This is a genomic window from Arsukibacterium perlucidum DSM 18276 (assembly GCF_000382165.1).
Classification (GTDB): Bacteria; Pseudomonadota; Gammaproteobacteria; order Enterobacterales; family Alteromonadaceae; genus Alishewanella; species Alishewanella perlucidum.
In genome coordinates this window covers 57672-156081 of the sequence record NZ_KB907707.1, presented here as the reverse complement: position 1 = coordinate 156081, position 98410 = coordinate 57672, and the positions used below count along the sequence as shown (strand labels likewise).

Sequence of the window (98410 nt, the reverse complement as noted above, 5' to 3'; positions counted from 1 at the left end):
TATCGCCATGAATACTGCGTACAGATTTACGACTTTTACCATTGCGAGAGTTACCGGTATTTTTACCGATAGCATCATGTTTGGCATAACCAAGATGTTGCTCCATCTCAGCTTCAAGGGCACGCTCAGCAAGCTTTTTAGTTAACTGCTTAAGGATACCTTGCTCACCAAGCAGGTCTTCAGGGGATCTGTAATCAGCTAATAACTGATCGATAAGCTGGTCTGATACTGGCATTCTTTATTCCTTTCAAATACATGGGTAGAATGCCACTTACACAGATTTTTTTATACTCTCGTTTCCAGGGCTGCCCGTGCTGACTTGAAAAATATAGCAGCATACACACAGAATACATGGGGTGCAGAACAGCGTAAAACTTATCTTAAAGGTTTGGATACAGCATTTCATTTTTTGGCTAAAAATCCTCATGGCGGAACCCGGTGTGACTACATTGTCTCGGGGCTGAGAAAACACCGCCATGAAAGCCACACAATTTTTTATGAAAACAGACCCGATTGTATTTTTATAGTTCGTGTCCTTCATAAGAGCATGGATGCCGAGTCGAAGTTTATAAACCCATAACTCACCGTTAACGGGCGAGCGTAGTTTGCGAGTCCGTGACAGCGCTGTTTGCTGGCACATGCGTTAAACGGCTTGTTATAAGGTGGCTTACTCCTAACATTAATAGCATTTTTTATTGTTATCCGTTTTAATGTCTTTAATTATACCTTTTGAATTAACTATAAAATAGACGGGGCAAAACCTGTACGGGAACACGTATTTTTTATAGCCGTTTTCCAATATTGAAACCTGCTTATTCCCCGGGTAGTTACTTCTATCTACATTTCCAATTTCGCTTACTTTAATACATTCAGAGATCGGTCTTCCAACCCAACCTTTAATATGGTCCTCAAAAGGTGCTACCTGCCCCTAAAGAACATCCACCACCGCATTTTCATGTTTATTATGGTGAGTATAGGGCAACGGTAGACATTTTAGAATGCGAGGTTTTGCAGGGTAAACCTCCTGCTAAGCAAACTAAACTGGTATTGGCTTGGGCGGAACTGCACCAGGAAGAATTGATGGCGGACTGGCTATTAGTGATGAATGGCGAAGAACCGTTTAAAATAAAGCCATTGCAATAAGAGGTTGAATCATGTTTCCGGCAGTAACACGGGTAACCGCATTGGAAAATTATCAATTAGCAATCGAATTTGCTAATGGTGAACATGGCATTCTGGATATGAAACCCTATCTGGACTTTGGCGTATTTAAACGCTTACATGAGCCTTCAGCGTTTAATCAGGTATTTGTGTCCTTTGACACCGTAGAGTGGCGCGCTGGGGTTGATCTGGCGCCTGAGTTTGTTTACCGCCATTGCCAACGTAACCAGCAGCATACTGAATTGCTGGCAAATAGCTAAGGTTAAAGTATCTAAAAAAATAGGGCGCGAAAGCGCCCTAACAATTTAAGCATTTCCCACAATATTTTCAGAAACAATCACCCGGCACGCGGACAAAACCTTCCATAAGGACCCGGGCGCTGCGGCTCATTATGGCTTTGGTCACCGTCCACTGGCCGTCAACTTGCTCAGCGGCAGCACCAACCCGCAAGGTGCCTGATGGGTGGCCAAAGCGCACGGCTTCCCGCGCTGTGCCACCTGCTGCCAGGTTTACCAGGGTGCCGGGTATTGCCGCCGCGGTACCAATAGCAACCGCAGCGGTACCCATCATGGCATGGTGCAGTTTACCCATCGATAAAGCCCGCACTAACAAGTCAATCTCGCTGGCATTCACCGGCTTGGCGCTGGATGAAACATAGCTTTGTGCTGGTGCGACAAAGGCTACTTTGGGCGTATGCGCCCGCGCTGCAGCCTCGCTGATATCGCTGATCAGGCCCATTTTTACTGCACCGTAAGCCCGAATGGTTTCAAAGCGCGCCAGCGCAGCAGCGTCGCTGTTAATGGCGTCCTGCAGTTCGGTGCCGGTGTAACCGATATCGGCCGCGTTAACGAAAATGGTCGGAATACCGGCGTTAATCAGGGTAGCTTTAAAAGTACCAATACCCGGCACTTCTAAATCGTCTACCACATTGCCGGTCGGGAACATCGCGCCACCACCCTCGCCAGCATCGGCGGCCGGGTTTAGAAACTCTATTGCCACTTCGGCGGCCGGAAAGGTAACCCCATCTAATTCAAAGTCGCCAGTTTCCTGCACTTCGCCGTTCGTTACCGGTACATGGGCAATAATGGTTTTGCTGATATTCGCCTGCCAAATCCGCACCGTGCATATGCCGTTTTGTGGGATACGATCCTTTGCTACCAGGCCGTTGCTGATGGCAAAGGAGCCAACGGCAGCGGTTAAGTTGCCACAGTTACCGCTCCAGTCGATAAAAGGTTTATCGATGGCAACCTGGCCAAACAGGTAGTCGACATCGTGATCGGCCTTACTGCTTTTGCTTAAAATAACGGTTTTGCTGGTGCTCGACGTTGCGCCGCCCATACCGTCGGTATGTTTACCGTATGGGTCGGGGCTGCCGATTACCCGCAGCAGCAGGTTGTCACGCGCCTGGCCAGGTACCTGAGCGTTGGCTGGTAAGTCGTCAAGTTTAAAAAACACCCCTTTGCTGGTGCCGCCACGCATATAGGTAGCGGGGATTTTTATCTGTGGAGCTGTCATCATACCGCGCCCTGTAAAAAGTCCTGAGCAAAGCGCTGCAATACACCGCCTGCTTCATATATCGACAACTCTTCACCCGTATCCAGGCGGCAGGTTACCGGCACCTGCAAGGTTTCACCATCACGCCGGTGAATAACCAGAGTAAGCTCGGCCCTTGGCTTGCGCTCGCCGGTGACATCATAAACTTCAGTGCCATCCAGCTTAAGCGTTTCACGGGTAGTGCCAGGCTTAAACTCCAGCGGCAATACCCCCATACCAATTAAATTGGTACGGTGAATACGCTCAAAGCCCTCAGCGGCAATCGCCTCAACCCCGGCTAAGCGCACACCTTTGGCTGCCCAGTCACGCGATGAGCCCTGGCCGTAATCGGCACCGGCAATAATAATCAGCGGCTGCTTGCGCTGCATGTAGGTTTCAATCGCCTCCCACATCCGGGTCACTTTACCTTCCGGTTCCAGCCGGGTTAATGAGCCCTGCTGCACTTTGCCATCAACCACTGCCATTTCGTTGATCAGCTTAGGGTTAGCAAAGGTTGCCCGCTGCGCCGTTAAATGGTCGCCGCGGTGGGTGGCGTAAGAATTAAAATCTTCTTCCGGCAAGCCCATTTTATGCAGGTACTCGCCAGCCGCACTGTCGAGCATAATGGCATTCGACGGTGACAAATGATCAGTAGTAATGTTATCACCCAGCACCGCCAGTGGCCGCATACCGGTTAAGCTGCGCTCACCGGCAATGGCGCCCTCTCCCTCTGTCGCCCAGTAAGGCGGGCGACGAATATAAGTGCTTTGTGGCCGCCAGTCATACAATGGCGATACTTTGTCACCGTAATCAACATCAACCGCAAACATCGGCTCGTACACGCGGCGGAACTGCTCAGGCTTAACGCTTTTTGCCACTACCGCATCAATTTCAGCATCATCCGGCCAGATATCTTTTAAAGTAATGGCATTGCCTTTGTCGTCATAACCTAAGATATCTTTTTCAATATCAAAGCGGATAGTACCGGCAATAGCATAGGCCACTACTAAGGCTGGCGAGGCCAAAAATGCCTGCTTGGCATAAGGATGAATACGACCATCGAAGTTACGGTTACCCGATAACACCGCTGTGGCGTATAAATCACGTTCAATCACTTCTTGCTGGATCACCGGGTCCAGCGCGCCACTCATGCCGTTACAGGTAGTACAGGCAAACCCGACAATCCCAAAGCCCAGCTGCTCCAGCTCAGATAGTAAATTGCCCTCTTCCAGATACAGCTGCACAGCTTTTGAGCCAGGCGCAAGTGAGGTTTTCACCCACGGCTTGCGGGTTAAACCTTTGGCATTGGCGTTACGGGCCAGCAAGCCAGCGGCAATAACATTGCGCGGGTTAGAGGTATTGGTGCAGCTGGTAATGGCAGCGATGATCACCGCGCCATCGGGCATTTTGCCTTCTTCCAGCACATACTTACCGGCAATACCGCGCGCCGCTAAATCGCTGGTGGCCAGCCTTGCATGCGGGTTCGATGGCCCGGCCATGGTGCGGCCAACACTGGATAAATCAAAGGTCAGTACCCGCTCGTATTCTGCTGTGGTTAAGCTGTCTGCCCACAACCCTGCGGTTTTGGCATAAGTTTCAACCAGCTGTACCTGCTTTGCTTCACGGCCGGTCAGGGTTAAATAATCAAGCGTTTGTTGGTCAATGTAAAACATCGCTGCGGTGGCACCGTATTCCGGCGTCATGTTGGATATAGTTGCCCGATCCCCCAAACTTAAGCTGCCGGCACCTGCACCGTAAAACTCCAGATAACTGGAAACCACTTTTTGCTTGCGTAAAAACTCGGTCAGCGCCAGCACAATGTCGGTGGCCATAATGCCAGGCTGCGCTTTACCGGTCAGCTCTACCCCAATAATATCGGGCAGGCGCATCCAGCTGGCACGGCCCAGCATCACGCTTTCGGCCTCTAAACCACCAACACCAATCGCAATCACCCCTAAGGCGTCAACATGCGGGGTGTGGCTGTCGGTACCTACCAGGGTATCAGGGAAGGCGACGCCATCCAGAGAGTGAATTACCGGCGACATCCGCTCTAAATTAATCTGGTGCATAATGCCGTTACCTGGTGGGATAACATCAACATTCTTAAAGGCTTTTTTGGTCCAGTTTATAAAGTGGAAGCGATCGTCATTGCGCCGGTCTTCAATAGCACGGTTCTTATCAAAGGCATCCGCCTCAAAGCCGGCATGTTCAACCGCCAGTGAGTGATCGACAATTAACTGGGTTGGCACCACCGGGTTTACTTTGGCCGGGTCGCCACCTTGTTCAGCTATCGCATCACGCAGGCCGGCCAAATCGACCAACGCAGTCTGGCCTAAAATATCATGGCAGACCACCCGCGCCGGGTACCACGGAAAGTCGAGATCGCGCTTGCGGTAGATAAATTGTTTTAATGAATCAGTAAGGGTTGCCTTGTCACAGCGGCGTACCAGGTTTTCGGCAAATACCCGTGAGGTATAAGGCAGTTTGGCGTAAGCGCCGGGTTCAATGGCATCGACGGCGGCCTGAGTATCAAAATACTCCAGGTTGGTGCCGGGCAGTTTTTTACGATATTCGCTGTTCATTGTAGTTACCTGTATTTCTTGTGTGTGCCGGCGAGTGGGCGTAAAGCTCAAACCGGCTTGACCACGCCGATTTGGCTTTATTACCTTATGCGTAACCTATGTTTTGGCTGCAGCAATGCGAGGTTGGAACCCCGTTAGCACAGCCACAGAGTGTCTGAGCCCTGCCGCAGGCAACGGGCGAGTTGCTGTGGCGAGCATGGCGGGTGTTGCAACCGATCAGTTGCCCCATCCGCGAACACCTGGTAATTAATTAACGCTCGCCAATAGGTTTGACCGCACGTGGCTCAACACCAACATAGTCAGCACTTGGCCGGATGATCCGGTTATCAGCACGCTGCTCCATCACATGGGCTGCCCAGCCGGTTAAGCGGCTGCAAACAAAAATCGGGGTAAACAGCTTGGTTGGAATACCCATGTAGTTGTAGGCCGAGGCATGGAAAAAGTCAGCGTTACAAAATAGCTTCTTCTCACGCCACATTACCGCTTCGCAGCGCTCAGATACATCATATAAACGCGTGTCGCCGTTAGCCTTAGCTAACTTTTCTGACCAGGCTTTAATAACTGCATTACGTGGGTCTGACTCAGAATACACCGCATGGCCAAAGCCCATAATTTTTTCTTTACGCTCCAGCATCCCCAGCAGCTTCTGCTCTGCATCTTCCGGATCTTTCATATTCTCAATCAGTTCCATCGCGGCTTCATTAGCGCCGCCGTGCAACGGACCTCGCAGGGAACCAATAGCACCGGTAATGCACGAGTGCATATCGCTAAGGGTAGAAGCACATACCCGGGCGGTAAAGGTAGAGGCATTAAATTCATGCTCAGCATATAAAATCAGTGACGATTCCATTACCTCAGTATGCAGCGCCGTAGGTTTAACGCCGTGCAGGGTCCATAAAAACTGTTCTGCGGTAGAGTTGGCATCGGTTTCTACCTCAATCCGCTTATTATGATGGCTGTAGTTGTACCAGTAATTCACCATGCCCGGAAACAGCGCCAGCATCCGGTCGGTAATATCCTGCTGCTCGGCAAAGCGTTGTTCTGTTTCCAGATTACCCAGCATTGAGCAACCGGTTCGCATCACATCCATTGGATGGGCCGATGCCGGGATCCGCTCCAGCACATCTTTTAATGCCTGCGGCAAAGCCCGCATGTTTTTCAGCTTGGTTTTATACTGAGCCAGTTCGCTCTTATTCGGCAGTTCACCCTTTAATATTAAAAACGCCACTTCATCAAATTCGCAGTTTGCCGCTAAATCTTTTACATCGTAACCCCGGTACGTTAAACCTGAGCCGGTTTTACCAACGGTTGATAACGCTGTTTTGCCAGCGACCTGGCCACGTAAGCCTGCACCTGATAGTTGTTTTGCATTTGCCATTTCTTGCTCCAATTCTTTAGTAATTCGTTTTAAATTGCGTCTGGTTAAATAACTGCGGTGGCTTACTTGTTTTTGCCATCAGTAAACAGCGCATCCAGTTTTTGCTCAAAGCTGTGATAATTTAAAAAGTCATACAATTCTGCACGGGTTTGCATGGTTTCCAGCACCGCTTTCTGATCACCGTTGGCCAGAATAGACTGGTACACATTCAGCGCCGCTTTATTCATGGCCCGGAATGCACTTAGCGGGTACAACACCATCGCCACCCCGACACTGGCCAGCTCGGCTTTATTAAATAGCGGTGTCTGACCAAATTCGGTGATATTTGCCAGCACAGGTATTTTTAATGCATTGGTAAAGGCCTGATATTGCTCCAGGGTATGCACAGCCTCAGCAAAAATAGCGTCGGCACCAGCCGCTTCACAGGCTAGCGCTCTTTCCAGCGCGGCATCAACACCCTGCTGCGCCAGGGCATCGGTGCGGGCCATAATAAAAAAGCTTTCATCATCGCGGGCATCAACACTGGCTTTTACCCGGTCAACCATTTCATCTAAGCTGACAATTTCTTTATTGGGCCGGTGGCCACAACGTTTCTGTGCCACCTGATCTTCAATATGAAACCCCGCCGCGCCGGCCCGGCTCATTTCCTTAACCGTACGGGCAATGTTAAACGCCCCGCCCCAGCCGGTATCAGCATCAACTAACAGTGGCACACTGGTGGCAGCGGTAATGCGGCGGATATCTTCACAAACATCATTCAGAGATGTCATGCCAAGGTCTGGCAAGCCAAAAGACGCATTAGCAACACCAGCGCCAGACAGGTAAATAGCCTGATGGCCACAACGTTCGGCCATCATTGCCGTATAAGCGTTAATGGTGCCAACAATCTGTAACGGTTGGTTTGCAGTTATAGCAGCGCGGAATTTAGCGCCAGCGGTAAGTGTGTTAGCCATATCAGGTTCCCATTTGTTGAAGTTGTAATTCGATATTCCGACGCGATGCCGCGATATGGCGACGCATCAGTAAGTCAGCCAGCTCACCGTCTCGGTTGGCAATGGCATTAATAATAGCTTTATGCTCGTCAAACGCACGGGAAACCCGTGGTCCGTTCATGCCCAGCTGGACCCGGTACATTCGTACCAGGTAGTATAGCTCGTCACATAATATGTTGATTAAATAACTGTTTTTACTGCCAAGGATCACCCGGTAATGAAAATCCAGATCGCCGGCTTCCTGATAATAACTTTCACCCTCGCGTACCCGTTGCGACGATAAATGCTGATCCAGCAACTGGCGTACTTCGGTGATTTCAGCGTCGGTCATATGCTCGGCAGCCAGTTTACAGGCTAACCCTTCCAGGTTTTCCCGCAGCTGATACAGCGCCAGTAAGCCTGTTGTCGACAACGTTACCACCCTGGCACCAGCATTAGGGATCCGTTCAATCAAATGACAACGTTCCAGCCGGGCTAAGGCTTCACGCAGTGGCGCCCGGCTTAAATCGAAACGCCGCGCCAGTTCGGGTTCACTTATTTTGCTGCCAGCAGCAATATCACCTTCAACAATAGCGCGCTGAATTTCCTGCAATACCCTATCGGCAGCAGTAACTGGTTGACGCAAAGCAGGATGAGCTTGATGCATAGATTGTCGACATAAATATTTAATGTGCCCTTTTTAAGCTTGTTAAGTGGCTATGTCAAGCCATTAAAAGGTAGATTGTCGACAATATGCGCCTAAAGTAGTAGACGGTTTGACAATGGCCGGCATTATTCCGCCTTCGTACTCCCGCTTTAATTACATTTAGCAAGATTATTTTTTAGACTTTTTGATTATTAATAAATGACAATTAACTAATTACAGTTATAAACAATACTTGCACCTAAATAAGGACAAAGACTGCAATTACGCGATGCTGCGGCACAAAAGCGGGGATAAGCTGGGTATAACCTGAACAGAAACGGTGGGTAACTTTAGCAAAAAAGGGTAATTCAGGGCTTAGTGGCAACAGGCAAAAATGGATTAGCTTTACTACACTTACCTTTACCTTACTTGCAACAATTTCTCGATAGCGCACGGCTCATTCCCTATGAGCCATTCCCCTAGGCCCAGAACAATTCGGATTGGTTCTGGGCTTCTTTTATCTGCAATCTCCTGCCATCCAATCAACCATGTAACACTTTAAAATCAATAGCTTGAAGTCGCCTTGCACAGTGGAAACAACCGATAAAAATTAGCGGTAGTCTGCTCTGCCAGACTAGCCACGCTAATGCCGCGCAGCTCGCTGATAGCATCGGCTACTGCAGTAACATAAGCAGGTTGATTAGTTTTACCCCGGTAAGGCACGGGTGCCAGATAGGGTGAGTCGGTTTCAATCAACAGCCGATCCAGTGGTAATTTTTTCACCACCGCGCGCAGCTCGTCGGCATTACGAAAGGTCATAATGCCGGAAATAGAAATATAAAAACCTAAATCGAGCGCCGCTTTTGCCATCTCGTAACTTTCAGTAAAGCAATGCAGCACCCCGCCCGCTTGTTCGGCCTGATGCGACTTTAGTAAGGCGATGGTGTCAGTACGAGCGTCACGGGTATGGACAATAAGAGGTTTTTTAACCTGACGCGCAACCTCAATATGGCTGACAAACGCCTGTTGCTGAGCCAGTTTAGACTCTGGTGCATAAAAATAGTCAAGACCAGTCTCCCCGACGGCCACAACTTGCGGTTGCTGGCATAAATTAAGTAACTGCTCCGGATCGACGGTACCCGTCTGATGCAGCGGATGTTCGCCGCAAGAAACTGACACTTGCGGATAAGCAGCCACGGTAGCCGCCATATCGGCAAACTCAGCCAGGCTGACGGAGACACACAGCATATGTTCAACCCGGCGTTCAAGCGCTGCATCGATAACCTGAGTCAGGCTCAGACCCAGCTTATCAAGCTCTAACCTGTCCAGATGACAATGAGAATCTACAAACAAAACAACCTCTGAATAAAACGATTACATGGTATAGGTAGGATCGGTGCTGTTTTGCATACCGCCAATCAGCTTTTCAATTTTGCCGGATAAATTTGCTTTATCATCAATAAAAGCCACGCCAATACCGGCCGGGTTAGCGCTTTGTGAGCCATGTGGCGCCACCCAGGCAACTTTGCCGGTCACTACCATCGGTTCCAGCGCGTCAGGCAGGGTGACGCTCAATGCCAGTGACTGCCCCATCTTATATTGCCGGGCAGAGCGGATAAACAAACCACCATTTTTAAAAAAGGGCATGTAACAGCGGTATAATTCTTTATTATCGCTAAAGCCCAGGGTCAGCTCTTCCATTTTGCCTCCTGATGTTGCAACAAGGATTTTAATTCAGTTAATAAGCCGGTTAACGCCAACGCACTATTTTGCCCTATTATCCGGGTCGCGTCACGACACCAACGCTGATATGCCGCTAAAACAGCCTGTTGTCGTAAAAAGTCCAGTGGCTGAACCAGCCGCTGCCGTAAATAATAGCCCAGCATACCACTTAATTCTGTTTTGCCATCCAGCTGTTTCACTACACTGGCCAGCTGCAGCTGGCCGCCAAAATACTGATCCAGCAACGCCAGCATGGCGCCAAGCTCATCAGCTGTTTCATCAGTCAGCAATTTAAGCGCCTTTAAAGGTGCGCCCTGACAGTAATCGAGTAAAAACGCCGGCGGTACTTTATTGGTTTGCTGACTTAGCCATTGTGTTATGTCAGCTGAATTACCGGCATTTAATTGCCATTGCTGACAGCGGCTGCGAATAGTGGCTGACAGCTGTGAATAATTACTGGTCACCACTATAATAAAGCAGCCTGGCGGCGGTTCTTCCAGCGTTTTTAACAGCGCATTGGCGGCAGCTTCTGTCATCGTATCAGCGAGCGGGATAATGACTACCCGGTAGCCATGCTGTTGGGCTGAACCATGGGTAAAATTATTCAGCTGGCGGATAGCATCCACCCCGATATGTTGGGTATCACTGCGTAATACCAGTAAATCAGCATGGTTGCCTGCCCGGCGCAACAAACAGCTTTTACACTCTTCACAGGCTCCCGCAGGCTGGCGGTTTTTGCACAGTAACGCCGCAGCGAGCGCCTCAGCCAGTGTGCCTTTACCAATGCCAGCGGTGCCACTTAATACCAGAGCATGGGCCAGATGGCCGTTGCTAATCAGGGCCTGCATCTGCTTAAACTGAGGGCGTAACCACGGATACAGCTCAGCCATCTGCCTGGCCGCTAAAATAGTCATTTAATGCGCTAACAATAGCCTGCTGCACCGCGGCCAGCGGTTGGCTGGCATCAATACTGACTATATCTGGCTCGGTTGCTGCTATCTGCAGGTATTTTTGCCGGGTTCTGACAAAGAACGCCAGTTGCTCCTGCTCAATCCGATCCAACTCGCCACGGGCCGCCGCCCGGCTCAGGCCCACTGCCGGGTCGATATCCAGATAAAGGGTCAGATCCGGCCGGGTATTACCCAGCACGGTGCTGCGCAGGTTATTAATAAGCAGCTCATCTAACTGGCGGCCGCCTCCCTGATAAGCGCGGGACGACATATCATGCCGGTCAGCCAGCACCCAGTCACCGCGGCTCAGCGCAGGCCGGATCACGTTAGTCAGTAACTGTACCCGCGCCGCGTACATCAGCAGCAACTCCGTTTCCGGCGCCAATTGCTCATTATTATCTATCTGTTTTACCAGGGTACGCAGCTGTTCAGCCAGCGGTGTGCCACCAGGCTCACGGGTGCATACCACCTGTATCTGATGTTGCTGCAGCCAGTTACGGATAGTGGCAATAGCACTGCTCTTACCGGCACCTTCCAGCCCTTCCACCACGATAAAGCGGCCGGGCTTAATCATCATTTTTTCCCAAAATATACTTCCTTACCGCGGCATTGTGTTGTTGCAGTGTTTCTGAAAACACATGAGCACCATCACCACGGCTGACAAAATAAAAATAATCACTGACATCAGGCTGCGCTGCTGCCTGCAATGCACTGGCTCCAACCAGCGAAATAGGGCCTGGTGGTAAGCCATGATGCCGGTAGGTATTGTACGGGTGCGGATTACGTAAATCAGCATAGGTTATCCGGCCACTGTAGTCCGTTAAGCCATAAATAACCGTTGGATCGGTTTGCAGTCGCATATTGCTGTTTAAGCGGTTAACAAACACCGAACTGACCAGCGGCTTTTCAGCCAATAAGCCGCTCTCTTTCTCGATTAACGAAGCCATAATTAGCAGCTGGTAGCGGTTTTGTAACGGCAGCTCACTCTGGCGTTGTTGCCAGGCCTGATCGAGCTGGCGCAGCAATGCTTGCTGAGCGCGGGTTACCAGTTCACTGGCCGTGCTGTTAGCCGTGTAAAAATAGGTGTCAGCAAATAATAAACCTTCCGGATGCTGCGGCTTTGCGCCCCAGTCGGCAGGCCAGTTCAACAGCTCCGTGATCTGGCTGCTATCGCTGATATCCTGTTGTAAATACTCAGCTTGCTGCAACCGCGACAACGCCTGCTGCACTGTTTCTCCATCAATAAAAGTCAGGCTGAACTGAGCCACCTGGCCACTGGCAAACAAGCGCAGCAACGACAATACTGTCGGTGCCTGCGGGGTCTGGTAAGTGCCTTGCCTTACTTTAGCTAACTCAGGCTGCCACTTCAGATACAGCCGCAGTAACTGACAGTCATAGGCTTTAAGCTGGCCCTCTGCCAGCCACTGCTGACAAAGGCCTCTGACACTGCTACCCGCTGGCAAGGTAAAATAAGGCTCAGCCAGTTGCACCGGCCGCTGCTCCAGTTGTTTCACGCCGTAGTTCAGTAATAGCGCCAGAGCAACAGCAGCAAGTAGCAGCAACAATACCAATTTTTTTATCATAAAATCCCGTTACACCAGCTTTTGGCCAGCGCCAGATCAAGCGCCTGGTTATTATAAGACTGCACCGGCACCATTCCCATCAGAGCATTGGTCAGCACCATCGCATCAACGTCATTCAGTTCAGGTAATTGCCAGTTAACCTCGCTAATATCAGGGTGCAGAGTTAACAACTGGCTACGCATCACGCCGGCGACACCAGCCCGGCTTAACTCCGGGGTATACCAACGCCCCGCCCGATGCAGAAACAGGTTAGCGGCTATCGCCTCAGTGATAAAGCCCTGTTGATCGCATACAAGTAAATCGTCTGCCTGTCTTGCGGTCGCCTCTTGCTTTAACAATACCTGTTCCAGCCTGTTACAGTGTTTTAAACCCGCCAGCGCTGGTTGCACCGCCAGCCGCAGTTCAGCCAGCGCTAAATTTACACCTTGCTGTTGCCAGCGGCTGTAATCCGGCAAAGGACTATCACTGATAAAAATACTGGCGGGCGCTATACCTGCCGGGCTGTAGCCACGATGACCTTCCCCACGGGAAATCTGAACTTTTAATACGGCATTGGTTAGTTGCTTAGCGGCTATAGTGTCTGCCACGGCGTTGCTCAGCAGGCTCCAGTCAGTAATGTCAATTGCCAGCCGCCGGGCACTATGCTGTAAACGGGCCAGATGTAACGGCCAGAGCAGTGGTTTACCGCTGCTTACCCGCACCGTGCTGAAAAAGCCGTCACCGTATAAAAAACAGCGATCATTAATACTGATAGTGTTGGTCACGTGGCTGAATAACAACAAGGAAATAAGGCCGAGTATGCCTTAAATTGCAGATAAAACAAAGGCTGCCGCAGCAGCCTTTGTCAAACTAAGGCGAAGATTAAACCCGCTTAAACAGGATGGAACCGTTGGTACCACCAAAACCAAAGGAGTTACACAGCGCATACTCCAGCTTAGCCTGGCGGGCGGTATGTGGTACATAATCCAGATCGCAGCCATCACTGGGGTTATCCAGATTAATGGTTGGCGTTACCAGCTGATCCTGCAAAGACAATACGGTAATAATCGATTCGACTGAGCCTGCTGCACCTAATAAATGCCCCATCATTGATTTTGATGAGCTGACCATTAAATTAGCCGGCTTAGCGCCAAATATCGATTTAATTGCCATAGTTTCCGCAATATCGCCAGCCGGCGTTGAAGTACCATGGGCATTGATATATTGCACCTGCTCCGGGTTTACCCCGGCGTCGTGCAAGGCGTTTTTCATTGCCAGGGCGGCACCGGTGCCACTTTCCGGCGGTGAGGTCATATGGTAAGCATCACCACTCATGCCAAAGCCAACCAGCTCAGCATAAATTTTGGCACCACGGGCTTTGGCATGTTCGTACTCTTCGACTACCATCACACCGGCACCGTCGCCCAGCACAAAACCGTCCCGGTCTTTATCCCACGGCCGGCTGGCTTGTTCAGGCGCATCATTGCGGGTCGATAATGCTCTAGCTGCACCAAAACCGCCCATACCAAGCGGCGTAGAAGCTTTTTCAGCTCCACCGGCTATCATGGCATCAGCATCACCGTAGGCAATCATCCGTGCGGCCTGGCCAATATTATGCACGCCTGTGGTACAGGCAGTAACAATACTGATATTCGGGCCCTGCAAGCCAAGGCTGATTGACAGCTGACCAGCAATCATATTGATAATGGTTGAGGGTACAAAAAACGGAGACAAGCGTTTGGGGCCGCTGTTGATTAATTTAGTGTGATTTTCTTCAATTAATCCCAGACCACCAATGCCTGAACCTATAGCAGCACCAATACGCGGTGCATTCTGCTCGGTGATTTCCAGGCCAGAATCGCGAAAGGCCTGAATACCAGCAGCGACACCATACTGGATAAACAAGTCCATTTTCTTGGCGTCTTTCGCCGGGAAATAGGGTTCTATATCAAAGTTTTTAACCAGACCCGCAAACTTCGTAGTGTAAGCACTGGTGTCAAAATGCTCAATAAAACCAATACCACTTTCGGCCTGCTGCAAAGCCTGCCAGCTACTGGATACGTCATTGCCCACTGGCGTTAACATTCCCAGACCGGTCACTACCACACGACGTTTTGCCATCGTGTCCTCCGTCTTAGCAAATTATATCTGTCTTGAAACGAAAACGGGTAGCTTAGCTACCCGTTTTACAAGCTTTGCGCTTACTCAGCGTGGGCTTTAATGTAATCAATCGCCGACTGTACAGTAGTGATTTTCTCAGCTTCTTCGTCAGGGATTTCAGTATCGAATTCTTCTTCTAACGCCATTACCAGCTCAACAGTATCCAGTGAGTCGGCACCCAGGTCATCAACAAAAGACGCTTCATTTTTTACTTCGTCTTCTTTAACACCCAGTTGCTCAATGATAATTTTTTTAACGCGTTCTTCGATGTTGCTCATCTTTTCTTCCTTTTTCTCATATAAATCGCAACAATTCGTGCAATTTTGTGTGGCGCTAGTTTATGCGTAAGCTGCAACTGTTGCAAGCGTGCTTTCCAGCATTTTTTGCTGGTCAAACCTGCTTTGCTTACTGCATATACATTCCGCCGTTAACGTGAATTGTTTCACCGGTAATGTAAGCTGCCGGTGCTGAAACCAGAAAAGCTACTGTTGCTGCAATTTCTTCTGGTTGACCCAGCCGATTGGCCGGAACCTGAGAAAATATTGCTTCTTTTTGCTCATCAGACAGCTCTTTGGTCATATCTGTGTCAATAAAACCCGGCGCTACGGCATTAACCGTAATACCGCGCGACGCCACTTCGCGCGCCAAAGACTTAGTAAAACCCAGTACTCCGGCTTTGGCTGCTGCATAATTAGTTTGACCCGCATTACCCATTGAGCCAACAACAGAGCCGATAGTAACAATACGACCATAACGTTTTTTCATCATACTGCGCAACACCGCCTTACTCAGGCGGAACACTGATGTCAGATTCGTCTGGATGATGTCAAACCACTCGTCATCTTTCATCCGCATCAGTAAATTATCGCGGGTAATACCGGCATTATTAATCAAAATATCAATTTCGCCAAACTGGTTTTTAATTTCGGCTAAACATTGTTCAATAGATTCGGCGTCAGTGACGTTTAATACCAGACCCTGGCCTTTATCTGCCAGATAAGCCGAGATAGCTGCCGCGCCTTTCTCGGTCGTTGCTGTGCCAACCACTGTAGCACCCAGTGTGGCTAATTGCTCAGCAATAGCGCGGCCAATACCACGACTGGCGCCGGTTACCAGCGCAACTTTGCCTTCTAATGAGAGTAAGTTTGTCATTGTTATTCCTGTGTTAGCTGGGTTAATGCAGACTGTAACGTTGCCTGATCATTAACTGAACTGCTATTAAGATTTTTATCAATACGTTTTATCAGCCCGCTAAGCACTTTGCCGGCACCCAGCTCAATGACATCAGTGACGCCATTGCTTGCCAGCCACTCAATGGTTTCCGTCCAGCGTACCGGGCTGTATAACTGACGCACCAGCGCATCTTTTATTGCGGCGCTGTCAGTAGCAACACTCACATCAACGTTGTTTACCACCGGCAATTGCGGCGCATTAAAATTGAGCGCCGCTAAATCAGTGGACAACTGCTCAGCGGCCGGGCGCATCAGCGCACAATGTGATGGCACGCTTACCGGTAATGGCAAGGCACGTTTAGCGCCTGCCGCTTTACAAAGTTCACCGGCCCGCTCAACTGCGGCTTTATGGCCAGCGATCACCACCTGGCCCGGAGAATTGTAGTTAACCGGCGCCACCACTTCACCCTGCGCTGCCTCAGCACAGGCTTTAGCGATCAGCGTATCATCAAGACCGATTATCGCCGACATCCCACCTACCCCTGCCGGCACAGCTTGCTGCATATAATTGCCACGTTGTTCAACCAGCTTAACCGCGGCGCCCAAACTTAGTACATCAGCACACACCAGCGCTGAATATTCGCCCAGTGAATGGCCAGCCAGATAAGCCGGAGCAGCGCCCCCCTGCTGTCGCCACAACCGCCAGATTGCTACCGACGCGGTGAGTAAAGCAGGCTGAGTACGGTGCGTTTCGTTTAAATCGGCTTCAGGGCCATTAGCCACCAACGCCCATAAATCGTACCCCAATGCGGCAGATGCCTCAGCAAAGGTCGTTTTAACGATGTCATGCTGGTACAGCTCGTTTAGCATACCAACACTTTGTGAACCCTGTCCGGGGAATACGATTGCAAGTTTTTGAGTCATTATTTGTCCTGCACTTTAAAACAATGGTGTTAAATCTATTTTGAAAAATCAATATCTTACCAGGGCAGAGGCCCAGGCAAAACCACCACCAAAGGCTTCCAGCAATAAAGTCTGGCCGCGTTTAATCCGACCATCCCGGATAGCCTCATCCAACGCTGTTGGCACTGTCGCAGCAGAGGTATTACCATAGCGATCAAGGTTAATTACTACCTGATCCATCGACATATCAAGCTTGCGGGCGACGGCAGAAATAATCCGTAAATTGGCCTGATGCGGTACCAGCCAGTCAATTTCTGATTTATCCATATTATTGGCACTGAGGGTTTGTTCAACCACCTGGGATAACTTAGTCACGGCCACTTTAAAGACGTCGTTGCCTTTCATGCTGCCCCAGGAGTTATGTACTGAGTTTTCATCACCGCGAATTGGGTTATCGACATACAATAATTCTGAATACTTGCCGTCGGCATGAATATGGGTAGATAAAATACCCGGCTGCTCAGATGCCTCCAGCAACACAGCACCGGCTGCATCACCGAATAAAATCACCATAGAACGGTCTTCCGGGCTGATTAGCTGCGATAAACAATCAGAGCCAATCACCAGAATACGTTTAGCAATACCGGTTTTAATATACTGATCTGCTACACTTAAGCCATAGCAAAAGCCGGCACAGGCGGCGGCAATATCAAAGGCGGGAATGGCAGGAATCGCTAATTCACGCTGAATTTCACAAGCCGCGCTTGGTAAAGCACGGGCAGCGCTGGTTGTCGCGCAGATAATCATATCTATGCTGTTTTTATCAATACCCGCCGCGTCGATAGCTTGCAGGGCTGCCTGAGCGCCCATAGTAGCAACAGATTCGTCAGCGCCGATAATCCGCCGCTCTTTTATACCCGTTCGCTCGATAATCCATTCATCGGTGGTTTCCACCATGGTTTCTAAATCAGAGTTGGTGCGAACTTGTGACGGGAAATAACTCCCGGTGCCAATAATGCGTGAATACATGCGAACCTATGCTTTATCAATTAATACGTGTTCCAGCCGATCTTTAATTTTGGCAGGCACCTGGCGTTCCACCTCGCGCACTGCTTGTCGGATGGCACTTAAAAATGCGTCTTTTGTCGCATTTCCATGACTTTTCACTACAATTCCGCGCAATCCTATCAGACTTGCCCCGTTATAGTGGTCGGGGTTCACCCCCTGATAAAGACTTTTTATAAAAGGTTTCAGTAACCAGCCAAAAAACTGGGCACTGACTTTTTGGCGTAAACTGGTTTCAAACCGCCGTAAAATGAGCTTGGCCACGCCCTCACAGGTTTTTAATGCGACATTGCCGACAAAGCCATCGCAAACTATCACATCAGCTTTGCCGGAAAAAATATCATCACCTTCAATATAACCAATGTAATTAATGTCATTGCAACTGGTTAGTAACTGGGAGGCACGCTTAATCTGATCAGAGCCTTTTATTTCTTCTTCGCCCATATTCAGCAGCGCTACTTTTGGATTGCGGATGGCAACGACTTCTTCAGCCATTACTGCACCCATTACCGCGAACTGAAACAAGGTATCAGCATCACAATTTACCGTAGCGCCTAAATCCAGCATATACACCGGGTTACCTTTGCAACTGGGTAAACCACTGATTAAAGCCGGTCGTTCCACACCATTGAGCATTTTCAACACGTAATGGGCCATCGCAATCAGTGCTCCGGTATTGCCGGCACTGACACAAGCCTGCACTTCGCCCTGCTCGACCAGGTCAAGAGCCCGGCGCATTGATGACTCACGCTTATTGCGAAGGGCAACGGACGGCTTATCAGCCATACCAACGTCATTACTGCTGGCAACCAGGCTAAGCTGTGGATGAGGAAAACTGTTGTGAAAACTGAGTTGTTGTTGCAACAGATCAATGTCGCCACACAATACAAGGTTTAACTGGGGAAATTCAGCAATCGCTGCCAGGGCGGCAGGAATAGTAGTAAGGGGGCCATGGTCGCCCCCCATCATATCTAAAGCAAGCTTAATCTTAATTGGCTGCACCAGGTGCATCCAGACTTACTTTACTTTACGGCCTTTATAGAAACCATCGGCAGTAATGTGGTGACGACGGTGCGTTTCACCAGTAGTTGAGTCAACTGACAGCGTAGGGCCAGTTAACGCATCGTGAGAACGGCGCATGTCACGACGTGCACGAGATTTTTTGTTTTGCTGAACAGCCATTGTTTTTCTCCTAAATCACTTTTTTTTCAGTTCTTGCAGTATGGCAAAGGGGTTTGGTTTTTCTGGTTCTGGCCCTATGTCTCCGAAACTCATCGCATCAGCGCTGACATTGCAAGCTGCTGCATCATGCATCGGAAACAGTGGTAATGCCAGAATAAGTTCATCCTCAACCAACTGCCGTAAATTTATTTCGCCGTGCTCGTCGCGAACAATAACATCGTAACACTCTGGTATTAATGCCAAAGCGGCGTCATCATCGCCGTTGACCGGTGTATAAACAAATTTGCTGTCTAACGCCAGCGTCATTGGTTCGCCACAACGCTCACAACATACGGTTACCTGACAAACCGCCCCGCCGTTTAATACAGCAAGGCCTTGTTCATCGGTTGCGCATTCAATTCTTACTGCTACTTCACCTTGTTTTTCAACCAGGCTTTCAGTTAACCGGGTTAAGGTTTGCAGCGGCACTATGCCGTCGAAAATCGACCGCTTTTGGGCAGCTTTAACCGGGTCAAGCGTAACAGGTATTTTCAGTTTTTGCATAAGGCGCGCATCATATAGAACCCAACCCCCGCTGTCAAAGGGTTCCCACAGTTTTTTCAGCTTTTTATCAGCAGCCGCGAAACCATACTTTGTGAAAGGCCAACTGAGTTGGCATAATAACCTTTTTTCGGCCTTTTACCGGAGTTCTAATGGCTCAGACCAGCTTGCCGCCACTGTATCTCGCATCCACTTCGCCTTACCGGCGGCAACTACTTGCAAAACTAACACCGAACTTTATTGCTGTTAAACCTGAAACCGATGAAACCCCCAAGCCTGCAGAAGACGCTAGTACTTTGGTGCAGCGGCTGGCAAGGGCTAAAGCACAGGCTGTGGCGGCAACATTAAAAGAGGGCCTGGTTATAGGCTCTGATCAGGTAGCCGTATTCAATGGCCAGATAATCGGTAAGCCGCATACCCGCGACAATGCTATTGTCCAACTAACTCAGTTCAGTGGCCACAATGTCACTTTTTTAACCGGCCTGGCTCTGCTGAACGCAGCAACCGGCAACTGTCAGCTAACGGTAGAACCTTTTACGGTCTGCTTCCGGCACCTGACTGAAGCTGAAATTATTGCTTACGTTGAACGGGAGCAACCATTGGATTGCGCCGGCAGCTTTAAAAGTGAAGGGCTGGGCATCAGCTTGTTCAGCGCCTTACGCGGCGACGACCCAAACAGCCTGATTGGCCTGCCGTTGATCAAATTGCTGCATTTATTGCGCAATGAAGGTGTCAACCTGTTAACGACACCTTAAATATGGGCTAGTAACGCCGGTAAGTCGTCAATAATGGCTTTAGGCTGAAACTGCCTTAAAACCTCGGCTCCATGCACACCATGGGTCACCCCTACCCGCGGCATCGCAATCGCCTGGGCCATTTTCATATCATGGCTGGTATCACCTACCATCATGGCACTGACAGGTGACACTCCCAGTTGCTGACTTATTTGTAACAGCATATCGGGGTGCGGTTTTGACTGGGCTTCATCGGCGCAGCGACTGGTAACAAAATAGTGACCAAGCCCGGTTTCAGCAAACATTCTGTCAAGGCCCTTTCTGGCTTTGCCGGTCGCCACTGCCAGCAGAATATTTTGCTCAGCCAGGGTTTTTAACACCTGTTCAGCACCATTAAATAATGGCGTTGGTGTAGTGTCGTAAATAGTGTAATGATCGCGGTAATGCTCAAATAACTGGCTGCGCTGCGCCTGATCCGTGTCCGGAAACAATACAGCAAACGCCGGATCAAGACTTAAGCCGATAATCTGCTTAACTGCATGACTGGTCGGTACCACTAAACCGGTTAAACCGGCAGCCGCCTGCATCGATGAGACAATACGGCCTATCGAGTCCATCACCGTGCCATCCCAATCAAAAATAACTAGCTTTACTTCTGCCATATAACTCTTACCTAAACTATTTTCTGGTTAATTTGGTCAGGGCGTTTTCCAGTTGCGAATCAAGTGGCGCTTCTATTCGCATGGTGGTCAGGCTGTTCGGGTGGGTAAAACTGAGGCTCTTGGCATGCAAAAATAACCGGTTTAACCCTAATTGATTCATCTGGCTGCTAAAAGCGTTATCACCATATTTATCGTCGCAGGCTATAGGATGGCCTTTACAGGCAGTATGCACCCGGATTTGATGGGTACGACCGGTCACCGGAAATGCTTCCACCAGGGTGCCTTCTGCGTAACGTTGTAAAATCCGGAAGCGGGTTTCGGAGGGTTTACCATTAACTTCGTCAACTTTAACCACCCGCTCGCCCGATTGCAGGGTATTTTTGCGCAGTGCATCGGTAACTTTGCGTATTTTGTTATCCCAGTCACCACTGACCAGCGCCCAGTATTTTTTCTCAACTGTTTTATCGCGCAGCTGAGCATGCAAATGGGTAAGCACCGAACGTTTTTTGGCAATCAGTAAACAGCCAGAGGTATCGCGGTCTAACCGGTGTACCAGCTCCAACAATTTAGCTTGTGGCCGCAGCGCGCGCATTGCTTCAATTACCCCAAACTGCAACCCGCTGCCACCATGCACAGCCATTCCGGAAGGCTTATTCAGGACAATAAGGTCATTGTCTTCAAACAGAATATGGCTTTCCAGTTCGCTTACCAGACTTAACTTAACCGATACCCGATCCGGCTCAGCAGCAACGGTTAACGGCGGCACCCGCACAATGTCGGCTTGTTGCAGCTTATATTCAGGTTTGACCCGCTTTTTGTTAACTCGCACCTCACCTTTTCGCAAAACCCGGTAAATAACACTTTTTGGCACGCCCCTGAGGCGTGCCAGCAAAAAATTGTCTATTCGCTGACCGATAAAATCATCTTCGATTTCAATCATTTGTATCGGTAATTTGATTTCATCCGCCATGTGCTTTAAATACTCTGCTAAAATTACTTTTAAGTTGCTATCCGATGCATATTAGTGGGATAATCACCCGGCTAATTATGCCAAAACGTGGCAATTAGGGCGCTCAAAGTGACATAAGAGAAATTGTGCGGCACCGTCAGGGGATGTGATCATACCGAATTCGTGGTGAAAACCAACGTTTTTATAGCCCCGGCGTTTAAATATCGCCATTTGCCTGAGGTAATGTTGCGTAATTTGTTACCAACAACGGCAAAACACAGTTTCCGGTAACCTGAGCAACAAGAATAATTTGCTATAACGCAACGCCGAACGGCGGTGTGTTTCAGATTCAAACGAAAACAGATAACTATACTGTAAATAGTGACAATTTGGTTCCCTCAGGTATCCCAGTCGGGAGACTGCATTATTTAATGCCTGATAACATCTGAACACCCAGGTGCCCAGTAAGGTTGCGTTGTGGCTGCATAACAGAGTCACCCAACAATGAAAAGAATGCTAATAAACGCAACGCAGGAAGAAGAAATCCGCGTTGCTTTGGTCGATGGCCAAAAACTGTACGACCTGGATATTGAAAGTCCGGGCCATGAACAAAAAAAAGCTAATATTTACAAAGGAAAAATCACCCGGGTTGAACCTAGCCTCGAAGCTGCTTTTGTAGATTATGGTGCTGACCGCCATGGCTTTTTACCGTTAAAAGAAATTTCCCGCGAATATTTCCCCAAAGGTTATAGCTTCGATGGCCGCCCTAATATAAAAGAGGTGGTTAAAGAAGGTCAGGAAGTTATTATTCAGATTGATAAAGAAGAACGTGGTCAGAAAGGCGCAGCGTTAACTACTTTTATTAGTTTAGCCGGATCTTACCTGGTGTTAATGCCAAATAATCCTCGTGCTGGTGGTATTTCACGCCGGATTGAAGGCGACGAACGTCAGGATCTGAAAGACTCTCTGGGCCAGTTAGACATGCCGGATGGTATGGGGTTAATTGTCCGTACTGCCGGTGTTGGTAAATCTTACGAAGAGCTGGATTACGATTTAAAAGCCTTGCTAAAGCATTGGTCGGCCATTACCGACGAAGCAGCAAAGCGGCCTTCCCCCTTCTTAATTCACCAGGAAAGTAATGTGGTATTTCGCGCAATCCGCGATTACCTGCGCCGGGACGTTGGCGAAATCCTGATTGATAACCCGAAAATTTTTGAAGAAGCTAAAGTTTATATTCAGCAATTCCGGCCTGATTTTGCCCACCGGGTAAAAATGTATGACGGCGAAGTACCGCTGTTTATGCACTACCAAATTGAAACCCAGATTGAAACGGCTTTCCGGCGTGAAGTAAGGCTACCTTCAGGTGGCTCTATCGTAATTGATGGTACCGAAGCCCTGACTGCTATTGATATCAACTCGTCAAAAGCGACTAAAGGCGGTGATATCGAGGAAACCGCTTTTAATACCAACCTGGAAGCGGCTGATGAAATAGCCCGCCAGCTACGCTTACGCGATTTGGGTGGCTTAATTGTTATCGACTTTATCGATATGACGCCGGTCCGGCATCAGCGTGAAGTAGAGAACCGTTTAAAAGATGCGGTGAAACACGACCGGGCCCGGGTCCAGATTGGCCGGATCTCCCGTTTTGGTTTACTGGAAATGTCACGCCAGCGGTTGCGCCCATCACTGGGTGAATCTGCCGGTCATGTTTGCCCGCGCTGTCATGGCCGCGGCACTATTCGTGGTACCGAGAGCTCAGCGTTATCTATTCTGCGTTTAATTGAAGAAGAAGCGATTAAAGATAACACCAGCCAGATCCACGCTCAGGTACCGATTTCGGTTGCGACTTATCTGATGAATGAAAAACGCGAATCAGTACGTCGTATTGAAAAACGCAATGGCATCCAGATTTTCATTATTCCAAATGAACACCTGGAAACACCCAACTATGAAGTATCTCGGATCCGGATTGATGAAGAGCTGGATGACGTTAGCTATAACATGGTTAAAGCACCAGATGTAATCAGCAAACCCTACCAGCCAAGTGTTGAAGTAGTAAAAGAGAAACCGGCCGTATCGGCGATAAATATTGCCCAGTCAGCACCGGCCCGCTCTGCACCGGCTGCAGCTGCACCGGTAACTGCAGCTCAGCCTGATTTATTTGGCAAACTGAGTAAGTGGTTTAAAGGTTTAATTACTGGCAGCGAACCGAAAACTGAGCACAGCAAAACGCCAAGCCAGCAACATACTGCCCGCAAAGAAGAAGGCAAATCGAACCGTGATGGTGGCCGGACTAACCGCGACGGTAACCGTGATAGTAATCGCGATAGTGGCCGTGATGCAGTTCGTGACGGTAGCCGCGCAGAGGGTAAAAACGACAATAACCGTCGGCGTAATAATAAGCGCCGTCGTCCCGACCAGGCTGACCGTGCTGTAGAGAAAGATGACACGGTTAGCAACACCGTTGCCGCGCCGGCAAAACAGGAACGGGCGCCACGCCCGCCACAGGACCGCAGCCGCCAGCAAGACAATCGCAAACCGCAAGCTGAAGCACCCGCGGCGGTAGCTGCTGAGCAAAGCGAAGAGCCTAAAGAGCGCAGTGTTGCTGCAGAACGTCGGCAGCGCCGTAACATACGTAAGTCAGTGCGGCTGAATCAAGCCACTGACAATGCCAGTACTGATGCTACGGCAACTGAGCAAGTTACTACTGCTAAAGTCCCGGCTGAAAAGCTGGTAGTTGCAGACACGCCGGCCTTGAACACTCAGGTAACTGAAAGCCAGGCTGAGCAATCAAGTGCTGAGCCAGCAAGCGCTGAAACAGTAAAAAGTCCCCAGGCTGCTGATATTGCTGCAACATCAGCAGTAACCGAACAGCTGACAACAGAAAGCACGGCGGCGGATGTTACGGACAATGAACCCGCTGAGCAAAGCAATACAGCACCTGAGCAGGAAGACGCTGAAGCTACCGAGCCACGCAGTCGCAACCGACGCTCACCACGGCATTTACGTGCTGCGGGCCAGAAGCGGAAAAAAGACCAGCAGGAACTTGCTGCGGGTTTAGAAACTGCTGCTGAAGATGCGGTAACAACTGATGCAGAAACCGCAGCTGAGCAAAAAGTTGAGCAAAAAGTTGCCACTACACCAGCTACAGTTGCTGCCGCTCCTGCAGAAGCGGCTAAACCAGCAGAAAGTGCTGACAATGCAGCAGCGGCAACAGTTGACGTTAGGGTTGATACTGATGCTGAAGCTAGTGTTGATGTGACTGAAAGCAAGCCCAAAAGCAGTAAGGCCAGGGCTAAACCGGGCCGGCCACGTGGCAAGCGTAAAACGGCTGAAACCGCCGCAGCTGAAGTTACTACCGAAACTGAGGTAGTTAAAGCAGACGTAGTTAAGTCAGAGCCAGCAGCCCCGGCAGTTAAAGTGGAGAACAGCGCACCAGAGCAATCGGAGCTGAACCTGGCGCCGGCCGAAGTGCCAGCTGCCAGCCAAGCCGCTGAACAAGCCCCGGTAGCTAAAGCTGCTCCGGCAAAAGCTGCTAGCCGCTTTGGTAACATGGTAGTGGCAGAAATGGCCAAACCTGAAACCAGTAATGCGACGCCTGCTGCTGAGCCAGCTCCAACGGCAGCGGCAGCGGCCAGCGCGGCAGAACGGCCAGCGGTAACAAGCTCTAACCGGCCTGCAGGTTCAGCTTTTGCCAGACAAGCAGCCAGTGCGCCAATGACTAAACCAGAAAAAGCAGAATAAAAAAAGCCCCCTAATGCGGGGGCTCTTCAAAACTGCCAGATAAAAACCAGCTTAACAGCTGGTTTTTTTATGTTCAGAAATCATACTTAGCACTAAATTGTAAGCGATGCATATCGCCATCCAATCCCGACTCGGCTTCCCGGTTAGCAAGTTTGTATTCAACCCCAAACATCAGTTTTTTCGCTGCCTGATAAATCAGGTTAGTTGTCCAGCTACTGGTGGTTTTCGTGACGCCGGCTCCGGTTAACGCGATGTCATTATCAACGCTTAACATTGAGTAAACCAGATTACTGCGCCACTGACTGTTCCAGTTATGGCGGTAGGCAATCGCAAAAGCGGTGGAATCAATGGCATCCAACTCGTTATTACTGTTAAGTACAGCGCCATTAGCAGTATTTAAGCCAATATAACGGCCTACACCAGAACCAGTAGTTGCGGTGAGCCGGATATCATTATTATTAGCTAACAAAATTTTTGCTGTTGCACTTAAGCCAAAAGCTGAGGTCGTGGTGTCGAAACTTGCAGTTTCATAGGCTAACTGTCGGACTAATGCCGAAACCGACCAGTTACCCCACTCAGTCTTCTGGCCATATTTAAACACCAGATCCGGAGTGGCATTGTCGTCAGTGGTGATGCGTCCGCCGCCGCCAAAAGGAGTGACTGTGGTTTCAGGATTCTCAATAGCAACCTGAAAATTGCCGCTGGTATAGCGAATTTGTGCCTGGCGGGCAAATGGCATAGCGTCGGTATTACCGATAAAGTCCAGTGTATCCGGCAGCGCACTTAAATCCATAAAGGTGGTCCAGGTTTGCCCGAATAACCAACCATCATAGGTAATAAATGCCTGACGTAAGCGTGGTGAATAACTATTGGTGATCCGCTCATCACCACCGGCTGTCACCAGGAAGTCTAGCTCTATATGGCCACCGAGGGTTTTACCATTTTCAAGCTTGGTCGTGGTTTTAAAGAAGAAGCGCGACTGACGGGCATGAAAGTCAAAGGTACCACCTTCGTCGGCTCCACCGACCGGCGTCAGGCTCGGGATATAAAAATCACGACCAATACCGGTTGCTATCTGACCGTCAGAGCTGTCGGTATACATAGCATCAAGTTTAACGTAGCCGCCAAAGGTTACATCCGTATCGCCAATATTAAAACCATTAGCCTGAACACCACCGGCCGATAACGCCATCGCTGAAGCTGCAGCCAGGGCATGTAGGGTCTTTCTCTGTCTCATCTGAAGTTCTCCATCTTTATTATTGTAATAACATCTGGTTTGCGTTATTTGGATTTTGACGGTACAACTTTGGGTGACAGTCTTAAAGTTCGCAATTAGCCTTTAGTCGCAGTTAGCATAATGGATAAAGCTTGGCTAAACTCTTGGCTAGAATCTCGGCTAGACTATGGTCTAATTTCATTTGCTGCCTCAATTCGATAGAAAGTAACCAGTCATAATATCTATTATAAATACTGTAGATCCACAGGGGAAACTATGTCACATCCAAGCCTTTATCCGGTAAGTGAGACGGCCAAAGCCAGAACACATATCACAGATGACATTTATCAGGACATGTACCGCCAGTCGGTAGAACAGCCCGAGCAATTCTGGGCTGAGCAAGGCAAACGTCTTGATTGGATCACACCTTACAGCAAGATTAAAGATACCAGTTTTGAATTAGGTAAGGTTAAAGTTAACTGGTTTAGCGATGGCAGCCTGAATGCCACTTACAACTGTCTGGATCGTCATCTGGCCAGCCGGGCTGATCAGGTCGCATATTACTGGGAAGGTGATGAGCCTGGTGTACAGAAAACCGTAACTTATCAGCAACTGTATGATCAGGTTTGCCGGTTGGCCAACGGCATGAAATCGCTGGGGATTAAAAAAGGTGATCGGGTAACGATATATTTGCCAATGATCCCGGAAGCGGCTGTAGCCTTGCTGGCTTGCGCCAGGATTGGCGCGGTGCACTCAGTGGTATTTGCCGGTTTCTCACCTGATGCGCTGGGAAGCCGGATTGTCGATTGTGATTCAAAATTAGTTATTACCTCTGATCAGGCGCTGCGTGGCAGCAGAGCAACCCATTTAAAAGACAACACTGATGCCGCCCTCGGCCATCTTGGCAGCGACAGTCCGGTGCAAAACGTTATAGTAATAAAACACGTTGGTAAAAATATTGATTTTCACCCGAACCGGGATGTCTGGTATCACGAACTGGTAGACAGTCAGAGTAATACTTGCGAACCAGAACCCATGAACGCCGAAGACCCGTTATTCATTTTATATACCTCGGGTTCTACCGGTAAACCAAAAGGCGTGCTGCATACTACCGGCGGCTATCTGGTGTACGCGGCAATGACCCATCAGTATGTATTTGATTATCATGATGGTGACATCTACTGGTGTGCTGCTGACGTTGGTTGGGTCACCGGTCACAGTTATATTATTTATGGCCCTCTGGCCAATGGTGCCAGCAGCGTCATGTTTGAGGGAGTACCGACCTACCCCAGCGTTAAACGAATAGCCCAAATAGTTGATAAGTATCAGGTCAATATACTCTATACCGCTCCTACCGCCATCCGGGCTCTGATGGCCCATGGCGACACTCCGGTAGAGGGCGCAAACTTAAGTTCCCTGAAGATTCTGGGCAGTGTCGGCGAACCGATAAACCCGGAAGCCTGGAACTGGTATTATGAAAAAATTGGTCTGGCTCAGTGTCCGATCGTTGATACCTGGTGGCAAACTGAAACCGGCGGCATTTTAATTACGCCATTGCCAGGTGCAACGGCACTGAAACCGGGCTCTGCCACCCGGCCATTTTTTGGCGTTAAACCAGCTATTGTCGACAACGAAGGTAAACAGCTGGACGGTGTGGCTGAGGGTAATCTGGTTATCCTTGATAGCTGGCCGGGGCAAATGCGCACCTTATATGGTGATCATGACAGGTTTGAACAAACCTATTTCAGTACATACGCTGGCGTATATTTTACCGGTGATGGTGCCAGACGCGACGAAGACGGCTATTACTGGCTGACCGGCCGGGTAGACGACGTGCTGAATATTTCCGGCCATCGCCTTGGTACCGCAGAAATTGAAAGTTGCCTGGTAGCACATGATGCTATTGCTGAAGCAGCAGTGGTTGGGTACCCGCATGATATTAAAGGTCAGGGTATTTATGTGTATGTAACACCCAGAGTAGGTGTGGAACCCAGCGATGAGTTAACCAAAGCCATCCGGGCCTGGGTAAGGGAAGAAATCTCCCCGATTGCCACGCCAGACCTGGTGCAATGGGCACCATCTGGCTTGCCTAAAACCCGTTCCGGTAAAATTATGCGGCGCATTCTGCGCAAAATTGCCGCCAATGAACATGATCAATTGGGTGATATATCTACCCTTGCCGACCCATCAGTAGTTGAAATTTTGGTGAATAACCGTTTAAATCGTAAGTAAGGAATAAACAGCGTACACTTACGTTGTTCCAGTTGCAGCAAAAAAGGCCGCTATTGCGGCCTTTATAATAATTACAATTCTGGACCTTACCGGAGGATTTATATGGCAAAGCTTATCGTTGCTGACGACCACCCGTTGTTTCGCAATGCGCTGATTAATGCGATAAGCAGTACCTTTGTCACTAAGGCGACCATCGAAACTGACAGTTTCGAGACCACCTGCACTGCATTGGAACAACACCCCGACACCGATTTGCTATTGCTGGATTTACATATGCCCGGCAATTGTGGCTTTCTTGGCTTAATTCAGTTACGTAAAAACTATCCCAGCCTGCCGATCGTGGTTATTTCAGCCAGCGAGGAGCTGGATGTGATCCGGCGGGTTATTGCCTTTGGCGCCTCGGCCTATATTCCCAAGTCAGCCAACCCGGTGGATATCAGTACTGCACTGAATGCCGTGCTGGCAGGCGAGCTTTGGGTACCGGCCAGCCTGCAAAAAGCAGTTTTTCAGGAGCAAAGTGCCGGCGAGGACTTAGATTTAGCAGCCAAAGTTGCCCAGCTTACTCAGCAACAATATAAAGTATTGTATTACTTAACCGAAGGCTGGCTGAATAAACAAATTGCCTATGATTTACATATTTCAGAGGCAACCGTTAAAGCACATATCACCGCTATCTTTCGCAAACTGGGCTGCACTAACCGTACCCAGGTGGTTATCCAGGCACAGCGCCTGACGCTGGAACCCCCGGTTGACCGGGCAATGGCCCAGCAACGCTGAGTTAATGACAAACTCTGGCAGCAGAAGCTTGCTGCCGGTTAGTCATTGCCGGGTAACTGCTTGCTGCGCTTTAGCATTTTAAAATGATTCAGGCTGGCTCTGAGTGCACCCGGTTTAATCGGCTTAGCCAGATACATTAAGCCGGCGGCCTTAGCCTGCGCGGCCAAATCAGCTTGCGGCGAGGCAGAAACCAGAATACCACCGACATTTCCCCAATATGTTTTAATTTGCTGATACAAATCCAGGCCGTTTACATGCTGTCCTAACTGGTAATCAATTAACATCACATCGGGTGCCGGTGCATTACGAGCATAATCCAACAATTCTGCATCATCGTAAAAGCAACTTACTTCGGCTATTTGCCACTGTTCCAATAATACTTTTAATGCTGCAAGATTAGCAGCATCATCATCAATGCACACCACGGTTAAACCAGGCAGAGGTCGCTGCACTTGCTGACCAGGCAGCGACACCATGGTCCGTTGGGTGCGCTGCGCCAGCGGTAAACTGATACTGAACAGCGTGCCCCTGCCAGGCCAGGAGCGCACCTGCAACGGATGGCCCAGCAATTTCGCCATCCGGTGAACCACGCCAAGGCCTAAGCCGACACCTTGCTGCCCTCTTGCTGTCGCGTCTATCCGGTAAAAATCTTCAAATATCCGCTCTAAATCATGTTCTGATATACCAGGCCCGGTATCCCATACCTGAATAAGCACACTATCACTGCGCTTTCTGCAACCCAGTAGAATGCGTCCTTTTACCGTATATTTAATTGCATTTGACAACATATTTTGCAATATTCGCCGAAGATAGGTTGAGTCAGTCATTACATAGTGTTCCGCCATCCGGACTTTCAGACCCAGGCCTTTCTGACTGGCAACCAGGCTGTATTCATCGGCCAGTTGCGACAACAGATCCTGCAATGCAACCGACTGTACATCGGGCTTAAGCTTACCATCATCCAGTTTGGCAATGTCCAGCAAGGTTGAAATCAGTTCTTCTGAGGCTTTTAATGAATTATCCAGCTGACTGAGGATAGCTTTTTGCTGCTGCTTTTCCTGAGCACCACTAAGTGCGGCGGTAAATAATCTGGCTGCGTTTAATGGTTGCAATATATCGTGGCTGGCCAGTGCCAGAAACCGGGTTTTTGAGGCATTAGCCGCCTCAGCTTCAGCTTTTGCCTGCAAAAGTTGCTGCTCGGTTGCACGCCGCCGCCCCACTTCTGCCAGCAGTTCATGGTTGATATCAGAGATGGTCTGGGTGCGTTCCTGCACCCGATCTTCCAGGTGTTGCTTGGCTTCCGCCAATGCCTGCACCGCTGTTACATGCTCAGAAATATCAGTAAAGCTGGTAACAAAGCCGCCGCCAGGTATCGGGTTGCCTCGCATTTCGATAACCCTGCCATCAGGGCGCACCCGCTGGAACACATGGGCGGTGCCCTTTTGCATATGGGTGATCCGTTTTTCGACATGCTCATCCGGATCACCCGGGCCACAGAGACCCCGTTCAGCATTCAGTCGCACAATATCGGCTACCGGCCGGCCAACCCGCACCATGCCCTCCGGATAACTGAACATTTCCAGGTAGGCTTTATTCCAGGCTACCAGTTTCAGCTCGCGGTCAACCACACTGACCCCCTGGCTCAGATGTTCCAGGGTAGAGAATAATATTTTACGGGAGAACTGAATAGCCTGGGTGGTATCGTCAAACAGGGTTACCACATCTTCAAAACCGAGCTGACGCCCTTCCAGCACCGCGTTAACCATAGCTGAAGCAGACGATGCGCCAATTACCCCTGCCAGCTCGCGTTCAACATGCTCCACCAGGCCAACACTGGGTAAGTCGTCCAGTTGCAGATTGATTTTGTGTTTGCGGCCAAATTCAGCCAGACACTCGATTGCCCGGCTGGTGCCGACAAAGCGCTCCAGTAAGATTTTTAAATCAGCATTATGAATGCGGATCCGCCTTGCCGGCGTATCACGATGGTCAATTGGCAGGTTGGGCTTAACAAAAGCCACGGCCTGCAACCGGTCTTGCAAATTAACATTACTAAGCAGCGATACCACCAGATAAGCAAGAATATTAAAGCCCAGCGACAGCAGCACGCCATGACTTAAACTGTCCAGCGAAATGCCAAACATGCCGGTTGGCGACAGCCAACTCAGGCCAAACATACCCTGCTGCATAATGTCGCTGTTAATAACTCCGGCATTAACCAGCTGCGGTAACATCAGGGTATAGAACCATAACACCAGGCCTAAGCTCAGGCCGGCATATACGCCCCAGGCGTTGCCACGACGCCAATATAAGCCTCCCAGTACCGCTGGCGCCAGTTGGATAGCCAATGCAAAAGCCAATAGCCCGGTTTCTGCCAGCTCATAGTTGCGGGCAAATATCTGATAATAAAAATAAGATAAGCCCATCACCAGCAAGATCATCGCCCGGCGTACCAGTAAAATCAGTAAGCTGTAATCGTGCGGCATCCCCTTGCGATGATTGGTTTTCAGTAAACTTGGCATCACCACGTCGTTACTGATCATGGTACTCAGCGCCAACGTAGCAATGATAATCATCGAGGTTCCAGCTGAAAAACCGCCAATAAAAACCAGCACACTTAAACTGTTCCAGCCTGACTGCGTTGGGATCAGCAGCACGAAACTGTCGGCCTGGTCTAACATAGCAGGAAACATCTGCATACCTGCCACAGCAAGTGGTACTACTACTATGGTAACCAGCAGCAGGTAACCGGAGAACCAGCGTCTGGCATGGCGCAGGTGATGGTGGGAAACGTTTTCAACAAAAGCAACATGAAACTGGCGTGGCAGGAGGAACACAGCCGCCATTGCCAGAATGGTTTTGGTAGTAAATTCAACTATGCCAGACGTACTGTACTGGGCCTGCTGCTTGCTGGCATGCGCAGCAAAAGCCTGCAATACGTTTTGATCTGTATCCAGAATAAACACATACACAGCGATGGCAAGTGTTAGCAGGGCAAACAGTTTAACCACAGATTCAAAAGCAATAGCCACCATTACCCCACGGTTCTGCTCAGTTAAATGCAGCTTGCGGGTACCAAATAAAATCGCAAAAAAGGCCATGGCGATGGCGCTGAGTAAAGCGCTATCCTGATACCAGTGAGCAACACTGTCAGTATAATCTCCGCCCAGTAACACCTGATAAGAGCTGGCCACTGCTTTTAACTGCAAAGAAATATAGGGCACTACCACAATAAGGCAAATTATGGCGGAAAACATGGCAATGTTTTTACGTTTACCATAACGGGCAGAGATAAAGTCGGCTATAGAAGTAACGTTTTGTTTTTTTGAAACATATAAAAGTTTAAATAAAAATGGCTGGCCGAAAACAAACAGTAAAATAGGGCCGAGGTAAATGGGTATATAATCCCAGCCGCGGGTAACTGCAGTGCCTACCGCACCGTAGTAAGTCCACGAGGTACAGTAAACCGCCAGTGCCAGACTATAAATTAACCCCCCATACTTTCGTATAAGCCGGTCGTCGGCATGGCGTTCACCCCAGTTGGCAATCCAGAATAAACCCCCGACGTAAATCAGCGCCAATAAGGCGACAGTCCATGCCGTCACTGCTTTCTCCTACTATCTTAATAACAATACTTTGGGCTGCAACACCCCTGCTGTCAATCTCTTGCCAGCAGGCTTCGACTAAAGTCGGGCTGGCGCACCCGTTAACTGCTGCTAGATTAACAATGCTCGATAAAAATAACTAAAGGAGAAATATGATGGCGGACCATGACAGCAACGCTAAGGCATACTGGCAGGCGAACCTTCGCTTGATCATTATCAGCCTGGCGATATGGGCTTTAGTGTCCTACGGCTTTGGCATTTTGCTGCGGCCAATGTTAGCAGGCATTCCAGTCGGGGGCACAGACCTCGGTTTCTGGTTTGCGCAACAGGGTTCTATCTTAACCTTTATCGCGTTGATCTTCTTCTATGCCTGGAGAATGAACAAGCTCGATAAGGAATTCGGCGTGGACGAGGAGTAAGCAGGATGAGTCAATTTGCAATAAACCTGATATTTGTCGGCGGCTCCTTCGCCCTCTATATCGCAATCGCAATCTGGGCCCGGGCTGGCAGCACTAAAGAATTTTACGTGGCTGGTGGCGGGGTAAACCCGGTAGTGAATGGTATGGCCACGGCCGCAGACTGGATGTCAGCGGCGTCATTTATTTCAATGGCCGGCTTAATTGCCGCTGGTGGCTATGCTAATTCTACTTTCTTAATGGGCTGGACCGGTGGTTATGTATTACTGGCGATGTTACTGGCTCCCTACCTGCGTAAGTTCGGCAAGTTTACTGTGCCTGACTTTATCGGCGACCGCTTTTACAGTACCGGCGCCCGCCTGGTTGCAGTAGCTTGTCTGATTATTGCCTCTGTGACCTATGTTATAGGCCAGATGACTGGTGCCGGTGTGGCCTTCTCACGTTTCCTGGAAGTGAGTAGTGACATGGGCCTGATTATTGCTGCGGTAATTGTGTTCCTGTACGCCGTTATGGGTGGCATGAAAGGGATTACTTATACTCAGGTAGCACAGTATGTGGTTCTGATTATTGCCTATACCATTCCTGCAGTATTTATTTCACTGCAGCTAACCGGTAACTTCTTGCCACCATTGGGTTTATTCGCTGAACATACCGAATCTGGCATGCCGTTACTTGCAAAACTTGATGAAGTTGTGCGTGAACTGGGCTTCCGTGACTACACTGCTGATGTAGACAACAAACTCAACATGGTCTTGTTTACTCTGTCATTGATGATCGGTACTGCCGGTTTACCACACGTTATTATTCGTTTTTTCACCGTACCTAAAGTAGCTGATGCCCGCTGGTCTGCTGGTTGGGCCCTGGTGTTTATTGCCCTGCTGTATTTAACTGCACCTGCTGTTGCTTCAATGGCTCGTTTAAACCTGATGAATACTATTTATCCGGCAGGTCCAACGGCTGATGCAATCCAATATGCTGAACGGCCAGACTGGATGAAAACCTGGGAAACTACTGGTTTAATTAAGTTTGATGATAAAAACGGTGATGGTCGGATCCAGGTATACAACGACACCCCTGCTTTCGCTGCTACGGCTGCTGAGCGTGGCTGGAACGGCAACGAGTTGACGGTAAATAACGATATCCTGGTACTGGCTAACCCTGAAATTGCGAACTTACCAGGCTGGGTTATTGGTTTAATTGCTGCCGGTGGTTTAGCTGCAGCGTTATCTACTGCTGCAGGTCTGTTGCTGGCAATCTCCTCAGCCATCAGCCATGACTTAATTAAAGGTTCGTTAAAACCGGATATCAGCGAGAAAGGTGAGTTAATGGCTGCCCGTATTTCGATGGGGGTCGCCATTGTGGTTGCTACCTGGCTCGGTATGAACCCACCCGGCTTCGCCGCCCAGACAGTTGCCCTGGCCTTTGGTATTGCCGCGGCGTCTATCTTCCCGGCGTTGATGATGGGTATCTTCTCGAAACGGGTTAACAATGTAGGTGCCATCGCAGGTATGCTGGCAGGTTTAATCTCTACCTGTGTGTATATCTTCCTGTACCTGGGTTGGTTCTTTATCCCGGGCACCGCTACCTTTGCTAACACGCCGGACAACTGGCTGTTTGGTGGCACAGGTTATGGTATTTCACCGCTATCGTTTGGTGCGGTAGGTGCAATGATTAACTTTGCTGTAGCCTTTACCGTCTCAGCCCTGACAGCGCCACCACCAGCTCGAATTCAGGAACTGGTAGAAAGCGTTCGCTTCCCACGCGGTGCAGGTCAGGCCGTAGACCACTAAGCTAACACTACGTTATAGTGTCAGCATAACAATGTTGAAGTAGTAGCGGGCTTTCAATTGAAAGCCCGCCTTTTTAAAGCAAGATTCTAAGCAGGACTACCCTATGTTATGGGAATTAATCGCGACAATTTTTGCCGGTTTGGGTGCAGCAGGTATAGCGCTGGCCATCCGTTTTATCAGCAGAAAAAAAGCGCCACGCTGGCTCATTCCCGCTTTTGCTGGTCTGGGTATGCTAAGTTTTCAGATACAAAGTGAATACAGCTGGTTTCAACACCAGGCAGGATTGCTACCAGAAGGCGTAGTGGTGGTTCGAACTGTAGAACAACAAGCAATTTGGCGGCCCTGGAGCTATGTTTATCCGCAAACATTACGCTTTATTGCGGCCGACATTGCCAATGCCGCACCAAACCAACGTAACAATGCAGTCTGGCTGGTAGATTTATATTTTTTTGAACGCCGGCTGTCAGCCAAACGGGTGCCACAAGTCGTACATTGTCAGCAACAAGCCCGCGCTGATTTTACTGATCAGTTACAAATTCCGGCACCAGGTGAAACCGTCAACGCGGCCTGGCATAAACTAGATAAAAACGACCCGTTATTGTTGGCGTTGTGTCAACGCCAGACAGTGTAAATTATCACTTAAAATACGCTGAGGTTATATGGAAGTCGCTGAGGTTACGACCTTTTTAGCTGGTACCACTCCTTTTGATCAGCTAGATTCTGCCCAGCTGGCCAACCTGGCCGGCAACATCAGTGTTTACTACTGCCAGAATGGTGAAACAGTGCAACTTAGCGCTGAGCGGTTAATGATCGTCCGTACGGGCATTTTTGCGCTATACAGCGACCAGCAAACCTTATTAACTAAATTGGAACAAGGCGATTTTTATGGTTATCAATTATTACTAACCGGCCTGACTGATAATGACAATCTGGTTTGTGAAGAAGACGGCCTGGTTTACTGGCTAAGCGCCGATGCATTTCATCAGATACGTTATCAGTATAAAAACATTGATATATTCTTTCAGCGTTTATTCAGCCGGCGCCTGCACCAATACAAAGCTCAGCAAGGTAACTCCCGCTTCACCCTGAAAATAAGTGATGTGGTACAAGCCCGCAAAATTGCAATAAATGGTGAGCAGACCGTACAGCAAGCAGCCAGTTTAATGACCGAAAAACGGGTGTCGTCGCTGCTGGTAGAACAGGAAGAACGCCTGGTTGGGATTATTACCGACCGCGACCTGCGCAGCCGGGTGTTAGCGGCAAATTTACCGGCTCAAACTCAGGTGCAACAGGTAATGACGGCTAAACCGCATACCATTGATAAACATGCCTACCTGTTTGAAGCCGTGCAACTGATGAGCCGGCATAATGTGCACCACTTACCGGTAATGGATAAGCAACAAAGCTATTCAATGATTACCGCCACCGATATTATTCGTTCACAACAAGACCACCCGGTTTATCTGATTGGTGAAATTCACCGCCAGACCAGTGTTGACGGCCTGGAGCATTGCGCCAGCCAGGTAAGCAGTCTGGCACTTACTCTGGGTAAGCAGCAGGTACCGGCGCACGAAGCCGGGCATATTATTACCACTATTACCGATGCCCTGACCCAACGGCTGATTACGTTAGCTCAACTTGAACTGGGCCCGCCTCCCTGTGTGTTCAGCTGGCTGGCATTTGGCTCGCAAGGCAGGATGGACCAAAGCTTAAATGCTGATCAGGACAACGCTTTATTACTTGAAAAAGAGCCGGTTGGTGCAGTAGCAGATTACTTTGCCGCGCTGGCCGACTTTGTATGCCAGGGCTTAGCCCGCTGTGGCATTATTCTGTGCCCGGGCAACATTATGGCCTCCAACAGTGCGCTGCGTTTAAGCTTAAAAGGCTGGTCCGGACAATTCGGCAAATGGGTTAGCAGCCCTACCCCTGAAGCCTTGCTTAAATCCAGTATCTTCTTCGATTTGCGGGTGATAGAAGGCAGTAAAGGCCTGTTTAACGCGCTGCAACAGGATATTCTGGCTAAAACCCAAGATAACGCGTTGTTTTTATACCACCTGGCGCAAACTGCATTGCAACGCACTGCACCGTTAAGCTTTTTGCGAAATTTTATTCTGGAACATGACGGCAAGCAGAAAAAAGGTTTGGATTTAAAAAAACGCGGGATTAGCCTGATCACCGACATTGTCAGGGTGTATGCGCTGTCAGCCGGGATCAGCGAGATTAATACCCGGCAGCGTTTGGTGCAACTTGCCGCCAGCGGGGTGATGGACAGCAAGGACACCCAGAATTTATCTGACGCCTTTGATGTGCTGGCCCAACTGCGCTGGGACAAGCATCAGCATGATCTGATTCAGGGTCATGACGTCAGTAACTTGCTCGACCCTAATGTGTTATCCGGTTTACAGCGGCATCAGCTGAAAGACAGCCTGACGGTAATTAATGATGCCCAGTCCTCGTTAAAGCATCGTTTCTGCAGGGACTTGTAACCATGCTGGGCTGGCTATCCAATAAAACCACCCCGCTCAGCCATATCGTGCAAACCTTTAATCAGCATGCTCTGCCGCCGGGGTCAGTGCTTGCCAGAGACTGCCCGTTTCTGGTTATTGATTTAGAACTGACCGGCTTAAATGCTAAACAGGACCATATTGTCAGCCTGGGTTGGGTGCCTGTCCGTCAATATGAAATTGTATTAAGTGAAGCCCGACATTATCTGGTTCATAGCCCGGTAAGTGTTGGCCAGAGTGCGATATTCCATGGTTTACATGATAAGGATTTTGATGAAGCACTGGATCTTGCTGAAGTATTAACGGAACTGATGCAACGCTATGCCGGTTATATTTTTGTTGCCCACCACTGCCAGCTCGATTGTCGCTTTTTAGAAGTCGCCAGCCAGCGCATTTTCGGTAAGGCGGCAAAATTCAGCTTTATAGACACCCTGAATATCGAACTTTACCGGCTGCAAAAACAGGGGATTGTGATGAAAAAAGATGCGCTACGCCTGCCCCAATGTTTAAGCCGGCATAAACTGCCGCAAAGCAGTCAGCACCATGCACTGGCTGATGCGTACAGCTGCGCCCTGCTGTTGTTAAGTCAGCTGAAACACAGCCACGCTGAGATTACTCTGGCCGACTTACAGCTGCAAAGCCGCTAGCCAGCCATGCTTTTTTAAACAGCTGCTGGTTTTTATACAGTTACATCCAGGCCTTATTGCTCCGTTGTAACGCCGTTAAGCCTTGCTCCAGCAGTGCTCTGCCGTCAGTCTCGGTAATAAAAGGAACTGCCAGGGCCCCTGATGCCATTACCAGTTTCACCGAGCACAAACCTGAGCGACGCATTAGCCAACTTTGTTTAAATTGCACCTGCTGCAGCTTGTATTTGGCAAAGCAGTAATAATCAACGCCAAAATAGCCACGGCGCAGATAATAGTAGGTATCGTCCTGGGCATAACCGTAGCGGTACCAACGCATTACAATAAGCAGTGCCCACAGCGACAGCGGGATCAGGCTCAGCAGCGCTAATACAGGTTGTTGTTGCAACCAGAACAGCAGCTGGCTAATCAGGGCGGCCGGCAACCAGTACAATAATACATAGCGCCACAGGAAACGCCGGCTGATCCTGCTAAAAGATATGCTGCTTAGTTGATTATCCGGATAGGCATCAGTTAACAGAATACTGGCTTCAGCCGGGGTAACCGACGGCACCATAATCTTCTGCTCAGTAGCAAATTGTTGCTGCTGGCCATTAATTTGCTCAAAACTCAGATTAACTCTGCCCAGCAACATATCCAGCCAATCGCGTTTCAGAGCAACCCACTGCAAGCGTGATAATTTCATACTCACTTCATGCCGGGTCAGTAAACCACTGCGCCGGATATAATTATCTTGCTTCTTATGCAGGGTGTAACCATAAAAAGATAATACCGACCCTAATACCGAAAACAGGGTGAACAGCAACATAATGAACATGGTTAGCGACAAAGCATACAAACCGATAAGCAACCAGGATTGCTGGCCAGGGTCAAACATTGCCGGTAAATCAATGCCCGCTTTGAGCAATACTCCAAGGATTTTATCGGCAAGCTGATTATAAAAAGGTGCCGCCAGGCCTAAAAACAACCAGATCCGGTTATTACTGATGCCATGAATAACTAAATCAACCAGGCTGCGCTGGTTCAATAGCTGCTCTGTGGCACCAGGCTTGGCTAGCGCTGCCTGCTCCATAGTCTGGTTGTCAGTTTCAGTTGTTGTAACTTGCCGAGAATCAAGAATATGCTGTTTTAACGATTCAGCAAAAGGCCGGCTTAAGGCCACTAATCTGGCTTCCTGATGCACCGAGCCGGCAGTGTCCAGTTGTAAACAAACATAATCGGCCGGACGATAAAAAATCGGCTGCTCAAGCTTGATATTCTGGATCCGGTTAAAAGGAAGGTTCAGATATTTTTTGCTGATAACACCAGAGCGGATCTCAACCGTGCCGGCTGATAACCGATATTGGAAATAGTAAAACTTCAAGATGGCAGCAACAACAATTAACAGCAGCAGCGAACTAACTATGCCAATAGCCAGGCCAGGATTATCTTTAATCCGGTTAAACAGCAAAATTAAAGGCGGGATCAGGTAGATGAACTGGCCAACAAAAAACCGCAACACCGCCACGGCAAAATATAAAATGGCAATCGGCGATACCCGCTGCCATTGCGCCTGGGCAGCAGTCTGGCTCAGCTCTGGAACAGTGCTGGCTGAACGCTCACTGTTGTTCATCTTGCAATGCATCCTTGTGCTGCAATACAAACTGGCGGATTTGCTGCGCCTGGGTCAGATGCAGCCCCGGGATTTCAAAAGTATGCAAAGCACCGCCGGCACTGAACAATTGCAAACGGGCCAGAGCGGCTTTTCGCTCCAGCGGCCCCTGCTTTAATTCAATATGCTGCACCCGCACCACTGGCTGAGTAATCATTTTTCTGAAAAAAATGCCTGAGCTGTAACTGATGTCGTGCTCACGCAAGGCAAAGTGTTTATGTTTGTCGGCATGCCAGCAGTATAAAGCCCTAAGCCCACCCAGTATTGGCAGCAGCCACAGCGCATGTTTTACCACCTGCAGCATATTGGCAGGTAACTCCCACCAGGGCTGCAGCCACTGCAGCAGTAATATCAGCCACAGCACGCTGAAGACAACCGCATTTACCCCCTGGCGCAATAGCCGGTAACGTCTGGCCAGCGGCTCAAGTTGCAACGCCACCAGTGGCGTTAATTGCTCGCTGCTTAACTGGGTATTGCTAAAGTCGCCTGCGATGCTCATCGGCTTATTCCTGCGACTCTGTATCTGCACCAGGCCGGTATTTCAGTTGCAAGCCTTTGATAAAGTTACGTAACACCTGATCCTGACAAGCCCGGAAATGCTTATGATCAGCCCGGCGGAAAAACGCACTTAACTCCGGCTTACTCAGCCGGAAATCGGCTAATGTCATCACCGCCAGGATATCGTCATCTTTAAAATCGAGGGCAATTTTCAGCTTCCGGAAAATGATATTATTGTTCAGCCGCTGCTCGGGTTCTGGCTGCGGGCCGTCTTTGCGTCCCCGCTTATGCACAATAAGCCCATTTAAAAAGCGGGCAAGATCAACGTCTGCCATGGCACCGAACTCACTATCATCGTCTTTACTCAGCCAGCTGATCATTTGCTCGCGGCTGGGAGTCTGGCCGCCAAGCGCCATAATATCGCTCATGTTGCTGTTATTATATTCAAAGGCATACCGCAAGCGGCGTAACACGTCATTATTGGTCACAGTGCAATCCTGTTATAGGCTTTAAAACAACAAAAGGCGCAGAACGCGCCCTTTGCTTTCGTTAACCTAGGTTATCGTCAACGCACGAAATTACTTCGCGCGGCTACGGTATTCGTCAGTACGGGTGTCGATTTCAATCTTATCACCGATATCAACGAACGCCGGCACCATTAATTCAAAGCCGGTATCCAGTTTCGCTGGCTTCATTACTTTACCGGTGGTATCACCTTTGGCGGCTGGTTCGGTGTAAACCACTTCACGCACCACTACGGTTGGCAAGTCTACAGAGATAGCCCGCTCGTTGTAGAATACTACTGAGCATTCCATACCGTCGGTCAGGTATTTTAAGGCTTCAGTCATGTTCTCAGCTTCAATTTCGTACTGGTTGTACTCAGAATCCATAAACACGTACATAGGATCAGAGAAGTAAGAGTATGTTACTTCTTTGGTATCCAGTAATACCTGTTCAAATTTATCATCGGCGCGGTATACCGTTTCCATGCCCTGGGCATTGAGCAGGTTTTTCATTTTCATTTTAACGACAGCAGAGTTACGACCTGATTTGTTAAACTCGGCCTTTAAAATTACCATCGGTTCAGTGCCAACCATAATTACCTGGCCAGCGCGCAGTTCTTGGGCTGTTTTCATCATTATTGAAATATCTTCATTGTTGGGAAAAATTGGGCGTTATTATAAATTTTTTTTCAGCAAAGTGCACGAGGTTGCTGGCAAGATCTCCATTTGCCAGTAATTGCTGGCGCCAGAGCCGGTTGTATTCGGCAATTTGCGGCAATAACGGATACAACAGCTGCCAGCAACCGCTTAATTCCTGCTCAGTATTCCAGGCCAGATAAAACTGTTGCACAGCACTGGCCAGCGCCGCAGACATGTTATGACAATAGCGATCCAGAAAGGCCTGCAGCTTCACCAGATGGGCATTTTCCTGTTGGCGGTATATTTGCCAGATAAAAGGCCGGCCAGCCCAGTGCGCCCTGATAATGGAGTCCTCGCCTCTGACAAAATTCAAATCACAGCCCGCTAGCAGCAAGTCATAATCTGGCTGTGCCAGAAACGGCATAACCTTTAAGCAAAGATTGTCCAGTTGCACTGTTTCCCCGCTCAGTAACTGTGGATATTGCTTACTGAGCCCGGTTGCCAGTTCGCCGTGCGGGATAACACAGAGCACTTTGGCCGGACGTTGCTGCCATTGCTGCAGCAAACTACTGAACTGACTATGGCTATAGCCAAACATTGAAATTTTAAGCTGAAAATCATCAGCTCTGATCCCAAGTTGCTGCCAGAACGCCAGCTGGGCCGCCTTATCGGCTGTAAAGGCGGCCAGTTGTTGCTGTAAATCCCGCTCAAATAACAACCCACCGGTTTTGTTACTAAAACCCGGGAAAAAGAAATACTTATTCAGGGCAAGCTGGCCCTGGGGTGAGCTGAGTGCATGACAGCCCTCAACCCACTGCTCTGCCGAAAGATATTCCAGATTTAACCACAAAGGTGCGGGCTGTTGCTGAGCCATCTGCGCTAAATAGCCGGCCGGAATAGTGCAGGCCAGAGCCTCAATAACTACCGCAGCCGGTGCTAATTGCTGCCAGTTAAGCTGGGGGCCGGGTTCGGAGGGCCAATGCCATACCTCGACTCCTGACATCGTTTGCCGGGGAAGCTGTGGCGATATCTGCGGACAAATTCGCTGAAAACTATGCAAATCGTCAACCAGCAATTGCACCCTGATGCCATGTTCAGCCACTAATTGGCGGCTTAAGCGCCAGCAAATGCCGATATCACCGAAATTATCCACTACCGAGCAGAATATTCGCCATATCCCCCGGTTATCAGGTTGGTTTAGTTGGTGTAATAGTTGTTGCAATTGACTGCCTGTGTTCAGGTTAAAATAGTAACGGCACTATTATACCGAGCGCGATACGCAGAAACAGCCATAAAATAACCATAAACAACAGCGTTACCAGCCAGGCGAGACAATAGCGGAAAAAATAGCGCAGCCGGTATTGCAGCCGGCTCCAGAAATCCTTAGTTGAGACAGCAGCTGGTGGCTGGTCAAATAACAGCGTCAGTAACAGCATATTCAGCAAAAAAGCAAAGCTGACCAATGCGGTCAGCTGCCAGCGCTGGCTAACCTCGACAGGTGCCAGCAATAATAAATAACCCAGCCAGCCCAGACTGGCTATTGCCATAACCAGCCATAACCATTGCAATGGCCGTAGCTTGTTGGCTAAAACATAGTAAAATGTCAGCATTATTTAGTTTCCTGTTGCCTTAATGCCTGTGGATACAACGGCAAGATACCCGACTCTCCGGCCATATCACCCACCAACCAGATTTGCTGAAACGGATGAGATTTTGGCATATATAATTTATCGCTATGAAACTGCATATCGTAGCGGGTCCAAAGTGGGTTAGCGTTGCGGATAACCAGCCAGACATTGTCACTCTGATAATGCTTCTGTGCTTTACTACTGATAATCCGGTTTAGTGCGGTGAGCAGCCGGTGCTCAGGTGGCGTGCGAAGCAGGGCCATCAGCTCGCGATGGGTTTCGGCACTGATCGCTCTGCCCAGAATATGCATAGCTTCAACTTCACTGCCATATAAATGAGCGATTTCCAGGTCAAGTTTGGTGTTTTCGTAATAACAGGATACGTCTGGTCGTGCCGGCTCATTGTGCCAGATATGACGCATTTTAATCCCAAAACGCTGCTGATACAGGCGCATAAAAATACGCGCAGCCTCGTGTTCCAGCTTGATTTTTTCTTCTGCACCCTTCATAGCCGTTACCTTAACAGGCTTAACTTACCGCTGTGAAGTAGTAACGCCAGATCTCAATAATTACCGGAACCACCGACAGTAGCAGAATAAATCCCATACAAATATTAAAAATACGCTGAAACAAGGGTTTAGTTAACACTTTACGTAAACCTGCCCCAAATACCAGCCAAACCCCGACACAGGGAAAAGCGACCAGTAAAAATGCCAGGGTAATCATAAATACCTGATACCAGTAAACACCGGTTACTGAAGTAAAAGCCGCCACAGCACCAGAGGCCATCACCCAGGCCTTACCATTAACCCATTGAAATAAGGCAGCTTGCATAAAACTAAAAGGCTTACTTTTGCCAGTAGCAATTGTTTCTGGCCTGGCACTGGCAATCCGCCAGGCCAGCCAGACTAAATAAACCGTTCCGGCAATTTTAATCAGCTGATGTAAATGAGGGTAACGGTCAAAGATCACCCCAAAACCTAACCCGACCAACAGCACCATTAACGGAAAACCGAGGCAAATGCCCAGCCAGTGCGGCACACTTTGCTTAATGCCGTAATTCACCCCGGATGACATAATCATCACGTTATTGGGGCCCGGAGTTATTGTTGTTGAAAATGCAAAAAACAACACCCCTAAAAATAATTCCATATCTGGCCTCAGCAAAGCTAAAAATAATTTAGCTGAATGATATCAGAGTCATGGTTTGATAAACCGAATTAATCCTGGAAAATTATCCGGTAGCCGCTCAGCAGCCCACAATGTAAATTTTTTGCAATTAGCCGCCATTTTTTGCAAATTACTTTTTACTTAAATAACATATTGATTTGCTTTAATTTAATTAATGGCTAGACTGGTGTCGATAACAAAGGAGAACGTTATGAATAAAATCATTGGTTTAGCATTAATTGTTGTGGGTACGGTACTTCTTTATTTTGGCTACAACGCGTATAACTCTGCAGCGTCGGAAGTAACAGAGTTAGTGACAGGTAGCCCGACGGACAATGCCGTCTGGTATCTGGTTGGTGGTGGCCTGGCCGCTATTATCGGCATTGGCATGCTACTGAAAAAATAACCAACTTTACTAAATCTGTAAAAAAACAAAGGCCACTTAAGTGGCCTTTGTTTTAGCTGCAAGCTTGCAAAGCTTACTCTTCAGACTTACCCCAGCTATCCCGCAAGCCGACAGTACGGTTAAACACCAGCTTGGCAGTGGCAGAGTCACGGTCAGCACAGTAGTACCCTTCCCGCTCAAACTGATAAGCTTGCTCAACTTTTGCAGTGGCCAGCGACGGCTCGGCAAATCCCTGTTTAATCACTAATGATTCGGGGTTAATAACTGTTAAAAAGTCATCCGCTGCCGCCGGATTTGCCTCGCTGAACAGCCGGTCATATACCCGGAACTCAGCCGGTACAGCATGGCCGGCTTCTACCCAGTGAATAACGCCACGCACTTTACGGCCGTCTGCCGGGTTCTCGCCCAGCGTTTCCGGCAGATAACTACATTTAAGTTCGGTAATATTGCCGTCGCTATCTTTCAGCACTTCGTCAGCATGGATAACATAAGCGTTGCGTAACCGCACATCGCTATTCAGTACCAGACGCTTGTATTTTTTATTGGCCTCTTCCCGAAAATCAGCGCGGTCAATATAAACAACCGGACCAAATGGTAACTTGCGGCTGCCCATACTGTCGTCTTTCGGGTGATTAGGCGAATCAAGCCACTCTATGCCATCAGCCGGATAATTGGTAATAGTCACCTTCAGCGGATCTATAACCGCCATTGCCCTTGGCGCAGCAGCGTCTAAATCTTCCCGGATACAGGCTTCTAACGCGCTCATTTCAATCACGTTATCCTGCTTGGTCACGCCAATACGTTTAGCAAACTCACGAATGGAAGCAGCGGTATAACCGCGACGGCGTAAGCCGGCAATCGTCGGCATCCGCGGATCGTCCCAGCCAGTTACCAGTTGTTTTTCAACCAGAGTTTGCAGTTTACGTTTACTCATTACCGCATATTCGAGATTTAAGCGGGAGAACTCAATCTGTTGCGGGTGGCAGTTAATACTGATGTTATCGAGGATCCAGTCGTATAACCGGCGGTTATCCTGAAACTCCAGAGTACAGAGCGAGTGAGTAATGCCTTCCAGTGCATCAGATATACAATGGGTAAAGTCGTACATTGGATAAATGCACCACTTGTCACCGGTTTGATGGTGATGGGCAAACTTCACCCGGTAAATAACCGGATCACGCATACAGATAAAGCTGGAGCTCATATCTATTTTGGCGCGCAGCGAGCATTCGCCCTCTTTAAAGCCACCCGCCCGCATCTTAGCAAATAACGCCAGATTTTCTGCCACTGAGGTATCACGGGTCGGACTGTTTTTCCCCGGCTGGGTTAAATTGCCGCGATACTCGCGCATTTGCTCAGCATTTAAAAAGCAGACATAAGCCAGCCCTTTGCTGATTAACTCAACCGCAAAATCATGCAGCGCATCAAAGTAATCTGATGAATAGCGAACCTCACCACTCCACTGAAAACCCAACCAATTCACATCCTGCTGAATGGAGTTAACAAAGTCGATGTTTTCTTTTTCAGGGTTGGTATCGTCAAACCGTAAATTACATTGCCCCTGATAATCTTCGGCAATGCCAAAGTTTAAGCAAATAGACTTAGCATGGCCAATATGTAAGAAACCATTGGGCTCGGGCGGAAAACGGGTTTGCACCACGTTATGTTTGCCACTGGCCAAATCGGCATCAATAATTTGCCGGATAAAATTGCTGGGGCGATGTTCAACGTCCGCCATAATATACAATGTCCTTGTTAAAACAGATAAAGAGAACCACAATGGCCGGCATTATAACACTGCTATTGGCAGTGGCTAATGGTAGAACGGAAAAAATAGCCGCGAGAACCAGAGAATCAACGTATTAGACCCAACATTTGGGAAACACCAAAAATATAATGTGTAATTTTTAATTAAATGCGACCAAATATAACGTTAAAAAACAAATAACTTGTTTTTTTATTTACATAAAATTAATTTTAGGTAATTATATATCTCATTCAAAAAAATGAGGTATTAAAATTGAAAATATGTAAACTATCAGCGGCGGCACTAATAACTTTATTCACTTACTCGTCACACACTTACGCAAATGCACCGAGCTTTGGTGGTGCTACAGGTGGTGGAGAGGAAGTAAATTGCCGAGAGGAAATAACCTCTGTTCCAATTTATGCTGGAACAGCAAGCTGCAGAGGTTACTATCTTAAAAAGACTTGCTCTCCAGGAACTCCAAGTGTAACTCTACTTGTAGAGCAACTGTATAAAAACTTAACCAAAGACTTCAGCAAATCCTATCAACCGAATGTGACAGTAACTGGTAGTATTACAATTCCTCAATCTGAACCTGAGTCATCAACGACTTGTAGTCCAGTGCGAAATGTTACAATACCTCTTCAATGCACAGCATCACTAGATTTCTCGCACAATGAAGATACGGTTACTAGAGTGTGTGACCGAAAACCGGTTGCGTCATTCTCTGTAGCCAGAGTTGTTGATCGAGTTGAAGGAAATATCACTTACTACAAAGCTAGTGAAGGATATGTGCAGTTTTCTCATTCAGATCCAGATGGTACAGTTGTATCAGCTCAGGCTAAAATCAACGGCCAACCGGCAAGCATCAATGGCTCAACACTATACGCTGATTTTTCTGGCCATGAAATTGAGTTGAAAGTCACCGATAATGATGGATACGTAACTACCATTTCATCAGTAGTTGTAATCGGGAATGCAGCTATATGCACTCGCAACGGTAGGCTAATGAAGTGCCCAACTTGGTGATTAAATTAGTAAGTTTAGTAATTGTTTTTATTACATTAGATTTTCTAGGGAAATAGTTAACCTAATGATTTGTTAGTCAAAGAATACGAACTAGCACTTACCCCCTGCGATAGATTCGTGGAGTAGTACTCAAAACCGGTGAACCAGCTTCATCGGTTTTTTCGTTCTATTGAGTACACATCTATTGCACCAACCCGGTTGCTGGACGTCTTCCATTAAACGTTGAAAACATCGCGAAAAATCTTAGTTAGTCATTGTCACTAGCTGTTGTTGGCTGTTATAAATATCTATCGTAAAAGCAATAAGTAAATTTACGGCCCAATAATAATAGTTATTCCAGGAGAACAATTAATGAAAGTATCCAAACTTTCTCCACTGGCCATAGCTATCAGCGGTTTACTGGCAAGCACACACCTATCGGGATAATCTGACAGGAATTGTTATGGATTTCCCCAAGCAGTTTCCTACGATGCAGAAACGTATCGTTGATTATGCTGTGCCTGGCCTTAGAGAGCTTTTAGGCTATAAATAGACTGAAGGACTAACCAAAAAAAACCGCCAGTTGGCGGTTTTTTTATTACTTACTGATTATTACCAACCAGTCAATTCTTTCAGAGCCTGGCCGATATCTGCCAGGCTTTTTACGGTTTTAACACCGGCATCTTCCAGCGCAGCAAACTTCTCATCAGCAGTACCTTTACCACCAGAGATGATAGCGCCAGCATGGCCCATCCGCTTACCGGCAGGTGCGGTAACACCAGCAATATAAGATACTACAGGCTTAGTTACGTGCTGTTTAATATAAGCAGCCGCTTCTTCTTCTGCAGAACCACCGATTTCACCAATCATCACGATAGCTTCGGTTTGCGGGTCTTCCTGGAATAACTTCAGGATATCGATAAAGTTTGAACCCGGGATCGGGTCGCCACCGATACCAACACAGGTAGACTGACCAAAACCGTAATCCGTAGTTTGTTTAACGGCTTCATAAGTCAGGGTGCCTGAACGTGACACTATGCCTACTTTACCTGGCTGGTGAATGTGACCCGGCATAATGCCAATTTTACATTCGCCTGGTGTAATAACACCCGGACAGTTAGGGCCAATTAAGGTAACGCCTAATTCGTCACATTTTACTTTAGCATCCAGCATATCCAGGGTAGGAATACCTTCAGTAATACATACGATTAACTGAATACCGCTGTTAGCCGCTTCCAGAATAGAGTCTTTACAAAACGCTGCTGGTACATAAATAACAGAAGCTGTAGCACCGGTAGCATCTACTGCTTCCTGTACCGTGTTAAATACCGGTAAACCCAGGTGAGTCTGACCACCTTTACCCGGCGTAACACCGCCAACCATTTTGGTACCGTAAGCGATGGCTTGTTCAGAGTGAAAAGTACCCTGGGCGCCAGTGAAACCCTGACAAATTACTTTGGTATCTTTATTAATTAATACGCTCATTACTTACCCCTTATGCCTTAGCCGCTGCTGCAACCACTTGCTTGGCAGCACTGGTTAAGTCTGTGTCAGCGATGATGTTTAAGCCGCTTTCAGACAGTACTTTCGCGCCCAGTTCTGCATTGTTACCTTGCAGACGAACAACGACAGGTACTTTAACGCCGACTTCTTTTACTGCGCCAATAACGCCTTCAGCAATCATATCGCAACGAACGATACCGCCGAAGATGTTAATAAATACGGCTTTAACAGCATCATCAGACAGGATAATTTTGAATGCTTCAACTACCCGCTCTTTGGTTGCGCCGCCGCCAACATCCAGGAAGTTAGCCGGTTGGCCACCATGCAATTTCACGATATCCATGGTACCCATGGCCAGGCCAGCACCGTTTACCATACAGCCAATGTCACCACCTAAGGCAACATAGTTCAGCTCCCACGAGGCAGCATGTGCTTCACGTGGATCTTCCTGCGATGGGTCCTGCATCTCTTTTAATTCAGGGTGACGATACAAGGCATTACCATCGATAACCAGCTTGGCATCTAAGCAGTGCAAGTCACCAGCCGGGGTAATAACCAGCGGGTTAACTTCTAACAACGCCAGATCTTTTTCCTGGAACAGTTTCGCTAAACCCATAAAGATTTTCACGAACTGGTTAATTTGCTTGCCTTCCAGGCCCAGTTTGAAAGCCAGGTCACGGCCCTGATACGGCTGTGCGCCTACCAGCGGGTCGATAGCGGCTTTCAGAATTTTTTCCGGGGTTTCGTGGGCAACGGTTTCAATTTCCACGCCACCTTCAGTAGAGGCCATAAACACGATACGACGTGAAGCGCGGTCAACTACCGCACCTAAATACAATTCCTGAGCAATATCAGTGCAAGGTTCAACCAGGATACGGCTAACCGGCTGACCTTTTTCGTCAGTCTGGTAAGTTACCAGGTTCTTGCCAAGCCATTTTTCTGCGAAAGCTTTGATGTCTTCTTTGCTTTTTACCAGCTTCACACCGCCCGCTTTACCGCGACCACCAGCGTGAACCTGAGCTTTGACAACAAACATATCGCCGCCGATTTTATCTGCAGCTGCTACCGCTTCTTCTACAGTAGCTGCGGCGATGCCTTTAGATACAGGCAAACCATATTGGGCAAACAATTGCTTACCCTGATACTCGTGCAAATTCATGGCTAATTTCCGTTCATTTGAATATGGAAGCTGCCCGTTATGGTGCAGCCTGATGTTTCGATCGGCGCATATTATAGTGCCAACCGGCGAAATACAAAATGCTGTTGCCCTAAAACAACAGCATTTTTGTGCACTTTTTCTGAATAATTAGATATCCAGTAAAATACGGGTTGGATCTTCCAGTAATTCTTTAATAGTTACCAGGAAGCCTACTGACTCTTTACCATCAATAATCCGGTGATCGTATGACAGTGCCAGATACATCATAGGCAAAATTTCCATTTTGCCGTCGACAACCATCACCCGGTCCTGAATTTTATGCATACCCAAAATAGCAGATTGCGGTGGATTGATAATTGGCGTAGACATTAACGAACCAAACACGCCGCCATTGGTAATAGTGAAATTACCGCCGGTCAAATCATCCATCGCCAGTTTGCCGTCACGGCCTTTCAAAGCCAGCTCTTTAATAGCTTTTTCAATTTCTGCCAGGTTCATTTTGTCACAATCACGCAGCACTGGTGTTACCAGACCACGCGGGGTAGACACGGCAATACTGACATCAAAGTAGTTGTGATAAACAATGTCGTCACCATCAATGGCGGCGTTAACTTCTGGGAAACGCTTCAGCGCTTCAGTTACTGCTTTTACATAGAACGACATAAAGCCTAAACGGATACCGTGACGCTTTTCAAACACGTCCTGGTATTGCTTACGCAAGTCCATAATCGGCTTCATGTTCACTTCGTTAAACGTGGTTAACATGGCGGTAGAGTTTTTCGCTTCCAACAATCGGTTAGCAATCGTTTTCCGCAGACGGGTCATCGGTACCCGTTTCTGGCTGCGGTCACCGCTAACGGCTGCTGGGGCTGACGTGCTGGCCGCAGCGCCTTTGTTACTTCCGGCGGCAACAAATTTTTCAACATCTTCTTTGGTTACCCGGCCATTTTTACCACTGCCTTTAATTTTGCTGGCGTCCAGACCTTTTTCTGAAATCATCCGGCGCACTGACGGGCTTAAGGCGTCGTCGTTGCTATCATCTGATTTGGCATCTGATTTAGCTTCTGCTTTGTCATCAGACTTAGCTGAAGCATCTGCTTTGGCATCGTCTTTTTTCGCAGCTGGTGCCGCGCCAGCTTCCATTTTGCCGATAACTTCTTCAGCCGTTACCGTTGCGCCAGTGTCATGAATGATCTCACCCATAACACCGTCAGCCTGAGCAACCACTTCAAGAACAACTTTGTCGGTTTCAATATCAACTAATACCTGATCGCGTGTTACGGCTTCGCCTGTTTTTACGTGCCAGGTGGCGATGGTTGCATCTGCAACAGATTCTGGAAGTACGGGTACTTTAATTTCCACTTTTTCACCTTTTACCGGTTAGTCTTATTTGGTTCAACCGGCCCGTGCTACGAGCCGGACAATTTCTTATTTAATGCTTAGCGCATCGTTAACTAAGGCTTGCTGCTGCTTGTTATGCACAGACAAATACCCTACTGCCGGCGACGATGACGCATCGCGGCCTGCGTATGTCAGATAGCCCGCTTTAGGGATCGCGGCCCGGAAATGATGCTGACTACAATACCAGGCACCCTGATTTTGCGGCTCTTCCTGACACCAGACAAAGTCAGTAACATGCTGATACTGGCTAAGCACTTCCAGCATTTCGTCATGTGGGAACGGATACAATTGTTCTACCCGGACAATAGCAACGTCGGTCTGTTCCCGCTTGCGCCGCTCTTCCAGCAATTCGTAGTACACCTTACCGCTACAGAAAACGACCCGCTTCACATCAGCTGGCTTAATATCATCAATTTCACCAATGACATTAAGGAACTTGCCAGAAGCCAGCTCTTCCAGAGTTGATGTTGCCAGAGGATGACGTAGCAAAGATTTAGGCGACATCACAATTAATGGCCGGCGCATCGGCCGCACCATTTGCCGGCGCAACATATTAAATACCTGCGCGGGGGTAGTTGGAATACATACCTGCATATTGTGATCTGCACATAACTGCAGGAAACGCTCCAGCCTGGCTGATGAGTGCTCCGGGCCCTGACCTTCATAGCCATGAGGTAATAACAATGTCAGACCACATAAGCGGCCCCACTTTTGTTCACCTGAACTTAAAAACTGGTCAATAACAACCTGTGCACCGTTGGCAAAGTCACCAAACTGCGCTTCCCAGATCACCAATGCACGGGGTTCAGCCGTTGCATAGCCATATTCGATTGCCAGCACCGCTTCTTCTGATAACGCCGAGTCAAAAATTTGAAACGGCCCCTGATCATCACTAATCGTGCTCAAGGGTGTATAGGTACTACCATCTTCCTGGTTATGCAAAACAGCATGCCGATGGAAGAAAGTACCCCGGCCAGAATCCTGACCAACAAAGCGGATCCGGTTACCCTCGGCAACCGTTGCTGCGTATGCCAGAATTTCCGCCATACCCCAGTCTATTTTTTTCTCGCCCTGCAGCATCAGCGCCCGGTCTTCATAAACCCGGTTAACCTGACGTTGCAACGTTACACTTTCAGGCACGCTAATCGCTTTTTCACCCAGGGCAACCAGCTTTTCTACCGCCAGGCTGGCATCATAAGTCGCATCCCAGTCATGGCCCAGAAAGGGTGTCCAGTCGACAGAAGGTTCAGTCATTGGCCGCCACTCATCAACTACGCAATCACCCTTATCCAGGGCGTCACGATAATCGCTAATCAAGGCTTTGACATCGTCTTCAGTACAAACGCCTTCACTTACTAACTTGCTGGCGTAGATTTCGCGTGGCGTCGGATGTTTTTTAATTTTCTGGTACATTAACGGCTGCGTTGCATTAGGCTCATCAGATTCGTTATGACCATTGCGACGGTAACAGAACAAGTCAATGACCACATCGCGTTTAAACGTATTACGATAATCAACCGCTAACTGTGCAACAAACACCACCGCTTCAGGATCATCACCATTAACGTGGAAAATAGGCGCCTGCACCATTTTAGCGATGTCAGTACAATAAGGTGTAGAGCGGGTGTCTTCCGGATTAGAGGTGGTAAAGCCAACCTGATTATTAATAACTACCCGAACAGTACCGCCAACCTTAAAGGCGCGGGTTTGGGAAATGTTAAAGGTTTCGGCAACCACACCCTGGCCAGCGAATGCAGAGTCACCGTGAATGGTAATCGGCAGCGCCAGTGAGCCATCAGTACAGCCACGACGATCTAAACGGGCGCGTACTGAACCAATCACTACCGGGTTAACAATTTCCAGATGCGATGGGTTAAACGCTAAGGCCAGATGAACATTGCCGCCTTTGGTCTCAAAATCAGATGAGAAACCCATATGGTATTTCACATCACCGGCACCGACGACTTCATACTTACCGGCAAATTCGTCAAATAATGTAGAAGGGTTTTTACCCAGTACATTAATCAGGGTATTCAGACGGCCGCGGTGCGCCATACCGATTACCGAATCTTTAGCACTCTGCTCGCCCGCCCGGTGAATCATCGCTTTAAGCATTGGGATCATGGCGTCACCGCCTTCCAGACCAAAACGCTTGGCCCCCGGGAATTTAGAGCCTAAATATTTTTCCAGACCATCTGCCGCCACCAGGCCTTTTAAAATCTGCAAGCGGGTTTCTTTATCAAATACTGCGCTTGATTGAGTCCCTTCAAGCCGTTGCTGGATCCAGCGTTTTTCGTCAGTTGAAACGATATGCATGTATTCAGCACCGATAGAACCACAATAGGTTTTTTCAAGTGCTTTATGCAAATCGCCCAATTTCATCGTTTCCTGACCACTGGCGAATGATCCAACATTGAACTCGGTATCGTAATCAGCTTCAGACAAGTCGTGATAAGACAATTCAAGATCGCGAACCCGAGGTTGCTTCCACAGGTTCAGTGGATCGAGGCTGGCTTGCTGATGACCACGAAAACGATAAGAATTGATAAGCTGCAGCACTTTAACCTGACGAGTGTCAGTTGCGCTGCCAGTATTAACAACCACCACCTCGCGGTGCTTGTTACGGGCTAAATCGGCAAACTGCTGACGAATATCAGCATGTCGTGTTTCAAGATCGACCCCATCGATTTTTGGCAAACCGGCGAAAAACTCTCGCCATTCGTCACCAACACTGGTGGGCTCTGCTAGGTAGGATTCATAGAGTTCATCCACATAGGCCATGTTACCACCGCCAAGATGTGAAGACTCTAACCACGCCTTCATTACACCTTCGTGCATTTAGTTTCCCTTATTTCTGAGCACCTGGAAAAAATTAGCAAAAAAACCGCCACTTCGCATGCGAAATGGCCGGTTTTTCAAATATTAACTAAAAAAGGGCGCCTTACAGCGCCCGGTTTAACAACATCGATTTTATCTGGCCAATAGCTTTAGTCGGATTTAACCCTTTTGGACAAACATTAACGCAGTTCATAATGCCATGACAGCGGAATACACTAAAAGCGTCGTCTAAATCATTTAAACGCTGTTCAGTTGCCGTATCACGGCTGTCAGCTAAAAAGCGGTATGCGTGTAATAAGCCGGCCGGGCCGATAAACTTATCCGGATTCCACCAGAACGACGGGCATGAAGTTGAACAACATGCACATAAAATACACTCGTATAAGCCATCAAGCTTAGCGCGCTCTTCCGGACTTTGCAAAAACTCACCCGCTGGCGGCAACTTATCATCGTTAATCAGATAAGGTTTAACTTTTTCATACTGGGTGTAAAACTGGCTCATATCAACGACTAAATCGCGGACTACCGGTAAGCCAGGTAACGGCCGTACAACTATTTTACCGCCTTTGCCTTTAGTAACCTGTGACAAAGGTGTTATACAAGCCAGACCGTTTTTACCATTCATATTCAAGCCGTCAGAACCGCAAACCCCTTCGCGGCAACTGCGACGAAATGACAAACTCGGATCCTGCTCTTTTAATTTAACCAACGCATCTAACACCATCATATCCCGACCTTCCGGGTTATCGAGGGTATATTCCTGCATCCGAGGCGCGGTATCAACTTCAGGGTTATAACGATAAATCGAAAATTGCAATGTTTTCATTTTAGTGTGCCTCTTAATACGTGCGCGCTTTGGGCGGAAAGGCTTCCCGGAACTTAGGTTCCAGATTTACTTTACGCTTAAACATTGACTCAGTATCCGGTGTATACACCACATGACACAGCCAATTCTCATCATCGCGATCCGGGAAATCGAAACGTGAATGCGCGCCCCGGCTTTCGGTCCGGAAGTTTGCAGATACCGCTGTTGAATAAGCTGTTTCCATCAGGTTATCCAGCTCTAAACACTCAATTCGCATAGTGTTAAAATCAGAGCTTTTATCATCTAAACGGGCAAACTTTAAGCGCTCGCGGATCTCTTTCAGCTCGGCCAGGCCCTCTGCCATCGCGTCACCTTCACGAAACACAGAGAAATTAAGCTGCATACACTTTTGCAGGTCTTTCTTAATTTGCACCGGATCTTCACCCTGACCGACTTTACTCTGCTCCCAACGCTGAGTGCGGGCTAAAGCGGCGTCTAAATCAGATTGTGAGGCCGGACGTGCTTCTGCTGTCGCTGCCAACGCCTCGCCCAGGTGCAAGCCGGTAGCCCGGCCAAATACCACTAAATCAAGCAGTGAATTACCACCCAGGCGGTTAGCACCATGAACTGACACACAGGCAATCTCACCACAGGCAAATAAACCGGCAACGATAGATTCAGAACCATCAGCTTTCGGGCTGATAACCTGACCATTCACGTTAGTTGGAATACCACCCATCATATAATGACAGGTTGGGATTACCGGAATAGGTTCTTTTACCGGGTCAACGTGGGCAAAAGTCCGGGATAATTCACAAACGCCAGGTAAGCGACTCTCTAAAACTTCTTCTCCCAGGTGGTCCAGTTTTAACTTAATATGGACACCCCATGGGCCCTCGCAACCCCGACCTTCACGGATTTCAGTCATCATGGAACGGGCGACTACGTCACGGCCAGCAAGGTCTTTAGCATTCGGTGCATAACGCTCCATAAAACGCTCACCGTCTTTATTAAGCAAATACCCGCCTTCACCACGGCAACCTTCAGTTACCAGAGTACCGGCACCAGCAATACCGGTTGGGTGGAACTGCCACATTTCCATATCCTGCAATGGCACACCAGCGCGCAATGCCATACCCACACCGTCACCGGTGTTAATGTGAGCGTTGGTGGTAGAAGCATAAATACGCCCTGCACCACCGGTAGCCAGCACGGTAGCTTTGGCTTTGAAATAGACTATTTCGCCGGTTTCGATATCAATTGCAGTACAACCAACGACAGCACCATCCTGATTTTTTACTAAATCAAGGGCATACCATTCCGAGAATACCTGCGTTTTATTTTTTACGTTTTGCTGATACAGCAAATGTAATAAAGCATGACCAGTACGGTCAGCCGCTGCAGCAGTCCGGGCAGCCTGCTCACCGCCAAAGTTTTTCGACTGACCACCAAATGGCCGCTGATATACCCGGCCATTTTCAAAACGTGAAAACGGTAAGCCCATATTTTCCAGTTCGGTAATCGCTTCCGGACCGGTTTTACACATGTATTCGATAGCGTCCTGGTCACCGATATAATCTGACCCTTTTACGGTGTCAAACATATGCCATTCCCAGTTATCTTCATGGGAGTTACCTAAAGCAACAGTGATACCACCCTGAGCAGATACCGTGTGTGAACGGGTTGGAAACACTTTAGATAATAATGCACAGGTTAAACCTGACTGAGTGATTTGCAGTGCGGCACGCATACCTGCGCCGCCGGCACCGATGACAATAGCATCAAACTCTCTTACTGGAATATTCACTTAAGCACCCCACAACACAAATAAGCCGACCGCGACATAACCAAAGGCCAGTGCGTAAAGGAAGAATTGTAAAACTGCACGTAACCGGGCTGATTTAACGTAATCAGTCAGTACCTGCCACAAGCCTATACGGGTGTGAACAGCAATAGAGATCAGCGCCAGCAGGGTGAACACTTTCATTGCCATATTAGCAAATAAGCCCTGCCACACTTCGAAAGTAACCTCTGGAGTGACTAAAAAGAAACCTAGGATAAACAAGGTATATAATGCCAATACGATGGCGCTGGCGCGCAATGAGACGTAATCCTGAACACCATCACGCTTTAAACTTGCCTGATTCAGAACCATAACCATACTCCCGCTAACACTGCTAATACAAGCCACAATACCATGATGATATTGGCACTTAAGGTACCTGATTTAAGCTCTTCCCAATGCCCCATATCCATCACCAGGTGCCTGACACCTGCTAATAAGTGATAAATAAGCACTGTGATTGTGCCCCAGGCGATAAACTTCGCAATATGCGAGGTCATCAGGGATTGCACATAGTCAAAGCTGGCCTGACTTTGCAATGAGTACGCCCATGCCCAGATAACGAACACAAGAGCGAAAAACATTGCTACACCAGTCACACGATGCAAAATCGACGCTTTGGCTGCAGCAGGTAGAGAGATCGTTGATAAATCTAGATTTACTGGTCTTTGCTTTTTCACAGTTTCTTGCCTATCGATGCTCGTACAGAGCTTAGTTGTTGTTTTAGGTGCTGCAAAAACAGCCACCCGCCCTTGCGATATACTCGTTTTTGCTCAAGCTGGTTCAACAAAAAACAATCTGGCTGGTGAACTGATTTTACGCCGGCAATAGTATATATTTCATAAGCGCTTATTACAATTTTTGTTTAGTTTTAGCCGGAAAATTCCGCAGGCGAAACATTACACATTTAGGGGTTGCTGACAATACTACTAGAGTCGAATACTTATTAAGCAAATACGCATTAAAATTGACTTTTAGGGGCAGTTTGCGAGTAGAATAGCTGCAATACCCTTAGAATCCGAAACTACAACAATTAGGAGAAATCCAATGGCAGATAAAAAGGCCGTCGTGCAGATTGATGGTAAGTCATTTGAGTTACCGATTTATTCTGGCACGGCTGGTACTGACGTAATTGACGTTCGTACGCTCGGGCAGCAAGGTTATTTCACATTTGACCCGGGCTTTATGTCAACGGGCTCCTGCGAATCTAAAATTACTTATATTGACGGCGACAACGGCGTATTGTTACACCGTGGTTATCCTATTGAACAGCTGGCGGAGCACTCAGATTACCTTGAGTTGTGCTATTTGCTACTTGAAGGTGAATTACCCAAAAAAGAGCAATATACCGATTTCGTGACCACTATCACCCGCCATACCATGGTCCATGAAAAAATTGCTTCGTTCTTTCAGGGCTTCCGGGTAGACGCTCACCCTATGGCGATGCTCTGCGGTGTAGTTGGTGCTTTATCATCGTTTTATCACTCTGATTTAGACATTAACGATCCGGAACAGCGTAAGCGCAGTGCCCACCGTCTAATTGCCAAGTTACCGACCATTTCGGCAATGGCATACAAATACACTGTCGGACAGCCGTTTGTGTATCCACGCAACGATTTAAGCTACTCTGAAAACTTCCTGCATATGATGTTTTCGGTGCCAGCTGAAGACTATAAAGTCAGCCCTATCCTGGCCAAAGCCATGGACCGGATCTTTATGTTGCACGCAGACCACGAGCAAAATGCATCCACCTCAACAGTTCGCTTAGCCGGCTCTTCAGGTGCCAATCCTTATGCCTGTATTGCTGCGGGTGTTGCATCACTATGGGGCCCGGCACATGGCGGTGCTAATGAAGCTTGCCTGAAGATGTTGCAGCAGATCGGTTCTGTTGACCGGATACCAGAATTTGTGGCCCGGGCAAAAGATAAAAACGACAGCTTCCGCTTAATGGGTTTCGGCCACCGGGTATATAAAAACTTTGACCCGCGGGCTAAAGTTATGCGTGATACCTGTCATGAAGTGTTAAAAGAGCTGAATGTTAAAGATCCGCTGTTAGATGTAGCAATGGAGCTGGAACGGATTGCCCTGGAAGATTCTTACTTCATTGAGAAAAAACTGTATCCGAACGTCGATTTTTACAGTGGCATTATTTTAAAAGCCATTGGTATTCCGACCAGTATGTTTACTGTTATTTTCGCTATGTCACGCACCGTTGGCTGGATCTCACACTGGGATGAAATGCTCGGTGAGAAAGGTCATAAAATCGGCCGGCCACGTCAGCTTTACACTGGCTACGCCAGTCGCGATTTTAAAAAGCTGGATAAACGTTAAGCCTTTTAAGCAAAGGCATAGCATTGAAGCGGCGACTATCGCCGCTTTTTTTATGGCCAAAAACAGCGCAGTAACCTTGCTATCTTTTGCAGCACAACCGACAATTCGCCTAACATATTAACCTTCTGAGAGCTTATGCAGCCTTTTGACCCTGTAAACTTTCGCGGCCAGTTTCAGTTTTTTCAGCATAACCCCGGTTGGGTTTATCTGGATAACGCCGCCACCATGCATAAACCAGACGTGGTTGTGAACGCCATAACCAGCTTTTATCAGCGCAACAACAGCAATGTTCATCGTGGTGCCCACACGTTAAGTCAGAACGCCACCCGCGCATTTGAGCAAGCCCGTGATGACATTGCTACTTTTATTAATGCCGGTGCACGTCAGCAGATAATATTTTGCAGTGGTGCTACCGCAGCGCTTAACCAAATCGCTTTCGGCCTGATGCACACCGTATTGCAGCCAGGTGACCGGGTGCTAATTACTGCGCTGGAGCATCATGCTAATATCGTTCCCTGGCAATTACACTGCAGCCGCTTTGGCGTAACACTTGATGTTGTGCCACTAGATACTGAGCATAAGGTTGACCAGCAGGCTTTTGCTGAATTGCTGGCGCTTAAACCGAAAGTGGTTAGTTTCAGCCATATCTCTAATGTACTGGGGCATATTCAACCCGTTGCACATATGATTAGTCAGGCAAAGGCTACAGGCGCACTTACCGTGATTGATGGCGCCCAGGGCATAGTCCATGACAAAATCGATGTCCAGGCCCTGGATGCTGACTTTTATGTCTGGTCTGGTCATAAGCTGTATGGGCCCACCGGAATAGGGGTTTTGTATGGCAAAACAGCAGCACTGGAGTTACTTACCCCAATATTTGCTGGTGGCGAAATGATTAGCGAAGTTAACTTTAGTCACAGCTTATTTAACATTCTGCCGTTCCGGCTGGAAGCTGGTACGCCCGACATAGCAGGGGCTATAGGCCTGGCAGCGGCCTGCAACTGGCTACAAAAAATTAACAGCGAGCAAGTAAAAAACTATAAGGCAATGTTATTAAAACAGTTCTTTGCAGGGCTTAAAAAGATTGGCGGGCTGGATATTTTATCATCGCCTGTGCATAATGCCGGTATTGTAGCGCTGAATGTCCAAGGTGAGCATCCTGCTGATGTGGCAGAGCTCCTTAACCAGCAAGCTGTAGCGGTGAGGGGGGGCCAGCATTGTGCGATGCCCTTTTTCAGCCAGTTGGGGTTAGCTGGTGCAGTAAGATTCTCATTTGCGCCCTATAACACTGAAGCAGATGTGGCAACCAGCCTGCAAGCGTTAACGCAGGCCGCGGAGATATTAACGGCATGACCCTAGACCAGTTACTTACAGACACTAAACCCGCACTAAGTCAGATTTATGCCGAAGACTTACCAGAGCTGAGCCAGGCCAGAGACTGGCAGAGCAAGTACCGCATTCTTATGCAGCTGGGCCGCAAATTACCCCCTATTCCTGAAAAAATGAAGCAGCCCTCGTTACTGGTCAAAGGGTGTGAAAGCCGGGCCTGGTTAATGCATTATTATAATCAACATCAGGACCAACACTTCTTCGTATTAGACAGTGAAGCCCGGATAGTAAAAGGGTTAATGGCAATAATGTTAAGCCTGGTAAATGGTATGAGCAATGCCGAATTAAAGAAGTTTGAACTGGCCCATGCGTTTGACAAGCTAAATTTGAAACCCTACCTCAGCCAGTCACGCGGCAGTGGTTTAAATGCCATGATGGCCCGAATTAAAGACTGCTGCCGTTAACTGCCACCTGGTTAGCTTTTACTGCCATTTTTTGTAACACTCTGGACACGGCTGCCAAACCGAAACTGGCTGTCACCACTGTGGTCGCGCCAAAACCGCCGCTGCAATCTAAGCGCATACTGCTCACTTCAGCTGTTAACTGAGCTGTTTTTTGCTGGCAAACGCTGCCATCAGGCTGAGGATAGACCAACTGCTCGGTAGAAAAAACACACTCTATACCAAACCGGCGTTTCGGGTTTCGGCTGTAATTATAATCGCGCCGTAACGTATTGCGTACTTTAGCTAATAGCGGGTCATTAATGGTCTGGGTTAAATCGGCTATCTGGATCCGGGTAGGATCTGTCTGGCCGCCGGCGCCGCCGGTACTGATCACGTTAATTTTATTGCGTTTACAATGCGCCAGTAAGGCAACTTTAGCTTTAATTGAGTCGATTGCATCCACCACATAATCCATATCTGTAGTTATAAGCTGGCGCAGATTATCGCTGCCGATAAAGTCTTCAATCTGATGGACGATACACTCAGGGTTAATGGCCTTAATCCGCTGTGCCATCACTGCAACTTTATCTTGCCCAACGGTGTCAGTTAATGCATGCAACTGCCGGTTAATATTACTGATACAGACATCATCTAAGTCTATCAGGGTGATCTCGCCAACTCCCGAACGCGCCAGTGCCTCAGCGGCCCAGCTACCGACCCCGCCAATCCCAATTACGCAGACATGTGCCCGGGAAAATGCTTGCAGCGCATTAGTACCATACAGCCGGCCAATACCAGCAAAACGAAGGAGATAGTCAGACATGTTTAATGGTTAACCTGTTGTGGTTGTCGATTGCGGTTGTTGATTGCGGTTGTTGATAGTCGGGCCAGTTCAACTGCCAGGGCTCCGCCCACTGCTGCAGGGCGCCAGAGCAGCTGAGCTGTTGAAAATAAGTTCCTTGTTCCGGCAGTTGCTGATACTGATACTGATATACCTTGCCAGCCAGGCTAAACCTCAGGGCAAAAGCATGCAGATATACCCGGTCTGCTGCCGCTCCCTGATAAAGTGCATCACCAGCAATAGCCGCCCCGATACTTTTAAGGGCCACCCGGATTTGATGCGTTTTGCCGCTGTAAGGTTTAATCAAAAAGGCCCGCACAGGCAAATCAGCAAACCCCTGACTGATAAAATAACTTACTGCCGGGTTTTGCTGGGTTTTCAACAGCTTCCAGGCGCCCCGACGGGCCGCAGCCATATCACCTTTTACCCAGCCCTGCTTTTTAGCGGGTTTACTCATGCTTAGTGCCAGGTAATATTTTTCAACCTGATGAAGGGTAAACAGTCTGGTGAGTTGGGCGGCGGCCTCATTGCTTCGAGCCAGCACGATTAAGCCCGATGTTACCTTGTCCAGTCGGTGCACCGGGAACAATTTAAACCCAAGCGCCTGCTCAGCCTGAACCACTAAGCCGGCGCCCTGCTCTGAATGAAAACTAATACCAGCGGCTTTATTCAGCACCACAAACTCAGTCGTTGCTGCCACCAACTCAAAGGCCGGCTTCATTGATAGCAGCTCATTGATAACAGCTCATTACTGGCTGCTCATTGGCGCAGGCTCTTCGCATGCAGGCGGGCCTGTTCCAGATCAGCTGGGGTATCAACCCCGACAGCCGGCGTTTCCAGCGCAGTATCAACATGTATTGCTTCACCTTGCCACAATACCCGCAATTGCTCCAGACTTTCAATTTGCTCTAACGCCGACGCCGGCCAGTTAACGTAATGCTGAATAAAACCGGCCCGATAAGCATAAATGCCGATATGGCGCCGGTAGTGACTGGCCAAATCGTCAGCGACAATACCGTCTCTGTCGTAAGGGATCACGCTGCGACTAAAATATAAGGCATAGCCGTCTTTATCTGTGACCACTTTCACAATGTTCGGGTTACGAATTTCCGCAGCATGGCGCAGCGGTACTGCCAGGGTGGCCATCCGGGCTTTTTGCTGGCCTGCCAGATTCTCAGCCACCTGGCGAATAATAATGGGCGGAATAAAGGGCTCATCTCCCTGCACGTTAACCACTATGGTTTCTGCGCCAAGCTGCAGTTTATTTACCACTTCAGCCAACCTTTCGGTGCCCGAGTTATGGTTTGGATCAGTCATGCACACTTCACCACTAAACTCGTCTACCGCAGCCGCGACCCGGGCGTCGTCTGTCGCGACAACCACCCGGCTGGCGCCACTTTGTAATGCCTGCTGATACACCCGCTCAATCATGGTTTTACCGGCGATATCTGCCAGCGGCTTACCTGGCAAACGGCTGCTGGCATACCGGGCCGGAATAACCACTACGAACGCCATTTTTTAACCTCATCCGGGCTTAACTGCTCGGCTTCGTCTGCAATCAGCACCGGAATATTATTACGCACCGGATAGGCCAACCCATCTGCCAGACAGATTAATCGCTGTGCCGTTTTATCGTATTTCAATTTTCCTTTACATAAAGGGCAGGCAAGTATTTCAGTTAACGCGACGTTAATAGCCATCATTTTTCCAGTAATTTGGTAATTTTATTAATAATTTCAGCGGTGTGGTTTGTGCTGAAGCTGGCAGCGACCGGCAAATAATACCAGTTGTCGCGGGCAAAGCGCTGGCATTTTACTGCATCCTTTTCGGTCATCAATACCGGGCCGTTGATCCCGCTAAAATCCGATGCGGTAAACTGATGATGATCTGCAAAAAACCGCTGGCCAGTTACAGTAAAGCCAGCTTGCTGCGCCGTCAACCGGAAGCGCTCAGGGTTTCCAATGCCTGCCACCAGAGTGACCTCACAGGGCGCCAGCGGCATATCTGCAACTAAACTTGTCACTACTGCGCTGTTAAGCTGCATCTGATAATCAGCCACCGCTACCTCACCTGAATTCGCGATAAGCATGTCTGCTTCAGCTAAGCGGGAACGAGGCTCACGTAGTGGCCCGGCGGGCAGTAATAAACCATTACCAAAGCCACGCCGGCCATCAATCAGTACGATCTCCAAATCGCGGGCCAAGCGGTAATGCTGCAGACCATCATCACATATAACAATATCAACCTGATACTTCGCTAACAGTTCCCTGCCGGCAGCAACTCGGTCCGGACACACCACCACCGGGCATAAACTGCGTCTGGCCAGCAGCAAGGGCTCATCACCCACCGCAGTGGCCAGACTGTCAGGCGTTACGGCTAACGGCGAACTGATTTTTGCGCCATAGCCGCGACTGATAATCCCCGGTTTAATCCCCTTTGCCAGTAACTGCTGGCATAGCCATAGGGTAAAGGGCGTTTTACCAGTGCCGCCAACACTGATATTGCCTACGATAACTACCGGAACACTTAGTTTGTGCCGGCGTTTAATGCCAAGCCGGAATAGCACCCGTCTGCCGCTGCTAAGCAACCAGTAAAGCGCAGCCAGTGGCAATAGCACTACTGATAACCAATGGCGCTGCTGATACCAGCTTTGTTGCAGCAGGTTCATTGTTCGGTACCGAACTGCAACTTATATAACTGGGCATAGGTACCGTTGCCACTGAGCAGCTCGGTATGAGTGCCCTGCTCGATAATCCGGCCCTGCTCCATCACAATAATTTTGTCAGCTTGCTCTATGGTCGACAACCGGTGGGCGATAACAATATTGGTGCGGCCTTTCAGTAATTCATCCAGTGCCGCCTGAATTTTCCGCTCTGATTCTGTGTCCAGTGCCGATGTCGCCTCATCCAGCACCAATATCGGTGCCTTACGTAATAAGGCGCGGGCTATTGCAATCCGCTGCCGCTGGCCACCTGATAAACTGACCCCGTTCTCACCAATTACGGTATTGAGCCCGTCAGGCAGTTGATTAGCAAACTCCAGCACGTGGGCTTTTTCAGCTACATCAAGCAACGTCTCTTGGTCTACCTGCTCAGCAAGGCCGTAACAAATATTGTTGGCAATGGTATCGTTAAACAAGGTGACATGTTGGGAAACTATCGCCATCTGATTGCGCAGCGATGGCAAAGTACATTGACGAATATTCTGACCGTCGATGGTAATTTCACCGCTGGTTAATTCGTAAAAACGCGGCAACAGACTGGAAATAGTAGTTTTACCGCTACCGGAGCGACCTACCAGGGCTATGGTCTGGCCTGCTTCGGCTGAAAAACTGATATCAAATAACACTTGTTTTTCATGGCCGGGGTAACTGAAATTCACCTTATCAAAGCGAATATCGCCTTTAACATCAACCAGCTGCACCGTACCGGTATCCTGTTCAACCGGCTGATCCAGAATCGCAAATACGCTTTTTGCCGCTGCCAGACCACGCTGAAACTCACTGTTAACCGTGGTTAACTGTTTTAGTGGCCTGAGCATCATCATCATCGATGCGACAATAGTGGTAAAAGTGCCTGCCGACAAACTCTCCAGCATTTCCGGGAAACTGGCCATGTATACAACAAAGGCCAGGGCAAAAGAGGCAATAATCTGAATAGTCGATACACTTATTGCCCGGGTTGCCTCCATCTTGACATCTTGCTGACGGGTTAAATTATTAACATGGTGAAAACGTTGTTTTTCTATTTCCTGACCACCAAAAGATAAAATGACTTTGTGGCCATTGAGCATCTGTTCAGAGCAGGTAGTGACATTGCCCATCGCATTCTGGATATTGCGACTGAGCAAGCGGAAACGCTTCGAGACAAAACTGACCACCACAGCAATTACCGGCGCAATTAGCAAAAATATAGCCGATAACTGCCAGCTCATGATAAACATCATCACCAGCAAACCGATAACAAAGACCCCCTCGCGCAGCAGCACCGTTAACGAGCGTGAGGTCGTTTGCTTTATTTGCTCAGTATTGTAAGTGACTTTTGAAATAAGCTCGCCGGTAGAGTGCTGATCATGAAAACTGACCGGCAGGCGCATATAGTGTTCAAACAATTGCTGGCGCAATGTTTTAACCACATGGGTACCAACCCAGTTAAGACAGTAACTGGCAATAAAATTAAAAGCACCACGTAACATGAAAATAAGTACGATAAACACCGGGGCGTAACGTAAGTAATTGGTGTTTTTATCATTAATGCCGACATCAATAAAATCAGGCAGCTTGGAGATAAAATAAACATCAATCAGCGCATAGCCCAGCATACCCAGTGCTGCGGCCAGAAAACCGAATTTGTAAGGAACAACATACCGTAATAAACGCCGGGCGGTACCAACTTGGTTAATTTCAGACACTGACAATGGTTAATCCTGCCATTTATAATTTGCTGTATTCTAGCGTGTTGTTGCCAAGGTTTCAGCAATTGCCGGCGGCTTTTCCAGCCAAAACGGTAATCTTTGCCGCCGCCAGCTGCTAACCTGCAGCTTTTGCTGACTAAACTCAATACTGATAGCACCATAGTCTGCCGTGTTAAGCAAGGGCACACGCAACAACGCCAGCCGCTGTTGCACAGCGTTTGCCGGATGCTGATAACCATTCATAAAAGCGGCAGCGTTCAGCGCCAGAGCTGGCTGGACCCGCTGCAGCAGCGCCAGGCTATTAACCGAAGCACTGCCGTTATTAGCCAGGATCAGCACATCTGCCGTTATGTCTGAATTTAAGTTGATTAAAGCGTGCTCTGTCACCGGGTCAATTTTACCCGGTAGCAGCACCCGCCATGGCCCTATGGTAATGCGCACGATACAGCTGTCAGCCACTGTTGGCATCAGCACTTCCAGTTGCACATCCTGATATACAGCGGGTAATTGTTCGCAACCATCAGTGCTGCTCTGTTGACTAAAAAGTGTCAGGCTCTGCTGAGCCCCCTGGTAATTTTTCAGTAAGGTCCAGTGCCGGCTGCGCTCGGTGCGCTGCTGACGAAACAGCACATAATCAAGCTGACGAACTCCCAGCTGGCGCAACACCGGTTTTAACCGGTGTTCAGCAATATCTTGCGATGCTCTTGCGGGAGCAAGGTCGTACAGTAAGGCCCGTCGGCCATGTTGCAACAATAATAGTTGGCGCTGGCCGCTATCGAGCAAATGTAACTGCCAGTGCCGGGGTTGCAACGCACTGTCGCTGAGCAGTAACAAACAAACAGGTAGCAAGATCAAGGCAGCTTTTCTGAAAAACACCAGCAACACCAGTAGTAACGCTGCCATTAGCGCCACAGCAAAGCCGGAAACCTCTGACAGTGACCACCACACCGGCAGTTCAGCACTGCGCTCTAACCACCACAACAAAGGCATAAATGCTTTGTCAGTTAGCGGCCAGAGCCAGCTTGCATCCAGCCCGAGCACGGTTAAAAACACGCTGATAAGTAACAGCGGAATTGCCACCAGACTGCACCACGGAACAAACAACAGATTAGACAACAACATCAGCGGACTAAAGCCACCAAAAAGCATGATCCCGAACAGGGTCATCAGCAGACTTAACAGCAAATGAAAGGTTAAAAACCAACGAAGCCTGGCCCGCCAGTGATAGCCGGTCAGTGGATAACGCCACATCGCGGTAAATATAATAGCGACCGCCAACACCGACAACCAGAAACTGGCACTGAGCACCCAAAACGGCTGTAACAATAATAACAGAGCGACTAACAACAACCAGAATCGGCTTAACGGTATAGTGGCCAACTGGCTGCGACAAATAACCAGGATAATCAGTGCGACACTGGCCCGCAGGGTAGGAATAGCAAAACTGGCCAACCAGGCATAGAGCAGCGCACAGGCCAACGCCAGTATTAACACCAGTTGCTGCTGACGACCAATCGCTATCAGGCCTTTACTCCAGCCGCCAAGCCACAATGCCCATCCAAACACCAGGCCAATATGCAAACCTGATATAGCCAGCAGGTGGCCAAGACCAGAATGCTGCGCGCCCTGCCAAAGTTCATCGGAAAAATCACGTTCACCTACCGCCAGCGCTTTCAGTAATGGTGCTGTGCGATAAGGCATGATAGCCTGCTCTACCTGGCTTACAATCTGCTGACGGATTGAATGTTGCTGTTGCAACAGAATATGCGGGCCGCGTTCGACCTGCCCTGACGCTACCACACCGTTAACATAAGCATAGGTTTCAGTATTAAAGCCGCCCGGATTAGCGTGGCCGTGGACAGGTTTCAGTTGCAACCGTAAGCGCCAGTGCTGGCCGATAGCCAAAGCAGGGGGGTGTTGCCAGCGTAAGGTTAACCTGAAACCCTTTGCTGGCCCGTTCAGCACAGTTGCACTAAGCTGGGTGTAGTCAGGATATTCTTTTGGCGGGGAATTGATCACCACCAGCACCGGTGAGCCAGCCATTTCCAGCATCGCATTTTGGCCGGTTTGATAGTGCTGATACTGCCAGCTCAAGCTGGCCAGAAAACTGGCGGCACCGAGTAATGGCAGGATCAGCTGTGACCGTCGCCTGACAAACGCCAGCAAAAACAGTATTACAAAAAAAATACTGAAAAAAGGTGGCACTATCGGCAAAAATAATGACAATAGGCTGGCTGTAATAACTCCGATGCATAATCCTAGCATGGCCTCTTTCTACACAGGTTAGAATGCCCAAAAAACTATTTAAGAAATATCTACCATCAGCTGAAAAAATCAAGCAACAAAAACTTATAAATTTATTTGGAAGTTTGCTACACGATGGTAACCTCTGGCATTTAAACCGGCGTTCGGCGCGCGGTGCTTTCGCTGTAGGCTTGTTTTGGGCATGGATCCCGATGCCATTTCAAATGGTTGCAGCGGTCGCTACGGCAATCCCATTGCGGGTGAATTTGCCATTAACCCTGGCATTAGTTTGGACCTCCAACCCGCTGACCATGCCAATTATGTTCTATTTAAGTTATCTGGTTGGTACCGTGGTACTGGCAAAGCCACTGGAGCCGTTTGCGTTTGAAGCCAGCTTGGAGTGGCTGCGCTACAGCCTGCACACTATTGGCAAACCTTTTTTACTGGGTTCGTTATTGATGGCAATAACCGCCAGTATCAGCGGCTATTTTTTAATTGACTGGCTGTGGCGGCTGTCGGTTAAAAAAGCCCAGCTCGCAAAATTACTGAAAAAAAGGAAACGCTGACGACAAAGTTGTGTCTGCCCCGGCTATTAATGCTGGCCAAGAATAGCAGCTGGCTCAACTTTACTGGCGCGCCAGGCCGGGTATAAGGTTGCCAATAAGCTTAACAGCACGGCAATGGTAAAGGTCAGTGCAACATCCTGCCAGCGCAGTACAGATGGAATAAAGTCGATAAAATAGATACTTGGGTCGAGCAGCGAACTGCCTAACACCCGGGTTAATACCGCAAACAGTTGCTCGATAGTATTTGCCAGCAACACACCAACCCCCACCCCGAGCAGAGCGCCAATCAGCCCGTTTAGCCAGCCCAGCAACACAAAGGTTTTAATAAGTTGGTTCGGCGCCATACCCATGGTCAGTAAAATGGCGATATCAGCTTCTTTTTCCCGCACCGCCATTACCAGGGTTGCCACAATATTAAAACATGCCACGGCAATAACTAAGGTTAATACCAGATACAAAATAACCCGTACCATCTGAATGTCGTTGTGGACATGACCTTGGGTCCGGTACCAGTCCATCAGGTAAACGTAGTCCTCTGATAAGCGCCCCAGTTCACGGGCCAGTTGCGGTGCTGCGAAAATATCGTCTATCCGAAACGCCAGGCCATGCACCTCGCCGACTGGCAACCCCAGCCAGCCCGCTAAAGCCGACATGTCAACCCACACCTGGCTATAATCCAGCGGCCCCCCCAGCGCAACAACCGCACTAACGGTTAAATTTACTGTACGGTGGCTGGCCAGGCTGCCATCAGCGGCAAAGCGTGGCAACATCAATTGTAAATTCTGACCAAGCTTAACATCCAGCTCTTCGGCTATACCCTGCCCCAGTACTATCTGCTGCTCGGTAAGCGTTGCCATACTACCCTGGGTAACAAACTCTTTTACTGCACTGATTTGCAGTTCGTGCGCCAGGCTTATACCCCGCACCTGCGCTGCCTTTACTGCGCCGCTATGGCGCAGCATGCCGTTGGCTTTGACAAAAGGTGCACCTGCCGTTACGCCATCAGCACTAATCATGACAGTTAGCTTACGTGGCCAGTCAGCCAGGGTATAATCGACTGCTTCTATTTCAATATGAGGGATCACAGCCAGCAATCGATCTTTTAACGCTTGTTCAAAGCCATTCATCACTGACAGCGCCAGAATAAGTATTGCCACACCCAGGGCAATGCCAAAGGTGGAAGACGCAGAAATAAAACGGATAAAACCACTGGTATGGCGGGTAGAACGATAGCGCTTTGCCAATTGCCAGGCCAGACTAGCCATGCATCACCTCTAGCTGGCCTTCCCGCATCAGGTACTGAGTATCAAGCCGGCCAGCCAGCTCAGTATCATGAGTTACCACCACAAAACTGGTAGACAGACTGGCATTGAGTTCGCGCAACAGCTGGTAAATAGATTCGGCAGTATGCTGATCCAGGTTACCGGTAGGCTCATCGGCCAAGACCAGTGCCGGCTGGGTAACCAGTGCTCTGGCAATCGCCACCCGCTGCCGCTCACCACCACTCAGTTCTGCAGGCTTATGCTGGCCACGATGACTAAGCCCTACCCGTTCAATCAGCGCTGCAGCTTTGGCCAGAGCGTCTGTGCGTTTTACGCCCCGGATAAACAATGGCATCGCCACATTCTCCAGGGCATTGAAATCCATTAATAAATGATGAAACTGATAGATAAAACCCAGCTGCAGATTGCGTAACCGCGCTTTTTTAGCTGAACTCAGCCCTGCCAGCGGCTGGCCGGTGATAGCAACCGAACCGCTGTCAGCCAGGTCCAGCGCGCCTAAAATATGCAGTAAGGTACTTTTACCGGAACCTGAACTACCAACAATTGCTACCATTTCACCTGCAGCGACGCTCAGGCTGACATTGTGTAACACCTGAGTTACCGCACTGCCATCCCGGTAACTTTTACAGATTTGAGTCGCCTCTAATACTTTATTCATCACTTAGTATTTCCGCCGGATTTACTTTAACAGCCTGCCAGGCCGGATACAGCACTGCCAGTAGAGTCAGCCCTACTGCGCAGGAAAAAATAGTGAAAATTTGCAGCGGATTCACGGCTACCGGCATGGCTATGCCACTGGCCAGTTGCAATCCAAACAGATTAAGCACTTCATTCAGCTGCAGGCATAATAATAAGCCCGCCAAAACGCCCAGTGCCGCACCCACCATACCATTTAGCACGCCTTGAAAGGCAAATACTGCAAACAGCTGGCTATCAGTCATGCCAAGGGTTTTTAAAATAGCCACTTCCGCTTGCTTTTCAGTTACCATCATCACTAATGCGGACACTATATTAAAAGCCGCTACCGCCACTATCAGCAATAACATCAGCCACATCATGGCCTTTTCCATCGCCACAGCGGCGAATAATTTACCCTGGCTTTGCCGCCAGTCGGACACGTCACTAAAGCTGGCGCTCTGGCCTAAACGCCCTGCCAGCATCGGCGCACTAAAGGGCTCGGCCAGGCTGAGTCGCCAGGCAGGCTCACGCTCAGCAACAGGCAACAGCCGGGCCAGGTCATCCAGCCGGGTCACGGCCAGTAAGCCATCCACCTCTGAGCCGGTGTCAACTATCCCCACCACTTCAAACAAACGCTGGCGGGGTAACCAGCCAACCGGGGTATAGCTGCCACCCTGCGCCAGCATAAAGCGTAATTGCTGGCCACGGCTTACCTCCAGTTGTTCAGCCAGCGCCCGTCCCAGCACTACGCCATAGCGGGTAGTGGCAAAATCCTGCCAGCTGCCTACCACCAGTGCCTGTTGTAAGAATTGCGGAATTTGTTCAGCATGAATGCCTTGTAGCATTACTGCATTGAGTTGACGCGGTGCTTGTACCAGGGCCTCAGACTGTAAAAAAGGGCTGATATCCTGCACCCCGTCACCGGCGTTAAGCTCGCTTTGCCAGGCAGAACCCGGAGTAAGCGGCTGCACTACCACGTGCGGGATCACGCCCAGAATTCTTTTTTTCAATTCGCCTTCAAAGCCGTTCATTACAGAGCTAACCAGGGTTAGAGCCATTACGCCCAGCAGAATGCCGGCAACAGAGAAAAAAGTGATAAACGAAATAAAGGCATTACCTTTGCGGCTCTGGCTGTAACGGATACCAAGCAAAATGCTGACAGGTAATTGCATGTTAATATTCAGGACTTTGCCTCGGTTAGATGGTAAATTAGCTGCAAAAATCGCTGCTGATAATAGTGATTATTAGCCATAATGACAAGCAACCTTAATCGAGGCCTGCTATGGACCCAATATTACAGTCATTAACCGACGCTTATAACGACTACTTCAGCGTTGAGCATGCCATTATCGTCAATTGTAAAGTCGTTGCCGGTGAACTGCCCTCAGAGCAGGCGTTTCTGGCCAGCATTCCCGAGCCGTTTTTAGTGGCAGGCGAAATGGGCAGCCTCAATATGTCGGCATTGCGCTCGCTGAACCGGATTGGTGAACTGGCTGAGGAATTAGCTAATTACCTGCAGCAACAAGCCCGCAAAATTGATTTATTACTGCACTACGTGCTAAGGCAGCAAGACAGTGCAGAACATCGTCAGTTTACGTTAAGTTATGGTGGCGCAGGCTTATGTTTGCAAAGCCAGCAGCCAATTCCGGCGCTAACCCTGGTGGAATTAAAAGTGTTCCTGGCCGACAACGAAGGTGCGGTATATTGTCTGGGCCAGGTAATCAGCGCAGAGCAGGCAAATGAAGGCTGGCAAATAAAAGTTGTGTTTCGGCGAATTCGGGATCAAGATCGTGAGCTCATTGTCCGTGCCAGTTTGCATCAGCAGTCTCATCAGCTAAAACAAAAAGCAGCGCAGCGCCAGTTACCGGAATAAGCGCAAACAGTCATAATTTTCGTGTTTCTTTTTATCATGAGCATTTTGGATAGGGTTTCAGGTTGTAATGAGTTTTATTAAGGTTTTACCCCGGATTAAACGCCAGCAAGATCAGATTAGTTGGGGCCAGCTGCATGGCGCTGCTTTGCCCTATGCTATTGCCCAGCTGGTACAGACTGAACCTGCCGTATATTTGTTAGTGGTGCCTGATACGCCAAGCGCGCTGCGGCTGGAGCAGGAGTTAGCAGTATTCCTGCACAACAGTGCCTGCCCGGTGCTTACCCTGCCCGACTGGGAAACCCTGCCCTATGACGTGTTTTCACCGCATCAGGATATTATTTCCCAGCGCCTGAAAACCCTTTATCAGTTGCCAAGGCTTATCCAGGGCCTGGTTATTGTGCCAGTCAGTACCCTGTTGTTAAAGATCAGCCAGCGCAATTATCTGGAACAAGCCAGTTTTCTGATTAAACAAGGTCAGCAGGTCGATTTAACAGCCTTAAAATTACAACTGACGGCAGTGGGCTATCGGGCGGTGGATCAGGTAATGGAGCACGGAGAGTTTTCTGCCCGCGGATCCTTGCTGGATTTATTTCCAATGGGCTGCAGCCTACCATTTCGGATCGACTTTTTTGACAATGAAGTTGATGGTATCCGCACTTTCGACCCGGATAATCAGCGCAGTTTAAGCCAGGTAGAAGCCATTGAGTTACTGCCCGCGCATGAGTTTCCGACTGATAAAGCGGCAATCGAGCGCTTCCGACTGCGCTATCGCGAGCGCTTTGCCGCCCGCAATGAAAAGGAATCTTTATACCAGCAAGTAACGCAAGGCATTTTCCCGGCCGGTATTGAATATTATTTGCCACTATTTGCCGAGCAAACCGCCAGTTTATTCAGTTTTTTACCGCCAGAGTGTATCGCTTTAAGTTATGGCGACATTGAGCACAGCGCCAATCAGTTCTGGCATGAGCTGAAACGCCGCTATCATGACCGTGCTATTGATACCATGCGGCCTATTTTGCCACCGCAGGAGTTATACCTGCAAACCGATGAGCTATTCAGCGAACTGAATAAATTCAGCCGGTTAAAGCTAAGCCGTGCCACCCTGCCCGCCAAACCAGGCCAGGCCAATGCACCGGTCGCAGTGCTGCCAGAACTAAACATCCAGCATCAGTTAAAACAACCACTTAGTTTACTAAGCGATTTTTTACTGGCCCTAAAGCAACAAAATGGCCGGGCGATATTTTTTGTTGAAAGTGAAGGCCGGCGGGAAAGCCTGCATCAGCTGTTTACTAAAGCCGGTATTCGGGCGCCAGAAATAACTGAGCTGGCCGATTTTGCCAAAAGTGCTGCCGATTTAGTGATGCTGGTAGGCGCTTTGGAACAAGGTGCCCTGCTTAACACCAGCCCACCGCTGGCGCTGATTAGCGAAAACGAGTTATTTGGTCAGAAAATCAGCCAGCGCCGGCGCCGTAAAAAAAGCCAACAGGTTTCCTCCGACACCATTATCCGCAATCTGGCTGAGCTGAGTGAAGGCCAGCCGGTGGTGCATTTACAACATGGTGTCGGTCGTTATCAGGGGCTGCAGGTATTAGACGCTGCGGGTATTAGTGCCGAATTTGTTACCATTGAATACGCAGGCAGCAGCAAGCTGTATGTGCCGGTTTCATCACTACACTTGCTTAGCCGCTACTCTGGCACTGACCAGGAACATGCTCCACTACATAAACTTGGCAACGACACTTGGGAAAAAGCCCGGCGCAAAGCAGCAGAGAAAATCCGTGATGTCGCGGCCGAGCTACTGGATGTTTATGCCCAGCGTGCTGCTCACCAGGGCTATGCTTTTAAAATTGACCAGGAACAGTACGCCGCCTTTGCTGATAGTTTTCCGTTTGAAGAAACCGCCGATCAGCAGGATGCAATAACTGCAGTGCTAAATGATATGCAAACCCCGCAGCCAATGGACCGGCTGGTCTGTGGTGATGTTGGCTTTGGTAAAACCGAAGTGGCGATGCGTGCCGCCTTTATTGCAGTGAACGATGGCAAACAAGTCGCCATTCTGGTACCCACCACCTTGCTGGCACAACAACACTTTGAGAACTTTAAAGATCGCTTTGCTAACTGGCCGGTAAGGGTTGAAGTTTTATCACGCTTTGTCAGCCAGAAACAGCAAAAAACCATTTTAGAAGATGTTGCCAATGGCAAAGTCGATATTCTGATTGGCACCCATAAGTTATTGCAGGATGACATTAAGCTGCACGATTTGGGCTTATTAATCGTTGATGAGGAACACCGCTTTGGCGTGCGCCAGAAAGAAAAAATCAAAGCGCTACGTGCCAATATTGATATTTTAACCCTGACTGCCACTCCCATCCCGCGCACCCTGAATATGTCGATGTCGGGCATGCGCGATTTATCGATTATTGCCACCCCCCCGGCAAAACGGCTGGCCGTAAAAACCTTTGTCAGGGAATTTGAAACCGGTTTGCTGCGCGAAGCCGTGATGCGGGAAATACTGCGTGGTGGCCAGGTCTACTTTTTACACAATGACGTTGCCAGCATTGAAAAAATGGCCGCTGATCTTGCCACTCTGGTGCCAGAAGCCAATATTGCTATCGCCCATGGCCAGCTGCGTGAGCGTGACTTAGAACGGATAATGGCTGATTTTTATCACCAGCGTTTTAACTTATTACTCTGTTCAACCATTATTGAAACCGGCATTGATGTACCAACCGCTAATACTATTATTATTAACCGGGCTGATAATTTTGGCCTGGCCCAGTTACATCAGTTGCGTGGCCGGGTTGGTCGCTCGCACCATCAGGCTTATGCCTATTTATTAACACCACCACCAAAACGGCTCAGTAAAGACGCCGAAAAGCGGCTGGAGGCCATTTCATCACTGGAAGACTTAGGCGCCGGTTTTGCCCTGGCTACCCACGATTTAGAAATCCGCGGTGCCGGTGAACTATTAGGTGATGAGCAGAGCGGCCAGATTGAAACCATTGGCTTTACCTTATACATGGATATGCTGGAAGAAGCGGTAACGGCATTGAAAGAAGGCCGCCAGCCCAGTCTGGATATGATGCTGAGCCAGCAAAGCGAAATCGACTTGAAAATTCCGGCGCTGCTACCCGATAGTTATATCCCTGACGTAAACTTGCGGCTGTCATTTTACAAAAAGCTAGCCAGTGCCAAAGATGAAAGCGAGCTGGATGATGTCCAGGTAGAATTAATCGATCGTTTTGGTTTGTTACCTGATGCAGCTAAAAATCTGGTTAAACTAACCGAGTTTAAGCAACAGGCGCAAGACCTCGGGATCAGGCGGATTGAGGCTAATGCTAAAGGCGGTTTAATTGAATTTGCAGATAAAACCCGGGTGGCGCCGGCTTACATCATTGGTCTTATTCAGCAGCAAAGCCGGATATTCAAACTGGAAGGTGGTCAGAAACTGCGCTTTAACATCGCCAGCCCCGACGCTAAGGACCGCCTGACCCTGGTTGCCAATATGCTGACTGATTTCAGCCAGCATCAGCAGGAGAAATCATGAAATTAACTGTAGTAAATACTCTATTCCCTGTTGGTTCAACAATGCAGGCAATATCAAAAATACTATTAAGTGCCCTGCTGCTTACCTCCAGCAGTGCAGCAATTGCTAACAGTAGCGCTCAAGAGCGCTGGTTTGAAATAGAACTTATCGTTTTCAGCCCTGCGCGAAGTGCTGAATTAAAAGAACAGTTTGATTACGAAGTTAAACCTATCCGGCTAAGTAATAGTTTCGATTTAGTCACTGGAAAATATCAACCCGATATCCTGCCTCTGCTTACAGCACTAACCCGTTGTGAGCAGCCGTATGACGCCGTCAGTCTTTTTTTGCCGGCAGCACTTCGCAACTGGCAACAATGGCAGCCGCCTTATTACCCATTGCTTTGCCTGAACGAACCTGAACCCGCCGCCTGGCAACGTACTACGCTGTTTCCAGAGCACTTGCTCAACACTCAGTTGCCTATGCCTGATCGCTTGCCGGCAATGCTGGCTGGCGAGTCTGAACTTCATCATCCCGGGCCCTATCTGGCGCCGCCTTCAGCCTTTGCCTTAACCGAGCTGGCCAGTAAAATTAACCGCCAGCCAAATCAGAGTCTGTTATTGCACACCGTATGGCGCCAGGTACCCGTTACTGAAAAACAGGCAGTGCCAAGCCGCTGGTTTGCCGGAGCAAATTATTCGTCACTGGTCGACTACTGGGGACGGGATCGCAATCAGGATGCTACAGATAGCGAAGCAGCTGCAGCAGTGTCTTTGTTTCAGAGCGAACAACAGGATGATCTGTTCAGTGCGATCGATACGTTGCTGGACCAACTAAATGCGGCTGGTAAGCTTGAAACAATGGCGGGGCAGGAGCAACAGCTACCACAAATCAGTGACAGCCTGTCTAATCTGCCAGACGATATCTGGCAACTTGATGGTTTATTTAAGTTGCATCTGGACCACTACCTATTTTTAAATACAGACTTTAATCTGCGACGCCCTGCGCCTGACAGCAGCATGCAAAGTATTAATGTCAAACAAAGCCGGCGGGTGATAAGTGGTGAGTTACATTACCTGGACCATCCGTATCTCGGCATGATTATTCAAATAAGACGTTTTCAGCCGCCTGAGCCCGAGCCGGAATCAGAGCCTGAAGCTACTTCCACAACTGGCAGCGCGGTGCCGACACAAGCTATAACCGATGCACCGGCCGGCTAAGTGTGAAACCGGAAAAACGGCTAACTGGCTGTTGCTTTATTTAAAAAAGGAACTAAACTAGTGACTTAGTTACATATTTACACAAATAACTACGGGTAAGTAACATAGTTTTTTCCTACATTAACCCTAACAGTTAACCATAATCAGAGATCAATGGACGATTTAAACTTAAATCCCGAATTTACACCTGCGCATTATGTGCTGCTATTGCTGTTACTGATCTTTGCCAGTGCCGGCAGTACCTTGTTAGCCTGGATAATGCCACAAGCTGCAAACAGCCTCTGGCTGGATGTGCTACCACCTCTTCTGGGCTTGTACAGCTTGCTCCTGTTATTTAAAACTCTGGGCATCATTCATTTACCATCAGCAGCCGTGTACTCAGCCATTATTACCCCGGTAACCCTGGTAAGCTTTTATCAATTTTTGCTGTAGCAGGTTATCACAATAGAGTATGATGCGCCCCTTAGCGCTATTGAGGATAACTGATGTCAATTAACTGGTTTCCGGGCCATATGCATAAAGCCCGTAAAGAAATTGCTGAGGTGATGCCTCAGGTTGATATTATTATCGAAATGCTCGATGCCCGTATTCCTTTTTCCAGCGAAAACCCGTTAGTGCCGCAACTACGCGGTAACACGCCCTGCATTAAAGTCCTTAACAAAGCCGATTTAGCTGATCCAGTACTCACAGCTGGTTGGGTGGCGCATTTTGAGCAGCAAAACGGTGTGCGGGCCATCCCAATCAGCCAGCAGCATCCTGAGCAAATTAAAGCGCTGTTAAAGTTGTGCAATGACATGCTGCCAGAGCGAAACCTCGATATTCGTCCTGCCCGGGCAATGATTATGGGTATTCCGAATGTCGGCAAGTCGACCTTAATCAATACTTTGGCAGGTCGCACCATCGCCAAAACCGGCAACGAGGCGGGTGTAACGAAGGCCCAACAGCGTATTAAGCTGGAAAATAATGTTATTCTGACCGATACCCCGGGCTTTTTATGGCCCAAATTAAGCCCACCTACCTGTGGCTACCGGCTGGCGGTTACCGGTGCAATTAAAGATACCGTATTTGAATATGCAGATATCGCGCTGTTTGCTGCCGACTATTTACTGCAGGTATACCCGCAAGCTTTGATGCAACGCTTTGACTTAACCGAACAGCCTGACAGTGATTTAGCGTTACTGGATGCGATTGGCGTGCGTCGGGGCTGTATGCGTAAAGGCGGGGTGGTCGATTTAGAAAAAGCCGGTACTATTCTGATTACCGAGCTGCGCGCCGGTAATCTCGGCCCTGTTACCCTGGAAACACCGGATATGGTAAGCCAGGAGCAAATCGACGCCAAGGCAGAAGAAGCAGCGAAGTCAAAAGATAAGGCTGAGCGCGAAGCTGAACGTAAGCGCAGGGCGCAACGTAAATATCGTTAACAATTAATTATTAGCTTGGTCAGAGCACGTTGCTTAATTAAGTACTGCAGCCAACTGCTGCTGGTACCCGGTAAATTTTTCCTGCTGTTCTGGCTCAAGCTCCGCGTGTTGTAATTGTTGTACAACACTTTTTGCCAGGGCTTTACAGCCATCATCTAACGGTTCCTGGTTGAGCAGTGCAGCCAGTACTTTAAGAATATTCAGAGCTACATTCATATTGTTGGGCGTCAGCGAAAAAGCTTGCTCAAGTGAATTAAGGGCGGCTTGGTATTTACCGCGTTTAAAGAACTCCACTGCCATCCGGTTTAATTGTTGCGGGGTGAAATGCACTGCAGTGCGCTCAGCGGCTTCCTGTTCAATATATTTACCCACAACCTGATTAGTTAAACCAGTGCCGGAAATTTGCCGTTTAATAGAATCCAGCAATGATACAGCCTCTTCCCGCCGGCCGAGTTCATGCAAAGCTTTTACTTTATCCAGGTTATCTTCAACCGAAGACGTTGGCCGTAAACTCAGATGGTTATCAAAGATATTTTCTGCTTTAGTTCGCTCTTCCCGTGCCGTATGCAGGCGGGCCCTTACCACTAAAAACTGTTCTTTAAGCTGGGCAGCGAGTGGCAACTGTTTTTCCAGCTCATTCAGGATTAACTCAGCCTGATTTAATACCTTAACTGCATCAGCTTTATCCAGGGTGGTAGCGTAATCGATACCCGAACACACCACATTCAGTCTGAGTAACGGTGAGTCGTGAATGGAATTTTTGGCATATTTTGCCATGGCAATACTGGCCTGATACTGACCGGCATGGTCATGATTCAGCCGGGCTAAATCGAGCAGACGTTTATTGCGTTCAATATTGCGAGGCGCCAGCTGACTGGCTTTTTTGATTTCTCTATATGCTTGTTCGTAATCCTGCTTACCAATGTAGTAGTGTGCCAGCATATCGTAGGTGGCAAAACGGGTGTCAGTTTTATCGGTAAGTTGCTGCAGCATGGTCTGAATGTCAGCCAGTTTATCCTGCTCCAGTAAAGCCTTGATATAGCCCAGATACACCCAGGATATTTTGTGCGTCTGCAACAGATTATTATAGTAAACAGCAGCGTCAGTAAACTCACGCAAATGTAACAGGCACTCGCCTTTCAGTCGTTTCATCTGCATATGATACTTACTAACGCCGGTATTCAGTAAATGACGCTCAGCAAAATAGATGGCTTTGCTGTAGTCCTGGCTGTCGATTGCCTGATACACATTGAACAAGGTGCGTTTTATTTCCAGGGTAACTGGCAGACGATTCTGGACATGTTTACTGCTCAACGGTTTTACCCAGAAATCGTCTGGCTGCAGTTCAACAATACTATTGACCAGATGCTCACTGGTCTCAGCACTGAGAAAAATCAGCACTGTGCATTTAGTAACATAACGCTTAAATTTCAGCTCCTCCAGTAAATGGAAGCCGTCTTTATCGCTTTTAACATTAAAAGCACAGATCACGACATGAAAAGTCGTTTGCTCACATAAGCGCAAAGCATAATAGGCGTTCTCTGCACACTTAACATTCTCTATACCAAGCTCAAACAGCGCAGATTTAATAACATTCTGTACCAACACCTGATCATCGATAATCAGTACATTTAACTTATCAGAGGCTGTTAATTCTTGTTGTTCCATCTGGTGGTCTCTTGTCCCTGCAGTAAGCCATAGCACAACGGCGGCTAGTCAATACAGTTATATTAGCAAGCGACTATAAATGCAAAGAAAAAAACGGCTGACAGCCGGTTTTGTTATTACAAGATAAGTGAATCAACATCGCGCCCCTGCAGCAACCAGATTTAATTCGCGCTGGCTGTTGTCTGTCAGCTTAATCACCCCAAACTAAGTAGCAACACACTTTACCAATTACGCCAGAGGGCAAACAAATGATATTCCAACTCAGTATTGTACAAGCAAGCAAAATGCTCCAAAACTTACAGCAGATTCTGGATAAAGGCGCCGCCTTTGCTGCCAGCAAAAAAATAGATATGACGGTGCTGTTAAACGCCCGCCTGGCACCGGACCAGTTTAATCTGATCCGTCAGGTACAAATTGCCTGTGACAGCGCCAAGCTTGGCGCGGCACGCCTGACTAATCAGGTTGACAGTGCACCTAAACATGCTGATGACGAAACTACTCTGGAGCAGTTAAGCCAACGCGTAGCTGACACTGTGGCCTACCTTGCGACCTTCAACCCGGCTGATTTTGCCGATGCTGCCAGCCAGAAAGTCAGTCAGCCTCGTTGGGAAGGCAAATATTTAACCGGTGATGAGTTTTTAATCCAGCATGTGCTGCCAAATATCTATTTTCATATCACCACCGCCTACGCCATTTTGCGCCATAATGGGGTTGATGTTGGTAAAAAAGATTATCTGGGCGCCATGCCTTATAAATCGTAATTTGCCAGTTAAAAACGCCAGGCAATACCTGGCGTTTAATTATTATCGGCTACTGAGGGGGCTTAGCTGGAATTCATCGTTCCAGCACCACCCGATAGCGGGCTTTGCCACTGGCGACATGGGCAATGGCTTCGTTGATTTGCTCAAACTTAAACATTTCTACTACCGGCTTAATATCGTGCTGTACTGCAAACTCCAGCATTTTCGCTATGGTTGCCGGGCTACCAACCGGCGAACCTGAGACCGACCGCTGTGCCATGATTAAGCTGAATACATTTAAATCCAGTGGCTCCAGCGTAGCACCAACAAAATGGAGCCGGCCTTTCGGCTTCAATGTCGACAGGTACAGGTCCCAGTCTAGTTTCACGTTAACGGTTGAAATAATAAAATCAAAGCGTCCTGCTGCCTGCTCTATTTCGCTGCTGCTTCGTGAATTCAGGCAATAGTGAGCACCGAGATTTTTCGCTTCATTGGCTTTTGCTTCACTTGAGGTAAAAGCGGTCACTTGACAGCCCCAGGCGCGTAAAAATTGCAGCGCGATATGGCCCAGGCCACCAATGCCGATAACGGCCACCTTATCGGTAGGCTTTACCTCAAACTGCACCAGCGGGTTAAACACGGTAATACCGCCGCAAAATAACGGGCTGGCGGTTTTAGCATCCATGCCTTCAGGCAAAGGCACTACGCTGCTGGCCTTGGCCCGAACCTTGTCAGCAAAACCACCGTGGCGACCAACAATAGTCCCTTCAGCTTTAGCACACAGATTTTGATCGCCACTGCCGCAACTGCTGCAAACCTGACAATAACCGGCATGCCAACCGAGGCCAACCACCTGCCCTTTCGTTAAATGGCTAACCCCGTCGCCGACAGCATTTATTCTGCCAACGACTTCATGCCCTGCCACCAGTGGATAGCTCGACATGCCCCACTCGTTATTTAACATCGACAAGTCTGAGTGACAAATACCGCAGTAATCAACAGTAATCTCCACTTCGTTGCGACCAAGCGGCCCGCCGTCATACTCATACGCGGCTAATTTGCTGTTTGGGGCCTGAGCGGCATAAGCCTTAATAATATTATTTGCTGACATGTTATCTCCGTGTCGGTTGTTGTTGTTCCAGTTAATTTTGTTGCGGTTACTTTGAATGTGGTGAGGTTGCTATACAACATACAGTATTAACCAGATCTGCTGCCGTGCACGGAAATAAACCAATATTGGCTACAATTTGTACAATCACACCTGTTTCTTAACTAACTTTCAGGTATAATCCGCCGACTTTTTTCAGGCTCAGCCATAATACAGAGACACTATGACAGTACAGACCTTTGACCCAAGCCAAACCACCACCCTGGATACCTCTGCCAAAGCCATAGCCGGCCAGGCGAAAACCGGCGCTGATAAAGGCAATACCATAGGTTTTGTGTCACTGGGCTGTCCGAAAAATCTGGTTGATTCTGAGCGGATCCTGACCCAGTTAAAAAGCGAAGGCTACAATATTGTACCCAGTTACGATGATGCCCAACTGGTTATCGTTAACACCTGCGGTTTTATCGACAGCGCCGTGCAGGAATCATTAGATACCATTGGCGAAGCCTTAGCCGAAAATGGCAAGGTCATTGTAACCGGCTGCCTCGGTGCCCGCGAAGATGAAATTCGCCAGGTTCACCCCAATGTATTGGGTATTACCGGCCCGCACAGTTATGAGAACGTGTTAAAGCAAGTGCACGAATTTGTACCCAAGCCTAAATACGACCCTTTTACCATGCTGGTGCCAGACCATGGTGTTAAATTAACCCCTAAGCATTATGCCTATTTAAAAATTTCAGAAGGCTGCAACCACCGCTGTACCTTTTGCATCATTCCGTCGATGCGTGGCGACTTAGTCAGCCGGCCGGTCGGTGAAGTGCTGGATGAAGCACAGCGTTTAAAAAATGCCGGGGTAAAAGAGCTGCTGGTTATTTCCCAGGACACCAGTGCCTATGGCGTGGATGTTAAACACCGCACTGGTTTCTGGAATGGCGCACCGGTAAAAACCTCAATGCAATCATTGTGTGAGGCCTTAGGCGAAATGGGTATCTGGGTGCGCTTGCACTATGTTTACCCCTACCCGCATGTGGATGACATTATTCCACTAATGGCAGAGGGCAAGGTGTTGCCTTATTTGGATATTCCTTTTCAGCATGCCAGCCCGCGTATTTTAAAGCTGATGAAGCGCCCGGGCCAGGCTGAGCGGGTATTAGAGCGAATTAAAAAATGGCGGCAAATTTGTCCTGAGCTGACGATTCGCTCAACCTTTATTGTCGGCTTCCCGGGCGAAACAGAAGAAGATTTCCAGATGCTGCTCGACTGGTTAGATGAAGCCCAGCTGGATCGCGTTGGCTGCTTTAAATACAGTCCGGTAGTGGGCGCCAAAGCTAATGAATTGGCTGATCCGGTACCGGATGATGTGATGGAAGACCGCTACCACCGCTTTATGCAAAAGCAACAGGCGATTAGCGCCGCCCGGCTGCAGGCTAAAATTGGCAAGACCATAAAAGTATTAATTGATGAAGTCGACGAAGAAGGCGCTATTGGCCGAAGCTTTGCCGATGCCCCGGAAATTGATGGCGCCGTATACTTAAACGGCTTAACCAGTGTTAAACCCGGCGATATTATCGATGCCGTGGTAGAAGAAGCCGATGAATATGATTTATGGGCGTCACTGGCTTAATAAATTAATTAAGCGTTAAATAAAACAGGCAGCCTCGGCTGCCTGTTTTTTGTCTGTAGCAATAACGATAACATTTAACGAAACAGCGAAAACCAACAGACAAATAATCTGTGTTTTTGCCACCAGGCTGCTGTGTTATTGTTTTAATTTGCGGTGCTGATATGCAAAACGTCCAAATCGATAGAGTAACTGGAAAAAACTGGCTAAACACCAGCGAGACAAAACAGATCACAGCCTTGATCGCATCCAGCTTTAAAGGCGTCGACGCTGAATGGTATTTCAACCATTATTTTGAAAGTAACCATTATTACCAGCGATGTGTCAGGCTGTTTTACCAGAACGGGCAACTCGTCGGTTATTGTTTGCTGACGTTTAGCAAAGATGTCCACAACAGCATAGTGATGGGAGCATCAGCAGCGTTTCTTTCCCGCTATCGGGGCAACAACAATACCTTTGCCTTTTCTTTTGTCTGGGCGGTTAAAACCTGGTTGTGCCATTTGAACCGAAAAGTCTATTATCTGGATACCATGTTAAGCCCGGCGATGTATCGGGCTATAGGTAAAAGATTAGCCTTTATTTACCCTAATCCTGACATGAGCCAACAGGATAAACTGCTCTACCAATCGCTGGTTTCAGATACAGAACCCAGTGCAGAACCCAGCCCGTGGCAACAGCTACGCTGTTTAAAAATCGTTAGCCGCGCCACAAATTATAGTGACGACGAAATCAGCAGATTAAAAGCGAGCGAAAAAGCAGAAATAGCCTTTTATTGTCGGGTAAACCCTTCTTTCGCCCAAGGTAGCGCCCTGCTGGTATTAATTCCGGTAAACATCAGACAAATTACGTTAACTTGCTGGAAATGGCTTAAAGGCTTGTTAAAATAGCAAAAATGCCTAAAGGCTTATCAATATTGCACAAGTATTTTAGCTGACAACTATCAAAACAACTGGCAACGCGGCACTGACTAGTGAAACGTTAACGCGGAAGAGGTTCTAGTCTTTCGATTACATATTCTACAAGTTTAAAATTTTCATCCAGTGTAATCATAATGCCATCCCCACCCTCTTCAGCATTTTTAGGGCCAACATAAATTATGTATCCCCCTTCTTTCTTTGTAATGCTAACCGCCGAGTGCCTGAGATCTATTTGCTCGCTGACAAGTCCCCTTGGCAGACTATTAATCCATTCAATTGATTCCATGTGGTCATTGAAGTCATACAACTCTATATCCATTTTTTTCCTTGTTCGCATGTAAATGCGAATAAATTAAATCGTTTTACTTGTTAACTCCGCGGTTTGGCTAAGGTTCGCCATACATAAGAGTAACTTGTTGGGATCGAATGCCCTAGTTAGCTTGTAAATCCGATAAAGTTTCAGGCTCCACTTTATAAATGACCCAATCTAAAAACAACTTTCTTAACCCATAATACTGGGCTTGCAGCACTGGTTAGTTGAGAGTTTCGTTTCTAAAAGTCTGGGTTCAACCAATTATTAAAGTTTACTTGCTAATTTATCCCCCGCCCACTTTTTTATAAGCGTAATTTGTTCTCTCGATAAACACCGCTTCGGTAATGGAGCCATACTGGACTCCCCCCAATCTGTCCTTCATTTATGATAGAAACTAACAGCATATTATTGTTAATCAAAGCTATTCTGCTCTTTAAACTTCAGTAAAATTTTCCTGGCGAGGTTTTGCACCGCCTGTATAAACAATAAATCTATGTCCCGTAAAACCAGGCATTAAGGATTAAGCCGTCTTGCACTTCGTAAACCACCACAACGTCATAAGGCTGGTCGGCCATGCCGAATACCCTTTCGTGATCTATTACCTTGTTGCCGACCACCATTCTGTTTAGTACCTCCGCGCGCAGCGCAACTATGGTAAAGCGTTGGGTGGCGTAAAACTCTGCCAATGCATCGCGACCAACCAGAGTTGGCGCAGTGGCTGGCATGCGATAAATGGCAATTTCTTGATGGTAGCAAGCGATAAAGGCGGTTAAATCTTTGGCGTTGTAAGCATCAAGTTGTCGCTGCACTGGGTCTGTACTAATGGTCATATTCAGAAAACTCTATGTTAAAACGCCGGGCTAACTGCAGCAGACTTTTGTCTTGTGTCCAGAGGGTAGTGCCCGGGGTCAGTAAGGATGCACACAGCAATATCATATCAACCGAGCCGCACCCCTGGTTATAGAGTTGTTCGCGTTCAATGAAGTCAGCTACTTCCTGTAACGCCGGCTGCTGCGCCTGGCGTAACAGGCGCAACGCTGCCAACGTTCGCTGACGAGGTGCAGGCGGTGTACCACAGGCAAGTTCTAACACAATAAGCGGATGGGTTAAAACCTGATCTGTCTCCAGCAACTTTGCCAGAACCACATTGTGCTGCCGGAAGTGACCAACCCATACCGATGTATCAACTAATACACTCATGACCCGGCGGGCTCTGCACGTCGGCGCTTAGGTTGCGGCATATCGGGTGCAGTACCGCCGAGTGCAGCCAGCCTGCGGGCCGCTTGTACCCTAATATAGGTTTTAATAGCCTCACGAAATAATTCTGCCTTGTCCAAATTTGGCTCAGCCAGCGCCAATGCCTGCTGATATAACTCATCGTCAATCGTTACGGTAGTACGCATATCGACCTCAACATCAAATAAAGCATAATTATGCATCAGAAACCGCATCTTGGCTAATCACGCTGTTATACTTTGTCCGCGAGCTTTAATTTAGCGCAGCACTTTTGTCATAAACATACTATTCGGGTCTTCCTGGTAATCGGCGAACGGGCGGCAATAATCGAAGCCCGCGCTTTGGTACAAGGTGCGGGCTGGCAGGAAAAAATCCATTGCGCCGGTTTCCAGGTAAAGAGGCCGGCAGCGGCTGTACGTCTGCTTTGACAGCATGGATAAAAATTTAACAGCCGACAACATTTTTTCCCTGCAAATCTTTTTAAAATCCTGTATATTGTCGCACTATTTTCAAACCCTAGCTTATTGAGATTACTATGTCAGCAGATTTATCCTTATACAGAAACATTGGTATCTTCGCCCACGTTGATGCCGGCAAAACCACTACTACCGAGCGTATCCTGAAACTGACCGGTAAAATTCATAAGTTAGGTGAAGTTCACGAAGGTGAATCTACTACCGACTTTATGGAGCAGGAAGCAGAGCGTGGTATAACTATCCAGTCAGCAGCGGTAAGCTGTTTCTGGAAAGGCTACCGCTTCAACGTTATCGATACCCCGGGCCACGTTGACTTCACCGTTGAAGTTTACCGTTCATTAAAAGTACTGGACGGTGGTATTGGTGTGTTCTGTGGTTCTGGCGGTGTTGAACCTCAGTCAGAAACCAACTGGCGTTATGCTAACGATGCTGAAGTATCACGTTTGATTTTCGTAAACAAACTGGACCGTATCGGCGCTGACTTTATTCGTGTTACTGAACAGGTTAAGAAAGTACTGGGCGCTAACCCGTTGATCATGACTTTGCCTATCGGCCGTGAAGATACCTTCTCTGGCGTTGTTGACCTGTTAACCCAGAAAGCTTACGTCTGGGATGAAACCGGCCAGCCAGAAAACTACGAAATTACCGACGTACCAGCTGATATGGCTGATGACGTAGAAATGTACCGTACTCAGCTAATCGAGACGGCCTTGGAACAAGATGACGACCTGTTAATGGCATATATGGATGGCGAAGAGCCGTCTATCGAAGACATTCAGCGTTGTATCCGTAAAGGTTGTCGTGACCTGGCGTTCTTCCCGACTTACTGTGGTTCAGCCTTTAAAAACAAAGGTATGCAGTTACTGTTAGATGCCGTTGTTGATTATCTTCCAAGTCCAACTGAAGTTATTCCACAGCCACTGACTGACGAAGAAGGCAACGAAAACGGCCAGCACGCTATCGTATCTGCTGATGAGCCATTCCGTGCCTTAGCATTTAAAATCATGGATGACCGTTTCGGCGCCCTGACCTTTATCCGGATTTACTCTGGTGTTCTGAACAAGGGTGATACCATCCTGAACTCATTCACCGGTAAAACCGAGCGTATTGGCCGGATGGTTGAAATGTACGCCAATGACCGTATCGACCTGACCAGTGCTCAGGCTGGTGACATCATCGCCTTAGTAGGCATGAAGAACAACACCCAGACTGGTCACACCCTGTGTGATCCTAAGCACCCTTGTACCCTTGAGCCAATGGTATTCCCAGAGCCGGTAATTTCTATCTCTGTTACACCAAAAGACAAAGGTTCAGTTGAGAAGATGGGTATCGCTATCGGTAAGATGGTTGCTGAAGATCCAACCTTCCGGGTTGAAACTGATGTTGACTCAGGTGAAACCATCCTGAAAGGTATGGGTGAATTACACTTAGATATTAAAGTAGATATCTTAAAGCGTACTTACGGCGTGGAATTAGTGGTAGGCCAGCCGCAGGTTGCTTACCGCGAAACCATTACCCGCGAAATCGAAGATAGCTACACCCACAAGAAACAATCTGGTGGTTCAGGTCAGTACGGTAAAATTGATTACCGCATTCGTCCGGGCGAGCAGAATTCAGGCTTCACTTTCAAATCAACTGTTGTTGGTGGTAGCGTTCCAAAAGAATTTATGCCTGCTATCGAGAAAGGCTTTGAGTCAATGATGTCGACCGGTACCCTGGCTGGCTTCCCGGTATTAGACGTGGAAATTGAAGTATTCGACGGTGGTTTCCACGCCGTTGACTCATCAGCAATCGCGTTTGAAATCGCTGCTAAAGGCGCTTTCCGTCAGTCAATTCCAAAAGCTGGCGCGCAACTGCTTGAGCCAATCATGAAAGTTGACGTATTCACCCCTGAAGACCACGTTGGTGATGTTATCGGTGACTTAAACCGTCGTCGCGGCATGATCTCTGGACAGGAAGCAGGCGTTACTGGCGTACGAATTAAAGCTGACGTACCACTGTCAGAAATGTTCGGTTACATCAGTACACTGCGTACTATGACATCTGGCCGTGGTCAGTTCTCTATGGAATTCTCGCACTACTCACCGTGCCCGACTAACGTAGCTGAAGCGGTTATCCAGAAAGAAAAAGAAAAGAAAGCTGCCGCTGCTAAAAACTAAGCAGTAAGCGTTTTTTTAAAAGCCCCGCCGGTGCAAACCGGCGGGGCTTTTTGTTCTGGCAAAAGTTTAATCGATTGCTCGTATTAATTCTGACTTGTTTTGATATTAAACATGCTGCAATACAGCACTGGCAAAAACAGCAGCGTTAGCAGGGTTGCAAAGCCCAGTCCAAACATAATGACTACCGCCAGACTGGCAAAAAATACGTCACCAAGCAACGGAATCATCCCCAGGATAGTGGTAATAGCGGCCATTGCAACCGGACGAACCCGGCTGACCGCACTGTCAAATACAGCATCAAACGCTGCCTTGCCTTCACTGAGCTCCAGTTTTATTTGTTCAACCAGCACAATGCAGTTTTTAATCAGCATGCCGGATAAACTTAAAAAGCCCAGTAAGGCAATAAAGCCAAAAGGCGCACCTAACAACAGCAAACCAAAACTAACCCCGATGATCGCCAGGGGCACACAAGCCCAGATCACCAGCGCACTGCGCAGTGAATTAAACAGCAATACGGTGACGATGAACATCATCAGATAGCCCAGCGGTAACGAACTAAACAACGCAGTTTGGGCTTTTTGCTGCGCTTCATACTCACCGCCCCAACTCAGGAAATAGCCGGTAGGTAGCGGTATAGCTTCAATCTCTGCCTGCACCCTGGCCTGCAAAGCTGAAGCGGTATCGTCGGTTAAATTATCATGATCGGCCATTACGGTAATGGTTCGCTTGCGGTCCCGCCGTTGGATCTGCGCATCTTCCCACACCAAATCAAAACCGGTAACAACCTGAGTTATCGGCACATATCGCTGCAATTTATTGCTATATACCTGAAGATCGTACAACGCATCCAGATTATCCCGCTCGGCCAGCGGTGACCGGGCAACTATAGGCAGCAAATGGGTGCCGTCCCGATAAATTCCGACAGTGCGCCCTGCCATACTGGTGAGCAGTACTTCATCGATATCTTGTTTACTGATCCCTGCCCGCCGGGCCATTGCTTCATTAAAACGGGGCCGGATCACTTTTGCCCGCTGCCGCCAATTATCCCTGACACTGATCGCCCGGCCGTCAGCCAGCAAAATTGTTTTAGCTTGCTCTGCTAATGTTCTAAGCACATCCGGATCACCACCACTGAACCGGGCTTCAATTTTTGCCGGGGTAGAGGGACCGACTTCCAGTTGCAATAACTTATGCTGCAGTCTGGGTAACTGTTCTGTAATGAAATTGCGGGTTTGCTGCATTAATTCTGGCAATTGTTCACGTTGTTTAGCCCGAACAATCAGCTGGCTGTAGGCGGCAAAACTTTTCTCTGGCTGATAGGTCAGCATAAAGCGCTCTGCACCGCGGCCGCTGGTACTGGTAACATGACTTACCCCATCCAGACTGGAAAGGTAATTCATCAACTGAACAGCATCGGCACTGGCATGGCGAATATCGGTGCCCTCGGGCTGCCATAGATCAACCAGAAAAATAGGGGTGTTAGAGGGGGGGAAAAACACCTGTTTGACATTACCAAAGCCAACCACCGCGGTCAGCAGCAAGATGGCTGTCAGCAAATACGTCGCCAGCCGGTAGCGCAGCGCCAACAACAGGGTTTTGCGGTATAAGGTAAAAATAACACCTTGGTACAACTGTTCCGGCTCACTGTCAGCAGGTTGCACCTTGTCTTTAAACAACATGCTGGCAAAAAATGGCGTCAGCGTAATAGCAGTAACCCAGCTAAGCAGTAACGAAACCAATAATACCCAGAACAGACTACCGGCAAATTCACCGGTGGCATCACTGGATAAACCGATGGGTGCAAAAGCTGCAATGGCGATTATCGTCGCCCCCAGCAAAGGCCACTGCGTTTGCCTGACGATTAAACTGGCAGCATCTGCCAGCTTTAAGCGGCGCTGCATACCTATCAGAATACCTTCAGTGATCACAATGGCATTATCTACCAGCATACCCAGGGCAATAATCAGTGCCCCCAGTGACACCCGCTGCAGCTCGATATTCATTTGCCGCATAAAAATAAAGGTACCCAGTACCGTCAGCAGTAAAATACCACCAATTAAAATACCGCTCCGTAAGCCCATAAATACCAGCAGGACTATGATAACGATAGCCACTGCTGCAGCCAGGTTAATAATAAAGCCGCTAACCGAATTCGCTACCTCATCAGGCTGGTTATAGATGGTATGCAGAGTAATGCCCACCGGTTTATTGTATTCCAGTTCAGCCAGACGCTGCTGCACCTGAGCTCCGGCTTCAACCACGTTAACGCCACCGGAGAAAGAGACCCCAAGGGTCAGCGCATTCTGACCATTAAATCGGATCAGCTGATTGGGCACCTCGACATTTTCACGATAGACTCGCGCCACATCGCCCAGATAAATTAATTCTTTTGAGTCAGGGCTGGAAATAATCAGGCTTTCCAGTTCAGCAACTGATTCGAATTCGCCGGTAGGATAAATTCGCAGCCGATCCGGCCCGACTTTAATAGAGCCGGCATTGGCAACCATATTCTGGCTTTGCAGCAAGGCTGATAAAGCTTGTGGCGCAATACCCAGCGCGGTTAACCGTGGCCGGGAAATTTCAACAATAACCTGTTCCTGCTGGATGCCACCCACCGCAACTTTACCCACACTGGGCACCAACACCAGTTCACGACGCAAAAAATCAACATAATCACGCAGCTCGTCTTCACTGTAGCCATCACCGCTTATTGCATACAAAATACCATAAACGTCGCCGAAATCATCCTTAACTTGCGGGCTTTGTACGCCTGGTGGCAACTGAGGTTGTAAGTCGTTTACTTTATGGCGCAGTTCATCCCAGATTTGTTTCAGTTCTTTGGCCCGGTAGGTGTCTTGCATTTCAACCATCAGTTGCGACAATCCCGCTGAAGATACCGAACTGACATGTTTTACATAAGGTAACTGCTGAATAGCGTTTTCCAGCGGATAAGTTACCTCCTCTTCCACCTGCACAGGCGATGCACCGGGATACTGAGTAATGATTAGTGCTTGCTTTAAGGTAAATTGCGGGTCTTCTAACCGGCCAAGACCAAGATAAGACACTATGCCACCGAATAATAATATTGCGGCAAATAACCAGGATGAGGTGCGTTGACGGATAAAATAACGGGCAAGATCCATCGCTACAGCCCCCGCTCACGCACCCAGGGCCTGACTTGCTGGCCTTCGCTAAGATGTTGGACACCGGCAGTGACGATTTGCTCTCCCATAGTCAGGCCGGCGGTGATTGCGGCGCCGGCGCTGGTTAAACTGCTTACGGTAACTTCACGCCGCATAACCAGGCCAGTTTCGGGGTTATACACCCAGACATAGCTTTGCTGGCTGCGCAAGGTGGCATCGTTTGGCAGAAAAATGGCGCTGGCCGGAATAAATAAGGCATCGATATAAGCGGCATTAATTTTACTGACTTCGGCAATAACATTCGCCGTCATACCAGAGAGCACATTAAATTCAGTTGGTGTGGCCATACTGAATACCACTTTAAAACTGTTGGTGGCAGGATCAGCGCGGCTATCCCACTCGCGGATCCGGGCCCGGTAGCGGTACATCGGATGGGAATCGAACACCACTTCAGGTTGATAGTCGAAATCTTTGCGGACATTTGAAATCACATCTTCCGGCACCTGAATGACTACATCAACCTGATCCCGTACCTGCAGTTCCATGATGGGTTGCTGGGCAGCGATGTTTTCATGATTGTCTACCAGTAAGCGGGAAATAATACCGGCGAAAGGTGCTTGCAAGCGGGTGTAGCTCAGCGCAGTTTCAGCTGTGGACAAATCTGCCTGGGCAACCTGTAACTGGGCTTTAGATTCGTCAAATACAGCCTGCGACACCAGTTTTTGGGCGATTAGTTGTTCAGCCCGGGCAAACTGGGTCTGAGCGAGATCGTAACGGGCACGAGCCTGATCCAGTTTCAGTTTAAAATCGGTATCATCCAGCCTGGCCAGCAGCTCGCCATTTTGTACCTGCTGGCCGGGCCTTGCCATAAGCTGGACTAATTTGCCACTGACCCTGAAGGTCAGGTTGGCCCGCACCGTTGGCTCTACCACCGCCGGAAACTGGCGCACAGCACCGCCGGTATCGCTACCAACCTGATGCAATTTAACCGGGCGAACCAAAGGTTCAGTAACCTCCGGTGCCGGCTCGGCACATCCTGAGAGCAATATCCCGGCGCATCCTAATACCCATAATCTTGTAAAACTCAGCATAGCAATCTTCCTGAAACCTGATAAGGCTATTGGTGACGATGCCAGTATGACACAAAGCTGCTGACGCCAGCCGCTATCACCTCTGACCAGTAAGTATTATTAAACATTAAAAATAGCCTGTTAACAGCAAGTTTTTTTGGGTCAGATTAAATTTCCAACAAGGCCTGCTTTAGCTGATGCAGCTCATCACGCAGTGCCGCTGCTTGTTCAAACTCTAAATCTTTAGCATGTTGTAACATTTTCTGCTCGATTTGTTTCATTTGCGCTTGCAGCTGATACGGCGTTTTACCTTTAATCAGGATCATCTGCTCGGCAACTTTACGCAGCGCAGTTGGTGCGGTTGGCGCCTGGCCTAAATCCATTACATCAGAGATTTTCTTCCTAATCGCGGTAGGCTCAATTCCCTGTTGTAAATTGTGGGCTATTTGTTTGGCGCGCCGCCGCTCAGTTTCATCAATAGCCCGCTGCATTGAGCCGGTGATCCGGTCAGCATACAAAATGGCTTTACCTTTCAGGTTACGGGCCGCCCGGCCCATGGTTTGAATAAGCGAGCGGTCTGAACGCAGAAAACCTTCTTTATCTGCATCAAGAATAGCCACCAGCGACACTTCAGGAATATCCAGCCCCTCGCGCAGTAAATTTATGCCTACTAACACATCGAACACGCCAAGGCGCAAATCCCGGATAATTTCCATCCGCTCAACAGTATCAATGTCTGAGTGCAGATAGCGCACCCGGATCTGATGGTCATTCAGGTATTCGGTTAAATCTTCAGCCATTTTTTTAGTCAGAGTGGTAACCAGTACCCGCTCACTCAATGCGGCCCGGGCCAGAGCTTCGGACATCAAATCATCAACCTGAGTAGCCACCGGCCTTATTTCGATTACCGGATCCACTAAGCCGGTAGGCCGCACCACCTGCTCAATAACTTCGCCACCCGATTTTTCCAGCTCATATTTGGCCGGGGTAGCCGAGACATAAACCCGCTGCGGCGCAATCGCTTCAAATTCATCAAATTTTAACGGGCGGTTATCCAGCGCCGATGGCAGCCGGAAGCCATAATTAACCAGATTCTCCTTGCGGGAGCGATCGCCTTTATACATGGCACCAATTTGCGATACTGTAACATGTGACTCATCGATAAACATCAGGCCATCAGCCGGAAAATAATCAAGTAAGGTTGGGGGGGGCTCACCATTAGCCCGGCCTGATAAATAGCGCGAGTAGTTTTCAATACCTGAGCAATACCCCAGTTCCACCATCATTTCTATATCAAACTGGGTGCGCTGGGCCAGGCGCTGTTCTTCCACTAATTTGTTGCCTCTGAGTAAGTCAGCCCGGCGTGACACCAGTTCGGTCTTAATATTGTCAACGGCAGCCAGAATTTTTTCGCGCGGTGTCACATAGTGGGTTTTCGGATAAATAGTATAGCGGGTCACCACCTGTTCTACTGCGCCGGTTAACGGGTCAAAAATACTGATCCGTTCAATTTCTTCGTCAAACAGCTCTACCCTCACCGCCAGCTCATCTGACTCTGCCGGGAAAATATCAATCACATCGCCGCGCACCCTATACGTCGCGCGCTGAAATTCAATGTCGTTACGGCTGTACTGCAGCTCAGCCAGCCGGCGCAGAATAAAACGCTGATCAACAATGTCACCCACTTTTAAATGCAACAGCATTTTCATATAAGATTCAGGGTCACCCAGACCATAAATCGCCGACACCGACGCAATAATTACCACATCACGGCGCTCCATCAGCGCTTTGGTGGCCGACAGGCGCATTTGCTCAATGTGTTCATTTATAGAGGCATCTTTCTCAATAAAGGTATCGGTAGAGGGCACGTAGGCTTCAGGCTGATAATAATCGTAATACGACACGAAATACTCTACCGAATTATGCGGGAAAAATTCCTTCATCTCGCCGTACAGCTGTGCCGCCAGCGTTTTGTTATGCGCCATAATAAGAGTTGGCCGGTTTACTCTGGCAATCACATTGGCCATAGTGAAGGTTTTACCCGAACCGGTTACTCCCAGCAATGTCTGATGCGCCAACCCCGCCTCCAGGCCATCAACCAGTTTAGTGATGGCTTCAGGTTGATCGCCAGCAGGCTGATAATCAGATACCAATTCAAATGGACGGGTCATGCTGACTCCTTTAATTTAAATAAACTGACCCGGTTAAACCAACTATAGGCAATGGCAGCAGTAAAAACATTAGCAATTACACAGCCGGCAAATACCCCAACCACCCCAAATAATTTACCGCCAGCCCAGGCCAGTGGCACATAAAATACAAACAGGCGGATTAAACTCAGCCATAAGGCATTGACGGGCAGATGCAACGCATTAAAAGAGGAGTTAGTCAGAATTGTGATGCCCTGTAAACCATAAGCCAGCGGCACTATCCATAAAAACCAGCGAATATAACGGGCCACATCGGCATCTTCAGTAAACATAGCGGCAATCGGCCAGGCCAGTGCTGCCAGCAGCAAATACACCGCAAATTGCCAGCGAATAATAAAGAATGTGGTCAGCTGGTACGCCTGCTGTACCCGCTGTAACTTATCGGCGCCAAAATTCTGGCTGATAAAAGGCGGCAATGTCATCGATAACGCCAGTACCACCAATGATGCCAGACTCTCCAGCCTGGCCCCCACTCCGAAAGCCGCCACCGCAGCGGCGCCGTAACTTGCCATAATTGCGGTTAAAATTGCCATCGCCAACGGTGTTAACATATTAGCACCGGCTGCCGGCATGCCAATTCGCAGAATTTTACGATAAATCGGTATAGCGACGGCAAAAGGTTGCCATAGCGCAATCAGTAAGCCACGTTTAAACAGCAACCAAATTATCAGGCCACAACCAAGTGCCCATGACAACACCGACGCTAAAGCCGCACCTTGCATGCCCATAGCCGGCACAGGGCCTATGCCGAATATCAATATCGGGTCTAAAATTGCGTTAACAACCCCGCCAGACGCCATAATTATACTGGGGGTCTTGGTATCACCAGAGGCCCGCAGTACCGCATTACCGACCATTGGCATAACTAACAGCACAGCGCCGGCAAACCAAATCAGCATATAGTCGTGAATATAACCAAGTGTTGCCTCTTCGGCGCCAAGCAAGCGAAACATGGGGTTAATCAGCGCCATACCCAGCAGGCTTAATGCCAACACTAAATAGGTTGCCAACCATAACGCGGCCAGTGAATCAGCCTGTGCTTCTCTATTGTGTCCGGCACCGAGCGCCCTCGCAATTACAGCTGACGTGCCTATACTCAGGCCGATGGCCAGACTTATCACAGTGAAGGTAACCGGAAAAGTAAAGCTGATAGCAGCAAGCGGGGTGGTACCCAGCATACTGATAAAGAAAGTGTCTACCAGATTGAAGGTCATTAAAGTTAACATACCGGCCAGTACCGGTACTGTCATACTGCGCAGCGTACTACCTATATTACCCTGTAAAATCTTATTGGCTGGCGGCGCCTGGTTACTCATACATCCGGCCTGCTGAAGAATAGGCCGCTATTGTAGTGAAAAGCACTGTTCCATACCATGGTAAAGCCTTAAAAAGCGTGGCATTAACGGAAATTCACCCGGATAAACGTGCTGTTCCGGCAAATAGTTCACAATTCGGCCCTTGCTTATTTTATGCCACTTTGGATTATTTAAAGGGAAATGCCCGGATGCCTCGATTTTTATATCTCATTGTTTTAAAAAGATAAAATTTTTTTCGAATTGCTGCTTGACCACCTTGAAAGGCACAGAACATAAGGCTTAGCCACCCTAAATACAGAGTAACTCACAGACTTATCCACAACTTCTGTGGGTAACTTTTAAGAGGCCTGCAACCACCCGCTCTACAGCAATGTCAGAACCCCGGTTTTGGTTTTTCAGCAAAAAAAATGGCCTGCTATAGCGTCGTCCTGACTGAAATAACCTGTATTTGCTTAAACAATATGCAAGTAAACCGGACAGAGGCAAATCTGCGCAGCAAAGTGTTGACAGTCTCCATAGCTGGCATTAGTATTGCGCCCCGTTGAATGCTGTTCCCCAATAGCTCAGCTGGTTAGAGCGGCGGACTGTTAATCCGTAGGTCGTTGGTTCGAGTCCAACTTGGGGAGCCAACCGCTCCAATAATATTTTACTTTTCCCCAATAGCTCAGCTGG

General features: G+C 48.6%; 87 protein-coding genes, 2 tRNA genes and 1 pseudogene (1 of these 90 running past the window's edge). 29 read left to right on the top strand and 61 right to left on the bottom strand.

The window, feature by feature from the left end; translation table 11 throughout:
* Positions 1-235, bottom strand: a 235-nt coding sequence (locus H141_RS0107500) for a transposase (RefSeq protein WP_019675637.1), incomplete at its 3' end; no start/stop codon positions are given.
* 72 nt (positions 236-307) lie between these two features.
* Between H141_RS0107500 and H141_RS21115 the strand changes: the two are divergent.
* The 3 genes and pseudogenes from H141_RS21115 to H141_RS0107490 form a co-directional block, all read left to right on the top strand.
* A pseudogene (locus H141_RS21115) lies at positions 308-580 on the top strand (type II toxin-antitoxin system RelE/ParE family toxin); the annotation flags it as partial.
* Between the two features lie 335 nt (positions 581-915).
* Entirely contained in the window at positions 916-1143 is a 228-nt protein-coding gene (locus tag H141_RS0107495) for a DUF4160 domain-containing protein (protein WP_019675636.1), read from the top strand.
* 11 nt (positions 1144-1154) lie between these two features.
* Positions 1155-1421, top strand: a complete 267-nt coding sequence (locus H141_RS0107490; RefSeq protein WP_019675635.1) for a DUF2442 domain-containing protein — start codon at positions 1155-1157, stop codon at positions 1419-1421.
* 67 nt (positions 1422-1488) lie between these two features.
* Here the strand turns inward: H141_RS0107490 and prpF are convergent, their stop codons facing one another.
* The 19 genes from prpF to yceD all read right to left on the bottom strand — a co-directional run bounded on the left by prpF (position 1489) and on the right by yceD (position 19530).
* Positions 1489-2679 carry a 2-methylaconitate cis-trans isomerase PrpF gene (prpF, locus tag H141_RS0107485; RefSeq protein ID WP_026349303.1) on the bottom strand — a complete coding sequence of 397 codons (1191 nt, stop codon included), beginning with the start codon at positions 2677-2679 and terminating at the stop codon, positions 1489-1491.
* Positions 2676-5276, bottom strand: a complete 2601-nt coding sequence (acnD, locus tag H141_RS0107480; protein ID WP_019675633.1) for a Fe/S-dependent 2-methylisocitrate dehydratase AcnD — start codon at positions 5274-5276, stop codon at positions 2676-2678. Before acnD ends, prpF begins: the two co-directional genes overlap by 4 nt.
* A 250-nt stretch (positions 5277-5526) precedes the next feature.
* A complete protein-coding gene (gene prpC, locus H141_RS0107475) occupies positions 5527-6654 on the bottom strand; it encodes a bifunctional 2-methylcitrate synthase/citrate synthase (RefSeq protein WP_019675632.1) in 1128 nt (375 codons plus the stop codon).
* Positions 6655-6716: 62 nt separating this feature from the next.
* On the bottom strand, positions 6717-7607 hold the full coding sequence (gene prpB / locus H141_RS0107470) for a methylisocitrate lyase (protein ID WP_019675631.1): 891 nt from the start codon (positions 7605-7607) through the stop codon (positions 6717-6719).
* Position 7608: 1 nt separating this feature from the next.
* The gene (locus H141_RS0107465; protein WP_019675630.1) at positions 7609-8292 is read right to left on the bottom strand and encodes a GntR family transcriptional regulator; all 684 of its coding nucleotides are present in this window, start codon (positions 8290-8292) and stop codon (positions 7609-7611) included.
* 543 nt (positions 8293-8835) lie between these two features.
* Positions 8836-9624: a TatD family hydrolase gene (locus tag H141_RS0107460; protein WP_019675629.1), complete on the bottom strand. Its 789-nt coding sequence runs from the start codon at positions 9622-9624 to the stop codon at positions 8836-8838.
* A gap of 21 nt (positions 9625-9645) precedes the next feature.
* Positions 9646-9972, bottom strand: a complete 327-nt coding sequence (locus H141_RS0107455; protein WP_019675628.1) for a PilZ domain-containing protein — start codon at positions 9970-9972, stop codon at positions 9646-9648.
* Positions 9960-10907, bottom strand: coding sequence for a DNA polymerase III subunit delta' (holB, locus tag H141_RS0107450; protein ID WP_019675627.1), 948 nt, complete (start codon positions 10905-10907; stop codon positions 9960-9962). The genes H141_RS0107455 and holB overlap by 13 nt, the downstream gene beginning before the upstream one ends.
* Entirely contained in the window at positions 10876-11520 is a 645-nt protein-coding gene (gene tmk, locus H141_RS0107445; protein ID WP_019675626.1) for a dTMP kinase, read from the bottom strand. The genes holB and tmk overlap by 32 nt, the downstream gene beginning before the upstream one ends.
* Positions 11510-12526 (bottom strand): endolytic transglycosylase MltG, encoded by a 1017-nt coding sequence (gene mltG / locus H141_RS0107440; RefSeq protein ID WP_019675625.1) that lies wholly within the window; start codon positions 12524-12526, stop codon positions 11510-11512. The genes tmk and mltG overlap by 11 nt, the downstream gene beginning before the upstream one ends.
* The gene (gene pabC / locus H141_RS0107435) at positions 12523-13290 is read right to left on the bottom strand and encodes an aminodeoxychorismate lyase (protein WP_019675624.1); all 768 of its coding nucleotides are present in this window, start codon (positions 13288-13290) and stop codon (positions 12523-12525) included. The genes mltG and pabC overlap by 4 nt, the downstream gene beginning before the upstream one ends.
* Before the next feature lie 97 nt (positions 13291-13387).
* Positions 13388-14626 (bottom strand): beta-ketoacyl-ACP synthase II, encoded by a 1239-nt coding sequence (fabF, locus tag H141_RS0107430; protein WP_019675623.1) that lies wholly within the window; start codon positions 14624-14626, stop codon positions 13388-13390.
* Between the two features lie 80 nt (positions 14627-14706).
* On the bottom strand, positions 14707-14943 hold the full coding sequence (gene acpP, locus H141_RS0107425; protein WP_008223041.1) for an acyl carrier protein: 237 nt from the start codon (positions 14941-14943) through the stop codon (positions 14707-14709).
* Positions 14944-15070: 127 nt separating this feature from the next.
* Entirely contained in the window at positions 15071-15817 is a 747-nt protein-coding gene (gene fabG / locus H141_RS0107420; RefSeq protein WP_019675622.1) for a 3-oxoacyl-ACP reductase FabG, read from the bottom strand.
* Positions 15818-15819: 2 nt separating this feature from the next.
* Positions 15820-16761 (bottom strand): ACP S-malonyltransferase, encoded by a 942-nt coding sequence (gene fabD / locus H141_RS0107415; RefSeq protein ID WP_019675621.1) that lies wholly within the window; start codon positions 16759-16761, stop codon positions 15820-15822.
* 48 nt (positions 16762-16809) lie between these two features.
* Complete coding sequence (locus H141_RS0107410; protein ID WP_019675620.1) at positions 16810-17769, bottom strand: beta-ketoacyl-ACP synthase III; 960 nt, start codon at positions 17767-17769, stop codon at positions 16810-16812.
* 6 nt (positions 17770-17775) lie between these two features.
* Positions 17776-18816, bottom strand: coding sequence for a phosphate acyltransferase PlsX (gene plsX / locus H141_RS0107405; protein WP_019675619.1), 1041 nt, complete (start codon positions 18814-18816; stop codon positions 17776-17778).
* Between the two features lie 6 nt (positions 18817-18822).
* A complete protein-coding gene (gene rpmF, locus H141_RS0107400) occupies positions 18823-18987 on the bottom strand; it encodes a 50S ribosomal protein L32 (protein WP_019675618.1) in 165 nt (54 codons plus the stop codon).
* Between the two features lie 15 nt (positions 18988-19002).
* A complete protein-coding gene (gene yceD / locus H141_RS0107395) occupies positions 19003-19530 on the bottom strand; it encodes a 23S rRNA accumulation protein YceD (protein ID WP_019675617.1) in 528 nt (175 codons plus the stop codon).
* Positions 19531-19679: 149 nt separating this feature from the next.
* Here yceD and H141_RS0107390 point away from each other — a divergent pair, with 149 nt between their 5' ends.
* Entirely contained in the window at positions 19680-20282 is a 603-nt protein-coding gene (locus H141_RS0107390; RefSeq protein ID WP_019675616.1) for a Maf family protein, read from the top strand.
* Here H141_RS0107390 and H141_RS0107385 read toward each other — a convergent pair.
* Positions 20279-20923, bottom strand: a complete 645-nt coding sequence (locus H141_RS0107385; RefSeq protein ID WP_019675615.1) for an HAD-IA family hydrolase — start codon at positions 20921-20923, stop codon at positions 20279-20281. The genes H141_RS0107390 and H141_RS0107385 overlap by 4 nt on opposite strands.
* A 16-nt stretch (positions 20924-20939) precedes the next feature.
* Entirely contained in the window at positions 20940-21893 is a 954-nt protein-coding gene (gene rluC / locus H141_RS0107380; RefSeq protein WP_019675614.1) for a 23S rRNA pseudouridine(955/2504/2580) synthase RluC, read from the bottom strand.
* Positions 21894-22376: 483 nt separating this feature from the next.
* Here rluC and rne point away from each other — a divergent pair, with 483 nt between their 5' ends.
* The gene (rne, locus tag H141_RS0107375; protein ID WP_026349300.1) at positions 22377-25616 is read left to right on the top strand and encodes a ribonuclease E; all 3240 of its coding nucleotides are present in this window, start codon (positions 22377-22379) and stop codon (positions 25614-25616) included.
* Positions 25617-25689: 73 nt separating this feature from the next.
* On the opposite strand, the gene H141_RS0107370 is transcribed toward rne, so the two are convergent.
* The gene (locus H141_RS0107370; RefSeq protein ID WP_026349299.1) at positions 25690-26853 is read right to left on the bottom strand and encodes a DcaP family trimeric outer membrane transporter; all 1164 of its coding nucleotides are present in this window, start codon (positions 26851-26853) and stop codon (positions 25690-25692) included.
* A gap of 255 nt (positions 26854-27108) precedes the next feature.
* Here H141_RS0107370 and acs point away from each other — a divergent pair, with 255 nt between their 5' ends.
* A complete protein-coding gene (gene acs, locus H141_RS0107365; RefSeq protein WP_019675611.1) occupies positions 27109-29064 on the top strand; it encodes an acetate--CoA ligase in 1956 nt (651 codons plus the stop codon).
* Positions 29065-29166: 102 nt separating this feature from the next.
* Complete coding sequence (locus H141_RS0107360) at positions 29167-29841, top strand: LuxR C-terminal-related transcriptional regulator (protein WP_019675610.1); 675 nt, start codon at positions 29167-29169, stop codon at positions 29839-29841.
* A 38-nt stretch (positions 29842-29879) separates the two neighbouring features.
* Here H141_RS0107360 and H141_RS0107355 read toward each other — a convergent pair whose 3' ends face one another.
* Complete coding sequence (locus H141_RS0107355) at positions 29880-33443, bottom strand: PAS domain-containing hybrid sensor histidine kinase/response regulator (RefSeq protein ID WP_019675609.1); 3564 nt, start codon at positions 33441-33443, stop codon at positions 29880-29882.
* A 155-nt stretch (positions 33444-33598) separates the two neighbouring features.
* Between H141_RS0107355 and H141_RS0107350 the strand changes: the two genes are divergently transcribed.
* The 5 genes from H141_RS0107350 to H141_RS0107330 all read left to right on the top strand — a co-directional run bounded on the left by H141_RS0107350 (position 33599) and on the right by H141_RS0107330 (position 38800).
* Positions 33599-33862 (top strand): DUF4212 domain-containing protein, encoded by a 264-nt coding sequence (locus H141_RS0107350; RefSeq protein ID WP_019675608.1) that lies wholly within the window; start codon positions 33599-33601, stop codon positions 33860-33862.
* 5 nt (positions 33863-33867) lie between these two features.
* Positions 33868-35649 (top strand): sodium:solute symporter family protein, encoded by a 1782-nt coding sequence (locus H141_RS0107345; RefSeq protein ID WP_019675607.1) that lies wholly within the window; start codon positions 33868-33870, stop codon positions 35647-35649.
* Between the two features lie 103 nt (positions 35650-35752).
* A complete protein-coding gene (locus H141_RS0107340) occupies positions 35753-36280 on the top strand; it encodes a hypothetical protein (protein ID WP_019675606.1) in 528 nt (175 codons plus the stop codon).
* A 28-nt stretch (positions 36281-36308) separates the two neighbouring features.
* Positions 36309-38135, top strand: a complete 1827-nt coding sequence (locus H141_RS0107335; RefSeq protein WP_019675605.1) for a DUF294 nucleotidyltransferase-like domain-containing protein — start codon at positions 36309-36311, stop codon at positions 38133-38135.
* Between the two features lie 2 nt (positions 38136-38137).
* Positions 38138-38800 (top strand): exonuclease domain-containing protein, encoded by a 663-nt coding sequence (locus H141_RS0107330; protein ID WP_019675604.1) that lies wholly within the window; start codon positions 38138-38140, stop codon positions 38798-38800.
* Between the two features lie 40 nt (positions 38801-38840).
* Here H141_RS0107330 and H141_RS0107325 read toward each other — a convergent pair whose 3' ends face one another.
* The 8 genes from H141_RS0107325 to H141_RS0107290 all read right to left on the bottom strand — a co-directional run bounded on the left by H141_RS0107325 (position 38841) and on the right by H141_RS0107290 (position 44868).
* A complete protein-coding gene (locus tag H141_RS0107325) occupies positions 38841-40409 on the bottom strand; it encodes a PH domain-containing protein (RefSeq protein ID WP_019675603.1) in 1569 nt (522 codons plus the stop codon).
* Complete coding sequence (locus H141_RS0107320; protein ID WP_019675602.1) at positions 40396-40947, bottom strand: PH domain-containing protein; 552 nt, start codon at positions 40945-40947, stop codon at positions 40396-40398. Before H141_RS0107320 ends, H141_RS0107325 begins: the two co-directional genes overlap by 14 nt.
* A gap of 4 nt (positions 40948-40951) precedes the next feature.
* Positions 40952-41434 (bottom strand): YehS family protein, encoded by a 483-nt coding sequence (locus tag H141_RS0107315; RefSeq protein WP_019675601.1) that lies wholly within the window; start codon positions 41432-41434, stop codon positions 40952-40954.
* A gap of 90 nt (positions 41435-41524) precedes the next feature.
* On the bottom strand, positions 41525-42085 hold the full coding sequence (gene efp / locus H141_RS0107310; RefSeq protein WP_019675600.1) for an elongation factor P: 561 nt from the start codon (positions 42083-42085) through the stop codon (positions 41525-41527).
* A 13-nt stretch (positions 42086-42098) separates the two neighbouring features.
* Positions 42099-43310 carry an elongation factor P maturation arginine rhamnosyltransferase EarP gene (earP, locus tag H141_RS0107305; protein ID WP_033425418.1) on the bottom strand — a complete coding sequence of 404 codons (1212 nt, stop codon included), beginning with the start codon at positions 43308-43310 and terminating at the stop codon, positions 42099-42101.
* A 19-nt stretch (positions 43311-43329) separates the two neighbouring features.
* Positions 43330-43698, bottom strand: coding sequence for a hypothetical protein (locus H141_RS0107300; RefSeq protein WP_019675598.1), 369 nt, complete (start codon positions 43696-43698; stop codon positions 43330-43332).
* Positions 43698-44225, bottom strand: a complete 528-nt coding sequence (locus H141_RS0107295; protein WP_019675597.1) for a hypothetical protein — start codon at positions 44223-44225, stop codon at positions 43698-43700. Before H141_RS0107295 ends, H141_RS0107300 begins: the two co-directional genes overlap by 1 nt.
* Positions 44226-44244: 19 nt before the next feature.
* Positions 44245-44868, bottom strand: a complete 624-nt coding sequence (locus H141_RS0107290) for a LysE family translocator (RefSeq protein WP_019675596.1) — start codon at positions 44866-44868, stop codon at positions 44245-44247.
* A 229-nt stretch (positions 44869-45097) separates the two neighbouring features.
* Between H141_RS0107290 and H141_RS0107285 the strand changes: the two genes are divergently transcribed.
* A complete protein-coding gene (locus tag H141_RS0107285) occupies positions 45098-45292 on the top strand; it encodes a DUF3185 family protein (RefSeq protein ID WP_019675595.1) in 195 nt (64 codons plus the stop codon).
* A 73-nt stretch (positions 45293-45365) separates the two neighbouring features.
* Here the strand turns inward: H141_RS0107285 and glnS are convergent, their stop codons facing one another.
* The gene (gene glnS, locus H141_RS0107280) at positions 45366-47030 is read right to left on the bottom strand and encodes a glutamine--tRNA ligase (protein WP_019675594.1); all 1665 of its coding nucleotides are present in this window, start codon (positions 47028-47030) and stop codon (positions 45366-45368) included.
* 282 nt (positions 47031-47312) lie between these two features.
* Between glnS and H141_RS21415 the strand changes: the two genes are divergently transcribed.
* Positions 47313-48068, top strand: coding sequence for a hypothetical protein (locus tag H141_RS21415; protein WP_157610802.1), 756 nt, complete (start codon positions 47313-47315; stop codon positions 48066-48068).
* Positions 48069-48659: 591 nt separating this feature from the next.
* Here H141_RS21415 and sucD read toward each other — a convergent pair.
* From sucD to sdhC, 8 genes are all read right to left on the bottom strand, one after another.
* Entirely contained in the window at positions 48660-49532 is an 873-nt protein-coding gene (sucD, locus tag H141_RS0107265) for a succinate--CoA ligase subunit alpha (RefSeq protein WP_019675591.1), read from the bottom strand.
* 10 nt (positions 49533-49542) lie between these two features.
* The gene (sucC, locus tag H141_RS0107260) at positions 49543-50709 is read right to left on the bottom strand and encodes an ADP-forming succinate--CoA ligase subunit beta (protein ID WP_019675590.1); all 1167 of its coding nucleotides are present in this window, start codon (positions 50707-50709) and stop codon (positions 49543-49545) included.
* A 147-nt stretch (positions 50710-50856) separates the two neighbouring features.
* On the bottom strand, positions 50857-52071 hold the full coding sequence (odhB, locus tag H141_RS0107250; RefSeq protein ID WP_019675588.1) for a 2-oxoglutarate dehydrogenase complex dihydrolipoyllysine-residue succinyltransferase: 1215 nt from the start codon (positions 52069-52071) through the stop codon (positions 50857-50859).
* 66 nt (positions 52072-52137) lie between these two features.
* The gene (locus tag H141_RS0107245; protein ID WP_019675587.1) at positions 52138-54948 is read right to left on the bottom strand and encodes a 2-oxoglutarate dehydrogenase E1 component; all 2811 of its coding nucleotides are present in this window, start codon (positions 54946-54948) and stop codon (positions 52138-52140) included.
* A 103-nt stretch (positions 54949-55051) separates the two neighbouring features.
* A complete protein-coding gene (locus H141_RS0107240) occupies positions 55052-55774 on the bottom strand; it encodes a succinate dehydrogenase iron-sulfur subunit (protein ID WP_019675586.1) in 723 nt (240 codons plus the stop codon).
* Between the two features lie 13 nt (positions 55775-55787).
* Positions 55788-57560: a succinate dehydrogenase flavoprotein subunit gene (gene sdhA / locus H141_RS0107235; protein ID WP_019675585.1), complete on the bottom strand. Its 1773-nt coding sequence runs from the start codon at positions 57558-57560 to the stop codon at positions 55788-55790.
* Positions 57561-57908 (bottom strand): succinate dehydrogenase, hydrophobic membrane anchor protein, encoded by a 348-nt coding sequence (gene sdhD / locus H141_RS0107230; RefSeq protein WP_026349296.1) that lies wholly within the window; start codon positions 57906-57908, stop codon positions 57561-57563.
* Positions 57899-58276: a succinate dehydrogenase, cytochrome b556 subunit gene (sdhC, locus tag H141_RS0107225; RefSeq protein ID WP_157610800.1), complete on the bottom strand. Its 378-nt coding sequence runs from the start codon at positions 58274-58276 to the stop codon at positions 57899-57901. The genes sdhD and sdhC overlap by 10 nt, the downstream gene beginning before the upstream one ends.
* Positions 58277-58643: 367 nt before the next feature.
* Between sdhC and gltA the strand changes: the two genes are divergently transcribed.
* The 3 genes from gltA to H141_RS0107205 all read left to right on the top strand — a co-directional run bounded on the left by gltA (position 58644) and on the right by H141_RS0107205 (position 61720).
* Positions 58644-59927 (top strand): citrate synthase, encoded by a 1284-nt coding sequence (gene gltA, locus H141_RS0107215; protein WP_019675581.1) that lies wholly within the window; start codon positions 58644-58646, stop codon positions 59925-59927.
* 135 nt (positions 59928-60062) lie between these two features.
* Positions 60063-61280 carry an aminotransferase class V-fold PLP-dependent enzyme gene (locus H141_RS0107210; protein WP_019675580.1) on the top strand — a complete coding sequence of 406 codons (1218 nt, stop codon included), beginning with the start codon at positions 60063-60065 and terminating at the stop codon, positions 61278-61280.
* The gene (locus H141_RS0107205; protein WP_019675579.1) at positions 61277-61720 is read left to right on the top strand and encodes a SufE family protein; all 444 of its coding nucleotides are present in this window, start codon (positions 61277-61279) and stop codon (positions 61718-61720) included. The genes H141_RS0107210 and H141_RS0107205 overlap by 4 nt, the downstream gene beginning before the upstream one ends.
* Here H141_RS0107205 and tcdA read toward each other — a convergent pair.
* From tcdA to H141_RS19975, 7 genes are read right to left on the bottom strand one after another with little or no spacing between them, the layout of a single operon-like run.
* A complete protein-coding gene (gene tcdA, locus H141_RS0107200; RefSeq protein WP_019675578.1) occupies positions 61701-62522 on the bottom strand; it encodes a tRNA cyclic N6-threonylcarbamoyladenosine(37) synthase TcdA in 822 nt (273 codons plus the stop codon). The two genes, H141_RS0107205 and tcdA, sit on opposite strands and share 20 nt — an antisense overlap.
* Positions 62515-63261 carry a pseudouridine synthase gene (locus H141_RS0107195; RefSeq protein WP_019675577.1) on the bottom strand — a complete coding sequence of 249 codons (747 nt, stop codon included), beginning with the start codon at positions 63259-63261 and terminating at the stop codon, positions 62515-62517. The genes tcdA and H141_RS0107195 overlap by 8 nt, the downstream gene beginning before the upstream one ends.
* A gap of 38 nt (positions 63262-63299) precedes the next feature.
* Positions 63300-64055: a 3-deoxy-manno-octulosonate cytidylyltransferase gene (kdsB, locus tag H141_RS0107190; protein WP_019675576.1), complete on the bottom strand. Its 756-nt coding sequence runs from the start codon at positions 64053-64055 to the stop codon at positions 63300-63302.
* The gene (locus H141_RS0107185; protein ID WP_019675575.1) at positions 64043-64240 is read right to left on the bottom strand and encodes a Trm112 family protein; all 198 of its coding nucleotides are present in this window, start codon (positions 64238-64240) and stop codon (positions 64043-64045) included. The genes kdsB and H141_RS0107185 overlap by 13 nt, the downstream gene beginning before the upstream one ends.
* Positions 64240-65208 carry a tetraacyldisaccharide 4'-kinase gene (lpxK, locus tag H141_RS0107180; RefSeq protein WP_019675574.1) on the bottom strand — a complete coding sequence of 323 codons (969 nt, stop codon included), beginning with the start codon at positions 65206-65208 and terminating at the stop codon, positions 64240-64242. Before lpxK ends, H141_RS0107185 begins: the two co-directional genes overlap by 1 nt.
* Positions 65205-66950 (bottom strand): lipid A export permease/ATP-binding protein MsbA, encoded by a 1746-nt coding sequence (msbA, locus tag H141_RS0107175; protein WP_026349295.1) that lies wholly within the window; start codon positions 66948-66950, stop codon positions 65205-65207. Before msbA ends, lpxK begins: the two co-directional genes overlap by 4 nt.
* A 39-nt stretch (positions 66951-66989) precedes the next feature.
* Positions 66990-69179: a DNA internalization-related competence protein ComEC/Rec2 gene (locus H141_RS19975; protein WP_019675572.1), complete on the bottom strand. Its 2190-nt coding sequence runs from the start codon at positions 69177-69179 to the stop codon at positions 66990-66992.
* 62 nt (positions 69180-69241) lie between these two features.
* Here H141_RS19975 and H141_RS0107165 point away from each other — a divergent pair, with 62 nt between their 5' ends.
* Positions 69242-69763, top strand: coding sequence for a DUF2062 domain-containing protein (locus H141_RS0107165; RefSeq protein WP_019675571.1), 522 nt, complete (start codon positions 69242-69244; stop codon positions 69761-69763).
* 26 nt (positions 69764-69789) lie between these two features.
* On the opposite strand, the gene H141_RS0107160 is transcribed toward H141_RS0107165, so the two are convergent.
* Genes H141_RS0107160 through H141_RS0107150 form a run of 3 tightly spaced genes read right to left on the bottom strand, consistent with a single transcriptional unit; the run spans position 69790 to position 72896 of the window.
* A complete protein-coding gene (locus tag H141_RS0107160) occupies positions 69790-71028 on the bottom strand; it encodes a lipoprotein-releasing ABC transporter permease subunit (protein WP_019675570.1) in 1239 nt (412 codons plus the stop codon).
* Positions 71021-71704 (bottom strand): lipoprotein-releasing ABC transporter ATP-binding protein LolD, encoded by a 684-nt coding sequence (lolD, locus tag H141_RS0107155; protein ID WP_019675569.1) that lies wholly within the window; start codon positions 71702-71704, stop codon positions 71021-71023. Before lolD ends, H141_RS0107160 begins: the two co-directional genes overlap by 8 nt.
* On the bottom strand, positions 71697-72896 hold the full coding sequence (locus H141_RS0107150) for a lipoprotein-releasing ABC transporter permease subunit (protein ID WP_019675568.1): 1200 nt from the start codon (positions 72894-72896) through the stop codon (positions 71697-71699). The genes lolD and H141_RS0107150 overlap by 8 nt, the downstream gene beginning before the upstream one ends.
* A gap of 110 nt (positions 72897-73006) precedes the next feature.
* On the opposite strand from H141_RS0107150, the gene H141_RS0107145 reads away from it, so the two are divergent.
* From H141_RS0107145 to ylqF, 5 genes are all read left to right on the top strand, one after another.
* Positions 73007-73597, top strand: coding sequence for a PilZ domain-containing protein (locus H141_RS0107145; protein WP_019675567.1), 591 nt, complete (start codon positions 73007-73009; stop codon positions 73595-73597).
* Between the two features lie 67 nt (positions 73598-73664).
* Positions 73665-77144 carry a transcription-repair coupling factor gene (mfd, locus tag H141_RS0107140; RefSeq protein WP_019675566.1) on the top strand — a complete coding sequence of 1160 codons (3480 nt, stop codon included), beginning with the start codon at positions 73665-73667 and terminating at the stop codon, positions 77142-77144.
* Complete coding sequence (locus tag H141_RS19970) at positions 77141-78340, top strand: CsiV family protein (protein ID WP_019675565.1); 1200 nt, start codon at positions 77141-77143, stop codon at positions 78338-78340. The genes mfd and H141_RS19970 overlap by 4 nt, the downstream gene beginning before the upstream one ends.
* Positions 78341-78493: 153 nt before the next feature.
* Complete coding sequence (locus H141_RS0107130) at positions 78494-78772, top strand: hypothetical protein (RefSeq protein WP_019675564.1); 279 nt, start codon at positions 78494-78496, stop codon at positions 78770-78772.
* 53 nt (positions 78773-78825) lie between these two features.
* Entirely contained in the window at positions 78826-79761 is a 936-nt protein-coding gene (gene ylqF / locus H141_RS0107125) for a ribosome biogenesis GTPase YlqF (RefSeq protein ID WP_019675563.1), read from the top strand.
* A 33-nt stretch (positions 79762-79794) separates the two neighbouring features.
* On the opposite strand, the gene H141_RS19965 is transcribed toward ylqF, so the two are convergent.
* The gene (locus tag H141_RS19965) at positions 79795-81429 is read right to left on the bottom strand and encodes a response regulator (protein WP_019675562.1); all 1635 of its coding nucleotides are present in this window, start codon (positions 81427-81429) and stop codon (positions 79795-79797) included.
* A gap of 248 nt (positions 81430-81677) precedes the next feature.
* On the opposite strand from H141_RS19965, the gene H141_RS0107115 reads away from it, so the two are divergent.
* Complete coding sequence (locus H141_RS0107115) at positions 81678-82190, top strand: DUF1993 domain-containing protein (RefSeq protein ID WP_026349294.1); 513 nt, start codon at positions 81678-81680, stop codon at positions 82188-82190.
* Positions 82191-82263: 73 nt separating this feature from the next.
* Here the strand turns inward: H141_RS0107115 and ahr are convergent, their stop codons facing one another.
* Entirely contained in the window at positions 82264-83280 is a 1017-nt protein-coding gene (gene ahr / locus H141_RS0107110; RefSeq protein ID WP_019675560.1) for an NADPH-dependent aldehyde reductase Ahr, read from the bottom strand.
* Between the two features lie 220 nt (positions 83281-83500).
* Here ahr and rimO point away from each other — a divergent pair, with 220 nt between their 5' ends.
* Both rimO and H141_RS0107095 read left to right on the top strand, forming a co-directional pair.
* A complete protein-coding gene (rimO, locus tag H141_RS0107105) occupies positions 83501-84901 on the top strand; it encodes a 30S ribosomal protein S12 methylthiotransferase RimO (protein WP_019675559.1) in 1401 nt (466 codons plus the stop codon).
* A 161-nt stretch (positions 84902-85062) separates the two neighbouring features.
* The gene (locus H141_RS0107095; RefSeq protein ID WP_051090386.1) at positions 85063-85785 is read left to right on the top strand and encodes a hypothetical protein; all 723 of its coding nucleotides are present in this window, start codon (positions 85063-85065) and stop codon (positions 85783-85785) included.
* Between the two features lie 91 nt (positions 85786-85876).
* Here the strand turns inward: H141_RS0107095 and H141_RS0107090 are convergent, their stop codons facing one another.
* The 4 genes from H141_RS0107090 to H141_RS0107075 all read right to left on the bottom strand — a co-directional run bounded on the left by H141_RS0107090 (position 85877) and on the right by H141_RS0107075 (position 87567).
* Positions 85877-86134 (bottom strand): hypothetical protein, encoded by a 258-nt coding sequence (locus H141_RS0107090; protein WP_019675556.1) that lies wholly within the window; start codon positions 86132-86134, stop codon positions 85877-85879.
* 485 nt (positions 86135-86619) lie between these two features.
* A complete protein-coding gene (locus H141_RS0107085) occupies positions 86620-86958 on the bottom strand; it encodes a nuclear transport factor 2 family protein (protein WP_019675555.1) in 339 nt (112 codons plus the stop codon).
* Complete coding sequence (locus tag H141_RS0107080; protein ID WP_019675554.1) at positions 86948-87328, bottom strand: type II toxin-antitoxin system VapC family toxin; 381 nt, start codon at positions 87326-87328, stop codon at positions 86948-86950. Before H141_RS0107080 ends, H141_RS0107085 begins: the two co-directional genes overlap by 11 nt.
* Positions 87325-87567: a type II toxin-antitoxin system VapB family antitoxin gene (locus H141_RS0107075; RefSeq protein WP_205620352.1), complete on the bottom strand. Its 243-nt coding sequence runs from the start codon at positions 87565-87567 to the stop codon at positions 87325-87327. The genes H141_RS0107080 and H141_RS0107075 overlap by 4 nt, the downstream gene beginning before the upstream one ends.
* Before the next feature lie 326 nt (positions 87568-87893).
* Between H141_RS0107075 and fusA the strand changes: the two genes are divergently transcribed.
* Positions 87894-89999, top strand: coding sequence for an elongation factor G (gene fusA, locus H141_RS0107065; RefSeq protein ID WP_420834574.1), 2106 nt, complete (start codon positions 87894-87896; stop codon positions 89997-89999).
* Between the two features lie 83 nt (positions 90000-90082).
* Here fusA and H141_RS0107060 read toward each other — a convergent pair whose 3' ends face one another.
* The 4 genes from H141_RS0107060 to H141_RS0107045 all read right to left on the bottom strand — a co-directional run bounded on the left by H141_RS0107060 (position 90083) and on the right by H141_RS0107045 (position 97738).
* A complete protein-coding gene (locus H141_RS0107060; RefSeq protein WP_019675550.1) occupies positions 90083-93142 on the bottom strand; it encodes an efflux RND transporter permease subunit in 3060 nt (1019 codons plus the stop codon).
* Between the two features lie 2 nt (positions 93143-93144).
* Positions 93145-94233 (bottom strand): efflux RND transporter periplasmic adaptor subunit, encoded by a 1089-nt coding sequence (locus H141_RS0107055; RefSeq protein ID WP_019675549.1) that lies wholly within the window; start codon positions 94231-94233, stop codon positions 93145-93147.
* A gap of 146 nt (positions 94234-94379) precedes the next feature.
* Complete coding sequence (uvrB, locus tag H141_RS0107050) at positions 94380-96383, bottom strand: excinuclease ABC subunit UvrB (RefSeq protein ID WP_019675548.1); 2004 nt, start codon at positions 96381-96383, stop codon at positions 94380-94382.
* Positions 96380-97738 (bottom strand): MATE family efflux transporter, encoded by a 1359-nt coding sequence (locus H141_RS0107045; protein WP_019675547.1) that lies wholly within the window; start codon positions 97736-97738, stop codon positions 96380-96382. The genes uvrB and H141_RS0107045 overlap by 4 nt, the downstream gene beginning before the upstream one ends.
* Before the next feature lie 552 nt (positions 97739-98290).
* Between H141_RS0107045 and H141_RS0107035 the strand changes: the two genes are divergently transcribed.
* Together H141_RS0107035 and H141_RS0107030 are read left to right on the top strand one after the other, a co-directional pair.
* A tRNA-Asn gene (locus tag H141_RS0107035) sits at positions 98291-98367 on the top strand.
* 24 nt (positions 98368-98391) lie between these two features.
* A tRNA-Asn gene (locus H141_RS0107030) sits at positions 98392-98410 on the top strand (it continues 58 nt past the right edge of the window).

What these genes read in the sequence shown, in the direction of transcription:
- holB (WP_019675627.1), bottom strand. Translation starts at nt 10,907, where the DNA reads ATGACTATTTTAGCGGCCAGGCAGATGGCTGAGCTGTATCCGTGGTTA.
- H141_RS0107300 (WP_019675598.1), bottom strand. Translation starts at nt 43,698, where the DNA reads ATGCTGACATTTTACTATGTTTTAGCCAACAAGCTACGGCCATTGCAA.
- H141_RS0107055 (WP_019675549.1), bottom strand. Translation starts at nt 94,233, where the DNA reads ATGCTGAGTTTTACAAGATTATGGGTATTAGGATGCGCCGGGATATTG.
- sdhD (WP_026349296.1), bottom strand. Translation starts at nt 57,908, where the DNA reads ATGGTTCTGAATCAGGCAAGTTTAAAGCGTGATGGTGTTCAGGATTAC.
- yceD (WP_019675617.1), bottom strand. Translation starts at nt 19,530, where the DNA reads ATGCAAAAACTGAAAATACCTGTTACGCTTGACCCGGTTAAAGCTGCC.
- rpmF (WP_019675618.1), bottom strand. Translation starts at nt 18,987, where the DNA reads ATGGCTGTTCAGCAAAACAAAAAATCTCGTGCACGTCGTGACATGCGC.
- H141_RS0107490 (WP_019675635.1), top strand. Translation starts at nt 1,155, where the DNA reads ATGTTTCCGGCAGTAACACGGGTAACCGCATTGGAAAATTATCAATTA.
- H141_RS0107345 (WP_019675607.1), top strand. Translation starts at nt 33,868, where the DNA reads ATGAGTCAATTTGCAATAAACCTGATATTTGTCGGCGGCTCCTTCGCC.
- H141_RS0107350 (WP_019675608.1), top strand. Translation starts at nt 33,599, where the DNA reads ATGGCGGACCATGACAGCAACGCTAAGGCATACTGGCAGGCGAACCTT.
- H141_RS0107045 (WP_019675547.1), bottom strand. Translation starts at nt 97,738, where the DNA reads ATGAGTAACCAGGCGCCGCCAGCCAATAAGATTTTACAGGGTAATATA.
- fabG (WP_019675622.1), bottom strand. Translation starts at nt 15,817, where the DNA reads ATGACAAACTTACTCTCATTAGAAGGCAAAGTTGCGCTGGTAACCGGC.
- H141_RS0107130 (WP_019675564.1), top strand. Translation starts at nt 78,494, where the DNA reads ATGGACGATTTAAACTTAAATCCCGAATTTACACCTGCGCATTATGTG.
- H141_RS0107205 (WP_019675579.1), top strand. Translation starts at nt 61,277, where the DNA reads ATGACCCTAGACCAGTTACTTACAGACACTAAACCCGCACTAAGTCAG.
- H141_RS0107410 (WP_019675620.1), bottom strand. Translation starts at nt 17,769, where the DNA reads ATGTATTCACGCATTATTGGCACCGGGAGTTATTTCCCGTCACAAGTT.
- ylqF (WP_019675563.1), top strand. Translation starts at nt 78,826, where the DNA reads ATGTCAATTAACTGGTTTCCGGGCCATATGCATAAAGCCCGTAAAGAA.
- H141_RS0107115 (WP_026349294.1), top strand. Translation starts at nt 81,678, where the DNA reads ATGATATTCCAACTCAGTATTGTACAAGCAAGCAAAATGCTCCAAAAC.
- prpF (WP_026349303.1), bottom strand. Translation starts at nt 2,679, where the DNA reads ATGATGACAGCTCCACAGATAAAAATCCCCGCTACCTATATGCGTGGC.
- prpB (WP_019675631.1), bottom strand. Translation starts at nt 7,607, where the DNA reads ATGGCTAACACACTTACCGCTGGCGCTAAATTCCGCGCTGCTATAACT.
- H141_RS0107240 (WP_019675586.1), bottom strand. Translation starts at nt 55,774, where the DNA reads ATGAAAACATTGCAATTTTCGATTTATCGTTATAACCCTGAAGTTGAT.
- rluC (WP_019675614.1), bottom strand. Translation starts at nt 21,893, where the DNA reads ATGGCGGATGAAATCAAATTACCGATACAAATGATTGAAATCGAAGAT.
- H141_RS0107185 (WP_019675575.1), bottom strand. Translation starts at nt 64,240, where the DNA reads ATGGCTATTAACGTCGCGTTAACTGAAATACTTGCCTGCCCTTTATGT.
- lpxK (WP_019675574.1), bottom strand. Translation starts at nt 65,208, where the DNA reads ATGAACCTGCTGCAACAAAGCTGGTATCAGCAGCGCCATTGGTTATCA.
- H141_RS0107165 (WP_019675571.1), top strand. Translation starts at nt 69,242, where the DNA reads ATGCCCAAAAAACTATTTAAGAAATATCTACCATCAGCTGAAAAAATC.
- acnD (WP_019675633.1), bottom strand. Translation starts at nt 5,276, where the DNA reads ATGAACAGCGAATATCGTAAAAAACTGCCCGGCACCAACCTGGAGTAT.
- plsX (WP_019675619.1), bottom strand. Translation starts at nt 18,816, where the DNA reads ATGCACCTGGTGCAGCCAATTAAGATTAAGCTTGCTTTAGATATGATG.
- tcdA (WP_019675578.1), bottom strand. Translation starts at nt 62,522, where the DNA reads ATGTCTGACTATCTCCTTCGTTTTGCTGGTATTGGCCGGCTGTATGGT.
- prpC (WP_019675632.1), bottom strand. Translation starts at nt 6,654, where the DNA reads ATGGCAAATGCAAAACAACTATCAGGTGCAGGCTTACGTGGCCAGGTC.
- H141_RS0107330 (WP_019675604.1), top strand. Translation starts at nt 38,138, where the DNA reads ATGCTGGGCTGGCTATCCAATAAAACCACCCCGCTCAGCCATATCGTG.
- sucC (WP_019675590.1), bottom strand. Translation starts at nt 50,709, where the DNA reads ATGAATTTGCACGAGTATCAGGGTAAGCAATTGTTTGCCCAATATGGT.
- rimO (WP_019675559.1), top strand. Translation starts at nt 83,501, where the DNA reads ATGACAGTACAGACCTTTGACCCAAGCCAAACCACCACCCTGGATACC.
- glnS (WP_019675594.1), bottom strand. Translation starts at nt 47,030, where the DNA reads ATGGCGGACGTTGAACATCGCCCCAGCAATTTTATCCGGCAAATTATT.
- H141_RS0107325 (WP_019675603.1), bottom strand. Translation starts at nt 40,409, where the DNA reads ATGAACAACAGTGAGCGTTCAGCCAGCACTGTTCCAGAGCTGAGCCAG.
- rne (WP_026349300.1), top strand. Translation starts at nt 22,377, where the DNA reads ATGAAAAGAATGCTAATAAACGCAACGCAGGAAGAAGAAATCCGCGTT.
- H141_RS0107245 (WP_019675587.1), bottom strand. Translation starts at nt 54,948, where the DNA reads ATGCACGAAGGTGTAATGAAGGCGTGGTTAGAGTCTTCACATCTTGGC.
- H141_RS0107095 (WP_051090386.1), top strand. Translation starts at nt 85,063, where the DNA reads ATGCAAAACGTCCAAATCGATAGAGTAACTGGAAAAAACTGGCTAAAC.
- lolD (WP_019675569.1), bottom strand. Translation starts at nt 71,704, where the DNA reads ATGAATAAAGTATTAGAGGCGACTCAAATCTGTAAAAGTTACCGGGAT.
- gltA (WP_019675581.1), top strand. Translation starts at nt 58,644, where the DNA reads ATGGCAGATAAAAAGGCCGTCGTGCAGATTGATGGTAAGTCATTTGAG.
- H141_RS19970 (WP_019675565.1), top strand. Translation starts at nt 77,141, where the DNA reads ATGAAATTAACTGTAGTAAATACTCTATTCCCTGTTGGTTCAACAATG.
- H141_RS0107085 (WP_019675555.1), bottom strand. Translation starts at nt 86,958, where the DNA reads ATGACCATTAGTACAGACCCAGTGCAGCGACAACTTGATGCTTACAAC.
- H141_RS0107075 (WP_205620352.1), bottom strand. Translation starts at nt 87,567, where the DNA reads ATGCATAATTATGCTTTATTTGATGTTGAGGTCGATATGCGTACTACC.
- H141_RS0107285 (WP_019675595.1), top strand. Translation starts at nt 45,098, where the DNA reads ATGAATAAAATCATTGGTTTAGCATTAATTGTTGTGGGTACGGTACTT.
- H141_RS0107145 (WP_019675567.1), top strand. Translation starts at nt 73,007, where the DNA reads ATGGACCCAATATTACAGTCATTAACCGACGCTTATAACGACTACTTC.
- H141_RS0107465 (WP_019675630.1), bottom strand. Translation starts at nt 8,292, where the DNA reads ATGCATCAAGCTCATCCTGCTTTGCGTCAACCAGTTACTGCTGCCGAT.
- H141_RS0107195 (WP_019675577.1), bottom strand. Translation starts at nt 63,261, where the DNA reads ATGAAGCCGGCCTTTGAGTTGGTGGCAGCAACGACTGAGTTTGTGGTG.
- kdsB (WP_019675576.1), bottom strand. Translation starts at nt 64,055, where the DNA reads ATGGCGTTCGTAGTGGTTATTCCGGCCCGGTATGCCAGCAGCCGTTTG.
- mfd (WP_019675566.1), top strand. Translation starts at nt 73,665, where the DNA reads ATGAGTTTTATTAAGGTTTTACCCCGGATTAAACGCCAGCAAGATCAG.
- acpP (WP_008223041.1), bottom strand. Translation starts at nt 14,943, where the DNA reads ATGAGCAACATCGAAGAACGCGTTAAAAAAATTATCATTGAGCAACTG.
- efp (WP_019675600.1), bottom strand. Translation starts at nt 42,085, where the DNA reads ATGATGAAAACAGCCCAAGAACTGCGCGCTGGCCAGGTAATTATGGTT.
- ahr (WP_019675560.1), bottom strand. Translation starts at nt 83,280, where the DNA reads ATGTCAGCAAATAATATTATTAAGGCTTATGCCGCTCAGGCCCCAAAC.
- uvrB (WP_019675548.1), bottom strand. Translation starts at nt 96,383, where the DNA reads ATGACCCGTCCATTTGAATTGGTATCTGATTATCAGCCTGCTGGCGAT.
- H141_RS0107060 (WP_019675550.1), bottom strand. Translation starts at nt 93,142, where the DNA reads ATGGATCTTGCCCGTTATTTTATCCGTCAACGCACCTCATCCTGGTTA.
- fabF (WP_019675623.1), bottom strand. Translation starts at nt 14,626, where the DNA reads ATGGCAAAACGTCGTGTGGTAGTGACCGGTCTGGGAATGTTAACGCCA.
- H141_RS0107390 (WP_019675616.1), top strand. Translation starts at nt 19,680, where the DNA reads ATGGCTCAGACCAGCTTGCCGCCACTGTATCTCGCATCCACTTCGCCT.
- H141_RS0107340 (WP_019675606.1), top strand. Translation starts at nt 35,753, where the DNA reads ATGTTATGGGAATTAATCGCGACAATTTTTGCCGGTTTGGGTGCAGCA.
- mltG (WP_019675625.1), bottom strand. Translation starts at nt 12,526, where the DNA reads ATGATAAAAAAATTGGTATTGTTGCTGCTACTTGCTGCTGTTGCTCTG.
- tmk (WP_019675626.1), bottom strand. Translation starts at nt 11,520, where the DNA reads ATGATGATTAAGCCCGGCCGCTTTATCGTGGTGGAAGGGCTGGAAGGT.
- H141_RS0107370 (WP_026349299.1), bottom strand. Translation starts at nt 26,853, where the DNA reads ATGAGACAGAGAAAGACCCTACATGCCCTGGCTGCAGCTTCAGCGATG.
- H141_RS0107150 (WP_019675568.1), bottom strand. Translation starts at nt 72,896, where the DNA reads ATGCAATTACCTGTCAGCATTTTGCTTGGTATCCGTTACAGCCAGAGC.
- H141_RS19965 (WP_019675562.1), bottom strand. Translation starts at nt 81,429, where the DNA reads ATGGAACAACAAGAATTAACAGCCTCTGATAAGTTAAATGTACTGATT.
- sucD (WP_019675591.1), bottom strand. Translation starts at nt 49,532, where the DNA reads ATGAGCGTATTAATTAATAAAGATACCAAAGTAATTTGTCAGGGTTTC.
- H141_RS0107090 (WP_019675556.1), bottom strand. Translation starts at nt 86,134, where the DNA reads ATGGATATAGAGTTGTATGACTTCAATGACCACATGGAATCAATTGAA.
- H141_RS0107080 (WP_019675554.1), bottom strand. Translation starts at nt 87,328, where the DNA reads ATGAGTGTATTAGTTGATACATCGGTATGGGTTGGTCACTTCCGGCAG.
- H141_RS0107335 (WP_019675605.1), top strand. Translation starts at nt 36,309, where the DNA reads ATGGAAGTCGCTGAGGTTACGACCTTTTTAGCTGGTACCACTCCTTTT.
- H141_RS0107210 (WP_019675580.1), top strand. Translation starts at nt 60,063, where the DNA reads ATGCAGCCTTTTGACCCTGTAAACTTTCGCGGCCAGTTTCAGTTTTTT.
- H141_RS0107290 (WP_019675596.1), bottom strand. Translation starts at nt 44,868, where the DNA reads ATGGAATTATTTTTAGGGGTGTTGTTTTTTGCATTTTCAACAACAATA.
- H141_RS0107385 (WP_019675615.1), bottom strand. Translation starts at nt 20,923, where the DNA reads ATGGCAGAAGTAAAGCTAGTTATTTTTGATTGGGATGGCACGGTGATG.
- H141_RS0107320 (WP_019675602.1), bottom strand. Translation starts at nt 40,947, where the DNA reads ATGAGCATCGCAGGCGACTTTAGCAATACCCAGTTAAGCAGCGAGCAA.
- H141_RS0107295 (WP_019675597.1), bottom strand. Translation starts at nt 44,225, where the DNA reads ATGAAGGGTGCAGAAGAAAAAATCAAGCTGGAACACGAGGCTGCGCGT.
- H141_RS0107160 (WP_019675570.1), bottom strand. Translation starts at nt 71,028, where the DNA reads ATGGCTAGTCTGGCCTGGCAATTGGCAAAGCGCTATCGTTCTACCCGC.
- H141_RS0107455 (WP_019675628.1), bottom strand. Translation starts at nt 9,972, where the DNA reads ATGGAAGAGCTGACCCTGGGCTTTAGCGATAATAAAGAATTATACCGC.
- acs (WP_019675611.1), top strand. Translation starts at nt 27,109, where the DNA reads ATGTCACATCCAAGCCTTTATCCGGTAAGTGAGACGGCCAAAGCCAGA.
- H141_RS0107360 (WP_019675610.1), top strand. Translation starts at nt 29,167, where the DNA reads ATGGCAAAGCTTATCGTTGCTGACGACCACCCGTTGTTTCGCAATGCG.
- fabD (WP_019675621.1), bottom strand. Translation starts at nt 16,761, where the DNA reads ATGACTCAAAAACTTGCAATCGTATTCCCCGGACAGGGTTCACAAAGT.